Source organism: Citrobacter sp. Cpo030 (assembly GCF_030333005.1).
GTDB classification, from domain to species: Bacteria; Pseudomonadota; Gammaproteobacteria; order Enterobacterales; family Enterobacteriaceae; genus Citrobacter; species Citrobacter portucalensis.
This window is the reverse complement of record NZ_JAOWGT010000049.1, coordinates 56,842-172,184: the sequence shown is the minus strand read 5'-3', so window position 1 is coordinate 172,184 and position 115,343 is coordinate 56,842. Positions and strand designations below refer to the sequence as shown.

Genomic DNA, 115,343 nt, shown 5'->3' with positions numbered 1-115,343 from the left:
CCTTCGAGCCGGACTATTCGGGACATCTGCATTTCACGCCGCTCGGCGTGGATCGTTTTATCGCGATTGTGCCGCCAACCTGTCGACTGGCAGACAGGGATCGTATTGCGTGGCGCGAACTGCTGACGCTGGATTTTATCACCCTGCAACGCCCGTCCGCCGTGCGGCTGATGCTGGAAGAACAACTGGTGCAAAGCGGACATACTCTGGAAGTAGCGCTGGAGAGCCATCAGCTGGTGACCGTTGGCCGCCTGGTGGCTAACGGTCTGGGCGGTAGCGCCGTACCTGCACTATGCCGCACGCAAATGACAGAGTTAGGCGCAACCTGTATCGATCTGGATACGCCGGTGATCCAGCGTCGGATCGGGGTTTTGCGTTCGGCGCATCATAAATTATCTACCGCTTCCGAGGTGCTGGTGGATTCACTGAAAAAGGCGTATCGCACCTGACTTTTCTCAACGGCTCTGGTCATGTAACCGCCCGCCAGCAGCGAACGTCACAGCCGGTATCACTCTTCAGCAATGCCTGTTTTTTCTCACAACCGTGGGTTGCCAATGGACATCTGTCACGGAAAAAGCAGCCCTGGGGCAACGTTCGGTTTCCCGGTAGCTCAGTCTTACGTAACACCAAATCTTCCGCCAGCGGTGCGCCCGTTTTAGGGACCGAGTCCAGCAATAATCGTGTGTACGGATGGGCGGGGTGAGTGAGAACCTGTTGGGCATCGCCCAGCTCAACAATTTGCCCGAGGTACATCACCGCCACACGGTCGCTCATATGGCGGACCACCGACACGTTGTGCGATATCAATACGTAGGTCAGATTTCTGCGTGCCTGTAGCGACACCAGCAGGTTGAGAATTTGCGCCTGTACGGAGATATCCAGCGCTGAAGTGGGCTCATCGAGGACGATAACATCAGGTTCTGACGATAACGCCCGGGCAATAGCAATTCGCTGGCGCTGCCCGCCGGAAAACGCGTGCGGTAAGCGGTCGAGATATTCAGGACGAATGCCCACCTGTCGTGCCAAATCCTCGGCAAGCATGCGTCGTTCACGCTCCGGGCTCCGTTTTTGGATCCACACCGGCTCGGTAATTATCCGCCACACTGGTAATCGAGGATCCAGCGATGAAAGAGGGTCCTGAAAGACCATTTGCATCCCGTTATGCTGTTTTTCACCACGGCGAGAATAGCTTCCCTGACTGGGTTTCAACATGCCCATCAGCAGTTGCGCCAGCGTACTTTTTCCACAGCCGGATTCGCCAACAATCCCCAGCGTTTCACCCTGGCGAATCTGTAAATCCAGACCGTTGAGCGCATGCACTCGTTCCGTAATCTTGCCAAGCCAGTTTTTACGCGCAGGAAAGTTGACATGAACATCCTGCAGCGCCAGTAAAAAATCAGACATGTGTTGTCTCCAGTTGCGGATACCAGCAGGCAGATTGTTGATCCGCGCCTCCCTGATTACTTAACGCAGGCGTTTCTTCACAACGAGGACCGGCGGCAAAGCAGCGCTCGCGAAACGCGCATCCGGCAGGTAAGCAGGTTAGGTTCGGCACGGTACCGGGAATGGCGGGCAGCAATGCGCGCGGTTCGCCGTGTTCCGGTGCACATTTCAGCAAGCCAATGGAATAGGGGTGCGTCGGACGTTGAATAACGGTTTGCGTCGGGCCACTCTCAATCACGCTCCCGGCATACATGACATACAACCGGTCGCATAACTGTGAAACCACCGCCATATCATGGCTGATAAATAACACCGCTGTTCCGCTGGCGCGCGCTTTTAACTTCAGCAAACGCAGCACCTGCAGTTGCACCGTGACGTCCAGAGCAGTGGTCGGTTCATCGGCAATGATAAGCTCCGGCTCGCACGAAAAGGCCAGCGCAATCATCACGCGTTGGCGCATACCGCCGGAAAGCTCAAACGGAAATCGTTTCATGACCTCCGGCGCGTCCGGGATTTGCATCTCTTCGAGTAGAGCAACGGCTTTCTGGCGGGCATCCGTTCGGCTTAACGCCTGATGATGGCGGATCACCTCCACCATTTGCTGGCCGATACGGCGGGTCGGATTCAGTGCCGTCATGGGCTCCTGAAAGATCATCGCAACGCGTGCGCCGCGCCATTGGCGCATTTGTTTCTCACTGGCGTTGAGCACATCTTCACCCAGCAGCGAAACGCGTCCCTGGTGAATACGATAGCTTCCCTCCGGTAGCAGACGCATGGTGAGCATGGCGGTCACGGACTTACCGGAACCAGATTCACCCACCACACCAACAATTTCTCCGCGGTTGATGTGCAGTGATACATGGTTCAGCGCATGCACGTCAGCTTTATAGCCGGGGAAACTCAGATGCAAATCTTCGATTTCCAGTACGGGTTGTGTCATGACTGTTTTCCTCCGGCTTTCGGATCAAGCAGATCGCGAATACCATCGCCAAAGAGATTAAAGCCCACGGCGGTAATCAGAATGGCGGCGCCGGGAAAAGCACAATACCACCACTGATCAAGCACGTAATTGCGGCCAATTGCGACCATCGCACCCCATTCAGCGCTGGGCTGCTGCGCGCCCAGACCGATAAACCCGAGCGTGGCGGCCATCAGGATCGCACTGCCGATATCCAGTGATGCCTGCACAATGAGCGGCGGCAGAGAATTGCGTAAAATGTGCCAGCTAATCAGATGCCAGCGTGAAGCGCCGTAGGTCCGGGCAGCCTGTACATAAGTAAACTGGCGCACCACTAACGTCTGACCGCGGGCGAGGCGGACATAGAAAGGGATACGGACGATGGCAATCGCCAGCATGGCGTTAAACAGGCTGGGGCCCAGCGCGGCGGCTAACGCCATTGTCAGCACCAGCGAGGGAATGGACAGCATAATGTCCATCATCCGCATAATTATCGCGTCGGCACGCCCGCCCATGACACCCGACAAGCAGCCCAACAGCGATCCTATTCCCCCGGCGATACCCACCACCACCAGACCCGCAACGACAGATTGCTGACTTCCTACCAGAACGCGGCTGAACAGATCGCGGCCAACCTCATCGGTACCAAACCAGTGAGCGGCTGACGGGGGCAGCAGGCGCGCACTCAAATTGATGGCATTCGGATCGTGTGGCGTTATCCACGGCGACAGCACCATCAGCAACAGTATCAATACGATGATGACCCCACCAACCAGCGTCAGTGGGCTACTTTTCATCATCCAGAACAGTTTGGCCCAGTCCGTGCGGCGGCGTGCTGTCTGAGGGGCGGTCGGTGTTTCTTGTGTGAGCATCATTCAGCACCTCCACGTCCAATTCGAGGGTCTACCCACAGATAGAGTAAATCCACCACCAGGTTGACCAGCACATAGGCGAACGAGACCACCACCGCAAATCCCATTACCGCCGGGAAGTCGAGCGCCTGAATTGAGGTCACCACCCAGGCGCCCATGCCTGGCCAGGCAAAGACCGTTTCGGTCAATACCGCACCGTAGAGCAGGTCGCCCAGCGCCAGGCCGAGGACGGTGATTGATGGAATGAGTGCGTTAGGCAATGCATAGCACAGCACGATGTACCAGCCCGGCAACCCGCTGGCGCGGGCGGTACGAATGTAATCTTCACTCAGTTGCTCCAGCATGGCGGAACGAATCTGACGGGCAACGATCCCCAGATGTACAAAAGCCAGCGTCAGCGACGGCAAAATCAGGTGCTGAAGCGCATTGAAAAAGACTTCGCCGTTGCCTTCCAGCAGTGCATCAATCAGGTAAAAGCCAGTGACGTGAGCAGGTGGATCCAGCCAGTCGTCTAAACGTCCACCGCCGGGTAAAATTTGCAGATGGCCGTAAAACAGCACGATAACCCCCAGCCCCAGCCAAAATGCAGGCGTGGAGATACCGGTAATTGCCATTAGCCGAACCAGGTGATCAAGCCAGCGGTTACGCCAGACCGCAGATAAAATACCCAGCGGGATACCTATCACCAGTGCCAGCAACAAAGAGCAGAAAGCCAATTCAAGGGTCGCGGGAAAGAAGATGCGCAGCTCATCCAGTACCGGACGCCCGGTGCGAATAGAGGTGCCTAAATCGCCGTGAAAAATGTCGCTGACATAGCGAAAAAACTGGATATATAGCGGCTGATTCAGCCCCAGCTGTTGGCGAATATTTTCGACAATTTCATCGCTGGCGCGGTCGCCTGCCAGCAGACGCGCGGGGTCGCCAGGTATCAGGTGTGAAATAATAAAGGTGATTACGCAAACACCGATAACCACCAGAATAAGTCCCCAGCATCGCTGGCGTAAAATACTCCAGAACGTCATTAGCTTCCCCTTGCGGAGCCAGAGCGGCTCCGCATAAACGTGGCTTATTTACTCATGGTGGAGATATTGAAGACCTGTTCCAGCATGGGGTTGAATACAAATCCTTTGACGTCTTTGTTCATCGCCAACTGATAGTTTTTCTGGAATAAATAGACGTAGGCCGCTTCATCAATCACGATGGTTTGCGCCTGCTGGTAGTCATTGGTTCTGGCAACCTGATCGGTCGTGGCCAGCGCGCTACGCAGGAGCTTATCGACCTCACCGTTTTCATAGAACGAACGGTTACCCGGCAAGCCTTTCTTATCTGACTCAAACCAGTAGTTCATAAACATGTACGGGTCGGCGAAGTCCGGACTCCAGTTGCCAATGGCAATGTCGTAATCGCCTTTGCCCACGCGGTCACGCATGGTGGCGTTTGCCAGTTTTTCCAGTTTCACCTTAATGCCCAGTTTGCCAAGGCTTGCCTGGGTGGCGAGTGCGATAGGTTCCCAGTTAGGGTCATTATCAGAGTACAGGAAGCTCAGGCTTTCAGGTTTGCTGGCAACTTTGTCCCACGCGGCTTTCGCTTTGGCTTCATCGAAGCTGTACTGCATGGCCTTATCGTCAAAACCCCACATACCTTCAGGGATCGGGCCACGCATTTGCTTTCCATTGCCGCTCAGGATCCCGTTGACCATGCCTTTATAATCGGTGGCCCACGAGATAGCACGGCGTAAATCCACCTGATTGAGCGGGGCCTTACTGTTGTTGAGATACAAATAGGTCACGCGCAATGAGGGATAATCCGCCACGTTCACTTTGCCTTCCTGTTTTAAAGCGGCAAGCTGGTCAACAGGCAGCGCATCGGCAATGTCGATATCGCCACGCGACAGTTGCAGGCGACGGGAGGCACTTTCACCAATGATTTTGACTGAGACACGCTTAAATGTCGGTTTAGCCCCGGGATAATGCGGGTTCGGCACCAGCACCAGTTGTTGTCCCTTTTGCCAGCTCTTCAGCATGAATGGCCCGGAACCCGCCGTGTTCTGCGCCAGGAATCCGCGGGCATCGTCTGCGGCATGCTCTTTTAAGATGGCCGGGTTAATGATTGAGGCACCGTCATTTGCCAGCGTATACAGAAACGGGGCAAACGGCTGGCTGAGGGTAAACTTCACCGTGTTGTTATCAATGACGTCGACCTTCAGATCCTTCGGGAAAGCCTCCGCAGGTCCCTGACCAATTTTGAGCAAACGTTCAAAGGATTGCTTTACCGCATCTGCCGTTACCGGCGTTCCGTCGGCGAATTTGGCATCGTTTTTCAGGGTAAACGTCCACTCTTTCTGATCGTCAGAGGCCTTCCAGCCGCTGGCTAAATCACCTTCAACTTCCGTGGAGCCTTTACCTCCGTCGGTTTTGTATTGGACCAACCGCTGGTAAGAGGGATAGGTGACCGTCCAGTCGTTGTTATCGATGGTTACGGCGGGGTCGAGCGTCTGCGGATCGGCGGCTTTACCAATCACTAACATATCTTTGGGAACGGCAGCCTGAGCGGCGGGCAGGGCAAATGCTAACGCAGCGGCTATCAGAGCGGGGCGAAAAAACGCGTTTAACGCAGGTGTAGTCTTCATAACCAGGCTCCAGAATTAAAGGGAATGTTGTGTTGTTATAGGCGTGACAGTGTAACAATCTATTTGATCGTCAAGCAGCGGGTAACGGGCGGCATCAGGTAATTCAAAATGCCACCATTCGCTATTAATACCGACAAAACCGCCACCAAACATAATGGCATTGAGCAGCAGGCGGTTACGCTGCGCGGCCGGAGGAACAGACGGATGCCAGGCATGGGAACGGTCGTGCATTTCATCAAAACCGGCCCCCATATCAAGGAGATGGCCGCGATCGTCCATCAACGTGACGTCAATGGCCGTTCCGCGACTGTGATTGGAACCAATCGCGACATCGACAACATACTGCGGGTCGGGACAGGCATTCCACAGTATCGCCTGCGCCTGCTGGGGGCGATACGCGTCGTACACCACAAGCTGCAGGCCGGCCAGTTGCGCAATGCTGATGCTTTTAGCCAGCGCGGTTACCGCCTCAGTGTGCAACAGACAACGCGCTTCCCGGTAGATTGGTGCGCCGGTAATGTTGTCGGCAGTAGCGTATTTAAGATCGATATGCAGCGACGGAAATATCACCGACAGATCGACCAGTTCTGGGAGTTCTGACATAGCACGTTTCCTGTTTATTGTTCGAATTGACCAAATTGTTGTTGTAACTGGCGATTGGTTTGCAGGCGTCCTGCGAGGGCGTCACCCAGTTGCGCCACCACAGCAGAAAGTAATAAGTTGAACAGACAGCTCACCGGTGCCAGTGAGTCCCAGAAATGCCCGGTGTCGGTTTTTACCTGAAGTAAATCAATGGAATAATCCCTGGCCCATGGGCACCACACATCGGTAATGAGCGCCAGCGGAATACAGCGTTCTGTGGCGACGCGGCAATATTGTCGCGAAATAGCGGAGTAGGCGCGCATATCGGTAATAACCACGTAAGGCTGGCTGAATCCCGAGTTCAGCGACTCTACCCAACTGCCGGAAAGGCCTTCGGAGTAGCTGACTTTAGGTCGCAGGTATTCCAGGTGACTAAAAAAGGCGTTGGCGATCCCGCGGGTGGACTGGATCCCGAGGATGTATACGGCTTCCGCATGCGCCAGCTGCTGCGCAATGCGTAGAAACGTCTCACCCTGGGCAAGTTGATAGACGTGGGTAATAGCGTCGATCTCCAGCAACAGCGACTGATGCGCCCGATCCGGCAGGCTTTGTTGCTGGTGCCAGGAGTCCAGTCGTTCGTTCATTCCCCAGGGCTGATAGGGAACAACGGGAAGCTCACGCAGACTGGCTTTTGCATCCTCCAGGTTACGAAAGCCCAGTTTACGCAGATAACGTCCGACGGTAATGCCGCTGGTGCCGGTTGCTTTGGCGATGCCATCTGCGGTTTCAAATGGGATCTGCACAGCATGGGCTAACAGCCACCCGGCCACGCGCTTTTCGCTGGGCGTCAGCTGGCTAAAGGTTTGCTCTATGCGGGTAAATAACTCTGGTTTGGCTGTCATTACCTTCTCGCTGTTAGTTGCCTGTCAGATACCGTATTTCTGTTAGCGAATTAACAATGCAGGACGCGTGCCATGTGCGTAACAGCGGCACGCCGGCTGTTTTTGTTAAAAACCAACCGATATTCATTAACCAATGATCAACATTTGTGCAGCGTAGTTCAGTTTTGGTGCAACGGTAGAGGAAGAGGGGTATGAATCTGCTGATTTCGTCGGAACGATCACATTGTGGGCAACATTTATCCCTCAGACATAAGAATCAGTAATGGGAAATATAAATTTCAGCCATATCAATAACAGCAATCTTTATTCTTATGACGGTAGGGGTATTATTTTTCGCGAGCTACATTAACGGTGTTAAGCGCAAGTGTAGATATTATTTATATTATAAATGGAGTACTACAATGAATAAATTCTCCCTTTCTACAGCAGGTATTCTGGTCGCAGCGCTGTTAACCAGTGTCAGCGTCAATGCAGCAACAGATAACGCTAAGACTGAAGTGACTCCAAAAGGCATGAACTGCCAGGAGTTTATTGATTTAAACCCACAAACTATGGCTCCGGTGGCCTTCTGGGTGCTCAATGAAGACGAAGACTTCAAAGGTGGTGACTACGTCGACTATAACGAAACCGTTACGACTGCAGTTCCTCTGACCGTTGAACTTTGCAAGAAACATCCGCAGAGTGAATTAAGTAAAATAAAAGACGAAATCAAAAAAGAATTATCTAAATAAGATTTAACTGTTATTAAAACCCAGCCAAAGTGCTGGGTTTTGTTATTTGTGACACTGTCACTAATTTGTTTTGCAATACTTAAGAAAACTTTATAAAGATATAAACGCCTGTGCCGATACTGGATAAAAGTTAGCCTTTTGCAGAAGGAGTTTGTATGGCCTGGTATCCTACTCGTATTTCAACGCGTTTAACCATCGGCGGCATTCTGCTGCTTGCAGTAACGAGCCTTGTTATCGTGGTGATTATGCTCTGGCGCGGTCAGCCGCGCGTCGTTGAAATCAACACCGCTCTGATCGAAGAAACAGGGCAAGGTTTAACCCGTCAGTTGAGTACCGTATTGTCCCGAATTGAAGGTGAGACCGTCAGCCTGTCGCGACTGGCTGAAGTGTTGCCTAACGATGAATCACTGTACCAAAGCGTTGTTCCGCATCTTATTGGTGAAGGTAAAGACTCGATTATTACCGGCGGCGGCATCTGGCCAGAACCAGACGCCTTCACCGCAGGTGTGGAGAAAAGAAGCTTTTTCTGGGCGCGTAATGCTGAAGGAAAGCTGGTGTATTCCAATGATTATAACGTCGAAGGATCGAGTGGATACCACAATGAAAGCTGGTATCAACTGGCCAAAGGCCATTCACAAAACAGCTGTTTATGGTCTGACGTTTACCAGGATGCCAGTTCAGGCGTCAACATGGTGACATGCAGCGTGCCTTATCAACAGGCGGGCAAGTTTGCCGGTGTCGCTACCACCGATATCCGTCTGGATAACGTCGCCACTTTTATGCAGCAGCAGGGAAACAGCACCGGTGGTTACGCGTTTGTGGTAGACAAGCAGGGACAAATTCTCTATTTCCCGCAGGCCGACCTGGCAAAATATAAAACCATTAACGATTTGGCGCAAAGCGCACAGTGGCTTATCCCGGTGCAAAACGGTCTGAAATCCTTGCGCCCGGCGGATGGAGTGAAGACGATTACGCTTGCGAACGACAACGTGTTGAATACGCCATCCCGGGTAATGCTGTTCCCGATGGCGGATACCGGCTGGGTCGTGGGGCTGGTGACACCTGAATCACGCATCGTCGGTCTCGCCAAAGTGATGATGCAGGATGTTCTGGAAGTATTGATCCCTATCATGACGCTGTTGCTGGTGGGATCATGGCTGGTGGTTCGTCGACTGATTTCACGTCTTGATGATACCCGGCAGGCACTTGATGACATCGCGCAGGGCGAAGGCGATCTTACCCGTCGTCTGGATGTTCGTGGCAAAGACGAGATTTCAGCTATCGCCGAGGCGTTTAACCTGTTCGTCGATAAAATCTCGGCCATCCTGATCACCGTCAGAAGCAGTAGCACAGTGGTAGCGAATAACGCCGTTAGCCTGGCTGACAGTAATATGGAGCTTTCATCTCGCGTCACGCAGCAGGCCGCTGCGCTGGAAGAGAGTTCGGCGGCGATGGAACAGTTAAATGCGACCGTTCATCAAAACGCCAGTAATACACAACTGGCGGATGAGCTATCCGATAGCACCGCGCAAACGGCCAACCGCTGCGGCGATGTGATGCAGGGCGTGATCTCAACAATGGATAACGTCAGCGCCTCATCCGGCAGAATGGTGGAAATTGTCGCAGTCATCGACAGCATTGCATTTCAGACCAATATTCTCGCCCTGAATGCCGCGGTTGAAGCCGCCAGAGCGGGGGATGCTGGCAGAGGGTTTGCCGTCGTGGCCTCCGAAGTGCGCACGCTGGCTCAGCGCAGTGCTACCGCCGCCCAGGAAATTAAAACGTTGATTGATGAATCCGTTTCTCATGTAGGTAGCGGAAGTCAGCAAATCCACACTGCCGGCGAACGTCTGGGAGAACTGGTCAGCAATGTGCGTCAGGTGCGCCAGTTGATGGGGGAAATACGCGTTGCGGGTGAAGAACAACGTAAGGGCGTTTCCGAAGTCACGCTGGCCGTTACCGAAATGGACAGCACCGTTCAGCAGAATGCCTCGTTAATTGATGATGCCGCAGCACGGACGCAGGCGCTGAAAGAGGAGGCGGAACAGCTGGCACTGCTGGTCTCATCCTTCAGGTTACCTGAGCCTTCCGTTGCCTGATAACCACACCATATCCGGGTACAGACCTTGTGCCCGGATAACTCCAGTATAATGGCTTTTAAGTAAATTTTTCCGGTTTAACTCCCTTTTATTGTGTTTTATAAGATTTTGAATTCCCCATAATTTAACTCTATAATATTGGGTGTAAAGTAGCTTTTATTCTTATAAGGGCCAATATTATGGATTTAACGCTCAATACAGCTGCTGATATCGTCAAACTACTTTGTGACAGATTGCGTAAAGAACGACTCGCGCGGCAAATGACGCAGGCTGATGTTGCCGCGCGTTCAGGTGTCGGTGTGAATACCGTTTCAAATCTGGAAACAGGTAAGAATGTAGGATTTGAGAATCTGGTCAAAGTCGCAATGGTGTTAGGCTATGGCGATGCGCTTGAGGAGTTATTCAAACCCAGGATTGATAGTCTGGATGATATTTTGCGTTACGAAAAGAGCGCAACGCGCCAGCGGATCAAAAGGAAAAATTCTGATGCCTGAACAAGTTGATGTCTTCTATGAAGGTTGGGGTGAAAAATGGCTGTGGGGAAAACTGGTGTCTTCCACAGCCCTGACCGGACGTCCGTTGATCGCCTTTGAATACAGTGAAGACGCCTTACGTAGGGGCCTGGAGCTGTCCCGTCTGATGTTACCGCTGAACGGTCCTCGTTTGCGCAGGGATTTCCCGGCTCATCAGTTAGGATTACCCGGACCGGTCTATGATTCGCTGCCTGACGGCTGGGGCATGCTGTTGATGGACCGATTATTTAAACGCCGCGGACTCAACGCAGCACGCATAGGTCCATTAGAGCGTTTAACCTGGGTCGGCAACAACGCGATGGGCGCCATGACATTCCAGCCCGTTCAGTCAGATGTCGAGATGCTTTCAAAAGAGGATGTTCCTCTCGAACAACTGGCCGCTGAGGTTCAGGAAGTCCTGAGCGGTGAAGGCGGGGAATTTTTGCACAAACTGCTCCAGATGGGCGGTTCGCCACAAGGAGCAAGGCCTAAGGCGCTACTTTATCGTGACACTGTCACGTCTAACTTCACCACGGTGCCGCTACCCGGGAGCGAAAGCTGGTTGATTAAATTTCCCGCCAGGCATGAGCATGCTGAGGTATGCGCCATCGAAGCGGTTTATGCTGAATGCTTGCGCCAATGTGGGATCACAACGCCTGATACGGCGTATTTCAATCTGCCCGGCGGACAGGCGGCATTTGCCACTCGCCGTTTCGACCGTGACCAGTCGACACGAATTCCTATGCAGAGCCTGGCGGCACTTACCGGGGCAAATTACCAGATACCCGGCGCTTTAGACTACCGGGATTTTCTGCGCGCCACGCAGATTTGTACCAATGATGTCAGAGAAAAGGCAAAAGCGTTCGAACGCGTGGTTTTCAACGTGGCTTTTAACAACCGCGACGATCATCCGAAGAATTTTGCCTATTTAATGTCAGCCGATGGAAACTGGACTCTGGCTCCGGCTTACGACGTCACCTGGTGCGAAGGGCCAGGTGGGTATCACCAAATGGACGTGCTGGGAGAGGCGCTGGATATCGAAAGAAAGCACCTTCAGTCGCTTGGCGTTCAGGAAGCTGAGTTATCTGCTGACCATGTGAACGGCATAATCGAAAAAGTCTGTCACTTTGCCACTGCATTGAGCGCTATCGCCAGGGACAAATACCCCGATCAGATAACGCTATCTACGCTGAAGACGATTCAGAAACAAATTAATGATAATGTCCGCCGGCTAATGTCCCGGTGACGCAGATACGGCCGCAACACTTCCCGGAAAATTAAAGCTGAGCGGGGCAAGGTTTCCCCGCTACATTTCCCCGCTAAACTGACCAGAGGACAACCATTAACGTCCCCAACGATTGCGAATATAGGTCACAGCTTCCTGCGTTTGCGGTTGATTAAGATAATCTTCGCGAAACAGGATCGTGCCGTTGATGTACGGTTCGGATTCGTTTAAATCGAGCTGCTTTTTCAGTTCCGGCACACCGCCTTTTACCGTCCAGTCCGGCTCTTTTCTCGATGGTTCACCGACTTTATACAGAGCTACACCAATGTAGAGGCGAGTGTTGGTTGATTTCACGACATCTGCCCACCATTTTGCCAGTACATCGTAACGCGCTGCGTCACGGGCAAAAGGCCAGTAGAGTTGCGGTGCAATGTAATCCAGCAAACCTAATTGCACCCAACGGCGGGTGTCTGCATACGACTCATCATACGCTGCGGCGCCGCGCGTGTCGGAGCCCGCTGGATCGTGCGAACGGTTGCGCCACACGCCCGCAGGACTAACGCCAAACTCGACTTCAGGCTTGAGTTTCTTGATGGTCCGCGATACCTGGGCAATCAACCTTTGCGTGTTATCGCGCCGCCAGTCAGCTTTGGAAGCGAACCCCTGACCGTATCTTCTGAAGGTCTGGCTGTCGTTGAGCGCAGAGCCGGGAGATTCGGTATAGAAGTAATCATCAAACTGCACACCGTCAACCGGGTAATTCTCAACCACTTCCGCCACGATGCTGGTGATCCAGTCGCGCACGTCGGGAATACCGGGGTCTAACACAAAACGCTCGCCCGCAGTGCGGATCCAGTCCCGATGCAGGACGTATACGCTGGACGGCGTCTGTGACAGCGTGCTGTTTAATTCAGTGACCGTCGAAGGTTTGGTGTTTACGGACACGCGATAGGGGTTAAGCCAGGCATGAACTTTCATTCCGCGCTTATGCGCTTCATCGAGCATAAACTGCAGCGGATCGTAACCCGGATCCTGGCCAATCGTGCCGGTCAGGGTATCTGACCACGGTAGAATTTTTGACTTCCACAATGCGGTCCCATCGGGCTTAACCTGGAAAAAAACGGTGTTAATACCAAGCCGTTTCAGGTTGTCCAGCTTATCCGTCAGCGCTTTTTGCTGCAGGCTGATGCGTAGGGCAGGCGAACTGATGTTCACGGATGAAATCGGCGGCCAGTCAAGACGTGAAACCGTCGCCAGCCAGATCCCGCGCACTGGCTCCTTGCTCTGCTGGGGTTTGCTCACCGGAGGTAGCGGAGTGGTCTTGTAACCGGGTGGTTGTGAAGAACAGCTGCCAAGTAACAACATACTGCCCACAAGTACAGCAAACCATTTCATGTTGGTCAGCGGTAGTCTGGCACGAGAACGGGCGAGAATCTTCGCCAGTTTTTTCTGATAATTTCCTGAAAAGAAACCGGATGCTGCCATCTGATTTTGCTCTTATTTCTTTTTATTGCGGCTGTTAGCCCAGGGATCGAAGGCCGGTTCGGGGGTGTTGTTTGAGGCCAGGTCATGCAGCGAATCAAGGTACAGCGCTTCAACTTCTGTCCGCGCCCACGGCGTACGGCGCAGAAACTTCAGACTGGATTTAACGCTCGGTTCATTTTTAAAGCAGTTGATATTAATGCGTTGCGCCAGTTCAGCCCAACCATAACGTTCAACCAGGGCATTGACCTGCATTTCAAGCGTTACGCCATGTAAAGGGTCTTTAGAAATATGAGCATTCATATGAAGTCCAGTTCAGTGGTTCCAGATTTTGTCAGTAGTGAGACGGGAAGAAGGTTACAAGAAAGCAAAGCTGCCAGCAACGGCAGAAAGCGGTATGGCGCGACAAGCCGTACGCCATACCGGCAATGGATGGCTCAATACTCTTTAAAAGCCAGTTCCAGACGGGCAATCAACGGTTTAGACAGGTAACTCATCAGGGTTCGTTCACCGGTCTTGATCGTCACGCTGGCGGGCATTCCCGCTTTAATTTTGTAATCGCCCAGCAAACGCGCACCCTCTGCTGAAACCTGTACTTCCGCAAGGTAGTAAGGCTGCTGAGTGGCTTCATCAATTAAGCGGTCCGCCGAGATGGTGAGAACCCGGGCCGGGACCGACGGTAACAGCGCGTGGTTAAGGGCAGGGAATAGCACATCAACGGTTAAACCGGGGACCAGTTTATCAATGGCGTGCACCGGTATTTTGGCATCGATTTGCATCGGTTGCCCGGCGGCAACGATATCCATTAAATGTTCTCCAGGCTGGATGACGCCGCCAACGGTACTGACTTTAACATCCAGCACGATGCCGTTAATCGGCGAGCGGATCTCGGTGTTATCCAGCTCGTGACGGGTGGACGCCAGTTCATCCTCCAGCATTGCCACTTCTTTTTGGTTTTCCGTCAGTTCAGACTCAACTTCACGTAAATATTGATGACGCACCTGGTAGGCTTTAATTTTTAATTCGTTTTGCTGCGATTTCAGTTTGGCAATGTTAAGAATATCTTCTGAAACGCTGCCAGATATTTCTGCCGCCTCGCGCTCCAGCACCAGTAATTGCGCTTTGGGATAATAGTTTTTTTCGCTTAGCGCGCGAATAGCCCCTAACTCCCGGTTAATCAGAGAAAACTGGTGGTCGCGATAGCCTTTTATTTTATTGAGATTATCCGTTTGCCCTACCAGACCATCGAGCGTTTCCTGAATCATCGACAGTTCATCCTGAATCGTTTTGCGACGGGTATCGAAAAGTTTAGCCTGCAGATTTCTGACTTCTGCCAGCCGTTTATTGCCAGATAATTGCTGCGTCAGCGTCGTATTAAAGACGATCGCATCCAGGCCATCGCGTTCTGCCAACAGGCGATCTTCGATACTTTTTGCAGAAATATACTGGGCATTTAACGCGCTGAAACGCATTTCAAGCTGCATTTTATCCAACCGGACGAGGACCTGATTTTTCTTCACGAAGTCGCCTTCTTTGATAAAGATATCCGTTACCCGACCGCCGCTCAGATGCTGAATGGTTTTGCGGTTACTCGATACGGTTACCGTACCATCGGCAACCACGCCCGCATCTAACGGCGCTTGCACTGCCCAGAGGATAAAACTACCGACACCAAGCACAATGACGATCACGCCCCGGATAATCGGCGACCAGATATTAGTATCAACGCCAGCAGAGGCCGCGTTCTCAGATTTCTTTTTCATCATCAGGCCTCACGTTGCTGTTCAGTCGTGGATGGAGAAGGCGTAGCCACTGGTTTCAGTACGTTGGCCTGACGCAAATGGGCAAAAACCTGATCGCGGGTACCAAACTCCTGTATAGCGCCATCGTTAAGCAGCAAAACCTTATTGACCACGCCGAGCAGCGTCGGGCGGTGTGAGATAATGACGGTGGTTTGTCCCTGGGAACGCAGGGTATTGATGGCTTTAACGAGTGCAAATTCGCCCGCATCGTCAAGATTGGCATTCGGTTCATCAAGCACGATGAATGCAGGATTGTTATACACGGCGCGTGCCAGCCCGATGCGCTGCCGCTGCCCGCCGGAGAGCTGGTATCCACCTGCGCCCAACAGCGTGTCATAACCTTGTGGCAAGCGCAGGATCATCTCATGAACGCCTGCCAGTAATGCGGCGGCGACGATAAGCTCACTGTCATTCTGCGCGAAGCGGGCAATGTTTTGCGCGATGGTACCGTCAAACAGTTCCACATCCTGCGGCAGATAGCCAATAGACGGGCCCAGCAGCGCTTTATCCCACTGACAAATATCTGCGCCGTCTAATCTGACTTTCCCTGATAGCGGTTTCCAGACGCCAACCAGAACCTTTGCCAGCGAGGTTTTCCCTGAGGCTGAGGGGCCGATAATCCCCAGAACTTCACCTTGCTCCAGCTGGAATGAGATATTACGCAGTAGCGGGGAAGGCTGGCCGGGGGCTGCGGCGAAGACGCTTTCGACGCTGATGTTGCCGTTAGGACGCGGCAGGGTCAGTACCTCTTTCGGAGCCGGATACTCCTTCAGCAAGGTTGAGAGCTGATGCCACGCGCTACGAAACTGCACGAACTGCTTCCAGCTGCCAATGACTTGTTCTACCGGGTTGAGGACGCGGCCAAGAATGATCGAGGCGGCGATCATCAGGCCCGGAGTAATATGGCCGCCGATCACCAGTAAAGCCCCGGCGCCCAGCGCAATAGATTGCAGCAACACCCGCACAAAGCGGCTGAGACTGCTTAACCCGGCCGTTTTGTCGGCAATCTGCGTTTGTAGCGCCAGCACTTTGTTATGTTGCTCCTGCCAGTTGGACTTCAGGGTCGAAAGCATCCCCATCGCTTCAATGGCATCGGCGTTTTGCAGCTGTTTATTCAGTTTGCTGGCATTGTTAATGGTTAAGGCGTGCGCTTGCTGAATCGGGCGCTTGGTAGAGATTTCAGATACCAACGTCAGAATAAATAATAATGTTATTCCGCCGAGAGAAAGATATCCCAGCAGGGGATGGACCAAAAAGGCGATGAACAGATATATTGGCGTCCAGGGAATATCCAGTAAGGCGAACAGGCTATTCCCGGAAAGAAACTGACGAACCTGATCCAATTCGGCTAAAGATTGCGCCGGGTTGTTATCACCGGTAACCATCTTTCTTTTAAAGGCTGCGTTAAAAACCAACTGGCTTAGCTTAATATCAAGCTGGTTGCCAAGCCTGACCATAACCTGCGCGCGGGCAGATTCAATCATGGCAATAACGATGTACAAGCCGACAATCAATAAGGTCAACATTAACAGCGTGGTGGTATTTTTACTGACCAGCACACGGTCGTAAACCTGTAGCATATAAATTGCCGGCGCCAGCATAAGCATATTAATCACACAACTAAAAAACAACAGCATCAGAAAAGTGGGTTTCGTTCCCTTTAATGCATCATTCAGTTCTGTTGGCATATGCTGGCGCGACATAGTCTTCTCCTTATACGATCAATGAACTATTGCCATTGTTACTGGCAAGGGTAGTGGGCATTTCCAGATAAAAGTCACCAATATTCACGGTGTTCGAATTGACGCCCACCAATGTGATGGTATCTGTACCGATAGTCACAATGGTGTTGCCATTGTTTCCGGTGATAGACACGCTGCTGGCAAAATTACCCGCGTTGATACCTAACAAGACGAGATCAAGGAAGTCCTGCCCGCCGTTGGGGTTACTGTCAAAACCGGTAATTCGGTCCTGCCCAAAATTGGCACCAAAGGCGAAGATATCGCTCCCGGCACCACCGTCCAGAATGTCGTTACCTTCCTGACCATTAAGAATATCGTCCCCGCTACCGCCGGAGAGGGTATCCGCTCCCGCACCGCCAATCATGACGTCGTTACCAACTCCGCCTTGCAGGTTATCAGCGCCATCTCCGCCATCGAGGAAGTCATTCCCGATACCACCAAACAACTGGTCGTTACCGCCCATACCGAACAGATAGTCGTTACCGGTCCCTCCCGTAATGGTGTTCGCAATGGCATTACCGGTACCGATAAAACTGCCGCTGCCGGTAAATACCAGTTCTTCCACGTTATCGGTGAGGTCGTAGCTGCTAAGGTTGGTTCGGACAACGTCCGTGCCGCCATTCACACCTTCGATAACTACATCACCGAAATCATCAACGATGTAGGTATCATCGCCCGTACCACCGGTCATACTGTCGGCACCAAGCCCGCCATCAAGCGTGTCATTACCAGCATCACCTTGCAGAATATCTTGCCCCGCCTGACCAGAGAGGTTGTCGTTTCCCGCACCGCCGATGAGCAGATCGTCACCTGCACCGCCGAGTAAGGTGTCATTACCGCCTTCACCGCGTAGGATATCGCTCCAGGCAGTGCCGACGAGGGTGTTAGCCCCGTTGGTACCCACAATCAGATCGCCCACGGGCTGGGTGGTGGTCGACGTCAGGACAACAGGGGGGTTGCCTTCATCGTCGACGACGGTAACGACCACCTGCAACGTTCTGCCAACCATAGCCTGACCCGGCGTATAGGTGGCGGAAGTCGCACCGTTAATGTTGACGAATCCGGTTGGCGAACTCATTCTCCATTGATAAGTGAAATTACCGCCGCTCAGACCATCGGCGTCAGCAATGCCTGAAACCACCGCGGTCAGCGTCAGGCTTTCAGTTGGGGTGAGGTCGTTAATTACCGGCACACCGGTCGTGGCCTGATTTCGCGGTAGGATCGCCTGAGTTTGTGCCGACACCAGGGTTTCAGCGTCACCCATGCGGTCGTTAAAACTGGCTACCACACGCAGCGGAGCACCCTGAATAGTGCCAGGCACTCTGAACTCAACACCGGTTGCCTGGTCTCGCCATTGGCCGTTGACGAATGCCTGCCAGGTCATGGTGATGGCCACATCCGCCGCCAGGCCGTTACCATCCAGCAAGTTCGCCACGTTGACGCGCAGCAGGTCGCCCACCGAAGGGTTAGGATTGCTGATGGTCAGATCGCCCGTCGCTTGCTGCGCCGTCACCCACAGCTGCTTCCCATCGCCAAACTCCAGTTTTTCGATGTTCAACAGACGATCGATGCCATCATTCAGGTTCAGCGCGGCATCCGGCGTGGCGTGATCGACGCGCAGGCTACCGTCCGCCATACGGGTAAAGACATAGTTGCTGCTGACATCACGGTACACCGCGACGTCAGTTTCCGTGCCGTTACCTTCATGCAGGATTTCTCGCACAATCGACAGCTGATTCGGTTTCAGCGTGCCGGCCAGCATGTACGATTTCAGTTCGGCCATACCTTCGGCGCTGGTGAGTCCCGCCATACCTGTAACGGCAATACGCACGTTGAGCCATGCATCACCATCAATGATATCGTTACCGGCTTTACCCATAATGCGGTCGCTACCGCCACCGCCGAGTAAAATATCGCTACCATCATCAGGGTTCAGTAGTACCGCGTTCGGATTTGTAGAACGCTCTACGCCGAGAATAGCCTGTAAACCGGTGATACGGTCCGCACCTTCCTGGGTCAGGTTGTTAGAGAGGGGAACGCCCTGAACAGGCGCAGTACCTATCGGCTGTTCTGTCCCGGTCAGGATATCGTCGTATTTCCAGCCCGACAGCCCTTCAACAAGATCAAAACGGTCGCGTAGAATAAACTCCTGCTGGTTGACGAAAATAGGGATCCCAAGGTCAGAGTTAGCGCCATTTGGGTCGCCTTTATGGATAGCCCAGTCGAAACCGGCCATGCCATTATTGCGCTGGATCCCCGCGCCCTGAATCATGATGTCGTCACCGGCTTCGCCATCGTAGTCGGTGTCGTTACCCTGACCGTTGAGGACATCGTGACCGATAATGGTACTGTTGAAGAACAACTCAGAGTTGTCACCCGCCAGCGTGTCAAACCCGTCGCCGCCTTCCAGCCAGTCATCGCCTTCGTTGCCCATCAGGAAATCACCACCCGAGCCGCCAAGCGCAAAGTCGTTATCCTGACCCGAGAAGACCTCCTGCGCATCTTCGCCGACCACCACGAAGTCGCTACCGCTGCCACCAAAGACCAGATCGTTTCCGTTACCGGAGAAGATAACGTCATGTCCGGCATCACCGTGCAGGAAGTCCGCATCACCAACAGGCGTACCGGTATCGGTAATAATGTCATCACCGTCACCACCATGGACCACGTCTGCTTCGTCGCCGCCGTCCAGTCGGTCATCTCCGCCATCACCCCACAGACTGTCGATCCCTTTACCGCCGATTAACGTATCATTGCCTGCCGTCCCTCCAAGCACCACATGCCCATCGCCGGTATATTTCAGATACCCGCCATCGGCAAAACTATCGCCGTCAACATCCACTCCTGGGTCGCGACGCACCAACAACGGCGAGAGCAGATCCTTCAGCGGATTACCCCATTTCGGGTCGATTTCCGTTTGCAGCACGCGGTTCACTTCAAAAATATGGTCCGGTGTCTGGAACAGATTAGCGGGCAGGTGGGAGGATCCCTCATCACCAAGATCGCTGTTACGCATTACCAGCGCGGAAAACGAGTTGGCCTCCAGTTCATTGAGTAAGTTCAGTCCCTGAACGCGGCTCAGATAGTAGAAACGATCGCCGTCCTGAAGCATTTCCATTTGTGTTTCAAAGACGAAGTTGAAGGTTGAGCCGAGCATGCCGCCAAATTCATTTTTGCGCTCTGCCAGCCCGCCAATCCAGAAATCGACCATATTCAGGCCGGTCTCTTTGGTTGCCCACGCTCCGGTACTGTTAAAGAAATCCATCGCATCCGCAGGCGGGGCATTGTTAGCATCACCAAACAACAGGAAGTTTACCGCTGCACGCTTACCTTCAAGGCTGGTGGCATTGAGGATCAGCTCATGCTGACCATAGGCGGCCATAAAGTTAATGATTGAAGCGGGATTTTTCAGGTAGGTAGTAAAGTCAGCCCAACTGGTATAAGGCTTCAGTTGACTATCACCGCTTAATGCAAAAAACTGCTCGCGGGCCTGGTTCAGCGTCGGCATTGCGGTGTCACGGCCACGGGCTATATTAAGCGCGCCTAAATCGAGGGGCAGGCCGATGAGATTATTACGCAGCGCATCGGTAATAAATTCATCAATTTCGTTACCCACCTGACGCGTCATACCACGCACAATTGCGCCAATAGCCTGATCGTCCGTGACGGTGGCCCCGTTGATTTGATTAAATGCTACCGGATTCAGGAATGCTGAAATCAGGTCAATATCACCGCTTTGCATATCAATGTCGGTGCGCGCCACGGTTTCTGTCAGCATTGAATGCCCGAAACGGTAAACCACATGCGCAAACTCGGCAAAGATCATCGGGTTTATATCCGCCGTGTTGGAGAAAACAAACGGATCGACGGCGGGTTGTACGGTACGGGCAAACTCCTCGAATACGAGGTGCTGATATTGCATTTCCGTGGAGAAGCGGCCTGCCTGGAATAAGTACTCACCGTTCCATACCAGCGTACTGGTATCGGCAGGTAATTCCGTGATTTGATGATTGGGCATCAACCACTGATTAATGAGGTCGATATCACCGGTTTCCAGCAGTGTTGTTTTATATTGCTCAACCAGACGGTTATGCTCGCTGTGAAAAACGGCGTGCACCGCGGTTAAACCTATATTTTCGTTCCCACGCCCGTCACCGGTAATAAAGTGACGATCGAGCAGTTCGTTATCATAGGTTCCTGCCGGTTGCGCTCCTTCGCCCCCAATCGCAGTGTCATCATCTGCCAGCAGACCCACTTTGGGCGCGGCAGTATGCGCAATATCATCAAGAAACGCATGGCCGGTGCGGAATGTTCCCTCAGGCAACAGACCGCCGTTTGCTTCAACCAGTCCCCCGGTGGTAACAATCTGTACCTTTCCATTTTCACTTAAAATCAAATTACCGTAGCGATCCGTTGCCAGCAGGGGAACATTAAACACATCCTGATCGGTGAGTTTAATGCCTAGCAGAGTTTCAGCCTGGTTTTTAACGTTGGCCCAGGTCGCCAGTCCACCGTTCGCACCGCCTAATAAATTCCCGGTAGGCTCAGGTTTCCCATCAATAATGACGTATTCGCGGATGAAAATCTGATGTGAAGGATGGGAGGTGTAGGTTTGGTTTTGGTCGATGAAGGGGGTCGTCAGGTTTACTGTCTCTCGGTTTTCATCCACCGTTGCCCGGGTTAATAGCATAAAGTTTGTCGACGACCCTTCCACATATAAAGGGTCATCCGGCTGTAGCGGAATGAAAACGATACCGTTGCCGCCTTTGGGAATCAAATCCAGACCGTGGTCAAAAAACTGGCCAAAGAAGGTCATCCAGCCGTTAAAAGCAGGGGAGAGACCGATATCGGGAGACTGATTAGGAATGGATAACGTTTCTCCGTCTCCTGTAATAGTCCCCCCGCCGGGAGCATCTTTTAACGCGTTAAATACCTCCAGTGCGGCTGGGTTAGATGCCGTTTGATCGGAAATTAAGTTACTAATAATACGTGGGTCGGCATCAATAACGGTGCCACCAATTTGGATATAACTGGTCATTTGGTCCGCATCTTGCCAGTTTAACGCGGTTAATCTCGGCATTGTCTGGTCGGCAGAGCCATATAACTCCTGGCCTGGTAGAAGATTATTCCATGAACCATCTACCGTGCGAAGTCCATAAGGCAATAGCGGACTGGAAACTAATTCTCTAAGCAATTCAGCATTAACGCTACCATCCGGGTTAGTTGCCGCTTCGGATATTTTGATCTGCTTAAGAATAAAAGCAAGATCGTGCAGAGTGACAGTAAAGTCATATTGTGAGGCCATAAGTCATTACCCCTATCTTTACCTGTATTAGCTATCATCACTCTTTTCTTCCACTTACAAAAACTGACAGAAGAATGAGTCGTATAAGATACCTGATTGTTATTACATGATTAAAACTCCATATTTAAAAAAATGAAGTATCTACGACTTGATTAGCATTATTCTCCTGAAATTTAGTTAGCACAGTAAGATATGCACCTCACTTATATATTAGGTTTGAGCGGTTGATGGTCTTCGTGCCCCATTGAAATTAAAGGTATATTCGAGACACGCAGTTTTGAGAAGACAAGGTCTCCTCAAGGCTGTAAAGGTTTTACTTTTTAAAACGCATATTACAGTTATGTGATGATCATAACTATGGTTTTTCCGTTGGCGACTTCACTCATACTTTATTATGAAAAGATTAAATTTTCATTTCTTTACATTAGAATTTATGTCAAATCTCTTCTTAAGAAGAATTCTCATTAAGTCGACTTTTAAGATGTCATTGTGTTGAATTATAAAATTTAATATTGGATGAAATTTAACACGACATCATTCCTGATGCCTGATTATGCTATTAGCATAAATCAATATAGTGTGATAGCTGACCCTACGTTTAGTAAAGAACGCCCCCTCCAAACAGGTAATGCAATGAAAAAAAATATAATTTTTCTCTCCGGGATGATTTTTTCGTCAGTCGGTCACGCCAGTGCGCTCTACTTCTATGAAGTCGGAACGGAGGATACCGCACTGGCTGGTGCAGGGCAGGCCGCTCGTGCTCAGGATGCCTCTACGCTGTTAACGAACCCTGCGGGGATGACCCGTTTACCTGACCATATGGTCAGCGGAGGATTACAGGCGATGGGCGGAGATATTCCCTATACGCTGAACAATACGACAGATGGAAGGCAAAGCCCCGGTAATGTAATGACGCTTTTCCCCAATGCCAGCATGTTTTATACGCAACGGCTGAGTGATACCGTTTCTGCCGGTTTGGGTTTGTACGGCAACTATGGGTTAGGTATCGACTTCGGCAACTGGGCAGGGGATCGGTTAATTAAACAAAGTACCATGGTTGCGATGACGCTGAGTCCCGCCGTTGCATGGAAACTAAGTGATAAGGTGTCGGTTGGCGCAGCTGCAGGGCTAAACTATGGTTTTCTTTCGCTAAGCAGAGATGTCGATGGCCACGATGAGAAACAAAGCGATCATGATTGGGCGATGAATTACCACCTTGGCTTATTAATGGATTTAACCGACAAAACGCGGGCGGGAGTAACCTGGACCAGCAAGACTGATTATCATTTCAATATTGACGGGACGGCACGTTTCCCCAATATACCTAATATTGGATATGATCTGCCGATCTCCACACAGGTCCGTGCTCCGCAGCAGGTGATGTTTAGTCTGGTTCACGATATCAACAGTCAATGGTCAGTGATGGGCGATCTTGGCTGGCAGGACTGGAGCCAGTTTGGCAGCCCGCAGATTACAATAAATGGTCAGCAAAGCGATCGTGATAATCGTCTGAAAGATACATGGCATACAGCGCTGGGCGTGCAATATCATCCCGATGAGCAGTGGCGCATTAATGCCGGTATTGCCTATGACAGTTCACCGTACAAATCGCAAAGTGATGTAGCGCTTTCGATGCCAACCGGCGATGAATGGCGACTTGCCACCGGTGCACAGTACCAGATTACGCCAGCCAGCAATATTGGCGTTGCCGTTGAGTATTTGCACATTCAGTCGTCTAATGTCAAATCTGATATCTTTGCAGGCCAGTATAAGAATCCGTGGCTATGGTTTGCCAGTGTCAACTACAGCTATCAATTCTAGCGCCGTTATTCCCGATTAACTATCTCACGCATTGTTAATAGTCACCATGGCGGATTATCTATCCGACAGTGTCTGGTAACCGTCTGCTGGTGGTCTTATCACACACGCTCGTTTAAATAAAAATAAATTTCTACTTTTATTATTGAGCAATTTATGGTTTTAATATGAATCTGTACTACCTTCATGGAATATAGGTAAAAGCATATTGTTTTCAATCTAAATAATACAGGTTTGATTATGCAAATTTCACCTCCGGTACGCCCAGAACAAAGCATACAACGCTTAATGCAAGCACTTGAACCGATTGCAGAAAAGATGAAGGTTGTGCCGCGGCGGCGTATCATGTGGAAATACAAGAATAAGCCTCAACTCTACCTTTTTTTGCAAGGGGAGCTGTCTATTTTACGTTCTTCTGATGGTCTGTTAATCGTGACCGTCTATGAACCCCATCTGTTCGGTATTGCCGAAATGATCCAACCGGTACACGGCCATTTATTGCGCGCTGAAGCTGAGTCAACATTATTACGCGTCGATGCCGATAAAGCACGAGAACTCTTTCATCAACAAGGCTTGTGGGAAGATGCGGCGGCAGTGCTTTCATATCATACGGGCTATCTCTTTTATCGTGATGATTTAGTCGTACAGCAGCGTACTTATTCAGTGATACGTAACCACCTCGAAGAGATGATTTTGTTGCCGGAAGAGACGCGCACGCGAGTCTCTATTTTAGATTATATTCAGGATCGGACCCACTTATCGCGCAGCAGTGTTTTAAATGTTGTGTCTGCGTTAAAAAAAGGAGGGTATATTGATTTTGAACGCGGAGGGTATCTTACTTCCATCAATAAATTGCCTGAGCGATTTTAAATAAACCCACAAACAAGTTACAAATCGATTATCTAAATTTAATATTCTATTGTAGTGGCATGCTATATATCAATCGTAAGAAATCCTCCTCATCATTTTATGAGGAGGATTTCTTGTTATTCAATAAGAGAGTTCACGGACTGATTAATGCTTAACAGTCCTGTTTGATTATGCTCCTTATAATAAAAATTGTTCATTTGCTGCATTTGTTCGAGCTTGGTTAAAGAAGCATAAACCTGGTATGCCTGGCTATGAACGTCAAACATCTCTCTTGGCTTAACCTCATGAAGATATTCATTTTTTAATGAACTCGTGACGTTTTCAATTTGCTGTTTATTATCCTGATATAAGGACAGGGATGCCGAGTCACTAGTTGGTTTTGACTCGGGTTGAGCCTGGACAACAGGGATCATCATCTTATTGATTTTAACAACTCTCTCTGGGGGAGAAGTATTACAGCCAGCAAGTATCCCAGCGATGAGAAGTAGATAGAGTGTACGCATATTTAGTGTTCTGAAGAAAATGAATGCCAGTCATTATCTTTTTAAACAGTCATGTGTCTACTGGTGTTTTGTTTAAATAAAAACAAAAGAAAATTTAAAATTAAATGTCATTTCATCACCTGGTTTAATAATGTCATGTTAGCCTATGAGCATTGAATCATGGCAACCTGATAAATACGGCATTGCGAGAAATTATCAACAATCAAAGAAGCAGTGTTTCTTTCTTCTTGAAAATATATTATTAGCTGAGGATTTATGAAACTAAATAAACTAATGAGTTATCTGGCTGTAGCCGGTGTTTGTTCAACATCATTAATTTCACTGCCTGCACTGGCACAGGAAGGGGCAAAAGATGCGACTGCTCAGACCAAAAGTGCGAATGACGCCTTATATGGTCAATTGCCATTCACTGATAAAACCGATTTTATGAACGCACATAAAGGTTTTATTGCTCCGCTTCCCAGTGAATTGATTAAAGGGAAGCAGGGAAATGTTGTCTGGGACCCTCAGCAATATGCCTTTATCAAAGAGGGCGAAAAAGCCCCCGACACGGTTAATCCAAGCCTGTGGCGTCAGTCGCAGTTGATCAATATTGGCGGTTTGTTCCAGGTCACTGATGGCGTGTATCAAATCCGTAATCTTGATCTCTCGAATATGACAATTATGGAAGGGAAAGAGGGTATTACGGTCATTGATCCGCTGGTATCTGCAGAAACCGCGAAAGTGGGAATGGACCTTTATTATAAGAATCGCGGTAAAAGACCCGTTGTTGCCGTCATTTATACGCACAGCCATGTTGACCACTACGGTGGTGTCCGCGGCGTGATTGATGAAGCGGATGTGAAATCCGGTAAAGTGAAGGTATATGCACCGGCTGGTTTTATGAAGGAAGCTGTATCTGAAAATATTATGGCAGGTAACGCCATGAGTCGCCGAGCTAGTTACATGTATGGCAATCTGTTGAAACCGGATGCAAAAGGTCAGGTCGGTGCGGGTCTGGGGACGACAACCTCCGCCGGTACGGTCACGCTGATTGAACCCACTAACTATATTACCCACACCGGGCAGAAAGAAGTTATCGACGGTCTAACCTATGACTTCATGATGGCGCCGGGATCGGAAGCACCTTCTGAAATGCTGTGGTATGTAGAAGAGAAGGGAATGATCGAAGCTGCAGAGGATGTCACCCATACGCTGCATAACACTTATTCATTACGTGGCGCGAAGATCCGCGATCCGCTGGCATGGTCAAAATATATCAATGACGTTATTGGCCGCTGGGGGGGAAAGGCAAACATTATTATTGCTCAGCATCACTGGCCGACCTGGGGTAATGAAAATGTGGTGAAGTTAATGAAAAGTCAGCGTGATATGTACCGTTACATCAACGATCAGACGCTGCGCATGGCTAACCAGGGGCTGACCCGTGACGAAATCGCCGCTAACTTCAAACTGCCGTCTGGTCTGGAAAAATCATGGGCCAGCCGCGGATACTATGGTTCTGTCAGCCATGATGTGAAAGCAACGTATGTCTTTTACCTCGGCTGGTTCAACGGTAATCCGGCAACACTGAATGAATTACCGCCCGTTGATGCCGCGAAGAAATATGTCGATTATATGGGCGGCGCCGATGCAATCATGCAAAAAGCGAAAACTGATTACGCCCAAGGCAATTACCGTTGGGTGGCGCAAGTCACTAACAATATCGTCTTTGCTGATCCGAGCAATAGAGAAGCCCGTAATCTGGAAGCAGATGCCCTTGAGCAAATGGGTTATCAGGCTGAGTCCGGTCCATGGCGTAATTTTTATCTGACTGGTGCACAAGAATTACGCAACGGTGTGGTGAAAGGCGCGACGCCAAATACCGCCAGCCCGGATACCGTTAAAGCCATGTCACCTGAGATGTTCTTTGATTATCTCGCGGTACATATTAACGGAGAAAAAGCGGCAAATGCGCAGGCAGTCTTCAACGTCGATTTAGGTGCTGACAGCGGTAAATACAAACTGGAACTGGAAAACGGTGTTCTTAACCATAGCGCTGATACACAGGCCAGCAATGCTGACGCCTCCATTTCGCTTAACCGTGCAACGTTGAACAAAATCATTCTCAAGGAAGAATCGCTGAAACAGGCAGAAGAGAAGGGTGATGTACAAATTTCCGGCAATCATGCCAAGCTTGATGAGTTCCTCGGGTATTTAGATAGCTTTGATTTCTGGTTTAACATGGTAACGCCTTAACTGTAGAGACAAACCATGCCATAACCCGCCAGCACTGGCGGGTTTTTTATTGTTGCTTATCAGAGTATTGAGTTGAACGATGCTGTATAGCAGTTGCTATACATAAGCCTTATGATATGCTTGTAAAGCAATTGCTATACAAGAGGCTTAATAATGAAATCAGATGTCCAGCTAAACCTTAGAGCTAAAGAATCCCAACGCGCGCTTATTGATGCGGCCGCAGAGATTCTACATAAATCGCGTACAGACTTTATTCTGGAAATGGCCTGCCAGGCGGCAGAGAACGTTATTCTCGATCGCCGAGTGTTTAATTTTAATGATGAACAATACGCTGAGTTTATCGAGATGCTTGATGCTCCGGTTGCCGAAGATCCCGCTATCAGGAAGCTACTGGCAAGGAAACCACAGTGGGATTTGTAACCGCACCTGAGCCTCTAACTCACATTCATCGATTGGCGGAATTTGTCAGCGGAGAAATTATTCTCGATGATTGGTTAAAGCAAAAAGGGCTAAAAAATCAGGCTCTCGGCGCAGCCAGGACGTTTGTTGTCTGCAAAACAGACACGCGACAAGTCGCTGGCTTTTATTCACTGGCCACAGGTAGCGTCAACCACACAGAAGCAACAGGCAATCTTCGGCGTAACATGCCAGATCCAATCCCCGTAATTATCCTTGCCAGATTGGCCGTAGATCTTTCTGTTCGTGGAAAAGGGTTAGGGGCCGATCTGCTTCACGATGCGGTACTGCGGTGTTACAAAGTGGCAGAAAATATTGGCGTGCGTGCCGTTATGGTACATGCGCTCACAGACGAAGCTAAACGTTTTTATCTTCACCACGGATTCAAAGCATCTCAACTGCAGGAACGAACTCTGTTCCTCAGGCTTTCATGATTGTAATGAGCAGAGGAGGTCAATGGCCAAACGTGGGCCACATGGAGTCTCAACTGAGTACGCAGCAATTGCATTTAACATAATATACATTATGCGCACTAAAATAAATAAAGGCGGAATCTGCTGTTTTATGGTCATCCTTGTGCTGCTCAATAATGACGCCTCAACAGCGCTAACAGTTTTGGATGATGGCTCTCGACTACAGCTGGTTATGCAAATAGCTGTTTTATGTCCTCTACAATTCCACCGCGACTCTCACTTCACTGAACATCAAAACTGATAACTGTAGTTCACACTGGCAAACCACAGATACGGATTATCGTAACTCCCCTGATAAATTGATGGTGACTGTACGTGGGACGACTGCATATGCAGATACGACACGGCAGCACCGATATTGCTTTGTGGTGTAATTTGATATTGCGCTCCGGTAGCAAATCGCCATTCATCACCGGTCGGCAACGTCAGCGCTACATCGCTTTGCGAATTATAGACAGTACTATCAAAAGCTACGCCCGCATTCAAACGCCATTGTTCCGTAGGTCGAAATTGCACACCTAAAGCCGTATGCCACAAATCCTTCAGACGACTGGACTTATCAACTTCTTGCCCGACCACCGTTATTTGCGGCGCGCCGAACTGACTCCAGTCCTGCCAGCCAAGCTCTCCCATCACTGACCACTGTTTATTAATGTCATGAACCAGACTTAACATAATCTGCTGTGGAATTGACGTTAACAGAGCCCCCAACGGAAACCCTGTCACTAAGCTTATAAGCCACCGATGGACTGAGCGACATCGCAACCATGGTGCTTTTCTTAATCAGCCGGTCGCCGGACCAATTGCCAAAATCGATCCCCAAACCGTATTTTCATATGCCACCTGCAGAATTTCTTCATTATTGAAGGAGTTAGCGTCTGTAAAAGCGTAGCTCGCAGCATTTAAATTGCCAGGCCAAAGCACCGGATTAAAAGCGCGACTTGTGCATACGTTCGAGCTGGATTTTGTCTGCTTCACTCGCTGTGTCAGCCAGGGACTGAAAACTATCGGGTGCGTAATAAGTTTTCGGTCGCGGAAGCGATTGCATGGAAGTGCCCGGGTAAATTTGTAACTCGCCCAGGCGCGCAAGCCGATATCCTTCGATCACGGCGGGAAAAGTCAGTTGCAGTGGCGTGGCGTTCTCGTACGAAACTGGGGTTGGTAACCGGTTATGCTCAAGATTATAGTTACGCTTTAACACCAGAAATTTATCTGGAACCCTACGTTTACTGTTCCACCAGTCGCCGTCCAATTCGCGAAACTAAAAAAGCGATCACAATCCTGTTCATATTCGCCACCGAAAACGCGAGAATTATCGTTATTATTCAAAAAGCCAACGCAAATTTGATTGCTTTTTTAGCATAGACCAGCCTTTCACTTACTCAATGTTAGTGAGAATGAGGTCTTCATTTGATGTGAAAGATGACATTTCTCTGGGAAGGCTCTTATCTTCATCGTCGCTAATTTGAAATGCATATCTCTGACCAAAAGTACATATTCTCAATTATTACGTCATGAGATTCTGTCTTTAGTAGCTTTCATTTAAAAATATAAAGCCGCACATCTGTGATTTTTAAGCAATGGTATGTAATCGTTCGTTATATACTGAACCAGGTGACTTCACTTACTTTCAGAAATACGATAATAAAATTGAGTACATATCGGACAATGCGAAACAAAAAAAGCAAAACCATCCTACGCTTCGCGCTCTTGCTACTATTTACCTCTACGCTGTCGAGCTGCACATTAACCCGTGTTTCCGACAGCACACTCGCCAAAGAGGTCGATGAGCTGAATGTTATTGGTCTGAGCCTGGAGGCAGCAAGGCAAAGAGCAACTGAAAAAGGTTTTGTGTGCAGCGAATACGGAAACGTGAACACGGTTGTAACCGAACAGGGTGAGCATCGATGGCTACAAACTGAGTGCAGCAAGAAAAGTGCAGAGCTGTTCTGCCCGCAAATGCGTTTTGTCGTTCTTAATGTCGAGCCCAGCACGAACACAGTCGTTGATGTCGGCAACTATATTAATCAACACACCTGTTTTTGAAGGCAACACCTGCATATTGCGCTAAACCTCGTATCGACTAAAGGACGCTATCTTGCTCATCAGAATCATCATCGCAATGATCGCATTTGCTGGAAATTCAGTGCTTTGCCGACTCGCATTGAAGGGTATGCATGCTGATGCTATCTCATTCAGCAGCATCAGATTGATAAGTGGCGCAATTGCCCTTTTTTTATTTATCGCGATAACATCTGACAGCAGAAAATTTGAGTTCAAGTGGTTAAATGCCCTGCTCCTTTGCATCTATGTTTTTTCATTCTCCATTGCCTATGTTTCTCTTAGCACCGGCGCGGGTGCCCTGCTGCTCTTTGGTACCGTTCAGCTCGTCATGACGGTATGGGGAATAGCCCAGGGAGAGAAACTCGTAATTTTAAAAATAACAGGAATACTCGGGGCATTGGCTGGAATAGCGATTTTGCTATTTCCTGGTGTGGAGCGTCCTTCCTTTTATGCCGCAATAATGATGGTTATTGCTGGGTTAGCCTGGGCTTTCTACAGTATCACAGGGAAGAAAATCACGGATGCTGCTGCCTCAACCGGGGGGAATTTCATCCTGGCAATCCCGGTCGCATTGATTATTCCTCTGTTCTTCCGCTCTCATCTTCATATTGATATATATGGATTAGTTCTGGGCGTGCTTTCTGGTGCAATTACATCGGGAGGTGCATATCTGCTCTGGTATTCATTGCTCCCCTTACTCCGGTCCACAACGGCCAGTACTATTCAACTCAGCGTACCTTGTCTGGCCACTCTCGGTGGGATCATATTTTTGGGCGAAACGCTCACCGTCAGAATCCTTCTCGCAAGCGTCATTATTTTGGCTGGAATTGGCTTAGTTATTTTCTCTGATATGAGAAAAGGAGCAAAATAGACTGATTAATTATCGGCAAAGACGATACAGAACATGTTGTGCCAATCGATGATCTGGCGGCAACGCGGGGTGCACAAACTCTTCTGTTTTATTCATACCAATTCGTATCATCAGATTCTCTGACGGCTTATTCAGCACAGAGGTAAATGAAACGACTTCATTTAGCGCCAGTACGTCAAAAGCAAATGCAAGACTCGCTTGCGCGGCTTCTAACGCCAGACCTTGGTGCCAGTATGCTTTAGCAAGGCGCCAGCCTATTTCGGTGCAGGGTGAAAAATGAAATTTATCAGGTTGTGGATGTAACCCCACACAGCCCACAAACTGGTGTGTTTCTTTTAGCTCTACGGCCCAAAATCCCCAGCCGCGTTCTGCAATACCTTCACTAAATCTATCGGCCAGGTTATCGCTTTCAGCTTTCTCTAGCGGCGCGGGGAAAAAGCGCATCACGTCAGAATCGGCATTGAGTGCAGCAAAAGGGGCCCGGTCTTTAGCCTCCCATTGTCGTAATATCAACCTTGATGTTTCCAGCATATTCCTGCCCTTATCATTCATTTTCATATAATCTTCTAAAATAAGTGGCTCATCGGCAAGGTCTTATACCGTCCTTTTCCGACTTTTCCTCTCATACTGGAGATTTATACATGGCCGACTGGAACCCTTCGCTTTATCTGCAATATGCAACTGAACGTTCAAGACCCGCAGCAGAATTACTCAGCCGTGTGGCGTTAGAAAATGTCCGCTCAGTTGTTGATCTTGGTTGTGGTCCGGGAAACAGTACGGCATTGCTGCATCAGCGCTGGCCTACGGCAAAGACAACAGGTGTCGATTCTTCACCTGCTATGCTGAATGAAGCGCGCAACGCATTACCTGACTGCCATTTTATCGAAGCGGATATTAGCCAGTTTCAGCCCGAGCATCCCGTGGATCTGCTTTATGCAAATGCGTCGTTACAGTGGGTGCCCGATCACTATGACTTATTCCCACATTTGGTCTCACAACTCGGTCACAACGGCGTTCTGGCCGTGCAAATGCCGGATAACTGGCTGGAGCCCACGCATGTGCTGATGCGCGAAGTGGCTTATGAAAAAGGTTATCCTGATCGGGGCCGAGCAGCGCTTCCTGGCGTTCACGCCTACTATGATATTTTGACCGAAGCGGGTTGTGATGTGGATATCTGGCGTACTACGTATTATCACATTATGGATTCGCATCAGGCGATTATCGACTGGGTAAGCTCAACGGGACTCCGCCCCTGGCTGCAGGATTTGAGCGAAAGCGAGCAACGTCATTACCTGGCTCGCTACCATGAACTGCTCCAGGAACAATATCCGTTGCAGGAAAACGGCAATATTTTGCTGGCATTTCCGCGGTTGTTTATTGTTGCCAGACGCAATAGTTAAGCGTTTATCATCAGACAGATCACAGGACTGGGCTACCGAGTATGCGCGCCCTCGCCTTTTTATCATAAGGATCTAGTGGCTATGTCAGGCATCTGCTAGTGTCTTGCCACATGTTTCTGACGGGAGTTGTTATGTCTAAAGTCTACATTGGTGGGTGTCTGTGTGGCTCGATCCGTTTCACAGCCAGCAGTCCTAATAATTCCCATACCTGCTCCTGCGATATATGCCGGAAACATACTGGTGCCCCGACCGTCGTCTGGATTGAGTTTGATGCAGAAAATGTAGAATGGACGGGAAAAGCCGGAAAACCGACAACCTGGCGCTCATCTGAAACCACCAGTCGGGCTTTTTGCCCTCAGTGCGGGAGTTCCGTGGGCGCCATCGATGACGCTCCGGTCATTGCGCTTTTAGCCGGCGCTTTTGACGATCCTAATGATGAAGATCTGGCGCCGGAGTTTCATTCGTTTTCTGATATGCGGCCAGCATGGTGGGAAACAGAACGAAACTAAGTTAGTTGGTAATGTTTATCCGGCATATGTTTTGCTGGCACATTGGTTTCATCGTTCATTTGCAGTAAATCGATTTCGATTGCATTGCAAATCGCATCCAGCGGCAGGTCATTGTTCTCAGTACCAAACGGATCTTCAAGCTCTTCCGCAAGCGCATCGAGCGAGATAAAAGTATAGGAAATAAGCACTGAAATAAACGGCGTCATGTAGTGAAGATCCACCACTAACGCGAATGGCAGCATGATACAAAACAGATAAACAGTGCGATGAAGGATCAAAGTATAAGCAAACGGCACTGGCGTATTCGCAATTCGCTCACAACCTGCCAGTACTGCCGACATATCATTTAATCTGTTGTTTAAACTATGAAATAATATATCGGACAGCTGTCCATCACGTCTGCGCACGGCCAACCACTCCCCCATCAGCAACAAAATGCGGTTTGCTGGCGATTGTGCGGAAAATACCGTCTGCAGATCTTTCTCGCTGAAATATTTCGCCAACGGCTCTGCCTGTGGGTTTCGACGTAACGTCATGCGTAAACAGTGGGCAAATGCGATTTGCAGACGAACAAACTGCCCCAGTTCGGCGTCATCCGGTAAGGTGGTTTTCACCTCGCGAAGTAGTGATCGGGAAGCAATCATCAACTGCCCCCACAGGTGTCGGGCTTCGACATAACGTGAATAGCAGGCGTTATTGCGAAAACCTAAAAAGATAGCAATCGCCACGCCCAGAATACTGAACGGTGCCAGGGTAAATTTGATACCCAACATCGTATACCAGGGCAACATGATGATAACGGCGATGGAGAGCAGGAAGTTCAGCAGCAGTCGTGAAAATATTTTAGATAATACGGAACCATGCCAGACGAATATCAGGCGCAGCCAGTGTTGTTGGGGACGAACGATCATGGTTATCTTCGGGAAAATGTGAAATCCGTCACATTAGACGCGATAGCGATCAATGTTGCAAGTTAATCGCAACATTATCCCAACAACTTTTGTTCTGCTTAAAATGAAGCCGCACCTAAGTCACAGACCGGGTTTATGATATAAACCACACAGTATGTTGTAACTAATGTATATCAAGAAAAAACCCGGCCTGAGCCGGGTTGTCGGTAGTCGTCTTAGCACAGTGGCTTAACGGCTTCACGCATACCTTTTGCCAGAATGGTATCCAGATCGGTAGAGACCTGTTCCACCAGTCCAGAAACCTGCGTCAGATCTTGTTCCCAGTGTTCTTTGACACCCAGTACAGATTTGACCAACGCTTCGGTACTTATCTGGCGATCGCGATGCTGGGACCACAGCTGTTGAAAACGTTCTATCCAATGCGCATCGTCCTGAACCGGATAAGACTCACCGTTGCGCTCTCCACGATAAAAAGCAATTAACGCGGCAAGCGCAAACGTCAAACGCGCCGGCAGTTTACCGCTGGTCTGTTGCCCTGCCAGCAGTTGCGGCAATATACGGGTGCGGAACTTGGTCATGCCATTCAGGGCAATAGACAGCAGCTGATGTTTTATATACGGGTTGCAGAATCGACCGGTTACCGCGCTGGCAAAAGAAGCTAACTCATCACGTGGCAAATCCAGTACCGGAATGATCTCTTCATAGATCGCTTTCTCCACGAAAGCACAAATCTCAGCGTCATTCATCGAATCACCTACGGTGTCCAACCCTGCCTGCCAGGCAACAGGGACCAGCGCGGTGTGAGCACCGTTGAGAATCGCCACTTTGCGCTCTTTGTACGGTTTGATGTCATCCACGATCAGGACATTCAGCGGATACTTATCCAGACGTAGTTCTGCGGCTAATGACTTCGGCCCCTGAATGACAAACAGATAGAAATGTTCTGCGGTATCGAGGAAAGCATCATGATAGCCCAGTTCAGCTTCGAGCTTAGCTACCTCATCACGCGGATAGCCGGTAACAATACGGTCCACCAGCGTGGAGCAAAATGCATTGGCCTGATCCAGCCACTGAATAAACGCTTCCGGCAGCGCCCATTCCTGAGCGTAGCGCAGAACCAGTTCACGCAGCGCATCACCGTTATAGTCAATCAGTTCGCAAGGGATGATAATCCAGCCTTTATCCAATGCGCCGTTAAAATAGCTGAAGCGTTCGAACAGCAGACGCGTCAGTTTAGCCGGATAACTAACCGCTGGCGCGTCGTCAAACTTATCGCCCGCGTGGTAACTGATACCTGCTTCCGTGGTGTTAGAGAACACAAAACGCATATCAGGATTATGCGCCAGCTTCAGGAACTCATCGTATTCGCTATAGACGCTGATTTCACGGTTAACTGAACGAATTAGACGGGCATCACTGACGGCCTCGCCCTTCTCATTCAAACCACGAATGATAGTGGTATAGAGGCCATCCTGCGTACTCAGCGATGGCGGGAAGGAACTTTCGATAGGACGAACAATGACCACACCAGCGTTCAGATCTGTATGTTCGTTGAGCAGATCTACCTGCCAGTCTACAAAGGCGCGCAGGAAGTTTCCTTCACCAAACTGAATAATGCGTTCAGGATACTGAGCACCGGGGAAATCGCGACGATTTAGTGTTTGCACAATGGGTTCCCTTTATGATTAGTCATACAACCTGATTGAATTGGTCCAATAGGTTAGCAAACTTTAATACATTGAAACCCTGTTTTGATCAATCCCCGGCGACAAATTAGAGCGTTTTGTAGAAAAGTGTGGTTCCGGTCAGCGTCCCATCGGGCATTTGGGCATAGTCAGGTATCACCCCTACCTTTTTCCACCCACAATTGTGGTAGAACAACTCCGCACCACTACCCGTCGCCGTATCAAGCACCAGCAGCGTTTTACCTTGTTGACGCGCGCAACTTTCCAGTTCGTTCATCAATTCACGGGCCAGGCCACCGCGTCGCGCTGAGGGGTGAACCAGCAGTTTGGCGACATCAGCACGATGAGGTTGATTTTCGGGTTGATCGATAATGAGTTGGACGGTACCGACAAGCACCCCCTGCGCATTCTGCGTACCAAGAACGATCCGTTCTCCGCGAGAAACACTTTGCGCGACCTTCATCCAGAAAGGCTCTGATTTTTCGCGATTAAAGGGCAGCATAAAACTGATGGAGGCGCCGTCATTGACGCACTGTTCAAGAACATCGCTGAGCTCGTCGATTCGCGACAGAATCTGTGTCGCGCTCAGCACAAAGCAGGGTTTGCCGGAAGCCATGGTTTCTCCTTAGATTGACCCCTTCATACTGCTTTTAACAATTACACAACACAAGGGGGCATATCATAGGAAAATATTATCTATGGCTTGTTCATTTGGAGTACTAACCAGTGGTAAATAACCGTGACAACGTAACGTTGCTGTTCATCGTTTAGCACTACACCCTGAGGTATATCATGCCATTTCGCCAGACACCCTCGACAGCACGTCGCCGTAGCATGTTGAGCGATAAATACCGGGTGACCACGCATAGGAGTCTGTTTACCATCATTGGCGGGAAACGCAGGTGCCAGTCGTTTAGCTATAAAATCCGCAGCATGTTGTTCGATAACTGGCGCCCCCTTATCCAGACAATACTGCCTTTCTTTCTGACCAAGACGAAACCGCGAGCGAAACGTTGATTTCGCCAGCCGGGCAAAAAGAGGATCGAGCGTTTTCATCAGTAAACCGAGCGCCCCAGCTGTTGTGTTAATTGTTCCAGCACGGCGATACCGGCCAGTGAATTTCCCGCCGGATCCAGTTCCGGACTCCAGACAGCAATCGCCATCTCGTGTGGCACGATCGCCACGATGCCGCCGCCGACGCCAGATTTCGCCGGAAGCCCAACCCGCCAGGCAAATTCCCCTGCGTTCTGATACATGCCGCTGGTCGCCATCAGCGCATTGATCTGCCGGGCCTGCATCGGTGTGACCACAGGCTCCGCAAGATGAAAGGCATGCCCTTGATTTGCCAAAAAGACAAAAGTCCGCGCCAGTTCCACACAGCTCATTTTCAGCGCGCAGTAGTGAAAATAGTTCTGCAAAACGGTGGGCACGTCATGGTGAAAATTGCCGAAGGATTTCATCAGCCATGCAATAGCGGCGTTACGCGCCGAGTGCTCAAACTCCGATCGCGCGACCGTCGCATCATAGGCGATATCCGAAACGCCGCTTAATGCCCGCACCACTTCCAGCATCCGTTGACGAGGTGCGCTTAGACGCCCTTGCAGCATATCGCAAACCACCAGCGCCCCGGCGTTAATAAAGGGATTGCGAGGGATGCCCTGCTCCATTTCCAGCTGTACCAGGGAGTTAAAAGGATGACCAGAAGGATCTTTGCCTACGCGCTGCCAGATCTCCTCTTCCTGATAGTGACGCATCGCCACGACCAGACTGAGCACCTTTGAAATTGACTGAATAGAAAAGCGCTCTTGCGCATCCCCCGCCTGATAGTGCTGCCCATCAACGGTACAGATAGCAATACCCAGTTTTGAACCGTCGACGGAGGCTAATGCCGGAATGTAATCAGCGACTTTACCCTGACCAATCAGCGGACGAACCTGCTGCACAATGGTCTCTAAAATTGAATTGTCCATGGCCCTGGCCACAACATGCTCCTTGCTCGCAGGTATGAAAGGCCTGCGAGTATAACAGAGCTGAATACGCAACGTCAGGCCGGAAGGCGGAATCTGGCCACGGCCTGCATAAGCTGGTTAGATTCATGGTGAAGCTGTAAGGAAGAATCAGATGCAGCATTCACCAAATCACTGGTTTGTCGGGCTTCGCCGTTCAGGACATGGAGCTGACGGGTTAACTGGTGAATACTGTTCCCCTGATTTAACGTTGCAGTCGAAATGTCGTTCAGTAACGCGCCGAGGTTTTCCACCAGTGCGATAACCTGCTGCAAATTCTTATCCAGTCCGTTAACCGCGTGAAAGCCCTCTTCAATGCCCTGTAACGAGTGTTTAATCAGTGTCTGAATGTTTTGCGTAGACTGACCGCTTTTTCGCGCCAGCAGCCCAACTTCTTTCGCAACCACGGCAAACCCGCGCCCTTGCTCCCCGGCATGTGCTGCCTCGATAGCGGCGTTGAGAGCCAGGATATTTGTCTGAAATGCAATGTTGTCGATAAGCGTTGTAATCCCTCGCATTTCAGACGAGCGAGTCACAATCGCCTGCATTGACGCATTTACCGTCGCCATCATTCGGTCTCCACCTGCCGCAATATCACGCGCCTGCACTGCGCGTTGATTCGCCAGTTCAGCAAAGCCACTGTTATCCTCAACATGCGTTTCCAGAACCGAAATATGCGATGTCACAGTGCTCAACTCTTCACTTTGTTTTGCCGACTGCTGGTATAGCTGTTTATTGTTCTGCGCAAGTTCGTTGATATTTCCTACCATTGCGGTGGTGGCATCATTCACCTGCCGTACCAGCGCGCAGAGCCCCTGCTGCATTGCAGCAATACGCGAACTTAATTGCGTCACTTCCCGATTAAACTGACTCACCTGCGGGGCTGGCCGGGAAAGATCACCCGCCGCTAAAATATCGATATGATCGATCAGCCGTCGCAGCGGCATAATCACCCAACGGAACATACTACGCCAGACCAGAAAGGCGATAACCACCAGTACCAGAGGAATAAACAAAAATAGATTCTGTAAACGCTCAAGACTGGTCAACAGCTGCTGACGCCCAGCTTCCGCATGTTGCCCACTGCCCTGCTGAAAGCGCGCGTAATTACCGTTAAAGTCTGTCTGAAAGGCCTGCACGGGTACGGCAAAAAACGCATCAATGGAACCTGACTGCATCAGCCCGTCCGCCTGCTCCTTAATACCGCTATAAAAACGCTGATAGCTCTCCGTTAGATCCGGATCCGACTGCGGCTTCATATCCCGCCAGGCATCCCATGCACTTTTTGACTGCGCCAGCGCCCGATACGCCTCTTCCATTAACGGACGCCAACTCCCGTCCGATCCGGTGGCGGCATCCTGCATAAAATAAATCCCCGCACGGTTAAGTAAATCGCTGGCAGATAATAACGCCACCCGCGCTTCATCGACCTTTGCCTGCTGCAAAAGCGCGAGTTGATTACGCCCTTCATTCTGCTGTGCGTCACTGACTGAGGCCGAGAGCATCAAGGAGGACACGACCTGCAAAACTGAGAACAGCGCAATAATGCAAAAAATGCCGGTTAACAGACCGAACTGACGGGGTATTAGACGATGGGAAATTTGCGTTATGTTCATATTACTCTTCTGTATCAAAGCGTTAGTCGCGAGTGTACGGAGAGTAAATGACAGAAAAATTGCAGAAATAAGACAGGTGCCCCCAGCGGAGGCACCCACACCATCAAAGGCGGTTTTTCCAGACGGTCTGCACGTTACAAAACTCATGCAGACCAAAGTGCGAAAGTTCGCGGCCAAAGCCACTTTTCTTCACACCACCAAACGCAACGCGGGCATCACTGGCGCTGTAACCATTGATAAATACGCCACCACACTCCAGGCGTGACGCCATCTTCTGCGCCAGCGCTTCATCCGCAGTAAACACCGTGGCGGATAAGCCGAAATCACTGTCATTCGCCAGCGCTAACGCATGTTCCGCATTCTTCGCCACGGTAATTGCCGCAACCGGACCAAACAGCTCCTGGCGGAACGCCGTCATCTCTGGAGTGACATCGCCCAGTACCGTCACGGCATAGTAATTGCCCTGACCCGCAATTTTTTCTCCGCCGAGCAGTAACCGTGCCCCTTCGGCAAGGGTGGCCTCTACCTGCTGGTGTAGCTCATCACGCAGATCAAATCGCGCCATCGGCCCCAGATCGTTTTCTTCGTTTAGCGGATCGCCCATTTTGAGCGCACTCGCAGCGGCCACAAAGCGTGAAGTAAATTCTGCCGCAATCCCTTCTTCGATAATAAAGCGCTTGGCTGCCGCACAAACCTGCCCTGTGTTCTGATAACGCCCAGCGACCGCCGCCTTAACGGCCAGATCGAGGTCAGCATCATTGAGGACAATAAACGGATCGGAGCCGCCCAGTTCAAGCACACATTTTTTCAGCGCGGCACCCGCCTGGGCGCCAATCGCCGCACCGGCACGTACGCTTCCCGTTACCGTTATCGCCGCGATACGCGGGTCATTGATCATTTGACTGACCCCGGCGTTATCGGCATTCACCCAACCGTAAACCCCCGCGGGTACACCAGCATCAGCGAAAACCTGCGCAATAATTGCAGCACAGCCGGTTACGTTAGGCGCATGCTTTAACAGATAGCCATTTCCGGCCAACAGAATCGGGACGGCACCTCGCATTACCTGCCAGAGCGGGAAGTTCCACGGCATGATCGCCAGAATGGTTCCTAGCGGACGATACTCAATCACCGCCTGGTTATTCTCCACCAGCGTGGGTTCCGGATTGAGCATCGCCGGTCCATGCTCGGCGTACCAGTCACACAATGCAGCTGACTTGGCGACTTCAGCACGCGCCTGCTTAATGGGTTTACCCATTTCACGTGAGATACACTCCGCCATCTCTTCCGCACGATGGCGCAGAGCTTGCCCGATCTGGCGCAGCGTTTGCGCACGGTGCTCAACGGAAGTATGTTTCCATTCGTTATAGCCATTCGCGGCAAGGTTCAGCGCATGATCAATCTCTTCCGCGCTGGCCCACGGCGTCGCCGTCAGCCTTTCACCGCTGGCAGGGTCAATGGAAATCGCATGTGTTGCTGCTGTGATAGTCATAAGTGCCTCTCTTTATCGCAGGGTATGGTTATATCATGAGCATATTTACTCTTTCTGAAAAATGAATAATATTAACCATACCATTCACGAATAGAGAATATTATGGATCTGACGCAGTTGGAAATGTTCAATGCCGTCGCGGAGACTGGCAGTATTACGCAGGCCGCCGCGAAGGTGCATCGCGTGCCATCCAATCTCACCACCCGTATACGTCAGCTTGAAGCCGACCTGGGTGTTGATCTGTTTATTCGTGAAAACCAGCGCCTGCGGCTTTCCCCATCCGGGCACAACTTTTTGCGCTACAGCCAGCGGATCCTGGCACTGGTTGAGGAAGCCAGGATGGTCGTCGCCGGGGATGAGCCGCAAGGACTCTTCTCTCTCGGCTCGCTTGAAAGTACAGCAGCAGTTCGCATCCCCGCCACGCTGGCTGAATATAACCAGCGTTACCCCAAAATTCAGTTCGCGCTGGCGACAGGTCCTTCAGGCACAATGCTGGACGGCGTGCTCGACGGTACATTGAACGCTGCCTTTGTCGATGGTCCAATTACCCATCCGGGACTTGAAGGAATGCCGGTCTACCGTGAAGAGATGATGATTGTCACGCCTAACGGTCATCCCCCCATTAAGCGGGCCAGTGACGTCAACGGTTGCAGTATTTACGCCTTTCGCGCCAACTGTTCCTATCGCCGCCATTTTGAAAGCTGGTTTCATGCCGATCGCGCCATGCCCGGCACCATTCATGAAATGGAGTCCTATCACGGTATGCTGGCCTGTGTTATTGCCGGCGCGGGTATCGCATTGATCCCGCGTTCGATGCTGGAGAGCATGCCAGGGCATCATCAGGTCAACGCCTGGCCGCTAAGCGAGAACTGGCGCTGGCTGAATACATGGCTGGTCTGGCGCAGAGGTGCAATGACACGTCAGCTGGAAGCGTTTATTGAGGTGTTGAACCCTCAGTTATCACAGAGCCCGGAGTAACTGGCGCTCCTCAAAGAACATGAATACCTGTAAATCCGAGTGAAGTCATACGCCCGGAATTTCATTATTATTGAAATACTTAAAAATACGAGGAATGTTCGGCAGCAAATTGTGGCGCCCTGCCAATGAAATGAGATCCGCATCACAAAATGATTGTATTTTCGCCAGCAAACGTTTTAAGATCGTGGCCTTACCTTTTCGCAGCTAATCCTCTTATTTGATATGACAACAGACACTGTTTCCCGCAAGGTCGCGTGGCTACGGGTAGTTACGCTTGCCATTGCCGGTTTTATTTTCAATACCACAGAGTTTGTCCCTGTCGGCTTGCTGTCCGACATCGCACAAAGCTTCAATATGCAGACTGCTCAGGTCGGGATCATGCTGACGATCTACGCCTGGGTTGTCGCCCTGATGTCGCTCCCTTTTATGTTACTTACCAGTCAGGTGGAGCGCCGAAAACTGCTGATCTGTCTGTTTGTTGTGTTTATCGCCAGTCATATTCTCTCTTTCCTGGCATGGAATTTTACCGTGCTGGTAATTAGCCGTATTGGTATTGCCTTTGCGCACGCTATTTTCTGGTCGATCACCGCATCGCTGGCGATCCGCCTGGCTCCTGCCGGTAAACGTGCACAGGCTCTCAGCCTGATTGCCACCGGCACCGCGCTGGCTATGGTATTGGGTCTGCCCATCGGGCGCATTGTCGGTCAGTATTTTGGCTGGCGCACCACCTTCTTCGCCATCGGCATGGGGGCGTTAGTTACCCTGCTTTGCCTGATTAAGCTCCTGCCCAAACTACCCAGTGAGCACTCCGGCTCTTTAAAAAGCCTGCCGGTGTTATTCCATCGTCCGGCATTGATGAGTCTGTATCTACTGACGGTGATTGTGGTCACCGCACATTACACGGCCTACAGCTATATCGAGCCGTTTGTGCAGACCGTCGCGGGTCTGAGCGCAAACTTTGCTACCGTGCTGTTGCTGGTTCTGGGTGGCGCGGGAATTGTCGGTAGCGTCATTTTCGGTAAGCTGGGGAATCTGCATGCTTCCGTACTGATTAGCAGTGCCATTGCCCTGTTGACGGTATGCCTGGTGTTGTTACTTCCCGCTGCTGACAGCGAAATGCACCTTGCTATCCTGAGTATTTTCTGGGGCGTCGCCATCATGCTGATAGGTCTGGGCATGCAGGTGAAAGTGCTGGCGCTTGCTCCTGATGCGACTGACGTCGCAATGGCACTGTTCTCAGGCATCTTTAATATCGGTATTGGCGCTGGCGCGCTGGTAGGCAATCAGGTGAGTTTGCAGTGGTCAATGTCTACGATTGGTTACGTCGGCGCAGTGCCTGCCGTGGTGGCGTTGATATGGTCGGTGATTATCTTTCGTAAATGGCCGGTATCGCTGGAAGAACAGCCTCAGCATTCGTAAAAAATGTGCCCGGTAGACATTACCGATTACCGGGCACAGTGTTCTAAGCGTAGGTTTTAATAATTTCCAGCACGCCGTTAATAATAAACTGCACGCCCATACACACCAGCAGGAAGCCCATCAGACGAGAAATCGCTTCGATACCACCTTTGCCGACCAGGCGCATGATCCCCCCGGAACTGCGCAAACAGCCCCACAGGATAATCCCAACAACCGCAAAAATAATCGGCGGCGCGATCATGATCACCCAGTCCGGAAATTCGGAGCCATGGCGCACGGTTGACGCGGAACTGATGATCATCGCAATCGTCCCCGGACCGGCAGTGCTTGGCATAGCCAGCGGTACAAAGGCGATATTGGCAGTCGGCTCGTCTTCCAGCTCTTCTGACTTGCTTCTCGCTTCCGGAGAATCATGCGCCTTCTGCTGCGGAAACAGCATCCGGAAGCCGATAAACGCAACGATTAACCCACCCGCAATACGGAGTCCGGGAATCGAAATCCCGAAGGTATTCATCACCAGTTGCCCGGCATAGTACGCCACCATCATGATGGCAAACACGTAAACAGATGCCATGAGTGACTGACGGTTACGCTCTGCGCTGTTCATGTTGCCCGCGAGGCCAAGGAACAACGCCACGGTGGTTAACGGGTTTGCCAACGGTAACAGGACTACCAGCCCCAGCCCTATTGCTTTAAACAAGTCCATCATAATGTCATCTTTCCTGTGCGTTAATCGTCAACGGCAAGTATACGGTGAAATCCAGAAGATAAGCCATTTTCGCGATGTAAGGATTCATTTTTCATCCGCACGTATAAACCATAATTATCAGATCGTTAAATTTCCACATTCCAGGTATTGAGTCTGATGATTTAGCAAAACGTGGCATTTGCGGATTCATTCGTTTGACTTATATTTGCCTAAGCAATAATATCAGCCGTGACTAACTACTTGCCAGGGCAATCATTGTGAAAAACACCAGTGATCTGTTTAACGAAATCATCCCACTGGGTCGTTTGATCTATATGGTTAATCAGAAAAAAGATCGTTTGTTAAACGACTATTTGTCACCGCTGGATATCACGGCATCGCAGTTCAAGGTGCTCTGCTCCATCCGTTGCGCGGTGTGCATCACCCCTGTCGAATTGAAAAAAGTGCTGTCTGTCGACCTTGGCGCCCTGACACGGATGCTGGACAGACTGGCCTGTAAAGGCTGGATAGAAAGGCTTCCGAATCCACATGATAAGCGTGGCGTGCTGGTGAAACTCACCGAGCATGGCGCAGCAATTTGCGAGCAGTGTCATCAATTAGTAGGGCAAGACCTGCACCAGGAACTAACAAAAAACTTAACGGCGGATGAAGTAGCCACACTTGAGCACTTGCTTAAGAGAATCCTGCCGTAACCAGAAAGAGGTATGACGATGTCCAGACGCAATACTGACACAATCACTATTCATAGCATTTTGGACTGGATCGAAAATAACCTTGAATCGCCGCTCTCACTGGAAAAAGTGTCTGAGCGTTCAGGTTACTCCAAATGGCACCTGCAACGGATGTTTAAAAAAGAAACCGGTCATTCACTGGGTCAATACATTCGCAGCCGTAAAATGACTGAAATAGCGCAAAAACTAAAAGAAAGTAACGAACCTATTCTTTATCTGGCAGAGCGTTACGGTTTTGAGTCTCAGCAGACGCTGACCCGGACATTCAAAAACTATTTTGATGTTCCGCCGCATAAATACCGTATGACGAATATGCACGGCGAATCACGCTATTTGCTCCCACTTAATCAATGTAATTGCTAAACGCCAGTTAACGACGTAACCGAGGAAATCATGAAACTTCTGTCTTATGCAATGCTGGCCCTGCTGTTTGTTGTTTCGGGCCAGAGCATGGCGGAACAGACCGCGCAACCTGCCACCCAGAACAGTCGCGACGCGATGATTATGCCCCCTGCGCACGATCAGTCCCCGTTCGATTTTAATCATATGGGTGCAGGCAGCGACAAGTCCGACGAATTAGGTGTGCCTTATTACAATATGCGCAACCTGTAATTATATTGCCCCGCCACTGCGGGGCTTTTTTTAGCCCCTCACCGACGCAACCTTACGCAACCGAAAGCCAAACACATTGATATACAACCCAGCCATGATCAGTAGCGCACCGAGCAGTTGCAATCCGGTCAGCGTTTCATCCAGCAGCACAACCGCACTCGCCAGTCCAACGACCGGCACCAACAGCGATAGCGGCGCTACACGCCAGGTCTCATAGCGTCCGAGTAACGAACCCCAGATACCATAACCCACAATGGTCGCCACAAACGCCAGATAAACCAGTGACAGAATGGTGGTCATATCTATCGCCACCAGACTTTGGGTAATTTGCGTTGGACCATCGAGAATTAATGAAGCAAGGAAGAACGGAGCAATAGGGATTAACGCGCTCCATACCACCAACGACATAACGGCTGGGCGCGAGGTATGCTGCATGATTTTTTTGTTAAAGATATTGCCGCAGGCCCAGCTTAGCGCCGCCGCCAGCGTCAGGATAAAACCGAGCATGCCAACATGCTGCCCGTTCAGACTGGACTCAATCAGCACCAGCACGCCAAATACCGCCAGCGCAATGCCTACCAGCTGTTTACCCTGCAGACGTTCGCCAAAGGCGAATGCCCCCAGAATGATGGTGAAAAACGCCTGAGCCTGTAATACCAGAGAAGCTAACCCGGCAGGCATACCGAATTTGATAGCGCTAAAGAGAAACGCAAACTGCCCAAAACTGATGGTCAGCCCATAGCCGAGCAACAGCGAAAGTGGGATTTTCGGCCTGGCAACAAAGAGTATTGCCGGGAACGCCACCAGTAAAAAACGCAGCCCTGCCAGCATTAAGGGGGGCATATTATGCAGCCCCACTTTGATGACCACAAAGTTCAGTCCCCAAACCACAACGACCAGTAACGCTAATAACCCGTCTTTACGCGACATACCACCGCCCCTGCAAATATTAAATTTTTGTAAACAAGTTAAGGTAACGGAAATCGTTGTGCCGTAACAGATCATTATTTCAGGTAGGCCACGCAAGGCATTTTCGGACAACTTATTGAGTGTACATCACAGTTTTAGCATGCTATTTGTTTCTTATATCTAAAAAAAACATAACAACATGCATTGTCGGGCAGGAAAATGAATATCTCTCTGAGAAGGTCCACTCTCGCGTTACTCGCGTCATCTTTGTTATTAACAATTGGCCGTGGCGCCACTCTGCCATTCATGACGATTTACCTCAGTCGTCAGTATGGCCTGGGTGTCGATCTGATCGGTTATGCAATGACAGTAGCACTGACTATTGGCGTCGTTTTCAGTCTTGGATTCGGCATCCTGGCCGATAAATTTGAAAAAAAACGCTTTATGCTGCTGGCAATTTGTGGCTTTGCGTCCGGCTTTATTGCGATCCCACTGGTGCATAACGTGGTGGTCGTGGTTTTGCTCTTTGCTCTGATCAACTGTGCCTACTCCGTCTTCGCCACGGTGCTGAAGGCCTGGTTTGCTGATAATCTGTCTGCTACCAACAAGACTAAAATTTTCTCGCTTAACTATACCGTGCTGAATATTGGCTGGACCGTTGGTCCACCGCTGGGCACGCTGCTGGTGATGCAAAGCATTAACCTGCCATTCTGGCTTGCTGCCGCCTGTTCAGCATTGCCACTGGTGTTTATCCAGACCTGGGTAAAACGTTCAACAGCACCATCAGAAGGTTTAAACGCCGCGGTGTGGTCCCCTTCGGTACTTCTGCGCGACCGGGCATTATTCTGGTTTACGTTGTCGGCCTTTCTGGCATCGTTTGTTGGCGGTGCTTTTGCGTCCTGTATTTCACAATACGTTATGGTGGTCGCCGATGGCGATTTTGCCGAGAAAGTCGTGGCGGTGGTCCTGCCCGTGAACGCCGCCATCGTAGTATCACTGCAATACGCACTTGGTCGCAGGCTCACCGCCACGAATATCCGCCCGTTAATGACAATGGGTACAGTCTTCTTTGTCGTTGGCCTGATCGGTTTCGCCTTTTCCGGCAACAGTCTGTTGTTATGGGGAATTTCTGCTGCCTTTTTCACTATCGGCGAAGTCATTTACGCGCCGGGCGAATATATGCTTATCGACAACATCGCGCCAGCAGGCATGAAAGCCAGCTATTTTTCCGCCCAGTCGTTGGGCTGGCTTGGCGCAGCGGTTAACCCATTAGTCAGCGGCGTCATTTTAACCACATTGCCGCCATGGTCGCTGTTTGTCGCGCTGATAGTGGCGATCGTTCTTGCCTGGACGCTCATGATAAAAGGCATGCGCGCCAAGCCCTGGGGGCAGACGGCAGTCTGCTGATGAGTATAGCGACAGAGCCGAAACCGCTCTGTCGCATACCTCAGATAGCAACCAGTCCCCGTACGCCCTCGGCCTCCATATTTTTACCGTCGCCGCTTTGAATAATGCTGCCCCGCGACATCAGCAGGTATTTGTCGGCTAGCTGCTGCGCAAAATCATAGAACTGCTCCACCAGCAAAATGGCCATATCACCCCGGTGCGCCAGTTGAGAAATAACCTGACTAATCTCTTTAATTACCGAAGGCTGAATCCCTTCGGTGGGCTCATCGAGGATCAACAGCTGTGGGCGACTTGCCAGCGCTCGCCCAATCGCCAGTTGCTGCTGTTGCCCGCCGGACAAATCTCCGCCTCGCCGATGCTTCATCTCCTGTAAAACCGGAAAGAGCACGTAAATATCATCTGGCACATGCCGGGCCTCCGGTGCTGAAAAACGGGAAAGACCGAGCAGCAGATTCTCTTCTACCGTCAAACGCGGAAAAATATCACGCCCCTGTGGGACATACGCCACACCGGCCCTGACCCGCTGATGCGGCTTCCAGTGAGTGACATTTTTATCCTGCCAGAGCACGCTTCCGCTACGGGCCGGAATAATCCCCATCAGACACTTTAGTAGTGTTGTTTTCCCCACGCCGTTACGTCCCAGCAGGCATGTCACCTCGCCGATACGCGCTTCAAAGCTCACCCCGCGCAGAATATGGCTGCCACCATAATATTGATTCAGTTCTTTCACCTGCAGCATATGAACTCCTTAACGCCCGAGATAGACTTCAATAACCTGCTCGTTGGACTGCACATCGCGAAGGCTCCCCTGAGCGAGGACACGTCCCTGATGTAATACTGTGACGCGATCAGCAATGGTTTCAACAAATCCCATATCGTGCTCAACAACCATCAGAGAGTGCTTACCGGCAAGCTGGCGAAACAACTCCGCCGTGTATTCCGTTTCCGCATCCGTCATCCCCGCCGCGGGTTCATCCAGTAGCAGTAAATGCGGCTCCTGCACCAGCAGCATGCCAATTTCGAGAAACTGTTTTTGCCCATGCGAAAGCAGTCCGGCGCGGCGGGTCCGCTCATTACCCAGCCGCAACAGCGCCAGTACTTCATCAATATGATCCCGTTGTTCGCCTGAGAGTCGTGCCCGTAGAGAACCCCAGACAGATTTATCATTTTTCAGCGCCAGCTCCAGGTTCTCCTCCACCGTTAATGCTTCAAATACCGTGGGCTTCTGAAATTTCCGTCCAATCCCCTGACGCGCGATGGCGATGGGATCCAGCGTTGTTAAATCGGTCGACTGGTCGTATATCGCACGACCACTTTGCGGTCTGGTTTTACCGGTTATGACATCCATTAACGTCGTCTTCCCGGCGCCGTTGGGGCCAATAATACAGCGCAGTTCCCCGACGCCAATATTGAGCGAGAGATCCGTTAACGCCTGGAATCCGTCGAAATTAACGTTAATTTTTTCCAGTTGGAGTACCGGGTCCGTTTGTTCGCGAAACCGATCGCCCGGCATCTGGCGTGTAAAAAGTCCTTCATCCGGCTGCATTATTTGTCTCCTTTGCGAAACAGGCCAATCACACCACTAGGTAAAAAAAGCGTAACGCCAATAAAGATCAGGCCAAGAAACAGCTGCCAGTATTCCGGCATAATGACGGTAAACAGGCTTTTAGCACCGTTCACCAGTACTGCGCCAAATACCGGGCCGATCAGGGTTCCACGTCCGCCCAGAGCAACCCAAATCGCCGCTTCAATCGAGTTGGTCGGCGACATTTCGCTGGGGTTGATAATCCCTACCTGCGGGACATAAAGCGCCCCGGCCAGGCCGCACAGTACAGCTGAAAGCGTCCACACCAGTAACTTGAAACCTTTCGGATCGTAACCACAGAACATCAGACGGTTCTCGGCATCGCGCACGGCGGTCAGAATACGACCAAACTTACTGCGGGCCAGCGCAAGTCCCAGCCATATTGACAGCACCAGCAGCATAACCGTCGCCAGAAACAGCGCGATCCTGGTGGACGTCGCGGTCACCGGAAATCCCAGAATGGTGGTAAAACCGGTAAAGCCGTTATTTCCACCAAAGCCGGTTTCATTGCGGAAAAACAGCAGCATTCCGGCGAAAGTCAGGGCCTGGGTCATGATGGAGAAATAGACACCTTTGATTTTTGAACGGAAGGCAAACCAACCAAATACCAGCGCCAGCAGGCCCGGCACCAGAACAACCAGCAGCATCGCCCAGAGAAAATGTTGCGTCCCCCACCAAAACCAGGGCAGCTCGCTCCACGACAGGAATGACATAAAGGCCGGTAACCCTTCGCCGGAAGCCTGCCGCATCAGGTACATTCCCATCGCATAGCCCCCCAGCGCGAAGAAGATACCGTGTCCCAGCGAGAGCATTCCGGCATAGCCCCACACCAGATCCAGCGCAACGGCCACAATGGCATAGCAGAGAATTTTCCCGGCCAGCGTCAACGTCCACACCGATATGGCCAGCGGATGCTCCGCGGGTAACAGCGCAAGAAACGGCAGAATAATCAACGCCAGCAGTAAGCCCAGACCCAGCACGCGTGTTGCACGCGGCGCTTTACGCGCCAGCGTTATTGTCATTGGCATCGTCATCAGTCAATAACCCTCCCTTTCAGCGCGAACAGTCCCTGAGGTCGTTTCTGAATAAACAGAATGATCAGCGCCAGGATCATGATTTTGCCGAGAACCGCCCCCACCTGAGGCTCCAGAATTTTATTGAAGATCCCCAGCCCAAATGCCGCAGCCACGCTCCCGGCAAGCTGTCCAACGCCGCCCAGTACCACCACCAAAAACGAATCGATAATGTAGCTTTGCCCCAGCTCCGGTCCTACGTTACCTAGTTGCGAGAGCGCCACACCTCCCAGTCCGGCAATTCCTGAACCAAGGCCAAAGGCCAGCATATCGACTCGTCCGGTGGGTACGCCGCAGCAGGCCGCCATATTGCGATTTTGCGTCACGGCACGCACGCGCAGCCCGAGGCGCGTTTTATTCAACAGCAGCCAGGTGAAGAACAGCACCAGCATGGCAAAGCCAAGCACCACTATTCGGTTCCATGGCAATATCAGATTGGCATAAACCTGAATACCGCCGGAAAGCCATGCCGGATTGGCGACTTCCAGGTTTTGCGCGCCGAAAGTCATTCGCACCAGTTGGATGAGCATCAGGCTGATACCCCAGGTCGCCAGTAGCGTTTCAAGCGGACGGCCATATAAATGGCGTATCACCCCTCGCTCGAGCAGCATTCCTACTGCCGCAGTCAGCAAAAAGGCGACCGGAAGTGCAATAACCGGATACCAGGCTAACCCGTGCGGGAAAAACTGCCCCATCAACTGTTGCACCATCCAGGTACAGTACGCCCCGAGCATTAACATCTCGCCATGCGCCATATTGATTACGCCGAGCAATCCATAGGTTATCGCCAGACCCAATGCCGCCAGCAGCAAAATAGAACCCAGTGACAGTCCCATGAAAGCCTGCCCTAGAAGATCCCCAACCTTCATGCGATGCGAGATGGAATTCAGACTTTCGTCAGCGGCAGCACGCACTCGGGCATCGGGTTCATGTTCAGCCCGGGTGAATGGCTGCAGGCGCGCCTGAGTTTCAGGATCATTTGACGCCCCTAATAGTTCGATTGCCTGAAGCCTGACCTCCGGCGAGGTGCTACTCAGTTGCAGATTTGCCAGTGCAATAGCGAGTGCGGATTTCACATCACCATCTGACTCCTGAGCCAGTCGTTGTTGTAAAAACGGCAGCATGCCCGGCTGCGCCACACGCTGTAATGCACGAGCTGCCTCTCCCCTTACCGTGACACTGTCACTTAAAAGCTGATGGACAGCCAACGCTCCGGCTACCAAATTACGCAGGCGGTTAGTCAGGCGAGTTTTTTTTAGCTCGCCGTTTGGGGCTGTCGCTGTTCCTAACGGCTGTACGTGCGAGCCGTTCATGATGAAGGCATTTTTCGTGTTATCGGTCAGCAGGTTCTCATCTCGCAGCGCGCTGAGCAGCGGGATGCGCTGAACGTCGGGATTCACCGCCCATTGTTCAAGCAAGGCGGCCTGCTGAGCACGGTTGGCGGCGGTAAAGGAATCAGCATCTGCGGCCTGCGCTATCCACGGCAAAAACCACATCAGCAACAACACACCACGAATCAAGCGCATAGCTTTCATGAGCGTTCTCCAAAGCATTGCCCTCCCGCAGGAGGGCGTTAGATCAGTTGCTGGCGGTTTTCACAGGCTGTTCAGATTTTTTATCATTACCAGCGATGTACGGACTCCACGGCTGGGCGCGGACCGGCTCATCGGTTTGCCACACCACGTTAAACTGGCCGTTGCCTTCAATCTCGCCAATCATGACGGGTTTATGCAGGTGATGGTTGGTCGCATCCATGGTCAGGGTAAAACCTGATGGTGCAGCGAAGGATTGCCCCGCCATAGCAGCACGAACTTTATCCACATCGGTAGTTCCGGCTTTTTCTACCGCCTGCGCCCACATGTGCAGGCCAACATATGTGGCTTCCATTGGGTCGTTCGTCACCACCGAATCAGCATTCGGTAATTTGTGCGCTTTGGCATACGCCCGGTAATCCGCGACAAACTTCTTGTTGGCCGCATTATCGACAGACTCAAAGTAGTTCCAGGCGGCAAGGTTACCCACCAGCGGTTTGGTATCAATACCGCGTAGCTCCTCCTCGCCCACGGAAAAAGCCACCACCGGCACATCGGTGGCTTTCAGCCCCTGATTCGCTAACTCTTTATAGAACGGTACGTTAGAATCCCCATTGATGGTTGATACCACCGCCGTTTTTCCCCCTGCGGCGAATTTTTTAATACTGGAGACAATGGTCTGGTAATCGCTATGTCCGAATGGGGTGTACACCTCTTCGATGTCTTTATCGGCGACCCCTTTTGAGTGCAAAAAGGCGCGTAAAATTTTGTTGGTCGTGCGCGGATAAACATAATCCGTGCCCAGCAGGAAGAAGCGTTTCGCGCTACCGCCATCCTCACTCATAAGATACTCAACCGCAGGGATCGCCTGCTGGTTGGGGGCTGCGCCGGTATAGAAGACGTTAGGCGACATCTCCTCACCTTCATATTGCACCGGGTAAAACAGCAGACCATTCAACTCTTCAAATACCGGTAAAACTGATTTACGCGAAACCGATGTCCAGCAGCCGAAAACTGCCGCCACCTTGTCCTGACTCAGCAGTTGTCTTGCTTTTTCAGCAAATAACGGCCAGTTCGAGGCCGGGTCAACCACCACCGGTTCCAGCTTTTTACCCAATACACCGCCCTGAGCATTTATTTCATCGATGGTCATCAACGCCACATCTTTTAGCGGCGTTTCGGATATGGCCATCGTGCCGGATAACGAATGCATGATGCCAACCTTAATGGTGTCGGCTGCCTGAACGCTAAAACTCACGCCCATTGCAACAACAGAGGCAGAAAGTGCAAAAGCTTTTAAAAATGTACGACGCTGCATAGTTTCACTCCTGAAATTAGACTTGCTGAAAGCTCCGGTGCAGCCGGGCAGACAAAACGGTGCAAATTAAGGGTGTTCAGAAGTGATAAGGCAAAAACGATGCCAGATATTAAAACCTCATATAAAATCAATAAATTAGCATCCCGCACACAAAAATCAGTATTACATTTTCCCGCCAAAAGGATTAATCACACGAAAAAATGAACCACCATGAGACAACTCTGCATTATAAACGTGCAACAATCTGTGTCAGCATCACACCGTCATAACAGCGTCTCAGGGTTTAAAAACAAGGTTATTTGTGCGCAGATAAATGTGTCTCGTCACTATTATTTATTTTATTGGACGTGATCATGTCAAAAATTTACTTTTCAGCCGAAATAATCACACAGTTCAGTCTTTGTTTAAGATTGAATTGCTACTATAGTCATAAGCGAGGTGAACTTAAGGTAAGAGAGGAAAATCACAGATAAAGGAGCATTTACTATGCTGGGTAATATGAATATTTTTATGGCTGTTCTGGGAATTATTTTATTTTCCGGTTTTCTGGCCGCGTATTTTAGCCACAGATGGGATGATTGATGAACGGAGATAGTCCTGCACCGACCCGGCCCCTTGTTGCGTAGCTGCACAAGGGGCCATTTTTTTACCTGAATCGCGCTCGCTGTGCCTTTATCCTGATTTACAGATAAAAAAAACCGCCGGATATACCAGCGGTAAATGCTTGCATGGATAGATTTGTGTTTTGCTTTTATACGCTATCTGGCAATTCCCTGCGAAGATAACGGATAGTCAGCTAACCTATCATCGACAACCCCAATGAAAGTTAAACGAAACGCAACTACCTCAAAACGTTTTTCGAAAACTCACGCACTGAGGGGATACGAGATTCCGTCATTGGTGTCCACCAACGCGATCCGCTCATTTTCATCCATAAACATGCAGCGATTCCTGCCAGTCTGTTTCCCCTGATACATCGCCCTGTCGGCCCGACCAAGCGCGGTATCCAGCGTTTCACCCTGTTGAACCCGGGTTATGCCTGCCGTCACCGTGATACCGATCTCTCCATCAGCGTAGGGAATTTTTTTCTGACCAATCAGACGACAAAGTCGCAAACCCGCCAGGCATGCCTGCTCGTCCGTTTTTGTTCTGATGATGATAATGAACTCTTCTCCACCGTAGCGGTACGCCGCCTCATCATATCGCGTCCATGACAATAAATTTGATGCCAGAGCGCGCAATACCACGTCACCGACCAGATGACCGTATGTATCGTTAACGTATTTAAAACGATCGATATCCAACAACAATATATAGAGATTAAGCGGTTCGGCGTCGAGCAACTGCCGATCAAAAGACTCATCGAGCATTCTTCTGCCAGGTAAACCTGTTAATACATCGATATTACTGCGGATACTCAATAAATATATTTTGTAGTCCATTACAGATGAGGTAAATGCCAGAAGCGCGTCCTGGAAACTGTCGAAATGCCATGAATGGCTACGTTTCTCCACTATAGCCAATAGCAACTCCTTGCCTAATAAATGCATCTTTTCGTGAGTGGCACTTATCTTGCTCACGTAACTACAATCATCCTCATTGTACCGCGATTGATTATTAAGCCACAGTCCAAATCGACAAACAAAATGCGAGTTTTCACCCATAATATCAGGCTGTGTTACATCTGAAGACACCACGCAGCGGAACATCTTTACCAGCCATTTGTAGTGGGCATCAATGGACTTGTTCAACTCAATCAAAATTGTATCTATTTCCTTCGTATTTCTCATCATCACGTTCTCTCTCCCTGTTCGAGCGTTTCTGATGGAATTATCTTAACGATAAAAAAGAAAATTTATGTAAATTTTTTAATAGTAATTAATAAGCCGCGATTAACAATAGCATTGCGCTATGCCACTGGTCGCGGCATAGCGTACATCACTCAGTTCATACCAGACTCAAATTGAACACGGCCATTGAGCCTTTTATTTTCGCGGATAGATAAAAACCGCTAAGAAAGCTGATGTGTATGCTTTAAGCTTTTTATAGCTATCTTTTTCCGATTAGAGACCTAAATTGCAAGGTTATTTCTTAGGTAATATAAAAACCGGGCGTTACACCCGGTTGGGAATGCACGAAACGATAGTGAGCAGTAGGCCGGATAAGGCGTTTACGCCGCCATCCGGCAATCTGTTACAAGCAGCCGGATGGCGCTTCGCTTATCCGGCCTACAGCGTAATTCCCTTTTCAGCACAATGATGAATTTATCGGCGTCATTATGTTTAGCTAAGCTGAATTGAGGACTTTCCCCCTCTGAACAAACCTTACGCGCTCAAACCACGATGTTCCAGCATCGGCTCCATTCGGGGATCGCGCCCGCTCCACTGGTGATAGAGTTCAGCTAAATCAGTACTGTTACCGCGGGACAAAATAGCTTCACGGAACTTTTGCCCGTTTTCACGAGTTAATCCGCCCTGCTCTACAAACCACTGATAGCCATCATCGGCCAGCATTTGCGTCCACAAATAGGCGTAATAACCTGCGGCATAACCGCCGCCGAAGATATGGGCAAAATAGCTGCTACGATAACGAGGCGGCACAGCCTTGAGTTCCAAACCTTCTGCTGCCAGCGCCTGCTGTTCAAATTGATCAACCGAAAGAGATAACGCGCTATTTTCCAGACTGTGCCAACGCATATCCAGCAATGCGGCACTGAGCAGTTCGGTCATGTCGTAACCTTTGTTAAACAGGCTGGCCCGCTGCATCTTATCCCGCAACGCCTGCGGCATTTGCTCCCCGGTATCAACATGACGAGCAAAACGAGCAAAGACCTGCGGATGACTCGCCCAGTGTTCGTTGATCTGCGAAGGAAACTCAACAAAATCCCGCGGAGTATTAGTTCCTGAAAGTGTGGCATAACGCTGAGTGGCAAACAGGCCGTGCAACGTGTGCCCAAACTCATGAAATAACGTAATAACATCATCCCACAATAACAATGCAGGCTGACCCTTTGTCGGTTTTTGATAATTACACACGTTATAAATAACCGGCCGGGTTTCATTGAGTTGCGATTGCTCAACAAAATTGCCCATCCAGGCACCACCGCTTTTCGATTCCCGGGCAAAGAAATCGCCGTAAAATAACGCCAGCCCTACGCCATCGTGATCGAATATTTCCCATACCCGAACATCCGGGTGATAAACAGGAATGTCGAACCGTTCTATAAATTTTATGCCAAAGAGTTGATTAGCTGTCCAGAAAACGCCCTCGTTCAGCACCGTATCAAGGGCAAAGTAAGGTTTGAGCTGCGCCTCATCAAGAGCATATTTCTCACGACGAACCTGCTCGGCATAAAATGCCCAGTCCCAGGCCTCGACGTTAAATTGCCCCTGTTCGTGATTGATAACATTCTGGATTTCGGCCTGTTCATCCAATGCCCTGGCTCGCGCAGCGGGAACAATCGCCCGCATGAAATTCAGTGCCGCCTCCGGTGTTTTTGCCATCTGATCGGCAATTTTCCATGCAGCGTAATTGGCAAAACCGAGTAGTTTCGCCTGCTGCATCCGGATCTCGACCAGTCGCTGAATAATCGCCCGAGTATCGTTAGCGTCATTGTTTTCTGCTCTCGTCCATGCGCGGTTGAACAGATTCTCACGGGTCTGGCGATCGCGTAACGCCGCAAGCGCCGGTTGCTGAGTCGTATTCAATAGCGGGATAACCCAACGCGCTTCAAGCCCTTTCTCCTTTGCAGCTTCGGCGGCAACAGCAATTTCCTCTGCGCTAAGTCCGTCCAGGTAACGTGCATCATCCACCACCAGAGCACCGGACTTGTTCGCCGCCAGCAGCCGTTGATTAAACTGGCTGGTCAACGTGGCGGACTCTGTATTGAGCGCTTTAAGGTTTGCTTTATCGACCTCATTCAGACGCGCGCCGGCTAATACAAAACGCTGGTGGATGACCTCCAGCAAGCGTGATGATTCGCTATCCAGCCCCAGTGAACCTCGCTGTTGCCAGACCGCTTCAACGCGCGAAAAAAGCGCGCCATTGAGATAAATATCATTGGCAAGGCTCGCCAGTTCCGCGGAAAATTCTTCGTCAAGGCGCTGTAGTTCATCGTTGGTGTGTGCCGCCGTCATCGCGAAGAAAATGCTGGTTACACGTGTGAGCAGCGTGCCGCTTTGTTCAAGCGCCAGCAACGTATTGGCAAAATCAGGGGCCTGCGGGTTTTGCACAATCGCCTCGATCTCTGCACGTTTTTGCCGCACGCCTTCATCGAACGCTGGGCGATAGTGCTGCACCTCTATCTGATCAAACTGCGGGGCCTGATACGGCAATGTGCTGTGGTGTAAAAAGGGATTCGTTAACGACATCTTCCACTCCTGAAAACGATTTGTTTACCAGAGTAGACTTCCCGGGAATCAACCGCAATCGCGTTACGCAGGAATAGCTCTGAACGGAAATGACGTGCTATGGTAGTACGACATAAAAAGCGTTGAGGAACAGTGAGATGATCGTTTTAGTAACCGGAGCAACCGCAGGTTTTGGTGAGTGCATTACGCGTCGTTTTATTGAGAATGGGCATAAAGTTATTGCCACCGGACGCCGCCAGGAGCGCCTGCAGGAACTGAAAGAGGAATTGGGTGACCGCCTCTATACCGCGCAACTGGACGTACGTAATCGTGCATCGATTGAAGAGATGATGGACGCCTTACCCGCAGAATGGCGCAATATTGATGTTCTGGTCAACAACGCAGGTCTGGCGCTGGGCCTTGAGCCTGCTCACAAGGCCAGCATTGAAGACTGGGAGAATATGATCGACACCAACAACAAGGGGCTGGTTTATATGACCCGTGCCGTTCTGCCTGGTATGGTTGAACGCAACCGCGGTCATATTATCAATATCGGTTCTACCGCGGGCAGTTGGCCATACGCTGGCGGTAACGTCTACGGTGCGACTAAAGCGTTTGTTCGCCAGTTTAGCCTGAATTTACGTACTGATTTACACGGCACTGCAATTCGCGTTACCGACATCGAGCCGGGTCTGGTTGGCGGTACGGAATTCTCTAATGTCCGTTTCAAAGGTGATGACGCCAAAGCTGAAAAAGCCTACGAAAATACCACGGCGCTGACTCCGCAAGATGTTACAGAAGCGGTATGGTGGGTGGCTTCTTTACCGGCTCATGTCAATATCAACACCCTTGAAATGATGCCTGTCACACAGTCTTTTGCCGGGCTGAGTATTCATCGGGGCTAATTTCTCTACCCGGCCTTGCGCCGGGTATAGATAGCCAGAAAGAAGTGATAAAATATCCGGGTTAACTCTCTAAAAAGTAAGAATGAATGACCGTAGAAACGCAGCTCAACCCTACACAGCCAGTAAATCAACAGATTTACCGTATTCTTCGCCGTGATATCGTGCATTGTCTGATTGCACCCGGTACACCGCTGTCGGAGAAAGAGGTTTCCGTACGCTTTAATGTGTCACGCCAACCGGTACGAGAAGCATTCATCAAACTGGCAGAAAACGGCCTGATTCAGATCCGCCCGCAGCGTGGCAGCTACGTGAACAAGATTTCGCTGTCGCAGGTGCAAAATGGTTGTTTTGTCCGCCAGGCGATTGAATGTGCCGTGGTACGCCGCGCCGCATCGCTGATCAACGATCAGCAGTGCTATCAGCTTGAACAGAATTTGCATCAGCAGCGCATCGCAATTGACCGAAAACAAATCAATGATTTCTTCCAGCTTGATGATGAGTTTCATCAGAAACTGGCTTTAATCGCCGAGTGCCAACTCGCCTGGGATACCGTCGAGAATATTAAGGCAACAATTGACCGCGTTCGTTATATGAGCCTGGATCATATTTCCCCGCCTGAAATGCTGCTACGCCAGCATCACGATATTTTTGCCGCCCTTGAGAAGCATGATGGCGATGCGGTCGAGCGCGCAATGATGCTCCATCTCCAGGAAATCGGTGAGTCCGTTCAGCTTATTCGTCAGGAAAATAGCGACTGGTTCAGCGAAGATTAATACTACGCTCACCTCACTCCGGGGTGAGTTTCTCCTGCGCTTTCCCCTCTCCCGCATAACTGCATAAAAAAAGCTGTGATTTTGATCGAAAACAAAAAAAATCATTAACGAGAAGCGTATTTATATTGCGCCCGTTACGTGGGACTAAAAGCCCACGGGCTTTGACGGTAAGTTGGAGAGGAGAAAACACCATGAAAACATACGATCGTAACCGTAACGCAATCACCACTGGCAGCCGCGTCATGATCAGCGACACCGGACTCACAGGCCGCATTACAGCGATAGATACCGATGGCCTGACCGCTGAGCAGATTCGCCGCGGGAAAACAGTGGAAATCGAAGGATGTGAAGGCAAATACGCCCCCCTCGAGCTGATTCGTTTAGGCATGAACTAATTGGTGTGAATGCCAGAAAACACAGCGCCATCTGGCCGTTGCAAGCCAGATGGCGACATAAAACATATTCTTCGTTACTTCAGTTTTGCTGCATACTTCGCAACCGTCGCCTTCGCCCCTTCAGCCAGTAAAGCAAGATACGCTTGTGTGACCTGACGGTTGAACAGTTCAACCTGCGGCAGTTCGCGACCGAAAATAGCATCGATTGCCAGCAGCGCCTGAACGCGCTCTTCGCCCTCGTGACTGCTACGCACCGCATTCTGGATCACCGGCAACAGTGGATCGCTAATTTCAATCGCCTGGTCCTGTTCATCCACACCACCGACGTAGCGCATCCATCCAGCCACACCGAGCGCCAGCAGCGCAAAGTCACTACCGTGCACAATGTGCCAACGAATGGAATCAAGCATACGCTGCGGTAGTTTTTGGCTGCCGTCCATGGCGATCTGCCAGGTACGATGGCGCAGCGCCGGATTGCTGTAGCGCTCAATTAACAGATCGGCATAGCGCTGTAGGTCGACACCTTTTACTTTCAACGTGGGTGCTTGTTCCTGCAACATCAGCGCACGGGCAGCAAGACGATAGTTTTCATCGCCCATGCAATCGTTAATATGTTGATACCCCGCAAGATACCCAAGATACGCAAGGAAAGAGTGACTGCCGTTGAGCATACGCAGTTTCATCTCTTCAAACGGAATGACATCAGCCACCAGTTCCGCCCCGGCCTTTTCCCATTCAGGACGGCCGGCGACAAAGTTATCTTCAATAACCCACTGACGGAACGGTTCGCATGCCACGCCTGCCGGGTCGCGTACACCGGTTATATGCTCAATTTTGTCCAGCGTCTCCTGCGTAACCGCCGGGACAATGCGGTCAACCATTGTTGATGGGAATGTCACATGTTGTTCGATCCACGCGGCCAGTTCCATATCCACCGCTCGGGCATATGCAGTGACAACATTGCGCATCACATGACCGTTTTCTGGCATGTTATCGCAGGACATCACGGTAAAGGCGGCTAAACCCGCAGCTTTGCGACGCGCCAGAGCTTCAACCACCACGCCCGGCGCAGTTTTAGGCTGTTTGGGGTTTTGCAGATCGGCTGCAATCATTGGATTGTCTAACATCAGTTGGCCGGTCGCCGGAGAATGGCAGTATCCTTTCTCGGTGATGGTCAGGGAAACGATCGCGACCTGCGGTTCACACATCGCTGCCAGTACGCTTTCCAGACCATCAACCTGCGCATGCAATGCATTTTTCACCACGCCCACGACTCTCGCAGTCCAGGCATCAGCAGACATCTCTGCAACGGTATACAGATTATCTTGCTGTTTCAGATCGAAAATCTGCTGCTCGCCGCCAATCAGGTTCACTTCGCAGTAGCCCCAGTCACTGCCGTGATCGGCGGCCAGAATGTCAGCGTAAACCCCCTGATGTGCGCGGTGAAACGCGCCAAACCCCAGATGAACAATACGCGGAACCAGTTTTGAACGATCGTAGTCAGGAAGTGCAGCCTTTGCCGCTAAGAGCTTATTTTGCATGGTATGGCCTACTTATAAATGAAATCAGGACTGTTCCAGAGTAACGCCTGTATGGTTGTATGTTTTGATTTGCATTAAGCTTTTTATGATTGGTATGACATCATTTATTGAGTTATGAACCAAAATCGGTGAGTTTGGCGGCATACTGCCGCCAATCGATATTAGTGTTTCTGCCACTGCTGATATTCACGTTTAAGTCTTTGCGGTGCAGTTTCCGGCATCATCAACAAACCAATAATTGAAATAACTCCAAGCACAATCACATAGGTTGCAAGTCCATAGTAATGTCCACCTGTTACTTGCAGAATTTTTACTGCTACTAAGCCAAGAATCCCGCTGCCTATTAGCGACCCCAGTTGCCAAATTAATGCTATTCCGCTACAGCGAATATGAGTTGGGAAAAGCTCTGGAAAATAAGAGGCCTGAGGTGCGTAGCACATACTATGCCCAATACTCAGAACCAGGATCATTACTATTTGTGTAAGCCAAAAACTATCCTGATTAATCGCAAGAAAGAAAGGAATAATCATAACGACCTGCAGCAACGCGCCGATAATATAAACTGGTTTACGTCCAATTTTATCGCATAGCGACCCCATCAACGGTATTGCAATGATTTCTATTATGACCGCAACGATCATTGTCTCCATCAAAATATTAGCATCAAGATTGTTTGCCTTACCGTAAGCCAAAACAATCACTGTGAACATTGCAAATGTGCAAGCTTCAATTAGTTTCGCACAGACCCCCTTGACAACAATGCCAGGAAAATCGCGGATAACTTCAACTAATGGACGTGATTCTTCTGCTTTTGTCTCCCTAATCTGAGCAAAGACCGGTGACTCATCAATTTTTAAGCGGATAAACAGCCCTACAATAACCAGTAACAGACTCAAAAGGAACGGTATACGCCACCCGTAATCCATCATTGCCTCTGGAGAAAGTGTGGCATTTAACAGCGCAAAGAGTGCTAACGGCAGAAGAAAACCAACCGGGGCACCAATTTGAACCCAACTGGAAAAAAATCCACGATTTTTGGGTTCAGAATATTCAGCAGTCATCAGTACTGCACCGGCTTGCTCTCCTCCAACACCAAATCCCTGTAATACACGAATAAAAATAAGTAAAGCTGGAGCCCAGACACCAATTTTCTCATATGTAGGTAATAACCCGATACAAAACGTCCCCAAACCTACAATTAATATGGTAATAACCAGTGCTTTTTTACGCCCAACCTTATCGCCAATATGACCAAAGACAATTCCTCCTAATGGTCTTGCGAGGAAACCAACAGCATAGGTTGCAAAAGCAGCGAGAGTACTTATTAACGGATCATCACTTGGGAAAAATAAATGACCAAAAAAGAGTACAGCAGCTGTCCCGTATGCAAAAAAATCATAATACTCAGCTGCTGTACCAATTGCGGATGCTGAAGCCACTCGGCGAATAATGGGCTTATTATCTACGTTATCTTTAATATCGACTGAACTAACCATAAGTTTAACCTTCTGTAGGGTATTGGGTTAATCAACATCTTTCGTACGTAAAATTTATATTTACCAGTTCCACAGCGTGCCATCTTCCAGGCGAGCAACGGGCAGATATGCAGGGTCATACGGATATTTCGCCGCCAGTTTTTCGTCAAACTCGATCCCAAGACCAGGTTTGTCTCCTGGGTGCATATAGCCGTTATCAAAGGTCCAGTTATGTGGGAACACTTCCAGCATTTGCTCGGAATAGCCCATATATTCCTGTACGCCGAAGTTCGGCACCCACAGATCAAAATGCAGCGCGGCGGCCATGCACACAGGCGACAGATCGGAAGGTCCATGTGAACCGGTACGAACCTGATACAGCGACGCGAAATCGGCAATCCGGCGCATACCGGTGATACCACCCGCATGGGTGATGGTGGTGCGGATATAGTCGATCAGTTGTTCTTCAATAAGCTGTTTACAGTCCCAGATACTGTTGAACACTTCCCCTACCGCAATCGGCGTGACCGTATGCTGGCGGATCAGGCGGAAGCACTCCTGGTTTTCAGCTGGCGTTGGGTCTTCCATCCAGAACAAACGGTACTGTTCAATGCTTTTGCCAAAACGGGCCGCTTCAATTGGCGTCAGGCGGTGGTGCATATCGTGCAGGAGATGTTCGTTGAAACCAAACTTGTCACGCACGGCAGCAAACAATTTTGGTGTGAAATCCAGGTATTTCTCCGTTGACCACAACTGCTCTTCCGGCCATTGCCCTTTGGTGGCGGGTTCATAGGCCAGTCCTTTGCCCTTAGACATACCGTAAGTGGTTTTCATGCCCGGCACGCCGCACTGCACGCGAATCGCTTTAAAGCCCATCTCTTTATGACGCGCATAATCTTCGAGTACATCATCAACGGTATGGCCTGTGGTGTGGCAGTAGACCATAACCCCTTCGCGAGAAGCGCCACCGAGCAACTGGTACAATGGCATATTCGCCGCTTTCGCTTTGATGTCCCAGAGAGCCATATCCACGGCGGAAATCGCCGACATAGTGACCGGACCACGACGCCAGTACGCGCCTTTGTAAAAAAACTGCCAGATGTCCTCAATACGATGCGCATCGCGACCAATAAGCTGCGGACACACGTGATCTTTCAGATAGGACGCCACGGAAAGCTCGCGCCCATTTAACGTGGCATCTCCCAGCCCGGTGATGCCATCTTCTGTCGTGATTTTCAACGTCACAAAATTACGCCCCGGACAGGTGACAAACACCTCAGCCCCAACAATCTTCATTTTTTATTCCTTACATCTGTTCTTGTGATGCAGGAAATTTACTCAACTGAGCTACTACCATACAAGTATAAAGATCAAAAAAACGCTGTTTGATCACAAAAAAGGCGCTATGCGCGCCCCCACCCAGCCACAATGATCAACATGCCGCACAACGCCACCAGCGCGCCAGACCAGTCATACAAACTGAGTTTTACACCATCGACAATACGTAGCCATAGCAGCGCGGTCACCACGTAAACCCCGCCATAGGCTGCGTATACACGCCCGCTTGCTGCCGGATGCAATGTCAGCAACCAGACGAATAAAGCCAGTGACACCCCGGCGGGTATCAGCAACCAGGCTGTAGCCCCTCGCTTAAGCCAAAGCCAGGGTAAAAAGCAGCCAATGATTTCGCATAACGCAGTGACGAAAAAAAGAAATGTGGTCTTAAGCATTGATGTTATTCAGTTACCTTCGGTTTAACCATGATACGACAGAATCTCGTTAGCGTATCCATATCTACCGGGTGGGTATGCCCGCAAACTGGAATAGTGTAGAATTTAACCCTGTTTTATCGTTTTTACCCTTTCCCATAAAAGGAATTCACCATGAAAATTACACTGACCAAACGCCTGTGCCTGACGGCTATGCTGACGCTGGCTGCGGCTGTGTACACCTCTTCCGCATTTGCTGAAACCAGTAAACTGGTCATTGAATCCGGAGACAGTGCGCAAAGTCGTCAACAAGCCGCAATGGAAAAGGAACAATGGAACGATACGCGTCAGCTTCGCCAGAAAGTCAATAAACGTGCAGAGAAAGAATGGGACAAAGCCGATACGGCCTTTGATAGCCGTGATAAGTGCGAACAGAGCGCTAATATTAATGCGTACTGGGAACCTAACACCCTGCGCTGCCTCGACCGCCGTACTGGCCGCACCGTTGCCCCATAATCATTGCACTTTGAAGGATATTGAAAGGATACGATATGACTAGCGCCCTCAGTGTTAAGTTGCGCCCGCTGGAGCGTGAAGATTTACGATTCGTCCATCAGCTTGATAATAACGCCAGCGTAATGCGTTACTGGTTTGAAGAACCTTACGAAGCGTTTGTTGAGCTGTCAGATCTGTATGACAAGCATATCCACGACCAAAGCGAACGTCGCTTCGTGGTGGAATGCGACGGTGAAAAAGCCGGTCTGGTGGAGCTGGTTGAAATTAACCATGTGCACCGCCGGGCCGAATTTCAGATCATTATTTCGCCGGAGTATCAGGGGAAGGGTCTTGCCTCAAGGGCGGCAAAGCTTGCGATGGATTACGGCTTTACTGTACTCAACCTCTATAAGCTGTATTTAATCGTTGATAAAGAGAACGAAAAAGCTATCCACATTTACCGCAAACTCGGTTTTATGGTGGAAGGTGAGCTGATTCATGAATTCTTTATCAACGGCCAATACCGCAACACTATCCGCATGTGCATCTTCCAGCAGCAGTATCTGGCAGAACACAAAACGGCAGGCCCTAACCTGTTGCAACCTACCGCTCAGTAAAGGCGATTAGTAGTAATCGATAGTGTTTTCAATCGAGTAATGATGTTCAACTGCCGGCTTCACGCTCTCGTCAACGATAACGAGCTGGCAGTTGACCGGATTTGCGTATTCATCGTATTTACACGTTTGTTTGACATTGCCTAACGGATGATTGTTGAGCAGACTCACCGCGGTGTAATCCAGCTTCTTCAACGGGTCGACCGACGGCTTGGCATCAACCTGTAAGGTATTGTCCTTATTGACGGTTGTTTTACCCAGCGGGTAGCCTTCCGCATCATATCGATACTGCACCTTCATCTCTTTCCCCGTGGCAGAAACGACAAAACCGTTATCGTCGGTATCCCACACCACTCCTGCCGCTGGCAGTTCCGCCAGTTGGCATTTGCCCTGTAAACGGATCCGTTTTTCCAGCGTTTCGGCATCCCGGTAGTAGTTTGCATCCAGGACCAGCGCCATACCGGTATTGTTTTCAATATCGTGCAGTTCAAGCGTATCGAAACACCCTTCCTGTGACAGCGTACCAACAACGCGCTTAGTGACCTCACCTTTATCATTAAGCAGCGTCTGGCTGAAATCTTTCACCGGCCCACGCAGCGGATCGAAATCAAATTCATTGGAAAAACTGGCCATTTCCGGCGTAAAGGAAACCAGTCCTTTGGCGTTATCACACCCGACCAGCACGACACACAGGAAACCTAACAGGGTCTGTTTCTTCACATTTTTCACCGGAATAAGAAGATAATTCTCAATCATATTAGCAAATACAGTTATTTACACCAGAAATGCTAATCTTAGTCTATGTCGATCATAAAGGAGCTGATGATGAAATACATAACAGGAATTGCCGCGATCTTACTGGTAACAGCGTCTCCACAGGTTCTGGCGGCACCCGCGTCATGTGAACGCGTGAAGAGCGATATCGAACAGCGCATCATTAATAATGGCGTTGCAGAGTCCAGCTTTACGCTGAACATTGTCCCCAACGATCAGGCCGATCAACCTGATTCACTGGTGGTAGGACATTGTGCAAACGATACGCACAAAATTCTCTACACCCGAACTAACAGTGGCAACGCCCCTGCCAACAGCTCGCCTGCACAGGACGGGCACGTCGCCGAACCGCAATAAATCATACCCTCCGTACGCGGAGGGTTACTCCAGTTTGATATGCATTAAGATGCCATACTCATAAATGGGTAAACTCACTCTATTATTAGCATGCTATTAATTTCGTTGTAGAAATTAATATATAGCGATAACTAGAATGGAGTGAGTTATGTCTGATACTGAGCAATATGGAGGCATTAGCCGCAGGATGTTAGTGAAATCCTCGGCTATAGGTTCGTTGGCACTTGCCGCTGGTGGGTTATCGTTACCTTTTGGAATGCGCACCGCAGCGGCTGCGGTACAACAGGCGATACAACCGGCTGAAGAGAAAGTGGTTTGGGGCGCTTGTTCCGTAAACTGCGGCAGCCGTTGTGCCCTGCAACTGCACGTCAAAGATGACGAGGTCGTATGGGTGGAGTCCGATACGACCGGAGACGATATTTATGGTCAGCACCAGGTGCGTGCCTGTTTGCGTGGACGCTCAATCCGTCGACGGATCAATCATCCGGATCGCCTCAATTATCCTATGAAGCGTGTGGGCAAACGCGGTGAGGGTAAATTCGAACGTATAACCTGGCAGGAAGCGCTGGATACCATCAGCACCAGTTTAAAAAATACCGTACAGAAATACGGTAATGAGGCCGTGTATATCAACTACACCTCTGGCATTGTCGGCGGCAATATTACTCGCTCCTCCCCTTATGCCTCGCTGGTTGCTCGCCTGATGAACTGCTATGGCGGATTCCTGAGCCATTACGGCACCTACAGTACCGCACAAATCGCGGCGGCAATGCCTTACACCTACGGCTCAAATGACGGCAACAGTACCTCCGACATTGAAAACACGAAGCTGGTGGTGATGTTCGGCAATAACCCTGCCGAAACGCGCATGAGCGGCGGCGGAATAACTTACTTCCTTGAACAGGCCCGGGAGCGTTCTAACGCTCGCATGATCGTCATCGACCCACGTTATACCGATACCGCTGCGGGTCGTGAAGATGAGTGGATCCCTATTCGTCCGGGAACCGATGCCGCACTCGTGGCGGGAATCGCATGGGTCCTGATTAACGAAGATCTTGTCGACCAGGCGTTCCTCGACACATATTGCATCGGTTATGACGAGAAAACCCTACCCGCCGACGCCCCGGCTAACGGACACTACAAGGCCTATATACTAGGCAACGGCGATGACGGTATCGCTAAAACGCCCCAATGGGCCTCGCATGTCACCGGGATCCCGGCCGAGCGCATCATTAAACTGGCAAGAGAAATCGGTAGTACAAAACCGGCGTATATTTGTCAGGGTAGGGGTCCACAACGTCAGGCTAACGGCGAACTGACTTCGCGCGCGATCGCGATGCTGCCAATCCTGACCGGCAACGTTGGCATCAACGGTGGCAATAGCGGTGCACGAGAATCAACCTACACCATCACGATTGAACGCATGCCGCTGCCGGATAATCCCATCAAGACACAGATATCCTGCTTTAGCTGGACCGACGCCATCGCCCGTGGCCCGGAAATGACTGCAACCCGCGATGGCGTGCGCGGGAAAGATAAGCTCGATGTACCGATTAAATTTATCTGGAACTACGCGGGCAACACCATTACTAATCAGCATTCAGATATCAATAAAACGCATGAGATCCTTCAGGATGATACGAAATGCGAAATGATAGTGGTCATCGAAAACTTCATGACTTCCTCGGCGAAATATGCCGATATTCTGCTGCCGGACCTAATGACCGTCGAACAGGAAGACATTATTCCTAACGACTATGCGGGCAACATGGGGTACCTCATTTTTATTCAACCCGCGACGTCACCGAAATTCGAGCGCAAACCGATCTACTGGATAATGAGTGAAGTCGCAAAACGTCTTGGCGATGACATTTATCAACGGTTTACGGAGGGTCGTACCCAGGAACAGTGGCTCCAGTATCTGTATGCAAAAATGCTGGCCAAGGACCCCGCGCTCCCTTCTTATGACGAGCTGAAAAAAATGGGGATCTATAAACGCAAAGATCCTAATGGACACTTTGTCGCTTATAAAAAATTCCGCGACGATCCGCAGGCAAATCCGCTCAAAACTCCGTCAGGAAAGATTGAAATTTACTCCAGCCGACTGGCAAAAATTGCCAGCACCTGGGAATTGCAGAAGGACGAAGTAATTAGCCCGCTTCCCGTCTACGCCTCCACGTTTGAAGGGTGGGACGATCCTAAACGTAGCGCATTTCCGCTGCAGTTGTTTGGCTTCCATTACAAATCCCGTACGCACTCCAGCTACGGCAATATCGATGTTCTGCAAGCGTCCTGTCGTCAGGATGTGTGGATCAACCCCGTCGATGCCCAAAAGCGTGGTATTGCAAATGGCGATATGGTGCGGGTCTTTAACGACCGCGGTGAAGTACGTATTCCGGCCAAAGTAACGCCACGGATCCTGCCTGGCGTCAGCGCAATGGGCCAGGGTGCATGGCACGATGCCGATATGGCCGGCGACAAAATTGACCATGGCGCCTGCGTCAATACGCTGACAACACAGCGCCCTTCACCGCTGGCAAAAGGCAACCCACAGCACACTAATCTGGTCGAGATCGAGAAGGTTTAAGGACTAACCCATGACAACTCAGTATGGATTTTTTATTGATTCCAGTCGTTGCACCGGGTGCAAAACCTGCGAGCTGGCCTGCAAAGACTACAAAGACCTCACTCCCGACGTCAGTTTCCGACGGATTTACGAATACGCAGGTGGTGACTGGCAGGAAGACAACGGCGTCTGGCACCAGAACGTTTTTGCCTACTATCTCTCTATCTCCTGTAACCACTGCGAGGATCCGGCCTGCACCAAGGTTTGTCCTAGTGGGGCTATGCATAAGCGTGAGGATGGTTTTGTGGTGGTCGATGAAGACGTGTGCATTGGCTGTCGCTACTGTCATATGGCCTGCCCATACGGTGCGCCACAGTACAATGCTGCGAAAGGACATATGACCAAGTGCGATGGCTGTCATGACCGCGTGGCAGACGGCAAAAAGCCCATCTGCGTCGAGTCCTGTCCGCTGCGTGCGCTGGATTTTGGCCCCATCGACGAACTGCGCAAAAAACATGGTGAGCTGGCAGCCGTTGCCCCGCTGCCGGGTGCGCACTTCACCAAACCGAGTATTGTGATCAAACCAAACGCCAATTGCCGCCCGACCGGGGATACCACGGGTTTTCTGGCTAATCCAAAGGAGGTGTAAAATGGGAAATGGATGGCATGAATGGCCGCTGGTACTGTTCACGGTGCTGGGCCAGTGCGTAGCAGGGGCGCTGATCGTAAGTGGTTACGGCTGGCTGACCGCTAAAGACAAGCTGGTAAAACGACGTATCGTTCGCAGTATGTTTTTTCTCTGGCTGGTGATGGGCATCGCCTTTCTCGCCTCGGTCATGCATTTAGGTTCGCCGCTGCGCGCGTTTAACTCACTGAACAGAATTGGCGCATCGGCGCTGAGTAACGAAATCGCCAGTGGTTCACTGTTTTTCGCCGTCGGGGGCTTGTGGTGGCTGGTGGCGTTTCTCGGTAAAATGCCCGCAGCGTTAGGTAAAATCTGGCTGCTGTTGAGCATGCTGCTGGGCCTGGTATTTGTCTTTGCGATGACCAACGTCTACCAGATAGACACCGTCCCAACCTGGTATAACGGCTATACTACACTGGCATTTTTCATGACGATGCTGCTCAGTGGACCGCTTTTTGCCGCTCTGCTGCTGCGTGCTGCAGGTGTTTCTTTTAACGCCGCCAGATTCGCCGGTATCAGCGTGCTGGCCCTGCTGGTGACCGTGGCGGTTATTGTGCTGCAGGGACTGTCACTCGGCGAGATCCACAGTTCGGTACAATCCGCCAGCGCGCTGGTTCCCGACTACGGCAGTTTACAGGTCTGGCGAGTCCTGCTGCTGGCTGCGGGTCTGGGTTGCTGGATATGTCCGTTGATCCGTTGCAAAGGACCGTCCGTTGGCGGGTTGGCACTCGGATTAATTCTGGTGCTTGTCGGTGAAATCATTGGCCGCGGATTATTTTACGGTTTACATATGACAGTCGGAATGGCTGTCGCAGGTTAACTTTCGGGTGCGGGGCAACCCGCACTGTTCAGGATTGTTTGCATGACCCATTTTTCACAACGAGACAACTTTTCTACTGCAGTGCGTGTGCTCGGCGCGCTGTTTTACTATGCCCCAGACAGTGCCGAAGCTTCGGCACTGGTCAGTGCGTTAAGAACCGATGGCTGGCAGGCGCAGTGGCCGCTTGAAAAGACAACGCTTTCGCCGTTAGCCGCTCAGTTTCAGGCTGAGGCCGATGAGTCTCTCCCGCAGGCCTGGCAACGTCTGTTTGTTGGTCCTTATGCGCTCCCTTCTCCGCCATGGGGATCCGTCTGGCTGGATCGTGAAAACGTGTTGTTTGGCGACTCCACGCTGGCATTACGTCAGTGGATGCGGGACAACGGCATCCAGTTTGCGATGCAGCAAAATGAGCCAGAAGATCACTTTGGTTCGCTGCTGTTGCTGACGGCCTGGCTTGCCGAGAACGAACGCCACACCGAGTGCGAGCAACTGCTGGCCTGGCATCTCTTCCCATGGTCATCACGCTTTCTTAATGTGTTTATCGAAAAAGCCGACCACCCGTTCTACCAGGCGCTGGGTGAGCTGGCGCGTCTGACGCTGGCACAGTGGCAATCACAGTTACTGCTCCCGGTAGCCGATAAGCCTTTGTTCCGTTAATTTCGTCACAGGCAGGAATTGTCCTGCCTGTGGTGCATCATCCTGTTGCGCACGCTGAGCTTTTGCTTCTGTTGCCTAATAGCCGCAAAATAGAGCGTCTGAATTTTCCAGTCTGGCCACTCATGCATCATTTACATGCTTACCCTGACCTGCGTGCCATGTTCCGCCGTCTGCTGATCGCCGCGTTGATTGGCATCCTTGCTGCGCTGGCCGTCGCAGGATTTCGTCATGCCATGCTGCTTCTCGAATGGTTGTTTCTGAGCAACAACACGGGGAGTCTGGTCAACGCAGCGACAAACCTTTCGCCTTTAAGGCGTATGCTGACACCTGCGCTCGGCGGTCTGGCAGCGGGATTACTACTGTGGGGCTGGCAAAAATTTAACCGTTTACGTCCACAGGCTCCCACTGATTATATGGAAGCCCTGCAAACCGACGGGCAATTTGACGTCAGTGCAAGCCTAGTGAAATCACTTGCCTCGTTACTGGTCGTCGCCAGCGGGAGCGCCATCGGGCGCGAAGGTGCCATGATTTTACTGGCGGCCCTGGCGGCCTCCTGCTTTGCTCAACGCTTTACTCCGCGTACAGAATGGAAGTTATGGATTGCCTGCGGCGCCGCAGCGGGTATGGCCGGAGCCTATCATGCCCCGCTGGCGGGCAGTTTATTTATTGCCGAAGTGTTGTTTGGCACGCTGATCCTTGCCTCACTGGGGCCGGTAGTGGTGTCCGCCGTAGTCGCATTACTCACCACCAATCTGCTTAGCGACAGCAATGCGCTGCTATATACCGTGCACCTGTCGCGGGAATTGCATGCCCTGGAATACGTTATGATTGTCAGCACCGGCCTGGCTGCTGGCATCTGCGGACCGCTCTTCATGTGGTTGATGACCGCCAGCCATAATGTATTTTTGCGCTTAAAACTCTCGCCACCGTGGCAACTGGCGCTTGGCGGGTTGATCGTTGGCCTGCTTTCATTGCTCACGCCTGCGGTCTGGGGTAATGGCTACAGCGTGGTGCAGTCATATTTACTTTCACCACCGCTGCTGGCCGTGGTTAGCGGGATTTTTATCTGCAAATTACTGGCGGTGCTTGCCAGCAGTGGATCCGGTGCACCAGGTGGCGTGTTTACGCCAACGCTGTTTGTCGGCTTGTCGGTGGGCATGTTGCTGGGTCAGGTATGGGGATTATGGCTTCCAGGCTCGGATGAAATTGCCATTTTGCTGGGATTAACGGGGATGGCCACGCTGCTGGCGGCTACCACGCATGCACCAATAATGTCGACGTTGATGGTTTGTGAAATGACCGGGGAGTATCGCCTGCTCCCCGGATTACTGATTGCCTGTGTCCTGGCGTCGGTGCTGTCGCGTACGTTACGCCACGACTCTATCTACCGACAGCACGCTGCCGAGCATTGACAGGCGGATGTACTGCGACAGTTCACGCTGCTCTGCACGAGGCAGATAAGGCAGTTCACCGATCAGCGGTGCAGGTAATTTTTTACCCAGCACATCAATGATTTCCGCATAATGCGCCAGCCCAGGATTAATGCGATTCGCAACCCAGCCAATCAACGGCAGTCCGTCGCTGGCTATCGCCTGCGCGGTGAGGATCGCATGATTAATACAGCCTTCCTGGATACCCACTACCATCAGCACCGGCAGTTGTTCCTGCACCACCCACTCCGATAACGGACGCAGATCGTTCATCAAGCTCCGCCAGCCTCCGGTGCCTTCCACGACAACGTGATCGACTTTTTCGCTGAGGCTTGCGAGACCGTTGGATAACAGGGTGTAATTGACCGGACCACTATGCGCCACGCTACTTTCATCTTCGCTCAACGCAATTGGGTTAATCGCCTCATAGGGCAGCTCGATAGATGACACACTTTGCAGTACCAGTGCATCTTTGTTGCGCAGACCTTCGGGCGTCTCTTTGCTGCCTTTGGCCACAGGTTTGTAACCTGCAACGCTTTTACCCCCTGACGCTAACGCTTGTAGTAATGCGCGGGAAACCACGGTCTTCCCAACAGAAGTGTCTGTACCTGTAATAAAGAAACGCTTCAGCATCACTAACTCCACCGTTATGCTTTGAAAATATAAGTCAGGAAAATAAAACAGTGGAGAAAGTCTAAGGTATGACGACCAGGATCAGCTTGAGATAGCGCAATTTTTCGTACAACAGTTAAAAAATGTTAACCCTGTAATAGACGAATCAACAAAGAACCGTTATACATCGCGTCCTTCACGAGTGCCGCCCCTGCCATCGTCCCCTGATTGGTAAACTGGGTACTTTCAACGACTATATGCTGACTGTAAGCCGGAAGCGCCTGCTGACGAATGCTGTCAGCGATGGTTGGGAACAAGATATCTGCCGCTTTACTGAGCGGAGAGCCAATCAATATCTTTTGCGGGTTGAACAAATTCACCATGATGGCAAGAATTCGACCGACGTGGGTCCCGACGCCGCTAATGATATCTTTCGCCAATAAATCACCCTGCATGGCCGCCAGACACAGCGCGTCTACCGTTAACGGTTGTCCGTGTAGAGAAGAACTCATTGACTGCTTCAGGCGCACCTGCGCCAGTTCGAGCACGCTGTCGACGCTGGCGATCGTTTCCAGACAACCATGGTTGCCGCAGTAGCAGCGTTTACCGTAGGGATCGACCTGCGTATGGCCAATCTCCACCAGGCTACTGCTGCCTGCATGCAGTAAATGCCCGTCAGTGATCACCCCGGCACCCACGTTATGATCGATCACCACCTGAATGACGTCGCGCGCTCCGCGCGATGCGCCAAAAAGCGCCTCGGCCATCGTCCAGGCGCTGATATCGTGCTGAATATACACTGGCACGCCGGTATGGTTCTCAAGCGCTTCGCCCAACGGCATCTCTTTGACATCTTCGTAAAATGGCATGCGATGAACGATACCGTTTTCAGTATCAATAATACCGGGTAAGGTGATGGCGATGGAGGTTAAGCGCTCCAGCTTTTGCTGGTGGCGGATGAAAAACTGATCGACCTGGGTTATCACGCGATCCAGCAACGGTATTTCACTGACCAGCGCCATTTCAAGACAATCTTCAACCACCAGTTTGCTGCTCAGATCGCGTAGCGCCAGAAAAATCTCGCCGCGACTGATACGAATGGATAAGTAGTGCCAGGCTTCCGTTTCGACAACCAGCCCAACGGCCGGACGACCACGGCTACCCGCTTCCTTGATTTCCAGCTCTTGCACCAGATGCGCTTCGAGCATTTCGCGGACAATTTTGGTAATGCTGGCAGGCGCCAATTGTGCCAGGCGAGAGAGATCAATACGCGATACCGGACCTAGCTGATCAATCAGGCGATAAACCGCGCCCGCATTGGTCTGCTTAATTTGATCGATATGCCCAGGCTGACTATCAGCAACCACCACTTACTCCCTTTATTTTCGCGCTCCGAAATAATCTGCGGGCTATGGTGAAGCACTTCAATGGCTTCCGTCAACTTTTTACTTAGCCTTGTGATTTACTGCACATTTTCACCCATTTTTAAACTAAATTAATCGCCTTAACGGCCGCCAGCAGCTGCTCACGAAAGCGTTGCGCGGCGTGACTTTGCTCATGATGCTTTGGCCACACTAACCACATTTCCGAGACAGCATCTTCTTCCGCTATCGGGATCCAACACATTTCATACAGCTGCACCCTTTTAAAAGAAGCAGGAAGTATAGAAACCCCTAATCCTGCGGCCACCAGCCCGATGATAGTCATTGCCTCGCCAACCTCCTGCGCAATCGTCGGTTTCAGTCCATAGCGACGCATCAGGCCAAGAATATCGTCATACAACCCTGTCCCCACATGGGGGTCAAAAAAGACAAATGGCTCATTCGCCAGCTCAGCCAAAGTTACCACGGGTTTTTGCGCCAACGGATGCGCGCGTGGGATCATCGCCATCAGTGGTTCATGCAGAATGATTTCACGCTCCAGCGTTTCCGGAAGCTGCGTATTGCGCAGAAGTCCCAAATCCAGCGTTCCTTCATTAAGCGGGGCAATTTGCTCACGTGTGTTCATTTCGCGGGTTTGCATATGCACTGCCGGGTAGCTTTGGCGAAACAGAGATAGCGTATCTGAAACCGCTTTGATAAACGGCGCGGACGACGTAAAGCCGATACGCAATTCCCCTGCTTCTCCCAGATGCAAACGCTCAGCCCTGGCGGCGGCTTCATTAACCAGCCCGAGGATCTGCCGACTGTCTGCCAGAAACTGCTTTCCGGCAGAGGTCAGCGCCACGCTACGGTTAGTACGGGCAAGTAACCGGGCGCCAACCTGCTGTTCAAGGATCTGGATCTGCTGGCTTAGCGGCGGTTGCGAAATGTTTAACCGCGCCGCCGCCCGACCAAAATGCAGCTCTTCGGCAACGGCCACAAAGTAACGTAAATGACGCAGTTCGATATTCATATTTTTAAAATATTATTTGAGATTATTAATATATTAGACAGAATATTGTGATTTTCATACTCTTATGGCTGGTCCTGTAGACGTAATTGAATGAGCAAGGATTTCAAGTGAGCCGTACAACAACTGTCGATACCGCGCCAACAAGCGATGTTGATGAACAGATAGTTACCCCGCCGGATGGTTTTATCAAACGCGGAACATCCCCATTTATGCGCGTCACGCTGGCGCTGTTTTCCGCCGGGCTGGCGACTTTTGCCCTCCTCTATTGCGTACAACCCATACTGCCAGTGCTTTCGCACGAGTTTGGGGTATCTCCCGCCAGCAGCAGTATTTCGCTTTCCATCTCAACGGCGATGCTGGCGATAGGGTTGCTGTTTACCGGCCCACTTTCAGATGCTATTGGCCGCAAGCCGGTGATGGTTACCGCGCTGCTGCTCGCCTCTTGTTGTACGCTGCTTTCAACGATGATGACCAGCTGGCACGGTATTTTAATCATGCGTGCTCTGATAGGACTTTCACTGAGCGGCGTCGCGGCGGTAGGGATGACCTATCTGAGTGAAGAAATTCATCCCAGTTTCGTCGCCTTCTCAATGGGCCTGTATATCAGCGGTAACTCGATTGGCGGTATGAGTGGTCGCTTGATCAGCGGCGTGTTTACCGACTTTTTTAACTGGCGTATCGCGCTGGCGGCGATCGGCTGTTTTGCCCTTGCCTCTGCACTGATGTTCTGGAAAATCTTACCGGAATCCCGTCATTTCAGACCTACGTCGCTGCGCCCGAAAACGTTGTTTATCAACTTCCGCTTGCACTGGCGCGACAAAGGTTTGCCGCTGCTGTTTGCGGAAGGTTTTTTGTTGATGGGGTCGTTTGTCACGCTGTTTAATTACATCGGCTACCGCCTGATGCTCTCCCCGTGGGAGCTCAGCCAGGCGGTTGTAGGTTTGTTATCTGTGGCGTATCTGACCGGGACCTGGAGTTCGCCAAAGGCGGGTTCTATGACCACTCGTTATGGTCGTGGCCCGGTAATGCTCTTTTCAACAGGCGTGATGCTGGTTGGACTTTTGATGACCCTGTTCACATCGCTATGGCTGATCTTCGCCGGGATGCTGCTCTTTTCAGCCGGGTTCTTTGCCGCGCACTCCGTAGCAAGCAGTTGGATTGGACCACGAGCAAAACGCGCTAAAGGCCAGGCTTCTTCCCTGTATCTGTTCAGCTATTATCTCGGATCCAGTATTGCCGGTACGCTGGGCGGTGTGTTCTGGCACAGCTATGGCTGGAACGGTGTGGGCGGATTTATCGCCCTGATGCTGGTGTTGGCGTTGCTGGTCGGTGCGCGTTTGCACCATCGTCTGCACGTATAATCCACGATGCCCGGGTTCCGGGCATCACCTTCATCACCCTGGCTGTAACGTCTGAGCCGCCATCTGCAGAGCAATAACCGTCCCGTTCATCACTATATGCAGCAAAATTGGCATCAACAGACCGTTGCTTTTCAGTCTGGCCAGGATCAACACCTGCGACACAAGAAACAACATCAGCAACGTGCGTAGATCCACATACTGCGTATGCATGATGGCAAAAATGACCGATACCACCACTGACGACAGCCAGGTTTTATTATTGAACCAGTACTGGAACGCGTTGAATAAACAGCCTCTGAAAACAATTTCTTCATAAACTGGCGCGATAAATATCAGGGTCAACGTAGATAACCACAACGCATAACTACTTAAGGATATTTGGCTGGTCACCCACGCTTCAGTTTGTCTGAGACCCAAAATCAATGGCAGGATAAGCTGAATAAACAGCAGCGCCGCGAACAAAATGGCAAACCACCTGGCGTTGAAAATGCCTTTGCCCAGTCCCTCTCTTTTTCTAAAGAAGAAATAATACAGCGGAACCAGCACAACAAATTCCAGCGCAAACAGCAGCGGAAAAAGTAACCCTTTGGCAAGCAGGTCCTGACTCGCGGGGAAAAACAACGGGGTAAACGTGAGGCCAAACATCAGTAAAAACATTGAAAAGCAGCCAGCAACTGCTTTGGTCCTGGCGATATACAGGTTGTCGGCATCCTGTGACATACGATCTCCTTGCGCTCATCGAAGATAAGTTGATGAATTACCTATGTATGATAAAAATTCTCATTATCACTGACAACCTACCAACTTTTACGCAATGCCCATGGGTACAATGCCAAAACCCTCTTTACTCCGGAATTTCACCGTCAGCTACTCAGAGGAGAATCCGCCAGCGGCAACGAGAAACGGAAGCAAGCCCCTGCCGTTGAGCTAACCAGATGGATATCCCCTCCATGCAGCTCGAGCATTCTACGCACGATCAGTAAGCCCAGACCGCCGCGCTCAGCCCGCTGCTCACGGGGAATTAACGCGGTCGGGCGCTGAAACAATACTTCTCGCACAGCTTCTTCTACCCCTGGCCCACTGTCCTGCACTTCGGCTAATAAACGGTCTTCATCACGCCAGACTTTTAGCCGTACTTCGCCTCCGTCAGGCGTATGACGGATAGCATTATCCAGCAAATTCGTCACGACTCTTTCTATCATCGATAAATCGGCATTCACCAGCGGTAACGGCCCCGTTACGTCAAGGTGCAACTGCAAATGACGCGTGGCAACAGGGAGATCAAATTTCTGTGCCACGTCCTGGATCAATTCACCAATAGCAAAACGTTCACGCTGCGGTTTTATACCGCCATGCTCCAGCCTCGCCAGCTCAAACAGCTGTTGTGACAGATGGCGAACTTTATGCCCCTGGCGCAGCGCGATGCTAAGATAATGCCGATTTTCCTCCGGCGTCATCGTATCGGCTTTCAGCGACAGCATTTCCAGATACCCCAACAGTGAAGTCAACGGCGTGCGTAAATCGTGCGAAATATTGGCAATAAACTCTCTGCGCTGACGATCGCTGTCTGCTAATAAATCCCACTGCTGGGCAATTTTCTGCGCTAACTCGATAAACGCATTGTTCAGCAGCGCTATTTCATTCTCCGGTACCGGTTCGGGATTTTTTTGCGCCAGCTGTTTGATGACGCTAATGCTGTCCTGTTCCAGTTTGACCACCTGCCCAGTCAGCCTTTTCACTGGATTCGTCACCCATCGCCACACCAGGAATCCAGCGATTGCACCAGCTAATAAAACCAGTATTAACGTCCAGGCCACGGTATTCCAGAGCGTTTTTTGCCAGGCGGTATTCGCCAGCATATTCAGGTCTTCACCCTGCAGAATAATGTACAAATAGCCATGTAGCTCACCGTTATATAAAACCGGCGCTGCGCTGAATACTTTTTGCTGGCTGCTACGCGGATCGTTGCCATAGACGGGCAACGCATCTGAATTAAGGAAATCCTGGATCGGCTGCACGCTAATTTTCTGCCGCTGGATATGCCCGGGCGGTGCGGCATCGGCGAGTATTTCACCTGACGGTGAAACCAGATACAGCTCCACGCTGGGGTTGAGCGTCATCAGGTGATTAAACAATCCTTTTAAGGTCTGGCGATTAACCTGCCCGCTGGCATCAATAAGCGACTCACTTTTGACAATCTTGCTCGCCAGCTCCAGCGAGAGCCTTTGCACCATGGCGTCACCATACTGTTTACTGCTGCGGATCTGGACAACACTGACGGTAACCGCACAAATCAGCATAATGGAGGTAAAGACGAGGGTCAGACGCTGGCTCAGCGACAGGCGATAAATCATGGCTGATGCTCCGCGTTAACCGCAGCAAGCTTATAGCCTCGTCCCCAAACCGTGAGAATAATTTCCGGCTCCGCAGCATCCTTTTCAATTTTGGTCCGCAGGCGATTAATATGACTGTTCACCGTATGCTCATACCCTTCATGCTGATAGCCCCACACCTGATCTAACAGCGCCTGACGCGAAAAGACCTCGCCTGGATGACGGGCGAAGAAATAGAGCAGATCGAATTCGCGCGGTGTCAAATCGACGGATTTACCATGCTGGCGGACTTCCCTGGCTAATGGGTCAATCTCTACGCCATGAACGGTGATAATCCCCGCCTCCATACGCAGGTTCTGACTCATTGCTTCCTGACGGCGAAACAACGCCTTCACCCGGGCCATCAACTCCAGCACCGAGAAAGGTTTGGCCAGATAATCATCGGCGCCCATTTCCAGCCCCAAAACACGGTGTGTTTCGCTGGTGCGGGCGCTGATGATAATGACGGGCAAATAAAAACTCATTTGGCGAATGCGACGACAAATCTCCAGCCCGTCGACACCCGGCAGCATCAGATCGAGGATAACGGCATCCCAGACGTGTTTCTCCAGTTGTTCAAGCGCACGAGCTCCGTCTGCCTCATGAACAATTTCGTAACCCTCATCCTTCAGGCTAAGCTGCAAAAGTGAGGCAATATCGCTGTCATCTTCCACCAAAAATATCTTTTTCGCGCCTGCCATCAGTGTCATCCCCCTCTCGTCGTGCTGAAAGCTTACCTCAGGCAAGGGGCGGAAGTTATCACAAAATTTTTAACTTTTCGTGAGGATCCAGGGATACGCATGCGAGCAGTATGTCGTTACAGACACGTCAGACATCAACAGGGAAACGTCGCTTTGTTTTCCTTAACATGAAAATAAGAAGGAAAAGTCATGCTAAAAAAACGTCCACTTCGGGAAGCAGATGTTACAGCCGAGTCAGTATTTTTTATGCAACGACGACAGATCCTCAAAGCACTTGGGATAGGTGCTGCTGCGGCCACGCTGTCCTCCCCTACACAGGCTAATTTGCTGGATTGGTTTAAAGGCAACGATCGTCCACCCGCACCCGCAGGCAAAGCGCTTGAGTTCACAAAGCCCGAACGCTGGCAAAACAGCCTGTCACTGACACCAGAAGGCAAGGTGACGGGCTACAACAATTTCTACGAATTTGGTCTGGATAAAGCCGATCCTGCCGCCAATGCCGGTAGCCTGAAAACCGATCCCTGGACGTTAACCATCAGCGGTGAGGTCAACAAACCTTTAACCTTGGATCATGATGCGCTGACCACACGCTTTCCATTAGAAGAGCGTATTTATCGGATGCGTTGCGTTGAGGCCTGGTCGATGGTTGTGCCGTGGGTGGGTTTTCCGTTGCATAAATTACTGGCGCTGGTTGAGCCAACCAGTCACGCCAAATACATCGCTTTTGAAACACGCTACGCCCCTGATGAAATGCCGGGTCAGAAAGACCGCTTTATTGGCGGTGGGTTGAAATATCCCTATGTCGAAGGTCTGCGGTTGGATGAGGCTATGCACCCACTCACACTTCTCACCGTAGGCGTATATGGCAAAGCATTGCCACCGCAAAACGGGGCGCCGATACGCCTGACCGTACCCTGGAAATACGGCTTCAAGGGCATTAAATCGATAGTCAGTATTAAGCTGACGCGTGAGCAGCCGCCGACGACCTGGAATATGTCAGCACCAAATGAATACGGATTTTACGCCAACGTAAATCCGCAGGTTGATCACCCTCGCTGGTCTCAGGCTACTGAGCGTTTTATCGGTTCCGGTGGCATTCTTGATGTACAGAGACAGCCCACGTTACCTTTTAATGGTTATGCCGATGAGGTGGCATCGTTATATCAGGGCATGGATCTTCGGGAGTATTTTTAAGTGAGGTTGACTGCAAAACAGATAACCGGCCTGAAAGTGCTGCTGCATCTCGCCGGTTTTTTACCCCTGCTATGGCTCTTCTGGGCCGCGCAGCATGGCTGGTTGGGTGCCGACCCGGGAAAAGATATCCAGCACTTTACGGGAATTACCGCGCTGAAGTTTTTGCTTGCTACCCTGCTGGTATCGCCGCTCGCACGCTATGCAAAGCAGCCTTTGTTATTTCGTACCCGGCGGTTGTTAGGTTTATGGTGCTTTGCATGGGCCACACTGCATATTACCAGCTATGCTCTGCTGGAACTGGGTATACAAAACCTGGGATTGTTGGGTCGTGAACTGGTTTCACGCCCATGGCTAATGCTGGGTATGTCCGGTTGGATTATCTTATTCCTGTTGACGTTGACCTCGACACAAGCCGCTCAGCGTAAAATGGGCAAACGCTGGCAAACATTGCACAACTACGTCTACCTGGCCGCCATTTTGCTACCGCTGCATTATCTGTGGTCGGTAAAAGTGTTATCACCGCTCCCTATTATCTACGCCATCTGTTTTGTGGTTCTGCTGGCTTTTCGCTATAAAAAGCTGTTACGGAAAACCGGGTACAAAGGTGTGTTTATGAAAAGTGAGTGAATCACGGTAAACTTCTTAACCACACCTAAACAGAACGAGAACAAAAAATGAGTAACAATGATAATTACCATCAGCTCACCCGCACGTTCCAGCGGCTCTCTCGCTTCTCCCACCTCTCGGCAATCGCCAGTTGGGACATGTTTACCATGATGCCGCCAGGAGGCAGTAAAGCCCGAGGCGAAGCGCTGGCCGAGCTGAGCGTGCTTGAGCACCAACTGTTAACCGATCCGAAAGTGGCAATGTGGATTGCCGCAGCGCAACAGGAAGATCTTAACGATGTAGAACAGGCGAACCTGCGCGAAATGTCGCGATTGCATCACCAGGCATCCTTGTTGCCCGAATCGTTGGTAGAAGCAAAATCACTTGCGGGAAGCCGCTGTGAGCATGCCTGGCGTAGCCAGCGACCAGCTAATGACTGGGAAGGATTTTCCGAAAACCTGAAAGAGGTTGTGAAGTATAGCCGCGAAGAAGCCCGACTGCACGCAGAAGCAAAAGGTTGTTCGCCGTATGACGCGCTACTGGACATCTTTGAACCAGGAATGACCAGCGCTCAGTTGGATGTCCTTTTCGCGGACGTTAAAAGCTGGCTGCCCGATCTGCTGAACAAGGTGGTGGCAAAGCAGTCTCAGCAGTCGCTCATCGCCCCGGTAGGTCCCTTCCCAACAGCTGTACAGCGAGAGCTGGGTCTTGAAACAATGGCACAGCTAGGTTTCGACTTTACCGCTGGTCGGCTGGATATCAGTGCACATCCTTTCTGTGGCGGCGTACCAGAAGATGTTCGCATTACCACCCGCTATGATGAAAACGAATTACTCAGCGCACTGTTTGGCGTGATCCATGAAACCGGTCATGCGCGCTATGAGCAAAACCTGCCACGCAGTTGGTCTGGGCAACCTATTGCTCTGGCACGCTCAACCGCCATTCATGAGTCCCAGAGTCTGTTCTTTGAGATGCAGCTGGGACGCAGTAAAGCCTTTCTGATGCGGTTAATTCCGGCTGTAACGCGCCACTTTGGCAATCAGGCAGCGTTTGAAGAAAGCAATTTCATCGCCTGGAACCAGCAGGTTAAACCCGGGTTTATCCGTGTTGATGCTGACGAGGTAAGCTATCCCGCTCACGTGATCCTGCGTTATGAAATCGAACGTGCGCTTATTAATGGCGATATTGAAGTGGATGATATCCCGGCATTGTGGAACGAAAAAATGCAGTCCTGGTTGGGGCTGTCAACGATCGGAAACTATCGTAACGGCTGTATGCAGGATATTCACTGGACCGATGGCGGCTTTGGCTACTTCCCTTCCTATACCCTGGGCGCCATGTATGCGGCGCAGTTGTTCAGTGCCGCTAACCGCGCATTGCCTGATTTGAATCAGTCTATTGCACAAGGTGAGTTTGGTCCCCTGTTTGACTGGCTACGTCAGAACATCTGGCAGCATGGCAGCCGTTTTACCACTGAACAGCTTATTACCCAGGCCACCGGCGAACCGCTCAGCAGCCGTTATTTCCGCGCTCATCTGGAAACCCGCTATTTGTAATCTCATACCGTGAGTCATTGTACATATCGTTACACGCCGAAACCAATGACTCACGGAAGCCCTCTGATTACAGCGATATAGTTATTTCAACGGCCCCGCAGTGGGGTTGAATGAAAAACCAAATCGAGGGTATGAGAATGAAAAAAGTATTAGCTCTGGTTGTTGCCGCTGCTATGGGTCTGTCTTCTGCCGCGTTTGCTGCTGAGACAACTGCTACTACCGCTCCGACTGCTGCTGCAACCACCAAAGCAGCGCCGGCAAAAACCACGCATCATAAAAAACAGCACAAAGCAGCGCCGCAGAAAGCGCAGGCTGCCAAGAAACACGCTAAAAAATCCACCACTAAACCGGCTGTAGAACAAAAAGCGTCAGAGCAGAAAGCTCAGGCTGCTAAAAAACACACCAAAAAAGCGGCAACCAAGCCAGCAGCAGAACAAAAAGCACCAGAGCAGAAAGCTCAGGCCGCTAAAAAACACACCAAAAAAGCCGTAAAACACGACACCGCTAAACCAGCAGCTCAACCTGCAGCATAACGCATTTGTAGTCACTATGGCGTCCCCCACGCCATAGCATACGGCGCTAGATCGACCTGATGTAGCGCCGCCTTTCGGAGGGTAAAATGGTGTCACATTACCGCTTTGAGTTCATTCTTATTACTCTGATAATTTGCGCCCTCATCGCCATGCATTTTTATCTTTCCTGAGTGTAGTTATCTGATTTTACTCCCACTTTCTCGCCGTCCCGTCTATAGTATTAACTGAGGGTTTGCTGTTTATAATCATAATTCCCCACCAGAGTGTGCTATGCATAAAACCATTGCTGTATTACTGGGCTCAATTTGTTTTTTTCCCGTTGTTGCGCATGCGGATCAGCCAGCAACGACTACCGCTGAAGCAGAAAACATAAAAACGCTGTTTTTTGGTCATGACGATCGCACAAAAGTGACTGATCCAACGCAATCACCATGGGACGCTATCGGACAACTGGAAACAGCCAGTGGTAATCTGTGTACCGCCACGCTCATTTCACCGCATCTGGCCCTGACTGCAGGACACTGCTTGCTCGCTCCACCGAAAGGCAAACCGGATAAAGCCGTCGCGTTACGCTTTGTGTCGAAAAAGGGTGTCTGGCGCTATGAAATCCATGGAATCGAAGGACGGGTTGATCCCTCACTCGGTAAGCGTTTAAAAGCCGATGGCGAAGGCTGGATTGTGCCGCCATCAGCAGCCCCGTGGGATTTTGGTCTGGTGGTGCTGCGTTACCCGCCTTCCGGAATCACGCCCCTACCATTATTTGAAGGTGATAAAGCGGCGTTAACCGCGGCGTTGAAAACCGCCGATCGCAAAGTCACACAGTCGGGCTATCCGGAAGATCATCTGGACGATTTGTACACCCATCAGGATTGTGTAGTGACCGGCTGGGCGCAGAATACCGTCTTGTCACACCAGTGCGACACGCTCCCGGGCGACAGCGGTTCACCGTTGATGCTGAAGACAGATTCAGGCTGGCAGTTGATTGGCGTACAAAGCTCCGCTCCAGCGGCGAAAGATCGCTGGCGAGCCGATAATCGCGCCATATCCGTGACCGGTTTTCGCGATAAGCTGGAAGCGTTGGCGAAGGAGTAACACATGCTGCCCGCATTAACGGGCAGCACGGATATCAGGCAAGTTTAATCATCACCATTCCGGCCAGCAGCAGCGCCACGCCAATCCAGCCTTTGTTATTCAGGCGCTGACCAAACAACACCCAACCAGCCGCTAACGTCGCGGCAATCCCAAACCCGCCCCACAAGGCGTAGGCAACAGAAAGGTCAATACCTTTTACCGCCTGCGACAGCGCGCTAAAGGCCGCTAACACGGCAGCCAGCGACAGCACGCCATAAATCTTGCGGCGAAATCCATCTGAAAACTTCAAAAAGACGTTAGCGACTATTTCCAGCACGATGGCCATGCCAAGCCAGGCACCATGAACCCACTCAAACTGCTGCATGGGTCACCTCTTTGCTCGTTTTGGCAGGTTTTCGAGTACCAGACTTGATCAGCACAATGCCTAATACCAGCGAGACCAGTCCAGCCACTTTCATCGTGGACAAGGTTTCGTCAAATAACAACACACTAAACAGCGTAATAAATAAAATACCGATACCTTCCCACAAGGCATAGGCCACACCAAGGGCAATTTTTTTAACGGCGAAACTGAGAAAAATATACGATAAGGCGATCATTACCAGCATTAAAATAAAGCCCGAATTACCATGACCGACGCTTGCCCATTTCATTGACAGCGTGCCAGTAATTTCAGCCGCGATGGCCAGACCTAATAATATCCAGTAAAACATGATGCTTCTCCTGCTTGAGAATATAGTCCTTTAGGCCTACTGCATGCAGTAAACCAAAAAATAAAATTAGTTAGCTAAGCGCACAGCGCCAGCTCAGGCAGAAGAAGGGACTAAAGCGCGTTGCGCCAGTGTTGCTCACCCGCAAGCAAGAAAGTGGAGGAGGTACGAAGAAGTGTAGGTAAACGCAAAAACATCCTGAACATATTGTCCATAATATTACAATTATCCGCAGTGTTGCTTCTCATCATCGCGGATGATAATTGTCCTCGGTAGTTAAACACAGATGATTTGTATCATAGCTTCAAGACGAACTCAAAGTCTTTTCACTTCTTTACCTGCCCCGTTTGATTTTTGTTATAACGGCTCGACGCAAATCACATTATTATGCAGATTCAAAAATGAAAAATGCGGGAATACACATGGCGAAACCGATCATCACGCTTAACGGTCTAAAAATAGTCATTATGCTGGGCATGCTGGTTATCATCCTGAGCGGTATTCGCTTTGCCGCAGATATCATCGTCCCCTTTATTCTGGCGTTATTTATAGCCGTTGTGCTCAATCCCGTTGTGCAGCGGATGGTCAAGCTTCGCATACCGCGCGTAATTGCGGTGTCATTGCTTATCGTTATTATTGTAATGTTAATGGTGCTGCTGTTGGCGTATTTAGGTACATCCTTAAATGAACTTGCGCGAACGCTACCGCAATATCGCTCTTCACTGGTTATCCCACTGAAAAATCTTGAACCATGGTTACAACGCGCAGGGATCGGCGTTTCCGTGGACGAACTCGTCAAATATATCGATCCGAACGCGGCAATGACGCTGGTGACCAATTTACTGGCGCAGCTTTCAAATGCTATGTCATCGATATTTTTACTGCTACTGACGGTAGTTTTTATGCTGCTGGAAGTACCACAACTGCCCAACAAACTCAAACAAATGATGAGTCGCCCCATTGAAGGTATGGCGGCGATTCAACGCGCCATCGACAGCGTCTCCCACTATCTGGTGCTTAAAACGGCAATCAGCATTGTGACCGGGTTGGTCGCCTGGGGCATGCTTGCTGCATTGGATGTGCGCTTTGCCTTTGTCTGGGGATTACTGGCCTTCGCCCTGAACTACATCCCTAATATCGGTTCTGTATTGGCGGCCATTCCCCCTATTGCTCAGGTGCTGGCATTCAGCGGTCTTTACGATGCGCTGGTGGTTCTGGCAGGCTATCTTGTCATCAACCTGGTATTCGGGAATATCCTCGAGCCGCGGATCATGGGCCGCGGGCTGGGGCTGTCCACGCTGGTAGTATTTCTGTCGTTAATCTTCTGGGGCTGGTTGCTCGGTCCCGTGGGGATGCTGCTTTCTGTGCCGCTAACCATCATCGTGAAAATCGCGCTTGAGCAAACCAACGGCGGTCAAAGCATTGCCGTGCTGCTTAGCGATCTGAACAAAGAATGAGTTTTCGCCCCGCCATCGCGGGGCATTTCCTTTATCGTTTCGCGCGAAAAGCCAAAACGGCGCTTAACAGCGTAAATAACGCTATTATCCACGCCATGGTCCAGGGCGTGCCATCACTGAAAGCGGCCAGCAGCAACGATGAGATAATACCGCTGCCATATTGCAACGCGCCAATCAGCGCCGAAGCTGAACCCGCAATGTTCGGTACCGCATCCAACGCCGCAGCAGTCGACGTTGCAGCAATAATGCCATTCATCGAGAAAAACAGAAAAACAGTGATGATAATGGCAACGACGCCACCTGATTCCAGCTTAACCAGCAGCGCAAGCACAACCGCAGCCAGCGCCGCCAGCAGCGTCGCATATTTCAGCAGCTGTTCCAGAGCGTGCCGTTGCACCAGACGGCGGTTAACCACGCTCATCGCCATAACACCGATAATGTTTAGCGCAAACAACCAGCCGTAATGCTGTGGATCAACATGGTAATAGCTAATATAAACAAACGGTGACCCGGTAATAAACGCGTACGCACCGACGTAATAAAACGTCAGGCTCAGGGTATAGCGCATAAAACGCCCATTCGTTAACAACGAACGGTAATTACGAAATGCGCCAGCCAAAGAGGCTTTCACCCGTTTATCTTCCGGCAATGTTTCGGGCAGCCAGTTTAGGGAGATAAACATCAGCGCACCAATCACCACCAGCAGCCAAAAAATAGAGTGCCAGGTGCTCAGGCGAATAATTTGCCCGCCAATCAACGGTCCGGCGATTGGCGCAATCGCCATAACCAACACCAGGGTTGAGAGCATTTGCGCCGCACGAGTACGTGCAAAGAGATCGCGGATCATCGCTCGCGCCAGCATAGGCCCGGTACAGGCTCCAAGCGCCTGAAATACCCGCCAGAAAACAATTTGCGTGATGCTTGTAGACAGCGCACACCCTGCGGAACCAATGATAAATAGCACCATGCCGATAAACAGCGGCTTACGCCGCCCCATATGATCGCTAATCGGCCCCCAAATCAACTGTGCGATAGTAAAACCAATTAAGAAACCAGTAATCGTCAGCTCAACATTGCCATGTAAATCCTCGGCCATCGTCGGCATTGCTGGAAGATAAATATCGGTAGAAAGCGATGTAAAGGCCATCAGGCCACTGAGGATCAGAATAAAAGTAAGACCGGTCTGGCTTGCGGTAGTTACCGGTGAGGCATGTTCACGTGTACGCATAGTGCCCTGTCATGTTCTAAAAAGTCAGGTCGCAGTATATAGACAACGTATTGCCGTGATTAGACGGTTAAAACCGCATGAGTTTATGAACTGAAATCATGAATGGTGAAATCATAGGCGTCATATTTTGTGACTGACTTCCAACAATTACCTTTCAGAAATGAATTCTACTCATAGGTCCATGCGAATTTCACAGACTAATCGTATCAACACAGATTTGCTAATCTGCAGCCAATGCAACGATGATGCTCAGGAGAACCCAATGAATACAACAGTTCTGAATAACGGTGTTGAGATGCCCCTGCTCGGATTTGGCGTTTATCAAATGACCGATGCCAGCGAATGTGAGCAAGCCGTACGGGATGCCATTGATACAGGATATCGCCTGATTGATACCGCTGCCTCCTACCAGAATGAAACTCAGGTCGGCAACGCACTTAAGCAAAGCGGAGTCCCCCGCGAGGCGCTTTTTGTGACTACCAAACTGTGGTTACAGGATACCAACTATGCAGGCGCAAAGGCGCAATTCGCACGTTCTCTGCAACGGCTTCAACTGGATTATATTGACCTTTATTTGATTCATCAGCCCTATGGCGATGTGCACGGTGCCTGGCGTGCGATGGAAGAATTATATGAAGAAGGGAAAATCCGCGCGATTGGCGTGAGTAACTTTCATCCGGATCGTCTGGCAGATTTAATCGCTTTCAATCGCATTATCCCAGCCGTTAACCAAATTGAGGTGAATCCTTTTCATCAGCAGCCGCATGCAGTAGCCTGGATGCAGAGCCGGAATATTCAACCGCAAGCCTGGGCACCGTTCGCTGAAGGACGCAATGACCTGTTTCAGAACCCAGTCTTATCGGCTATTGGTGAAAAATATGGCAAAAGCGTTGGTCAAGTCGTGCTGCGCTGGATTTATCAACGTGGGATTATTTCGCTGGCGAAAACCGTGCGTAAAGCGCGGATGGCCGAGAATATTCAGGTGCTGGACTTTGCCCTAACGGCGGAAGAGATGACGCAAATTGCCGCGATGGACAGCGGAACCAGCGCGTTCTTCTCGCATCGCGATCCGGCTCGTGTGGAATGGATCACCCAGCGTAAACTGGATGTTTAAAAAAACGGCCTCCGCAGAGGCCGTCTTACTTTTACTGGCAATTACAGCGCTTTCAGGATCGCATCCACGCTAGCTTTGGCATCACCAAACAGCATATGGGTGTTATCTTTAAAGAACAGCGGGTTCTGCACACCTGCATAGCCGGTGTTCATCGAACGTTTGAACACGATGACGTTCTGCGCTTTCCACACTTCCAGTACCGGCATGCCGGCGATTGGGCTGCGCGGGTCATCCTGCGCCGCCGGGTTAACCGTGTCGTTGGCACCAATAACCAGTACGGTATCGGTATCGGCGAAATCATCGTTGATCTCATCCATTTCCAGCACGATGTCATAAGGTACTTTGGCTTCCGCCAGCAGCACGTTCATATGACCTGGCAAGCGCCCTGCTACCGGGTGAATACCAAAACGCACTTTGATGCCGCGCGCGCGCAGTTTCTCAGTGATTTCCGCGACCGGATACTGTGCCTGAGCCACTGCCATGCCGTAGCCCGGGGTGATGATCACGGAGTGCGAGTTCTTCAGCATTTCTGCTGTGTCTTCCGCAGTAATCTCACGATGTTCACCCACTTCTTCATCAGACCCGGTAGAAGAACCGTCAGAACCAAAGCCACCCGCAATAACGCTGAAGAATGAACGGTTCATCGCCTTACACATAATGTAAGACAGGATCGCACCAGAAGAACCGACCAGCGCACCGGTAACGATCAGCAGATCGTTGCTCAGCATGAAGCCCGCTGCCGCCGCCGCCCATCCTGAATAGGAGTTAAGCATTGACACGACAACCGGCATATCCGCACCGCCGATGGAGGCCACCAGATGCCAGCCAAAGGCCAGTGCAATAATGGTCATCACCAACAGTGCCAGAACCTGCAGGCCCACGCTTTCGGTACGAACAAACACCACCAGCAGCAGGAAAGAAACAACCAGCGCCGCCAGGTTCATTTTGTGACGATTCGGCAGCATCAGCGGTTTAGAGGAGATCTTGCCGCGCAGTTTGCCAAAGGCCACCACAGAACCGGTAAAGGTTACCGCACCGATGAAGATACCCAGGAACACTTCCGTCAGGTGAATGTTCACCAGAATCGGCTCCAGGCCAGTATCGTGATACAGGTAGCTGTTGAAACCAACCAGTACCGCAGCCAGACCGACGAAGCTGTGCAGAATTGCCACCAGCTCCGGCATCTCGGTCATTTCGACTTTCTTCGCCAGACGAATACCAATCGCGCCGCCGATGATCATCGCTACCAGGATCCACGCAACGTTGCCGGTATCCGGACCAAAAATCGTAGCAATCAGCGCAATCGCCATCCCGGCGATGCCGTAGTTGTTACCCTGCTGAGAGGTTTCGTGTTTCGAAAGCCCCGCCAGACTAAAAATAAACAGGATCGCGGCAACAATGTATGCAGCTGTAACTAATCCTCCAGACATATGTTACCCCTTAGTTTTTCCGGAACATTTTCAGCATGCGCTGAGTCACGGTGAAGCCACCGAAAATATTAATGCTGGCAATAAGCACCGCGATAAAGCTCAGGAAACTCACCCAGCCACCCTGGCCAATTTGCAATAACGCCCCAACCACGATAATCCCCGAGATGGCGTTAGTCACAGACATCAGCGGAGTATGCAACGCATGTGACACATTCCAGACCACGTAGTAACCCACCACGCAGGAAAGCGCGAACACCGTAAAGTGACCAAGGAACTCTTTCGGCGCGACGTCGGCGAGCCAGCCAAACAAAATCACTACCAGCGCCATCAGCGCATATTTGCGCCACGGAGAGACAGGTTTTTTCTCTTCTTTCGGCGCAGGTGCGGCTTTTGGCGCTGCCTGCGGCTGAGCAGAAACCTGGATCGGCGGCGCAGGCCAGGTGATTTCACCCTCGCGAACCACCGTGACACCACGCACAACCACGTCGTCAAAATCGACAGTGATATTGCCGTCTTTCTCTTTGCACAACAGTTTGAGCAGGTTGACGAGGTTCGTACCGTACAGCTGGGAAGATTGCGTTGGCAAACGGCCAGGCAGATCGGTATAGCCGATAACCTTCACCCCGTTCTCGGTGGTGGTCACCTGGTTAGGCACGGTATATTCGCAGTTACCGCCGTTTTGCGCGGCAAGATCGACAATTACGCTGCCCGCTTTCATCGAATCGACCATTTCACGGGTGATCAGTTTCGGAGCCGGTTTGCCCGGAATCAGCGCAGTGGTAACGATAATGTCGACGTCTTTCGCTTGCGCAGCGAAGAGTTCCATTTCGGCTTTGATGAACGCTTCGGACATCACTTTGGCATAGCCATCGCCGCTGCCCGCTTCTTCTTTAAAGTCCAGTTCAAGGAACTCTGCGCCCATACTCTGCACCTGTTCCTTCACTTCCGGACGGGTATCAAAAGCGCGCACGATAGCGCCCAGGCTGTTTGCCGCACCGATCGCCGCAAGACCAGCCACCCCCGCACCAATCACCATGACCTTGGCAGGTGGAACCTTGCCTGCGGCGGTGATCTGGCCGGTGAAGAAGCGACCGAATTCATGTGCAGCTTCAACAATAGCGCGATACCCGGCGATGTTCGCCATCGAGCTTAAGGCATCCAGCGACTGTGCGCGCGAAATACGCGGCACGGAGTCCATCGCCATAACGGTCACGTTGCGCTCTGCAAGTTTTTGCAGCAGCTCAGGGTTTTGCGCGGGCCAAAGAAAACTCACCAGCGTCGTGCCCGGATTGAGTAACGGAATTTCCGCCTCCTCCGGCGCATTGACCTTCAGGATAATCTCTGACTGCCAGACTGCATTTCCATCAACAATCTCTGCGCCTGCTTGTACAAACGCTTTATCGTCAAAACTAGCCAGTTGACCTGCACCGCTTTCAACCGCGACGCTGAAACCCAGTTTAAGCAGTTGCTCAACCGTCTTCGGCGTGGCTGCAACGCGGGTTTCATTGGTTAACCGTTCTCTTGGTATGCCAATTCGCATAATGTTCCCTTCCATCTGTAATTATGATGATGGTTTATCAATGTTCGCACGAGGCATGCGCGCACTCTCGAGAGAGGTCAGTGTTACCTCAATAAAATAAAACAGTAACAAACTCTGTATAACCTACTGAAAATGACGCCTGTGATCTAGCGCCAAAAAACAGTATTTATTATGAAATTCGCGAAATAGAGATGAATCGAACCTCAGACAGATAAAATGCCCTAAAAATAGCCCACAAAGGCTGATAATTCGCTCAAGCGAAGCGGCAAAACATGATTACCTACCTGTCAAAAACAATTGATTAACATTAAATTAACTTATGAAATTCAACTGCTTTATCAGTTTTGGTCACCAAACGCCGAAATTTTCGGCATATCACAAAATGTTATCGCTGTTGTTACCTAACGTGACACGATGAGTGAAAAATGACGCAGACACTGACACAATTTAAATGCAATAATCAGCGACGTTTCTAGTCAATAACAATACCAGTACCTGGTTTGCGCAAGGCGAAGGATTATTTTTATGAAGCTTAAGAACACTCTCCTGGCGTCCGCACTTATTTCTGCGACTGCTTTTTCTGTAAATGCAGCGACAGAATTGACGCCGGAGCAAGCGGCTGCCCTGAAACCCTATGACCGCATTGTGGTCACCGGTCGTTTTAATGCTATCGGTGATGCGGTTGCTGCCGTTTCGCGCCGTGCAGATAAAGACGGTGCAGCCTCCTTTTATGTTGTTGATACCTCAGATTTTGGCAGCGGCGGTAACTGGCGCGTTGTTGCCGACGTCTATAAAGCCGACGCTGAAAAAGCGGAAGCGTCAAAAAACCGTGTCATTAACGGCGTTATGGAATTGCCAAAAGATCAGGCCGTTCTGATAGAACCTTACGACACCGTTACAGTGCAAGGTTTCTACCGTAGCCAGCCTGAAGTAAACGATGCCATCACCAAAGCAGCGAAAGAGAAAGGTGCTTACTCCTTCTATATCGTGCGTCAGGTCGATGCCAACCAGGGCGGCAACCAGCGTATTACTGCATTCATCTATAAAGCTGATGCGAAAAAACGCATTGTACAAAGCCCTGATGCGATCCCAGCAGATTCAGATGCTGGTCGTGCCGCATTAGCAGCAGGTGGCGAAGCCGCGAAGAAAGTTGAGATCCCGGGCGTAGCAACTACCGCTTCTCCGAGTGCTGAAGTTGGCCGCTTCTTCGAAACGCAATCCACCAAAGGCGGACGTTACACTGTCACGCTACCGGATGGAACCAAAGTTGAAGAGCTGAACAAAGCGACCGCCGCCATGATGGTACCGTTCGACAGCATCAAGTTCACCGGTAACTACGGCAACATGACGGAAGTCTCTTATCAGGTAGCAAAACGCGCAGCGAAGAAAGGCGCGAAGTACTATCACATTACCCGCCAGTGGTCAGAACGTGGTAACAACGTGACGATCAGCGCCGATCTGTATAAGTAATACCCAATGCCTTATCAGGTCTACAGTCCTTGTAGACCTGATAATTTCGCGCAGTTCTGTTTCCAGACAAAACAAAAACAGCAGTATTAAGACAACTTTTCACACTATTAGTCACAAATCTCTCTATCCCCATTGCATGCGTTCTCTTCTCTCCGTAAAATCCCGCGCCTTAGTGGCTTTCACCATTTTTATGCGGTTTGCCAAAATAATTATTCTCTCACTCTCGTTTTTGTAACTGGATACAAATGGAAAAGAAATTGGGTCTGAGCGCACTGACCGCGCTGGTTTTAAGCTCAATGCTCGGCGCTGGCGTTTTCAGCCTGCCACAAAATATGGCGGCAGTAGCCAGCCCGGCTGCGTTACTGATTGGTTGGGCGATTACCGGTGCGGGTATTCTTTTGCTCGCCTTTGCTATGCTGATCCTGACGCGTATCCGTCCTGAACTGGACGGCGGCATCTTCACCTATGCACGTGAAGGTTTCGGCGAGTTGATTGGCTTCTGCTCTGCGTGGGGATACTGGCTGTGCGCTGTTATCGCTAACGTTTCGTATCTGGTCATCGTCTTCTCTGCGCTCAGTTTCTTTACCGACACACCGGAATTACGTCTGTTCGGCGACGGTAATACCTGGCAGTCGATTGTCGGCGCATCGGTACTGTTATGGATAGTCCATTTTCTGGTGTTGCGGGGAGTACAAACCGCGGCCAGCATTAACCTGGTTGCTACTCTGGCAAAACTACTGCCGCTAGGCCTGTTTATCGTGCTGGCGTTCATGCTGTTCAAGCTCGACACCTTTACTCTCGATTTTACCGGCGTCGCGTTGGGCGTGCCTGTCTGGGAGCAGGTCAAAAATACCATGCTCATCACCCTGTGGGTTTTCATCGGTGTGGAAGGCGCGGTGGTGGTATCTGCCCGCGCCAGAAATAAACGCGATGTAGGTCGCGCCACGCTGTTGGCTGTACTCGCCGCACTGGGCGTTTACCTGTTAGTCACCCTGCTATCTCTCGGGGTTGTCGCACGGCCAGAACTGGCGGAGATCCGCAATCCATCAATGGCCGGTCTGATGGTTAAAATGATGGGGCCATGGGGCGAAATTATTATTGCTGCGGGTCTGATTGTTTCCGTGTGCGGGGCCTATTTAAGCTGGACGATTATGGCGGCGGAAGTGCCGTTCCTCGCCTCCACGCACAAAGCGTTTCCGCGTATTTTTGCGCGACAGAATGCACAGGGTGCGCCATCGGCATCGCTGTGGCTAACCAACATCTGTGTACAAATCTGCCTTGTGCTAATCTGGCTCACAGGCTCCGACTACAATACGTTACTGACTATCGCCTCAGAGATGATTCTGGTGCCCTATTTGCTGGTCGGCGCATTTCTGTTAAAAATTGCCACCCGTCCAATTCATAAGGCTGTCGGTATCGGCGCGAGTATTTATGGCATATGGTTATTGTATGCGTCAGGTCCGATGCATCTGTTGCTGTCTGTGGTGTTGTATGCGCCAGGGCTGTTGGTTTTCCTTTATGCCCGTAAAACGCACACGCATGAAAACGTATTAAAACGCCAGGAGATGGCGCTGATCGGCCTGCTGCTTGTTGCTGCTGTGCCGGCTACCTGGATGCTGATGGGGTAACGTTATACCCATCGTTCGCGACATATGGAGATTACGATGGGTAAAAAAAACCCTTTGCCAATTCTTATCACCGGAGGTGGTCGTCGTATCGGCCTCGCCGTCGCATGGCACTTTCTGAATCAAAAACAGCCAGTTATTGTCAGCTACCGTACTCACTATCCTGCCATTGACGGCCTGCGAGAAGCAGGGGCGATTTGTATCCCGGCTGACTTTTCCACGGATGAAGGTGTGCTGGCCTTTGCTGATGAGGTCAAAGCACAGACGGATGGCTTGCGCGCCATTGTGCATAATGCCAGCGCCTGGGTAGCCGAAAAACCCGGCACACCGCTTAGCGAAGTACTGTCACGCATGATGCAGATACATGTCAATACGCCCTACCTGCTCAACCACGCGCTGGAAGGATTGCTACGCGGTCATGGGCACGCTGCCAGCGACATCATCCATTTCACGGATTATGTTGTGGAGCGCGGCAGCGACAAGCACATTGCTTATGCTGCCAGCAAAGCGGCACTGGACAATATGACCCGCTCGTTCTCGCGCAAACTGGCACCGGAAGTGAAAGTGAACGCGATTGCCCCCTCACTTATCCTGTTTAACGAGGGTGACGATGCAGAGTATCGCCAGCAGGCACTGAACAAATCACTGATGAAAACTGCGCCTGGTGAAAAAGAGGTCATAGATTTAATTGACTACCTACTAACCAGTTGTTTTGTCACCGGACGTAGTTTTGCCCTTGATGGCGGGCGTCATCTGCGTTAGTGCAGTTTGATCCAACAAAAGATCAGCAACCACGCGCTCAGGCTCCAGCACACTACTGCACCGCCGAGCGCGACGGGTAAGCGCATAAACCCGGTGAAATACCACAGTGAAACAAGGTAGACAAAATAGGGAATAATCGACCACATACTGAATACAATGGTTGTACGTAACGCCTCGATCCCACGCTCACTGGCCACGATGTAGTGGGCAATCAACGCAAACGTCGGGAACAGTGGAATTAATCCAGCAATATAGTAATTCTTTGTTTTCGCCAGCAAGCCAATCAACACCACCACCAGCGCACCAAGCGCCGCTTTTATAACGAGTCCCATCACTCTGCCTTAACACATCAATAACATCAGCCTCTAGCATAACGGAAGCGTTCTTGTTTAGAAAAGATTAATGGAAGGAAAAACCGGGGCGGTGTATGTTGGCGTTTTATATTCAAAATGAATGATATGAACACCATCGTATTTGTTGAAGATGATCCCGAAGTTGGCTCACTGATTGCAGCCTATCTGGCCCGGCATGATATTGAGGTTATCCTTGAACCTCGTGGTGATTTGGCCGAGGAGAAAATCCTGCACGTTCAACCCGATCTGGTGTTATTAGATATCATGCTGCCGGGCAAAGACGGGATGACTATCTGCCGCGATTTACGCGGGCGCTGGCAAGGCCCGATTGTCCTGCTCACCTCGCTGGACAGCGACATGAACCATATCCTTGCGCTGGAAATGGGCGCCTGTGACTACATCCTGAAGACAACGCCGCCAGCTGTGCTGCTGGCTCGCCTGCGCCTGCACCTGCGCCAGAATGAACACTCAGCACAGTCTAAAGGCATTCAGGCGGCAACCATCACACCGCACACAACGCTGCGCTTTGGCACACTCGCAATCGATCCCACCAACCGCTCCGTGCTGCTCGGCGGCGAGCAAATCTCTCTTTCCACCGCTGATTTTGAATTACTGTGGGAGTTGGCAACCCATGCCGGGCAGATTATGGACCGTGATGCGTTGCTAAAGAACCTGCGTGGCGTAAGTTATGACGGTATGGATCGCAGCGTCGATGTCGCGATTTCCCGCTTACGCAAAAAACTTCTCGATAACGCGACTGAACCCTATCGAATCAAAACGGTACGCAACAAAGGTTATCTGTTCGCACCGCACGCCTGGGACGACTAGCCGCAGAAGTAATGCCACCGGGCCGATCTCATTGGTCGGCTGGATTATTCGCAATACGTTACACTGTCACGTGTAATCGTCTACAGAACAGGCATATAAACGCCATCCGAAGCCGTTCCACACTTTTTGTGTGGCTGTAGCCCTCCCCCCTCCCTATAATCCGTCGCGGTCCTGAACCCTTATGGTTCATAGGTTTTTTTCGCACTAACAAAACTCTTTCCGGCATTTCAGGTGCTGAATGAGGCAAGAGGCTACAATATGTTCGTAACGCTTGCGTATATCGCGTTCTTTTTGGTTTGTTCATGGGCAATTTTTAGAATCAACCAAAAAAGTCACTCTCTTTCAAAAAGCGTCTTCATCGCTATTTTTATGGGTGCCGTTATCGGCTTATCCCTGCATCTCATTGCTGCTGACGAAAGTAAAACAGTTATCGACTGGTATAATGTTATCGGCAACGGTTATGTTAATTTACTGAAGCTGGTTGCGGTTCCGCTGATTTTCATCTCTATTCTCTCAGCCATTAATAAGCTCGAAAACAGCGCTGGCATTGGGAAAATGTCGTTAACCATTGTCGGATGCATGCTCTGTCTGGTAATGATTGCCGGTTTTATTGGGCTGTTGACTGCGCATGTATTAGGTCTGGACGCCAGTGCGTTTGTTCATATGCAGTCCACACTGACTGCAGACGATGTGAGTAAAACTGCCGCCATTTCACTACCTAAACTGGTTACATCTCTGATCCCCACGAATATCTTCCTCGACCTAACAGGAGCCAGAAGCGTTTCCGTCATTGGCATTGTTATCTTCACCCTGCTTGCCGGCGTGGCATTATTAAAGGTCAAACAAGACGCCCCGCAAGAAGGTGAAAAATTAAGTGCTGGTATTAACGCTATCCAGATTTGGGTGATGAAAATGGTGCGCATCGTTATTGCCCTCACCCCTTATGGTGTGATGGCATTAATGGCAGGCGTATTTTCCGCATATCGATTTGAACAATTTGCCAGTTTGTTAGGCTTTATTGCTGCCTGTTACCTTGCGATTCTGATGATGTTTATCGTCCACGCACTGATACTGGTTCTGAGCGGAAATAATCCCGTTCACTATTTTAAAACTGTCTGGCCAGTATTAACTTTTGCATTTGTTTCACGCAGCAGTGCAGCATCTATTCCACTGGCTATTTCCGCACAGGAAAAATTTGGCGTGCAAAACACCATTGCTAATATTGCGGCTTCATTCGGCTCCAGCATGGGGCAAAACGGCTGCGCCGGGATCTACCCGGCTATTATGGTGGCGATGATTGCTCCAACAATTGGGATTGATCCGCTATCAGTACATTTTTTGCTCGCCATGCTACCTGCGATTGCGCTGGGTTCTATTGGGGTGGCGGGTGTAGGCGGTGGCGGAACATTTGCTGCACTGATCGTCCTTTCAACGCTGAACTTCCCGGTCGCGCTGGTGGGGATTTTCATTGCTATCGAGCCTGTCGTCGATATGGCCAGAACGGCATTAAACGTGAACGGTTCGATGATGTCTGGCGTGCTGGCTAACCGGATCCTGAAAAAGAGTACTGAAAAACCACAACCCGTGAACGCGAATTAGTCAGTCTTAAAAAGATCAAAGCCTTCCTGTTCCTGGAAGGCTTTCTTTTGTGTCAACTAAACGTCAGTCCGTCGTATTTTTTCCAACGGTAGTTTACGGCGGAGATAATCCAGCAGCCGATAAAGACGCCAATAATCGCAAATCCGACATTTCCCATATGGTCACTCAAATTGCTGACGGTATCCCACAAACCACCCTGGAGCGAAAACGCGTCAGAGAGAAGTCCCAGCGCCTCCAGCCCGCCAATAAATAGAGCAACAATCACGGAAGTCCCGGTAATGGTCATATTGTAATAGAGCTTGCGTTGCGGCTTATTGAACGCCCAGCCGTAGGCCTCAACCATCAGAATACTGTCGAGACAATCAATTAACGCCATACCGCAGGTAAACAGCGCCGGGAACACGAGAATTGACCAAACCGACATGCCACTGGACGCGCTTGAAGCAGAAATTCCCAGCAAAGAAATTTCAGTGGCGGTATCAAAACCCAGACCAAACAGAAAACCGACAAAATACATATGCCAGTCTTTACCTACCAGCCGAAACGCTGAGCGGAAAAGCCAGTTTAGAGGGCCTGAAACAGTAATATCTTCCGTGGCGCCATCGTAAGCACCGGTGCGTTTAAGATGGCGGAATGCCTTCCAGACCTGGCAGAAAATAATGAGATTAATGGTAGCCAGAATCAGCAAAAATACGGCAGAGACCGTAGTTCCTATCAGACCGCCGACATTCTGAAACCATGCCATATGTTGCTTAAACACGCTGGTGGTCAGTGCAATGCCAATGCTTGCCAGTACCACAATGGTGGAGTGCCCCAAAGAAAACCAGGCTCCCGTCGTCAGGGCGCGTTTTTTCTGCTGCATAAGTTTACGCGTAGCGCTGTCTATCGCGGCGATATGATCGGCATCAACGGCATGGCGCAAACCATAGCACCACGCAATCAGACTCAGTGCCAGTAATGACGTGTTGTTGCCAAACGCGGTGAAAGCCCATAGCCACGCCACAATGTTTGCCCCGATGAGTAAGACCATCAACAAAACAATATTCGGGCGTTTTTTAAATAATGAAAACAATGCGTTCATTGTTTCCCGCCGATTACATTTGAGCTAAACAACACACCACACCACCGTTCACTGATTAATTAATATAACGTTTATCAGGCTAATGATAACTCTTAAGAATTACTAACCCAGTGTCGTAGATCAAAGTTGATTACCACCTGAAGCAAGTTCCGCCATCGCTAGCTCCGCAATACGCAGAGGTACCGTTGCGCTGTCGCCCTCTTGCAGAAACCAGACGGACGACAACCCGCACCAGGCAACAATCCACATCAGTAAACGCTGCCGTTCAATTCTGGCGATTTCAGACACAATGTTGACTCGTTGCGTGAATCTTTCCGGCTCAATGGCGACAGGTCTGGTGGGCTCGGCAAGATCGGGGTTAGTAAAAATATTGGCGTAATCAAAGCCACGCTCGCCCAGCAGTCCTTTGGGATCGATAGCCAGCCATCCTCTCGTTCCAAAATCAAGAATATTGCCGTGGTGTAGATCGCCATGTAATACGACTTCATCATGGGGTGAAGATAGCAGTACGTTTGCCACCGCAGCACAACGCGTCAGGATACCGCCATGCTTTTTCGCGGCAGGAGCCAGATCGCGAAACCAATGGTGCAGAGGTGTTAACGCAGGCGTAGACGCATTTCGGGAGAGATGGAGTCTACTGGCAGCATGGCAAATAATGCGACAGGCCTGCGCATCGTTGCCAGTCCAGGACATGTCCGCTAAAGACTCTGTCCCTGTCGCACGTTCCAGCAGAATCGCCCCTGCTGCATGAGCAAGTACTTTCGCTGCGCCATTTCCGTTCCACCAGACCATGAGTTCACAGCCGATCCGTTCACTGTCATCGTCGGTGATCTTTAGTATGGCTTTCTGCCCGTCCTTGACCACCACCACAGGCAAAAGCTGCGATGTGTGCGTTTCAAACGGTTCACCATCTGGAGTGAGCCCCCAACGGTTGAGCCAGGTGTTGAACAGACGATTTTCCAAACAATATCCTCATTTTTCTCTGGAAGATGGTAATCAACAAGATCCGTGTCGGCATTATTCCTGTTTTCTTTTGGTTGAGCCACAACCCCCACTTCCATCATCACTGACTTATCGGGTAGAGCACTAACAGGCACATCCTTGTGTATCTGTGTGCCATGCTGACTGTGTTCGGTATATGAGGAGGACACGATGATCACGTTATGCAAAACCTGTGGAACATCCTATGAGGTAGCTGGCGCCCATCCGGAACATTGCGATATCTGCCTGGATGAACGTCAATATGTCCCCACAAGCGGGCAGAAATGGATCGATTTTGGCACCCTGTGTGCATCACATACAAATAAGTGGAAGCAACACGACAGTACTCTCCTAAGCATCCGCACCGTTCCTGATTTTGCAATTGATCAGCGCGCGTTTCTTGTGCGCACCCCAGAAGGAAATATTCTGTGGGACTGCATTGCCACGCTCGACGATGCCACAAAAACGCTAATAACGTCCCTTGGCGGCCTTAAGGCTATCGCGATTTCGCATCCTCATTACTACACCACCATGCAGGACTGGGCTGCGGAATTTAACGCGCCGATTTACCTTCATGCCAGCGACAGAAGGTGGGTAATGCGCGACAGCCCGTGGATTAGATTCTGGGATGGCGACACCATTGAGTTAACCCGTGACGTCAAGGTGATACGTCTCGGCGGGCACTTTGCTGGCGGCTGCGTCCTGCACTGGGCGCGTGACGAAGGCGTCGTGCTTTCTGGCGACATCGTTCAAGTTACACCAGGTGCCCATGCAGTCTCATTTATGTGGAGCTACCCCAATATGCTACCGTTGCCAGCCGCCACCGTCAGCGACATCATCCAACGCCTGAGAACAGTGAAATTTAAGCAACTTTACGGCGCATTTGAAGGAAAAAATATTACGCAAAATGCCGATGAAATTGTGCGCCGTTCAGGTGAAAAATATATTTCCTGCCTCAAATAAACCGGCAGTTTATTCACCAACCATGCTCAGGAAGGTAAAAATGGATAGAACTTATAAATCACGCCCATCACAGAAATACTCACTATCACACTGATAATGAAGTAGGTTTTGAAAGGCTCCTTTTGTGTTTTATGGCGAAAGATTTGTTGACCCGCAATCGCGCCGCCCCACCCGCCCACAACGCCAAACACCAGCAATGTGGATTCCGGCACTCTGCGCCAGTCCTTACGTGCCGCCATTTTGTCCACGCCGTATAACAGCAGCGTCAAAACGTTGGCGAGTAGAAACCATATAACAAGAGGATAAGCGGTGAAAATGCAGCCGACCGCTGCGAAAATGAGTAGCGAATAACAACAGCGATTGAGATTCATATTTTCAGTCACAGCACTTTTCAGGAAGTATCGACACGCATTATACGCAAGGTCAGTCATCCCTGCCACGGGTGAGAATATCCCTTTTATTATTATGCCTATATCCCCAAAGATAGCGCAAATTCTCTGGTCTGCGGCGTACCTAACAATTCAAACAAGAGAGCCGTTTTCATTATTCAAAACAAATGGTAATTTATTAAACCCAAATGGAGAAATTGTTCTGGAGTCACAAGGATGAGAAAATACTCATATCCATATTTGTTTTTTGTTACCGTCTCATCTCTCGGCGCAATTTTTCTCTTTTATTGGTGGAGGGTAACGATATACAGAGCGACATTTCTCTACCCGCTCACATCCAAATACCTCATGCTTATTTCTCTGGCAGTGTCATTGTTAATTACCTTATTTCTGGTAGGTAATGGGATAATGAAAAAAAGTCCCTTCCAAACTTATCTAAAATTATTTGGTGGTATCAGCATTGCCATGGTGCTGTTTTCAGTGATCATGGTTATGGCGATAACCTGGTTCATTCCGGGTGTCCCCTCGTCCTATACCACCACATACGTCTATGCTACAGGAAGTTCGAAAAGCTGTTCGGGGGCTGATGTTGACGATCCAGACCTTGGGACTAATATCAGAATTTGCTATCCCGAAGGTAACTACGAATATAACAACACCATCTACGTTGAGAAACGAAGTAACCTTTTAGGTGCGGTCGTGACGTACGCCAGAACAACCCCATCCCGATTTTGATTAACTTACAGCATAGAAAGCAATGCGTGATCCAGCGAAAGGTCATTCTGCGCCCGTAGGGGCCATAAGAATGCAGAAAAGAGATATACAGTGTACTCTGCGTGGACAAGCACGCCGGATGGTGATCGGAGAACCTTTCTGAACCCACGCATCGGCGGATACTGCTGTGCCCACTTTTCCCCTGAGGGACACGTGCACTCGCTAACTTATTGAGCGTTCGGTGATTTTTTATGAAGAAACTGTTTGTGCAGTTTTACCTCCTGCTGTTTGTCTGCTTTTTGGTGATGACCCTGTTGGTCGGTCTGGTATACAAATTCACCGCAGAACGCGCAGGCAGACAGTCGCTCGACGATTTGATGAAAAGCTCGTTGTACCTGATGCGCAGTGAACTACGCGAAATCCCGCCACGCGACTGGGGTAAGACGCTGAAGGAGATGGATTTAAACCTCTCATTTGACCTTCGCGTTGAACCGCTAAATAAGTACACACTGGATGCCCCAACCATGCAGCGTTTGCGCGAAGGCGATATTGTGGCACTTGACGATCAATACACCTTTATTCAACGCATTCCTCGCAGCCATTACGTGCTAGCCGTCGGCCCGGTTCCTTATCTCTATTTTCTTCATCAAATGCGCTTGCTGGACATCGCGCTGATGGCGTTTATTGCTATCTCACTGGCCTTCCCGGTACTGATCTGGATGCGCCCGCACTGGCAGGAAATGCTCAGACTCGAATCCGCCGCACAACGTTTTGGTGAAGGACATCTGAGTGAACGCCTTCATTTTGACAGTGGTTCCAGCTTTGAGCGCCTGGGCGTAGCGTTTAATCAAATGGCCGACAATATCAATGCGCTGATCGCCAGTAAAAAACAGCTCATCGATGGTATTGCCCATGAGCTTCGTACCCCGCTGGTACGTTTACGTTACCGGCTGGAAATGAGTGATAACCTCACCGAGCAGGAATCTCAGGCTCTGAATCGTGATATCGGCCAACTGGAAGCGTTGATCGAAGAGTTACTGACCTACGCCCGCTTGGATCGCCCGCAAAATGAACTGAAACTCAGCGTACCAGACCTACCTGCTTGGTTAACCACCCATCTGGAGGATGTGCAAAGCGTGAATCCTGACCGTGTGGTGCAATTACGTCATCTCGAAACTGGCGACTACGGCGCGTTGGATATGCGCCTGATGGAGCGGGTCCTGGATAATTTGCTGAACAATGCCCTACGCTATTGCCAGTCTACAGTGCAAGCCAGTCTGCTGCTGAGCGGCAATCAAGCCACGCTGGTAGTGGAAGACGACGGTCCCGGTATTGCACCAGACGCACGTGAACAGGTTTTTGAACCGTTTGTACGCCTTGATCCCAGCCGCGATCGGGCGACCGGGGGTTGTGGGCTTGGGTTAGCCATCGTCCACTCAATAGCGTTGGCTATGGGAGGGACGGTCGTCTGTGGTGAAAGTGAACTTGGCGGTGCCCGTTTTACTTTCCGTTGGCCCGTCTGGCATAACATTCCTGAAATTTCAGCTGCCTGACCTATTCTGCTCGGTGGTCAGGCGATGGATGTTGTGTTATAAAAAAGTATGTTGTAACTAAAATGGTAAACCTATGGCCCGTTACGATCTCGTTGACCGCCTGAACGGCACCTTTCGCCAGATGGAACAAGAACTGGCGCTTCTGAACGAAAACCTGTTGCAGCAGACGCTGCTTATTGCCCGCGTATTCTCGTTACCGGAAGTGGTCAAAGAGGCAGAGCATGCCCCTCTGCAAAACATTGATGTTAAGCAGCACTTAGGCAAAGAGGCTGAAGCGCTGGCATTGCGTCATTACCGTCACCTGTTTATTCAGCAGCAGTCCGAAAACCGCAGCAGCAAAGCGGCCGTCCGCCTGCCGGGTGTATTGTGCTACCAGGTTGATAATGCGGCGCAATGTGCTCTGGAAGAACAAATCCAGCGTATAAACCAGTTGAAAACCACCTTCGAGCGCATTGTTACAGTAGAATCAGGGCTGGCGCCGGCAGCACGTTTCGAATGGGTGCATCGCCACCTGCCGGGGCTGATTACACTGAATGCCTATCGCACGCTCACCGTTGTCAGAGATCCTGCCACCCTGCGATTCGGCTGGGCTAATAAGCACATCATAAAAAACCTGAAACGCGATGAAGTGCTGCAGCAACTGGAAAAAAGCCTGACCTCACCCCGCAGCGTTCATCCCTGGACTCGTGAAGAATGGCAGCAGAAGCTTGAACGCGAATATCAGGATATCGCCGCCTTACCGCAGCAGGCCCGCCTGAAGATCAAAAGGCCGGTAAAAGTGCAGCCTATTGCCCGCGTCTGGTACAAAGGAGAGCAAAAACAGGTGCAATATGCCTGCCCGACACCACTGATTGCTTTGCTTAATAACGACAACGGTATGACCGTACCGGATATCGGCGAGTTACTGAATTACGATGCCGAAAACGTTCAGCATCGCTTTAAACCTCAGGCGCAGCCGTTGAGATTGGTTATTCCCCGGCTGCACCTGTACGTTGCGGATTAACTGCCTGGCCGCATGCTGCCAACCATCAGCTCCGGACGTACCCAGCTGTCGAACTCCGCTTCGGTTAGATATCCCAGCGCCAGAGCGGAGGCTTTTAGCGTCAGCCCTTCTTTATGCGCTTTTTTGGCAATTTCAGCCGCTTTATCGTAACCGATATGGGTGTTGAGCGCGGTCACCAGCATCAGCGACTCATTGAGCAGTTGATCTATTCGTTCACGGTTGGGCTCGATTCCCGTCGCACAATGTTCATTGAAGCTTTCCATACCGTCCGCCAGCAGGCGTACCGACTGCAGGAAGTTGTGGATGACCATCGGTCGATAGACGTTGAGCTCAAAGTTACCTGACGCCCCGCCCATATTGATGGCGACATCGTTGCCCATCACCTGGCAGCAAAGCATAGTCAGCGCTTCACACTGGGTAGGATTGACTTTACCCGGCATGATCGAGCTGCCCGGTTCATTTTCCGGAATTGAAATTTCGCCAATACCACAGCGCGGGCCAGATGCCAGCCAGCGTACATCGTTGGCGATTTTCATCAGCGATGCTGCCAGCCCTTTTAGCGCTCCGTGGGCATGAACCAGCGCATCGCAGGTGGCCAGCGCTTCAAATTTATTCGGAGCGGTAACGAACGGCGCGCAGGTAATGACCCGCAGTTCATCCGCGACCCGGCGGGCGTATTCGGGATGAGTGTTCAGTCCTGTACCTACCGCGGTTCCCCCCAACGCCAGTTCTGCCACATGCGGTAAACTGTTTTCAATGTGTCTGAGGTTATGTTCAAGCATTGCTACCCAGCCGGAAATCTCCTGGCCAAGCGTAAGTGGAGTTGCATCTTGCAGATGTGTACGACCAATTTTAACGATATCGGCGAAAGCGTGGGACTTATCACTGAGCGTTTTGGTCAACACATTTAATTGTGGGATCAAAGATTTACGCAGCGCCAGCAGTGCGGCAACGTGCATTGCCGTCGGGAAGACATCGTTCGAGCTTTGGCTTTTATTGACATCATCGTTGGGGTGTACTTTCCGCTCCATTCCCCGCTCACCGCCCAGCAACTCGCTGGCCCGGTTGGCCAGCACCTCGTTCATGTTCATATTGCTTTGCGTGCCGGACCCGGTTTGCCAGATGGCCAGCGGAAACTCATCGCGGTGTTTATCTGCCAACACTTCATCTGCAGCCTGCATAATAGCCCTGGCTTTATCCTCCGCCAGCAGCCCCAGATCCTGGTTAACCTTTGCCGCAGCGCGTTTCGTCAGCGCCAGCGCATGGATCAACGAGACCGGCATTTTCTCCGTTGAGATACGAAAATGCTCCAGTGAACGTTGGGTTTGCGCGCCCCAAAGCTTATCGGCAGGAACATCAATCGCCCCCATTGAATCATTCTCGCGGCGTACCGTTACCATTACCTGCTCCTTACATTAACAGTTGATTAGGTTATGTTTCGACATTGCCCATTTGCATTGGTCTTATGAGTATTAACGAGGATAAAGCTGTCGTTTGGTGGTTCGTGCGGTAAAAAAAACCGCCCCGAAGGGCGGCTGACGTTACTTAACGCAGCGTGCGCACTGCGACGTCTGAATTTGCTTGAAGAAATCATTGCCTTTGTCATCTACCAGGATAAACGCCGGGAAATCTTCCACTTCAATTTTCCAGATGGCTTCCATCCCGAGTTCCGGGTATTCCACGCACTCCAGACTCTTGATACTGCCCTGGGCCAGCACCGCGGCGGGGCCGCCAATACTGCCTAAATAGAAGCCGCCATGCTTATGGCAGGCATCGGTCACCTGCTGGCTGCGGTTGCCTTTCGCCAGCATGATCATGCTTCCACCAGCAGCCTGAAGCTGGTCAACATACGAGTCCATACGCCCGGCCGTGGTTGGCCCCAGCGAACCCGAAGCATAGCCTTCCGGCGTTTTTGCCGGACCTGCGTAATAGATCGGGTGATCTTTAACATACTGCGGCAAACTTTCGCCGTTATCCAGACGTTCTTTCAGTTTCGCATGCGCAATATCACGGCCAACGATAATTGTACCGTTGAGCGACAGTCGCGTGGAAACCGGATACTGGGAAAGCTGAGCCAGGATCTCTTTCATCGGACGATTGAGGTCAACGCGTACCGCTTCGCCCTCTCCCGCCTGGCGCAGCTCTTCCGGTATAAATTTGCCAGGATTATGTTCCAGTTTTTCGATCCAGATACCTTCACGGTTGATCTTGGCTTTGATATTTCGATCGGCTGAGCAAGAAACACCCATACCAACCGGACATGACGCGCCGTGACGCGGCAGGCGGATCACGCGGATATCATGCGCGAAATACTTCCCGCCAAACTGCGCGCCCAGTCCCAAATTCTGCGCCTCAATCAGCAGCTCTTTTTCCAGCTCTACATCGCGGAATGCCTGGCCGTGTTCGTTACCTTCTGTCGGCAGTTCGTCGTAGTATTTTGCAGAAGCCAGTTTGACCGTTTTCAGCGTGGCTTCTGCCGATGTTCCACCGATTACGAACGCGATGTGATACGGCGGACAAGCCGCAGTGCCCAACGTACGCATTTTCTCAACCAGGTAATTTTTTAATTTGCCCGGCGTTAGCAGCGCTTTGGTTTCCTGGTACAGATAGGTTTTGTTCGCCGAACCACCACCTTTGGCAATACACAGGAATTTGTATTCATCGCCGTCGACGGTATACAAATCGATTTGTGCTGGCAGGTTGGTACCGGTGTTCACCTCTTTATACATATCCAGCGCTGCGTTTTGTGAATAGCGCAGGTTGTCTTCGATGTAGGTGTTATAGACGCCTCGTGCCAGCGCCTCCTCATCGCCCCCACCGGTCCAGACGCGCTGACCTTTTTTACCCACGATAATCGCAGTTCCGGTGTCCTGACAGGTCGGCAAAATGCCTTTTGCCGCGATGTCAGAGTTACGCAGGAATTGCAGGGCCACATACTTGTCGTTTTCACTGGCCTCCGGGTCGCGAAGAATATCGGCTACCTGCTGTTGATGTGCGGGACGCAGCATAAACGACGCATCATGAAAGGCCTGACGAGCCAACAGGGTTAAGGCTTGCGGTGCAACTTTAACAATCTCCTGCCCTTCAAATTCGGCAACAGAGACATAGTCGCTGGTCAGCAGATAGTATTCGGTATCATCCTTTTTGAGGGGGAAAGGATGCTGATAATGAAAGGGTTTGTTTGACATTGTGCTCTCACTTACTGCTCGGTCTGGTTATTCTCTGGGCAGATGTTCCATTGCCCTGCTTCCCTGCCGCAGATCCGGTTGTAGAAGGAAGAGCTTTCTGCAACCGGAATTACTCAGGGTATTAAAAGCGAGTCACCATATCCTACACATTTTTTTAACAAAAACTGAGACAAGTACGACTTTTTACATGTGCAGGTTACTTCGCTCAGGGTTTCTTGGTTTAATAGCCGTAGAAAATTCAACATTGAAACAGGGCTTGATAATGCAAAAACTCATCAACTCAGTGCAGAACTACGCCTGGGGAAGTAAAACGGCGTTAACGGAACTCTATGGCATTGCCAACCCCACTCAGCAACCGATGGCTGAGCTGTGGATGGGGGCGCATCCGAAAAGCAGTTCGCAGGTTCTCGGCGCTGACGGTCAGACGGTTGCTCTGCGCGACGTTATCGAGCACGATAAATCCGCACTGCTGGGCGATGCCGTTGCCCAACGTTTTGGTGAACTGCCCTTCCTGTTTAAAGTGCTCTGCGCTGCTCAACCGCTTTCGATTCAGGTTCATCCTAACAAGCACAACTCTGAAATCGGATTTGCCAAAGAAAACGCCGCGGGGATCCCGATGGATGCGGCCGAGCGCAACTACAAGGATCCTAATCACAAACCAGAACTGGTATTTGCTTTGACGCCTTTTCTGGCGATGAACGCATTCCGCGAGTTCTCTGAAATTGTTGCATTGTTACAACCCGTTTCCGCCGCACATCCGGCTATTGCGCATTTCCTGGAAGAGCCGAGTGCGGAACGTCTGAGCTATCTTTTCGCCAGCTTGCTGAATATGCAGGATGAGGAGAAATCCCATGCGTTGGCGATCCTGAAATCGGCGCTGAACAGCCAGCAGGGAGAACCCTGGCAAACCATCCGTCTGATCGCCGACGTCTACCCGAACGACAGTGGGCTCTTCTCCCCGCTGCTGCTCAATGTGGTGAAACTCAATCCAGGCGAGGCTATGTTCTTATTTGCCGAAACCCCGCACGCTTACCTGCAAGGTGTGGCGCTTGAGGTGATGGCTAACTCGGACAACGTGCTGCGTGCCGGACTGACGCCAAAATATATTGATATCCCGGAACTGGTCGCCAACGTGAAGTTTGTCGCCAAGCCAGCAAACCAGTTACTGACCACGCCGGTTGAATCTGATGGTGAACTGGGCTTCCCAATCCCGGTTGACGATTTTGCGTTCTCCCTGCATGACCTTACTACCAATGGCGCAGATATCAGCCAGCAAAGTGCAGCCATTTTGTTCTGCATAGAGGGTGAAGCTGTATTGAGCAAAGGTGAGCAACGCCTGGTGCTGCTACCGGGTGAATCGGCCTTTATTGGCGCGAATGAATCGCCGGTTTACATCAGTGGCGCAGGTCGTTTAGCACGGGTTTATAACAAGCTATAGCAAGATACTGATATTTTTAACAACTCTTGCTAAGCTGTAGTGAGTTAAAGACATGTCACTCCTCCAGGCGTCTTCAAACGCCTGGTTTTATTTTATGGATATCGAAATGAAAAAATCGCTGGTAGCTGCGGGTGTGGTGGTTGCGCTGGGTATCGTCTGGACGGGCGGTGCCTGGTACACAGGTAAGAAACTTGAAACGCATCTCGCCGAGATGGTGACGCAGGCAAACGATCAGTTAAAACGTTTCTCCCCTGAGGCGGGTATTGAACTGAGTTATCAAAACTACCAGCGCGGGGTGTTCAATAGCCAACTGCAAATGGTGGTGAAACCCATCGCCGGGCAGGCAGATTCCTGGCTAAAACCGGGGCAAAGTATCGTCCTGAATGAAACCGTCGATCACGGTCCATTCCCGCTGGCTCAACTGAAATCACTGAATCTGATCCCGGCTATGGCCTCCGTGAAAACAACGCTGGTCAATAACGACGTTACCAAACCGCTGTTTGATATTGCCAAAGGTGAGTCGCCATTTGTCATTAACTCCCGTATCGGCTACAGCGGCGATACCCGTTCCGATCTCTCCCTCAAACCACTGAACTATGAGAAAGGCGACGAAAAAGTAGCCTTCAGCGGCGGGGAATTCCAGTTTACAGCAGACAAAGAAGGTAACGCTGTCTCGCTGACAGGCAATGCGCAAAGCGGCGTGGTCAATGCGGTCAACGAGTATGACCAGAAAGTACAGATGACTTTCAATAACCTGAAAACTGAGGGTTCCAGCAGTATTGCCAGCTTTGGTGAGCGCATCGGCGACCAGAAATTGTCACTCGATAAACTGTCGATTTCCGTCGAAGGTAAAGAGTTAGCGGTTCTGGAAGGCATGGGTATTGATGGTAAATCCGATCTGATCAACGACGGTAAAACTGTCAACAGCCAGCTGGATTACACGCTGAACAGCCTGAAATTACAGGGGCAGGATATCGGTAGCGGTAAACTGACGCTGAAAGTTGGCCAGATTGACGGTGAAGCACTACACCAGTTCAGTCAGCAATATAGTGCCCAAACCAAGGCACTGATGGCGCAGATTGATGTGGTACAAAATCCTGAGCTTTATCAGCAAAAAGTCACTGAAGCCTTCTTCAATGCGCTGCCGATTCTGATGAAAGGCGAGCCGGCTATCACCATTGCCCCACTGAGCTGGAAAAATGCAAAAGGTGAAACCGCATTTAATCTGTCACTGCTGCTAAAAGATCCGACAGCGAATACTGAGGAACCACAAACGCTGGCTCAGGAAGTGGATCGTTCGGTCAAATCGCTGGATGCTAAACTGACGATTCCGGTCGATATGGCGACTGAGTTCATGACGCAGGTTGCCAAGATTGAAGGTTATCAGCAGGAACAAGCGGCCGATCTGGCGAAGCAACAGGTGAATGGCCTGGCGGCAATGGGTCAGATGTTCCGTATTACAACGATGCAGGACAACGTCATCGGTTCCAGCCTGCAATACGCAAACGGCCAGGTAACGTTAAACGGACAAAAAATGTCGCTGGATGAGTTTGTTGGCATGTTCGGTATGCCTTCTCTCGGCGAACCGGATGCCCCGGCTATCCCGCAACAGTAAATACGCGTGACAACAGGCCCGATAACCGTGTGCTTATCGGGCCTGTTTTATTTTGCCACCACCAGCCGGGCGGAAAGCGTCAGGTTACGCGAATGACCATCATCGTGCCCAATGCGCTGTAGCATGCGCTCAGCAAGGGTATATCCCATTTCACGCGCGGGCGTGCAGGCCCAAATAATGGGGATATCGTCCAGTGCATTTTCCGCTACATCGGCAAATCCGGCTAACGAGATCTGCTGTTCGAAGTAGCGATCTACGCCAATTTCACCACTCTGACGCCCTGCTCTCATCAGGCCAAACCAGGCACCAGCGGCTATGGTTTCGTTGTAGCATACCACTGCGCTGATCGTTGGGTTACGACGTAACAGCGCAGTCACCTCTTCTGCGGCCTGCTTTTGGCTGGATGAACACTCCAGCACCCAGTCGCTATGAAACGGTAAACCATACTTTAGCAACGTCGTACAATAGCCGCCGACACGCTCCGCGCGGGTCAATGAAGAACTCTGCCCCCCCAACCACGCGATGCGCTGATGCCCATGGCGTATCAGATGTTCAACCAGCAATTGCGCTGCCTGCATGTTGTCAGGCCTAACGGTGTCAACGTCATCCAGGTAGCTGGCCCGAGACGCAAACACTACCGGAATCCCCTTATCGGCGGCCAGTTGTTGTAGGTCGTCGCTACTGCCGGCAGCCCCGGCGATCACCACACCATCAACCCCTTGATTAAGCAGCATAGCGAAACGCTGCGCCAGCTGTTCGCCATCTCTGCCACCATGTAATAAAAAAACCATGCGCCCCTGCGCTTCTAATGCTTCCGTCAGACCCGCCGTCAATTCGGCGTAAAACGAGGTGGAGAGGTCGCGCACGATCAAACCAATTACCCCGCTCTGCCCGCCACGCAGCGCTGATGCCTGGCGATTACGCACAAACCCCAGTTGCTCAATAGCGGCATTCACCCGTTCGCCGGTCGCTGATGAAATACGGCCTTTTCCACTAAGCACCAATGAGACGGTACTAACCGAAACGCCCGCGGCCAGCGCAACATCATGGATAGTTATTTTTTTGGCTATAGCCATAAAAACGGAAAACTCCCTGATAACGTGACGGATAAAACGTTTTATCAATCACTTATATTTATACGCTCTATTATCGTTCGATAATGTGATTTGTACCGCACTAAAATTAGGTAAAACGTTTTATCTTCTCGCCATCATTAGTCAGCTAGCTTTTACGAGGAGTCGTTTGATGACGACGAGAACCACACCAAAAATTACGTTATGGGAATTTTTCCAGCAGTTGGGCAAAACCTTTATGCTGCCCGTGGCTCTGCTCTCATTCTGCGGGATCATGTTAGGGATCGGCAGCTCGTTAAGTAGTCATGATGTCTTAACGCTGATCCCGGCATTGGGTAATCCGGTACTGCAGGCTATTTTTACCTGGATGAGCAAAGTAGGCTCATTTGCGTTTAGCTTCTTACCTGTGATGTTCTGTATTGCCATACCTCTCGGCCTGGCTCGCGAGAACAAAGGCGTAGCGGCATTTGCCGGTTTTGTTGGTTATGCGGTGATGAACCTTGCCGTCAACTTCTGGTTAACTGCGAAAGGTATCTTACCTACCACAGATGCCGCGATCCTGAAGGCCAACAACGTGCAGAATATCCTGGGGATCCAGTCGATCGACACCGGGATCCTCGGCGCTGTAATTGCCGGGATCATCGTCTGGATGCTGCATGAACGTTTCCACAACATCCGCCTGCCGGATGCACTGGCCTTCTTCGGCGGTACCCGCTTTGTGCCAATTATCTCTTCGGTGGTGATGGGACTGGTCGGCCTGGTTATTCCCCTGGTTTGGCCGGTTTTCGCCATGGGCATTAACGGGCTCGGCCACATCATCAACAGCGCGGGCGAATTTGGTCCAATGCTGTTTGGTACCGGTGAACGTCTGCTGCTGCCCTTTGGTCTGCATCATATTCTGGTGGCGCTCATTCGCTTCACCGAGGCTGGCGGCACGCAGGAAGTCTGCGGTCACAGCGTGAGCGGCGCACTGACTATTTTCCAGGCTCAGTTGAGCTGTCCGACAACTCAAGGCTTCTCTGAAAGCGCAACCCGCTTCCTGTCGCAGGGTAAAATGCCAGCGTTCCTCGGTGGTTTGCCGGGGGCAGCGCTCGCGATGTACCACTGTGCTCGCCCTGAAAATCGTCATAAAATTAAAGGGTTATTAATTTCTGGCCTCATTGCCTGCGTGATCGGCGGTACAACAGAACCCCTTGAGTTCTTATTCCTGTTCGTTGCCCCAGTTCTGTATGTGATCCACGCCCTGCTGACCGGTCTTGGTTTCACCGTGATGGCGGTGCTTGGCGTCACCATCGGTAACACGGACGGTAACCTGATTGACTTTGTGGTGTTCGGCATCCTGCACGGGCTCTCAACCAAGTGGTATCTGGTCCCTGTTGTGGCGGCGATCTGGTTCGCGGTGTACTACGTGATCTTCCGTTTCGCCATCACACGTTTCAATCTGAAGACCCCGGGTCGTGACGTCGAAATTGCCAGCAATATCGAAAAAGTCATGGCGGGTGCACCGGGTAAATCCGGTTACAACGTCCCTGCCATTCTGGCGGCGCTGGGCGGTGCGGAAAACATTGTCAGCCTGGATAACTGCATTACCCGTCTGCGCTTGTCAGTGAAAGATATGTCGCTTGTTAACGTACAAGCGCTGAAGGACAATCGCGCCATTGGCGTAGTACAACTCAATCAGCATAACCTTCAGGTCGTTATTGGTCCGCAGGTCCAGTCAGTGAAAGACGAGATCGCCGTTCTGATGAACACCGTACAGGCATAAGGACAACAGTATGTTTGATTTTTCAAAGG

The 115,343-nt window shown here is 50.8% G+C and carries 108 protein-coding genes and 2 pseudogenes (2 of these 110 only partly in view); 54 read left to right on the top strand and 56 right to left on the bottom strand.

Features of this window, described 5'->3' with window-relative positions; translation table 11 throughout:
- On the top strand, positions 1–449 hold the 3' portion of the coding sequence (locus OGY37_RS07655) for a LysR family transcriptional regulator (protein ID WP_286620492.1). It extends 442 nt beyond the left edge of the window; 449 of the gene's 891 nt are visible here — the last part of the coding sequence; its start codon lies beyond the left edge, outside the window; it ends in the stop codon at positions 447–449.
- 19 nt (positions 450–468) lie between these two features.
- On the opposite strand, the gene OGY37_RS07650 is transcribed toward OGY37_RS07655, so the two are convergent.
- Genes OGY37_RS07650 through OGY37_RS07620 form a run of 7 tightly spaced genes read right to left on the bottom strand, consistent with a single transcriptional unit; the run spans position 469 to position 7,386 of the window.
- A complete protein-coding gene (locus tag OGY37_RS07650; RefSeq protein WP_079937898.1) occupies positions 469–1,404 on the bottom strand; it encodes an ABC transporter ATP-binding protein in 936 nt (311 codons plus the stop codon).
- Positions 1,397–2,383 (bottom strand): ABC transporter ATP-binding protein, encoded by a 987-nt coding sequence (locus OGY37_RS07645; protein ID WP_079937897.1) that lies wholly within the window; start codon positions 2,381–2,383, stop codon positions 1,397–1,399. The genes OGY37_RS07650 and OGY37_RS07645 overlap by 8 nt, the downstream gene beginning before the upstream one ends.
- On the bottom strand, positions 2,380–3,276 hold the full coding sequence (gene ddpC / locus OGY37_RS07640) for a D,D-dipeptide ABC transporter permease (RefSeq protein WP_286620489.1): 897 nt from the start codon (positions 3,274–3,276) through the stop codon (positions 2,380–2,382). The genes OGY37_RS07645 and ddpC overlap by 4 nt, the downstream gene beginning before the upstream one ends.
- On the bottom strand, positions 3,273–4,295 hold the full coding sequence (locus OGY37_RS07635) for an ABC transporter permease (RefSeq protein WP_123267195.1): 1,023 nt from the start codon (positions 4,293–4,295) through the stop codon (positions 3,273–3,275). The genes ddpC and OGY37_RS07635 overlap by 4 nt, the downstream gene beginning before the upstream one ends.
- Before the next feature lie 44 nt (positions 4,296–4,339).
- Positions 4,340–5,902: an ABC transporter substrate-binding protein gene (locus OGY37_RS07630; protein ID WP_286620487.1), complete on the bottom strand. Its 1,563-nt coding sequence runs from the start codon at positions 5,900–5,902 to the stop codon at positions 4,340–4,342.
- A gap of 15 nt (positions 5,903–5,917) precedes the next feature.
- Positions 5,918–6,505, bottom strand: coding sequence for a D-alanyl-D-alanine dipeptidase (ddpX, locus tag OGY37_RS07625; RefSeq protein WP_286620484.1), 588 nt, complete (start codon positions 6,503–6,505; stop codon positions 5,918–5,920).
- A gap of 14 nt (positions 6,506–6,519) precedes the next feature.
- Positions 6,520–7,386, bottom strand: coding sequence for a MurR/RpiR family transcriptional regulator (locus OGY37_RS07620; RefSeq protein ID WP_003020002.1), 867 nt, complete (start codon positions 7,384–7,386; stop codon positions 6,520–6,522).
- A 401-nt stretch (positions 7,387–7,787) separates the two neighbouring features.
- Here OGY37_RS07620 and hdeB point away from each other — a divergent pair, with 401 nt between their 5' ends.
- From hdeB to OGY37_RS07600, 4 genes are all read left to right on the top strand, one after another.
- Entirely contained in the window at positions 7,788–8,117 is a 330-nt protein-coding gene (gene hdeB, locus OGY37_RS07615; RefSeq protein WP_003019999.1) for an acid-activated periplasmic chaperone HdeB, read from the top strand.
- Positions 8,118–8,272: 155 nt separating this feature from the next.
- Positions 8,273–10,216: a methyl-accepting chemotaxis protein gene (locus OGY37_RS07610; RefSeq protein ID WP_148361974.1), complete on the top strand. Its 1,944-nt coding sequence runs from the start codon at positions 8,273–8,275 to the stop codon at positions 10,214–10,216.
- Positions 10,217–10,395: 179 nt separating this feature from the next.
- The gene (locus tag OGY37_RS07605; protein WP_126318102.1) at positions 10,396–10,710 is read left to right on the top strand and encodes a helix-turn-helix domain-containing protein; all 315 of its coding nucleotides are present in this window, start codon (positions 10,396–10,398) and stop codon (positions 10,708–10,710) included.
- Complete coding sequence (locus OGY37_RS07600) at positions 10,703–11,974, top strand: type II toxin-antitoxin system HipA family toxin (RefSeq protein ID WP_149384259.1); 1,272 nt, start codon at positions 10,703–10,705, stop codon at positions 11,972–11,974. Before OGY37_RS07605 ends, OGY37_RS07600 begins: the two co-directional genes overlap by 8 nt.
- Positions 11,975–12,070: 96 nt before the next feature.
- Here OGY37_RS07600 and OGY37_RS07595 read toward each other — a convergent pair whose 3' ends face one another.
- The 5 genes from OGY37_RS07595 to OGY37_RS07575 form a co-directional block, all read right to left on the bottom strand.
- The gene (locus OGY37_RS07595) at positions 12,071–13,438 is read right to left on the bottom strand and encodes a glycoside hydrolase family 10-like protein (protein WP_286615620.1); all 1,368 of its coding nucleotides are present in this window, start codon (positions 13,436–13,438) and stop codon (positions 12,071–12,073) included.
- Between the two features lie 12 nt (positions 13,439–13,450).
- Positions 13,451–13,738 carry a VF530 family protein gene (locus OGY37_RS07590; protein ID WP_149384261.1) on the bottom strand — a complete coding sequence of 96 codons (288 nt, stop codon included), beginning with the start codon at positions 13,736–13,738 and terminating at the stop codon, positions 13,451–13,453.
- A gap of 134 nt (positions 13,739–13,872) precedes the next feature.
- Positions 13,873–15,201, bottom strand: coding sequence for an HlyD family type I secretion periplasmic adaptor subunit (locus OGY37_RS07585; RefSeq protein ID WP_353622286.1), 1,329 nt, complete (start codon positions 15,199–15,201; stop codon positions 13,873–13,875).
- Positions 15,201–16,940: a type I secretion system permease/ATPase gene (locus tag OGY37_RS07580; RefSeq protein WP_286620478.1), complete on the bottom strand. Its 1,740-nt coding sequence runs from the start codon at positions 16,938–16,940 to the stop codon at positions 15,201–15,203. The genes OGY37_RS07585 and OGY37_RS07580 overlap by 1 nt, the downstream gene beginning before the upstream one ends.
- A gap of 10 nt (positions 16,941–16,950) precedes the next feature.
- On the bottom strand, positions 16,951–22,284 hold the full coding sequence (locus OGY37_RS07575; protein ID WP_286620475.1) for a peroxidase family protein: 5,334 nt from the start codon (positions 22,282–22,284) through the stop codon (positions 16,951–16,953).
- Between the two features lie 633 nt (positions 22,285–22,917).
- Between OGY37_RS07575 and OGY37_RS07570 the strand changes: the two genes are divergently transcribed.
- The gene (locus tag OGY37_RS07570) at positions 22,918–24,105 is read left to right on the top strand and encodes an OmpP1/FadL family transporter (RefSeq protein ID WP_149280934.1); all 1,188 of its coding nucleotides are present in this window, start codon (positions 22,918–22,920) and stop codon (positions 24,103–24,105) included.
- A 237-nt stretch (positions 24,106–24,342) separates the two neighbouring features.
- Positions 24,343–24,972 (top strand): winged helix-turn-helix transcriptional regulator, encoded by a 630-nt coding sequence (locus tag OGY37_RS07565; protein ID WP_003832974.1) that lies wholly within the window; start codon positions 24,343–24,345, stop codon positions 24,970–24,972.
- Positions 24,973–25,088: 116 nt separating this feature from the next.
- Here the strand turns inward: OGY37_RS07565 and OGY37_RS07560 are convergent, their stop codons facing one another.
- Positions 25,089–25,475, bottom strand: coding sequence for a KPN_03583 family lipoprotein (locus tag OGY37_RS07560; protein ID WP_286620472.1), 387 nt, complete (start codon positions 25,473–25,475; stop codon positions 25,089–25,091).
- 255 nt (positions 25,476–25,730) lie between these two features.
- Between OGY37_RS07560 and OGY37_RS07555 the strand changes: the two genes are divergently transcribed.
- From OGY37_RS07555 to OGY37_RS07545, 3 genes are all read left to right on the top strand, one after another.
- Positions 25,731–27,713 carry an alkyl/aryl-sulfatase gene (locus OGY37_RS07555; RefSeq protein ID WP_286620470.1) on the top strand — a complete coding sequence of 661 codons (1,983 nt, stop codon included), beginning with the start codon at positions 25,731–25,733 and terminating at the stop codon, positions 27,711–27,713.
- Between the two features lie 153 nt (positions 27,714–27,866).
- Positions 27,867–28,133, top strand: a complete 267-nt coding sequence (locus OGY37_RS07550; protein WP_008784769.1) for a type II toxin-antitoxin system TacA family antitoxin — start codon at positions 27,867–27,869, stop codon at positions 28,131–28,133.
- Positions 28,121–28,603, top strand: a complete 483-nt coding sequence (locus OGY37_RS07545) for a GNAT family N-acetyltransferase (protein ID WP_126318108.1) — start codon at positions 28,121–28,123, stop codon at positions 28,601–28,603. Before OGY37_RS07550 ends, OGY37_RS07545 begins: the two co-directional genes overlap by 13 nt.
- Before the next feature lie 270 nt (positions 28,604–28,873).
- Here OGY37_RS07545 and OGY37_RS07540 read toward each other — a convergent pair.
- Together OGY37_RS07540 and OGY37_RS07535 are read right to left on the bottom strand one after the other, a co-directional pair.
- Positions 28,874–29,471, bottom strand: a pseudogene (locus OGY37_RS07540) (OmpP1/FadL family transporter); the annotation flags it as partial.
- Between the two features lie 99 nt (positions 29,472–29,570).
- A pseudogene (locus OGY37_RS07535) lies at positions 29,571–29,903 on the bottom strand (DUF4056 domain-containing protein); the annotation flags it as partial.
- A gap of 407 nt (positions 29,904–30,310) precedes the next feature.
- On the opposite strand from OGY37_RS07535, the gene OGY37_RS07530 reads away from it, so the two are divergent.
- Complete coding sequence (locus OGY37_RS07530) at positions 30,311–30,688, top strand: hypothetical protein (protein ID WP_003832962.1); 378 nt, start codon at positions 30,311–30,313, stop codon at positions 30,686–30,688.
- Positions 30,689–30,740: 52 nt separating this feature from the next.
- Positions 30,741–31,577, top strand: a complete 837-nt coding sequence (locus OGY37_RS07525; protein WP_003832960.1) for a DMT family transporter — start codon at positions 30,741–30,743, stop codon at positions 31,575–31,577.
- 9 nt (positions 31,578–31,586) lie between these two features.
- Here the strand turns inward: OGY37_RS07525 and OGY37_RS07520 are convergent, their stop codons facing one another.
- Entirely contained in the window at positions 31,587–32,108 is a 522-nt protein-coding gene (locus tag OGY37_RS07520; protein WP_126319810.1) for a GNAT family N-acetyltransferase, read from the bottom strand.
- Between the two features lie 110 nt (positions 32,109–32,218).
- Between OGY37_RS07520 and tam the strand changes: the two genes are divergently transcribed.
- Both tam and OGY37_RS07510 read left to right on the top strand, forming a co-directional pair.
- Positions 32,219–32,977, top strand: a complete 759-nt coding sequence (tam, locus tag OGY37_RS07515; protein ID WP_286547320.1) for a trans-aconitate 2-methyltransferase — start codon at positions 32,219–32,221, stop codon at positions 32,975–32,977.
- A 131-nt stretch (positions 32,978–33,108) separates the two neighbouring features.
- A complete protein-coding gene (locus tag OGY37_RS07510) occupies positions 33,109–33,486 on the top strand; it encodes a GFA family protein (RefSeq protein WP_003832953.1) in 378 nt (125 codons plus the stop codon).
- Here OGY37_RS07510 and OGY37_RS07505 read toward each other — a convergent pair.
- The 7 genes from OGY37_RS07505 to sad form a co-directional block, all read right to left on the bottom strand.
- Positions 33,483–34,397 carry a bestrophin family protein gene (locus OGY37_RS07505; protein ID WP_191236283.1) on the bottom strand — a complete coding sequence of 305 codons (915 nt, stop codon included), beginning with the start codon at positions 34,395–34,397 and terminating at the stop codon, positions 33,483–33,485. The two genes, OGY37_RS07510 and OGY37_RS07505, sit on opposite strands and share 4 nt — an antisense overlap.
- 215 nt (positions 34,398–34,612) lie before the next feature.
- On the bottom strand, positions 34,613–36,064 hold the full coding sequence (locus OGY37_RS07500; RefSeq protein WP_198579182.1) for a tagaturonate reductase: 1,452 nt from the start codon (positions 36,062–36,064) through the stop codon (positions 34,613–34,615).
- Between the two features lie 106 nt (positions 36,065–36,170).
- Positions 36,171–36,698, bottom strand: a complete 528-nt coding sequence (locus OGY37_RS07495) for a GNAT family N-acetyltransferase (RefSeq protein ID WP_149280930.1) — start codon at positions 36,696–36,698, stop codon at positions 36,171–36,173.
- 80 nt (positions 36,699–36,778) lie between these two features.
- A complete protein-coding gene (locus OGY37_RS07490) occupies positions 36,779–37,138 on the bottom strand; it encodes a DUF4186 domain-containing protein (protein ID WP_063941589.1) in 360 nt (119 codons plus the stop codon).
- Positions 37,138–38,064 (bottom strand): glutaminase B, encoded by a 927-nt coding sequence (gene glsB / locus OGY37_RS07485; RefSeq protein ID WP_003832944.1) that lies wholly within the window; start codon positions 38,062–38,064, stop codon positions 37,138–37,140. The genes OGY37_RS07490 and glsB overlap by 1 nt, the downstream gene beginning before the upstream one ends.
- Before the next feature lie 62 nt (positions 38,065–38,126).
- Positions 38,127–39,704 carry a methyl-accepting chemotaxis protein gene (locus OGY37_RS07480; protein WP_284969119.1) on the bottom strand — a complete coding sequence of 526 codons (1,578 nt, stop codon included), beginning with the start codon at positions 39,702–39,704 and terminating at the stop codon, positions 38,127–38,129.
- 103 nt (positions 39,705–39,807) lie between these two features.
- Complete coding sequence (gene sad / locus OGY37_RS07475) at positions 39,808–41,196, bottom strand: succinate-semialdehyde dehydrogenase (protein ID WP_198579181.1); 1,389 nt, start codon at positions 41,194–41,196, stop codon at positions 39,808–39,810.
- A 102-nt stretch (positions 41,197–41,298) separates the two neighbouring features.
- Here sad and ptrR point away from each other — a divergent pair, with 102 nt between their 5' ends.
- The gene (gene ptrR, locus OGY37_RS07470; protein WP_003832938.1) at positions 41,299–42,174 is read left to right on the top strand and encodes a putrescine utilization regulator PtrR; all 876 of its coding nucleotides are present in this window, start codon (positions 41,299–41,301) and stop codon (positions 42,172–42,174) included.
- 222 nt (positions 42,175–42,396) lie between these two features.
- Positions 42,397–43,593 carry a sugar transporter gene (locus OGY37_RS07465; RefSeq protein WP_284969117.1) on the top strand — a complete coding sequence of 399 codons (1,197 nt, stop codon included), beginning with the start codon at positions 42,397–42,399 and terminating at the stop codon, positions 43,591–43,593.
- A 43-nt stretch (positions 43,594–43,636) separates the two neighbouring features.
- On the opposite strand, the gene OGY37_RS07460 is transcribed toward OGY37_RS07465, so the two are convergent.
- The gene (locus OGY37_RS07460) at positions 43,637–44,302 is read right to left on the bottom strand and encodes a MarC family NAAT transporter (protein WP_063941584.1); all 666 of its coding nucleotides are present in this window, start codon (positions 44,300–44,302) and stop codon (positions 43,637–43,639) included.
- Between the two features lie 257 nt (positions 44,303–44,559).
- On the opposite strand from OGY37_RS07460, the gene marR reads away from it, so the two are divergent.
- Genes marR through marB form a run of 3 tightly spaced genes read left to right on the top strand, consistent with a single transcriptional unit; the run spans position 44,560 to position 45,645 of the window.
- Positions 44,560–44,994, top strand: coding sequence for a multiple antibiotic resistance transcriptional regulator MarR (marR, locus tag OGY37_RS07455; protein WP_003832935.1), 435 nt, complete (start codon positions 44,560–44,562; stop codon positions 44,992–44,994).
- Positions 44,995–45,012: 18 nt separating this feature from the next.
- Positions 45,013–45,396, top strand: coding sequence for an MDR efflux pump AcrAB transcriptional activator MarA (gene marA, locus OGY37_RS07450; protein ID WP_003032424.1), 384 nt, complete (start codon positions 45,013–45,015; stop codon positions 45,394–45,396).
- 30 nt (positions 45,397–45,426) lie between these two features.
- Positions 45,427–45,645 carry a multiple antibiotic resistance protein MarB gene (gene marB / locus OGY37_RS07445; RefSeq protein WP_003832934.1) on the top strand — a complete coding sequence of 73 codons (219 nt, stop codon included), beginning with the start codon at positions 45,427–45,429 and terminating at the stop codon, positions 45,643–45,645.
- Positions 45,646–45,675: 30 nt separating this feature from the next.
- Here marB and eamA read toward each other — a convergent pair whose 3' ends face one another.
- Positions 45,676–46,575, bottom strand: a complete 900-nt coding sequence (gene eamA / locus OGY37_RS07440) for an O-acetylserine/cysteine exporter (RefSeq protein ID WP_286620466.1) — start codon at positions 46,573–46,575, stop codon at positions 45,676–45,678.
- A 198-nt stretch (positions 46,576–46,773) separates the two neighbouring features.
- Between eamA and ydeE the strand changes: the two genes are divergently transcribed.
- On the top strand, positions 46,774–47,961 hold the full coding sequence (gene ydeE / locus OGY37_RS07435; RefSeq protein WP_149384276.1) for an efflux MFS transporter YdeE: 1,188 nt from the start codon (positions 46,774–46,776) through the stop codon (positions 47,959–47,961).
- Between the two features lie 40 nt (positions 47,962–48,001).
- On the opposite strand, the gene urtE is transcribed toward ydeE, so the two are convergent.
- From urtE to urtA, 5 genes are read right to left on the bottom strand one after another with little or no spacing between them, the layout of a single operon-like run.
- The gene (gene urtE / locus OGY37_RS07430) at positions 48,002–48,700 is read right to left on the bottom strand and encodes an urea ABC transporter ATP-binding subunit UrtE (protein WP_286620464.1); all 699 of its coding nucleotides are present in this window, start codon (positions 48,698–48,700) and stop codon (positions 48,002–48,004) included.
- Between the two features lie 9 nt (positions 48,701–48,709).
- Entirely contained in the window at positions 48,710–49,507 is a 798-nt protein-coding gene (gene urtD / locus OGY37_RS07425; protein ID WP_286620461.1) for an urea ABC transporter ATP-binding protein UrtD, read from the bottom strand.
- Positions 49,507–50,580 carry an urea ABC transporter permease subunit UrtC gene (gene urtC, locus OGY37_RS07420; protein ID WP_286620459.1) on the bottom strand — a complete coding sequence of 358 codons (1,074 nt, stop codon included), beginning with the start codon at positions 50,578–50,580 and terminating at the stop codon, positions 49,507–49,509. The genes urtD and urtC overlap by 1 nt, the downstream gene beginning before the upstream one ends.
- The gene (urtB, locus tag OGY37_RS07415; protein WP_286620457.1) at positions 50,580–52,154 is read right to left on the bottom strand and encodes an urea ABC transporter permease subunit UrtB; all 1,575 of its coding nucleotides are present in this window, start codon (positions 52,152–52,154) and stop codon (positions 50,580–50,582) included. Before urtB ends, urtC begins: the two co-directional genes overlap by 1 nt.
- A 43-nt stretch (positions 52,155–52,197) precedes the next feature.
- Positions 52,198–53,469: an urea ABC transporter substrate-binding protein gene (urtA, locus tag OGY37_RS07410; RefSeq protein WP_148361994.1), complete on the bottom strand. Its 1,272-nt coding sequence runs from the start codon at positions 53,467–53,469 to the stop codon at positions 52,198–52,200.
- Positions 53,470–53,955: 486 nt separating this feature from the next.
- Between urtA and mgtS the strand changes: the two genes are divergently transcribed.
- Complete coding sequence (gene mgtS, locus OGY37_RS07405) at positions 53,956–54,051, top strand: protein MgtS (protein WP_003032406.1); 96 nt, start codon at positions 53,956–53,958, stop codon at positions 54,049–54,051.
- Positions 54,052–54,335: 284 nt separating this feature from the next.
- Here the strand turns inward: mgtS and OGY37_RS07400 are convergent, their stop codons facing one another.
- Together OGY37_RS07400 and dcp are read right to left on the bottom strand one after the other, a co-directional pair.
- The gene (locus tag OGY37_RS07400) at positions 54,336–55,262 is read right to left on the bottom strand and encodes a diguanylate cyclase (RefSeq protein WP_148362674.1); all 927 of its coding nucleotides are present in this window, start codon (positions 55,260–55,262) and stop codon (positions 54,336–54,338) included.
- A gap of 531 nt (positions 55,263–55,793) precedes the next feature.
- Positions 55,794–57,839 (bottom strand): peptidyl-dipeptidase Dcp, encoded by a 2,046-nt coding sequence (gene dcp, locus OGY37_RS07395; protein ID WP_148361995.1) that lies wholly within the window; start codon positions 57,837–57,839, stop codon positions 55,794–55,796.
- Between the two features lie 137 nt (positions 57,840–57,976).
- Here dcp and ydfG point away from each other — a divergent pair, with 137 nt between their 5' ends.
- The 3 genes from ydfG to ydfZ all read left to right on the top strand — a co-directional run bounded on the left by ydfG (position 57,977) and on the right by ydfZ (position 59,891).
- A complete protein-coding gene (gene ydfG, locus OGY37_RS07390; RefSeq protein WP_032943401.1) occupies positions 57,977–58,723 on the top strand; it encodes a bifunctional NADP-dependent 3-hydroxy acid dehydrogenase/3-hydroxypropionate dehydrogenase YdfG in 747 nt (248 codons plus the stop codon).
- Between the two features lie 86 nt (positions 58,724–58,809).
- Positions 58,810–59,496, top strand: a complete 687-nt coding sequence (locus OGY37_RS07385) for a GntR family transcriptional regulator (RefSeq protein ID WP_003032396.1) — start codon at positions 58,810–58,812, stop codon at positions 59,494–59,496.
- Positions 59,497–59,687: 191 nt separating this feature from the next.
- Complete coding sequence (gene ydfZ, locus OGY37_RS07380) at positions 59,688–59,891, top strand: putative selenium delivery protein YdfZ (protein WP_003032393.1); 204 nt, start codon at positions 59,688–59,690, stop codon at positions 59,889–59,891.
- Positions 59,892–59,965: 74 nt separating this feature from the next.
- Here ydfZ and OGY37_RS07375 read toward each other — a convergent pair whose 3' ends face one another.
- The 4 genes from OGY37_RS07375 to OGY37_RS07360 all read right to left on the bottom strand — a co-directional run bounded on the left by OGY37_RS07375 (position 59,966) and on the right by OGY37_RS07360 (position 64,637).
- On the bottom strand, positions 59,966–61,432 hold the full coding sequence (locus tag OGY37_RS07375; protein WP_286620455.1) for a mannitol dehydrogenase family protein: 1,467 nt from the start codon (positions 61,430–61,432) through the stop codon (positions 59,966–59,968).
- Between the two features lie 161 nt (positions 61,433–61,593).
- Positions 61,594–62,928 carry an MFS transporter gene (locus OGY37_RS07370; protein WP_063941577.1) on the bottom strand — a complete coding sequence of 445 codons (1,335 nt, stop codon included), beginning with the start codon at positions 62,926–62,928 and terminating at the stop codon, positions 61,594–61,596.
- 60 nt (positions 62,929–62,988) lie between these two features.
- Positions 62,989–64,203, bottom strand: a complete 1,215-nt coding sequence (gene rspA / locus OGY37_RS07365; RefSeq protein ID WP_003832907.1) for a starvation-sensing protein RspA — start codon at positions 64,201–64,203, stop codon at positions 62,989–62,991.
- A 107-nt stretch (positions 64,204–64,310) separates the two neighbouring features.
- On the bottom strand, positions 64,311–64,637 hold the full coding sequence (locus OGY37_RS07360; RefSeq protein WP_044699845.1) for a YnfA family protein: 327 nt from the start codon (positions 64,635–64,637) through the stop codon (positions 64,311–64,313).
- Positions 64,638–64,790: 153 nt separating this feature from the next.
- Here OGY37_RS07360 and OGY37_RS07355 point away from each other — a divergent pair, with 153 nt between their 5' ends.
- Positions 64,791–65,132 carry a DUF1283 family protein gene (locus OGY37_RS07355; RefSeq protein WP_003032382.1) on the top strand — a complete coding sequence of 114 codons (342 nt, stop codon included), beginning with the start codon at positions 64,791–64,793 and terminating at the stop codon, positions 65,130–65,132.
- A gap of 35 nt (positions 65,133–65,167) precedes the next feature.
- Positions 65,168–65,728, top strand: a complete 561-nt coding sequence (gene speG, locus OGY37_RS07350) for a spermidine N1-acetyltransferase (RefSeq protein ID WP_003832900.1) — start codon at positions 65,168–65,170, stop codon at positions 65,726–65,728.
- Positions 65,729–65,734: 6 nt separating this feature from the next.
- On the opposite strand, the gene OGY37_RS07345 is transcribed toward speG, so the two are convergent.
- Positions 65,735–66,445, bottom strand: coding sequence for a YnfC family lipoprotein (locus tag OGY37_RS07345; RefSeq protein ID WP_149384280.1), 711 nt, complete (start codon positions 66,443–66,445; stop codon positions 65,735–65,737).
- A gap of 102 nt (positions 66,446–66,547) precedes the next feature.
- Here OGY37_RS07345 and OGY37_RS07340 point away from each other — a divergent pair, with 102 nt between their 5' ends.
- The 6 genes from OGY37_RS07340 (at position 66,548) to clcB (ending at position 72,996) form a co-directional block, all read left to right on the top strand.
- Entirely contained in the window at positions 66,548–66,856 is a 309-nt protein-coding gene (locus OGY37_RS07340; protein ID WP_286620453.1) for a DUF1161 domain-containing protein, read from the top strand.
- 148 nt (positions 66,857–67,004) lie between these two features.
- Positions 67,005–69,443 (top strand): selenate/tellurate reductase subunit YnfE, encoded by a 2,439-nt coding sequence (gene ynfE / locus OGY37_RS07335; RefSeq protein WP_286620451.1) that lies wholly within the window; start codon positions 67,005–67,007, stop codon positions 69,441–69,443.
- A 10-nt stretch (positions 69,444–69,453) separates the two neighbouring features.
- On the top strand, positions 69,454–70,071 hold the full coding sequence (gene dmsB, locus OGY37_RS07330; protein ID WP_042308489.1) for a dimethylsulfoxide reductase iron-sulfur subunit DmsB: 618 nt from the start codon (positions 69,454–69,456) through the stop codon (positions 70,069–70,071).
- A 1-nt stretch (position 70,072) separates the two neighbouring features.
- Positions 70,073–70,927, top strand: coding sequence for a dimethyl sulfoxide reductase anchor subunit family protein (locus OGY37_RS07325; protein ID WP_286620448.1), 855 nt, complete (start codon positions 70,073–70,075; stop codon positions 70,925–70,927).
- Between the two features lie 42 nt (positions 70,928–70,969).
- Positions 70,970–71,584 carry a Tat proofreading chaperone DmsD gene (gene dmsD, locus OGY37_RS07320; RefSeq protein WP_286620446.1) on the top strand — a complete coding sequence of 205 codons (615 nt, stop codon included), beginning with the start codon at positions 70,970–70,972 and terminating at the stop codon, positions 71,582–71,584.
- A gap of 122 nt (positions 71,585–71,706) precedes the next feature.
- Entirely contained in the window at positions 71,707–72,996 is a 1,290-nt protein-coding gene (gene clcB / locus OGY37_RS07315; protein ID WP_286620444.1) for a voltage-gated ClC-type chloride channel ClcB, read from the top strand.
- Here clcB and bioD read toward each other — a convergent pair.
- The 3 genes from bioD to ynfL form a co-directional block, all read right to left on the bottom strand.
- A complete protein-coding gene (bioD, locus tag OGY37_RS07310) occupies positions 72,952–73,647 on the bottom strand; it encodes a dethiobiotin synthase (protein WP_020996409.1) in 696 nt (231 codons plus the stop codon). The genes clcB and bioD overlap by 45 nt on opposite strands.
- Positions 73,648–73,772: 125 nt before the next feature.
- Positions 73,773–74,993 carry a sugar metabolism global transcriptional regulator Mlc gene (gene mlc, locus OGY37_RS07305; RefSeq protein ID WP_048226542.1) on the bottom strand — a complete coding sequence of 407 codons (1,221 nt, stop codon included), beginning with the start codon at positions 74,991–74,993 and terminating at the stop codon, positions 73,773–73,775.
- A gap of 118 nt (positions 74,994–75,111) precedes the next feature.
- A complete protein-coding gene (gene ynfL / locus OGY37_RS07300) occupies positions 75,112–76,020 on the bottom strand; it encodes a multidrug efflux transcriptional activator YnfL/SxtR(Kp) (protein ID WP_181508577.1) in 909 nt (302 codons plus the stop codon).
- Positions 76,021–76,127: 107 nt separating this feature from the next.
- On the opposite strand from ynfL, the gene ynfM reads away from it, so the two are divergent.
- A complete protein-coding gene (gene ynfM / locus OGY37_RS07295) occupies positions 76,128–77,381 on the top strand; it encodes a multidrug efflux MFS transporter YnfM/SxtP(Kp) (RefSeq protein WP_003832886.1) in 1,254 nt (417 codons plus the stop codon).
- Positions 77,382–77,414: 33 nt separating this feature from the next.
- Here the strand turns inward: ynfM and OGY37_RS07290 are convergent, their stop codons facing one another.
- From OGY37_RS07290 to OGY37_RS07280, 3 genes are all read right to left on the bottom strand, one after another.
- Positions 77,415–78,101: a CPBP family intramembrane glutamic endopeptidase gene (locus OGY37_RS07290; RefSeq protein WP_191236270.1), complete on the bottom strand. Its 687-nt coding sequence runs from the start codon at positions 78,099–78,101 to the stop codon at positions 77,415–77,417.
- 143 nt (positions 78,102–78,244) lie between these two features.
- Positions 78,245–79,735 carry a sensor histidine kinase gene (locus tag OGY37_RS07285; protein ID WP_286620441.1) on the bottom strand — a complete coding sequence of 497 codons (1,491 nt, stop codon included), beginning with the start codon at positions 79,733–79,735 and terminating at the stop codon, positions 78,245–78,247.
- Positions 79,732–80,454: a winged helix-turn-helix domain-containing protein gene (locus tag OGY37_RS07280; RefSeq protein WP_286620516.1), complete on the bottom strand. Its 723-nt coding sequence runs from the start codon at positions 80,452–80,454 to the stop codon at positions 79,732–79,734. Before OGY37_RS07280 ends, OGY37_RS07285 begins: the two co-directional genes overlap by 4 nt.
- A gap of 189 nt (positions 80,455–80,643) precedes the next feature.
- Between OGY37_RS07280 and msrP the strand changes: the two genes are divergently transcribed.
- The 6 genes from msrP to OGY37_RS07255 all read left to right on the top strand — a co-directional run bounded on the left by msrP (position 80,644) and on the right by OGY37_RS07255 (position 85,435).
- Complete coding sequence (msrP, locus tag OGY37_RS07275; protein ID WP_286620439.1) at positions 80,644–81,648, top strand: protein-methionine-sulfoxide reductase catalytic subunit MsrP; 1,005 nt, start codon at positions 80,644–80,646, stop codon at positions 81,646–81,648.
- Entirely contained in the window at positions 81,649–82,275 is a 627-nt protein-coding gene (gene msrQ / locus OGY37_RS07270) for a protein-methionine-sulfoxide reductase heme-binding subunit MsrQ (protein ID WP_191236268.1), read from the top strand. It begins immediately after the preceding gene.
- 47 nt (positions 82,276–82,322) lie between these two features.
- The gene (locus OGY37_RS07265) at positions 82,323–83,810 is read left to right on the top strand and encodes a carboxypeptidase M32 (RefSeq protein ID WP_286620435.1); all 1,488 of its coding nucleotides are present in this window, start codon (positions 82,323–82,325) and stop codon (positions 83,808–83,810) included.
- Positions 83,811–83,947: 137 nt separating this feature from the next.
- Positions 83,948–84,343 carry an acid resistance repetitive basic protein Asr gene (asr, locus tag OGY37_RS07260; protein ID WP_286620433.1) on the top strand — a complete coding sequence of 132 codons (396 nt, stop codon included), beginning with the start codon at positions 83,948–83,950 and terminating at the stop codon, positions 84,341–84,343.
- 86 nt (positions 84,344–84,429) lie between these two features.
- Positions 84,430–84,513, top strand: a complete 84-nt coding sequence (ydgU, locus tag OGY37_RS23475; protein ID WP_049259791.1) for a small membrane protein YdgU — start codon at positions 84,430–84,432, stop codon at positions 84,511–84,513.
- Between the two features lie 100 nt (positions 84,514–84,613).
- Positions 84,614–85,435, top strand: coding sequence for a trypsin-like serine peptidase (locus OGY37_RS07255; protein ID WP_148362003.1), 822 nt, complete (start codon positions 84,614–84,616; stop codon positions 85,433–85,435).
- Positions 85,436–85,469: 34 nt separating this feature from the next.
- Here the strand turns inward: OGY37_RS07255 and mdtI are convergent, their stop codons facing one another.
- The 3 genes from mdtI to OGY37_RS23470 all read right to left on the bottom strand — a co-directional run bounded on the left by mdtI (position 85,470) and on the right by OGY37_RS23470 (position 86,429).
- Positions 85,470–85,799 (bottom strand): multidrug/spermidine efflux SMR transporter subunit MdtI, encoded by a 330-nt coding sequence (gene mdtI / locus OGY37_RS07250; protein WP_003832870.1) that lies wholly within the window; start codon positions 85,797–85,799, stop codon positions 85,470–85,472.
- On the bottom strand, positions 85,786–86,151 hold the full coding sequence (gene mdtJ, locus OGY37_RS07245) for a multidrug/spermidine efflux SMR transporter subunit MdtJ (protein ID WP_162623449.1): 366 nt from the start codon (positions 86,149–86,151) through the stop codon (positions 85,786–85,788). Before mdtJ ends, mdtI begins: the two co-directional genes overlap by 14 nt.
- 107 nt (positions 86,152–86,258) lie before the next feature.
- On the bottom strand, positions 86,259–86,429 hold the full coding sequence (locus OGY37_RS23470) for a protein YdgV (protein ID WP_087050578.1): 171 nt from the start codon (positions 86,427–86,429) through the stop codon (positions 86,259–86,261).
- A gap of 138 nt (positions 86,430–86,567) precedes the next feature.
- Here OGY37_RS23470 and OGY37_RS07240 point away from each other — a divergent pair, with 138 nt between their 5' ends.
- Positions 86,568–87,602 (top strand): AI-2E family transporter, encoded by a 1,035-nt coding sequence (locus tag OGY37_RS07240; RefSeq protein WP_003832866.1) that lies wholly within the window; start codon positions 86,568–86,570, stop codon positions 87,600–87,602.
- Positions 87,603–87,633: 31 nt separating this feature from the next.
- Here the strand turns inward: OGY37_RS07240 and OGY37_RS07235 are convergent, their stop codons facing one another.
- Positions 87,634–88,830 carry a multidrug effflux MFS transporter gene (locus tag OGY37_RS07235; protein WP_126957137.1) on the bottom strand — a complete coding sequence of 399 codons (1,197 nt, stop codon included), beginning with the start codon at positions 88,828–88,830 and terminating at the stop codon, positions 87,634–87,636.
- Positions 88,831–89,092: 262 nt separating this feature from the next.
- On the opposite strand from OGY37_RS07235, the gene OGY37_RS07230 reads away from it, so the two are divergent.
- Positions 89,093–89,944 (top strand): aldo/keto reductase, encoded by an 852-nt coding sequence (locus OGY37_RS07230; RefSeq protein ID WP_063941566.1) that lies wholly within the window; start codon positions 89,093–89,095, stop codon positions 89,942–89,944.
- A 41-nt stretch (positions 89,945–89,985) separates the two neighbouring features.
- Here OGY37_RS07230 and pntB read toward each other — a convergent pair whose 3' ends face one another.
- Together pntB and pntA are read right to left on the bottom strand one after the other, a co-directional pair.
- Entirely contained in the window at positions 89,986–91,374 is a 1,389-nt protein-coding gene (pntB, locus tag OGY37_RS07225) for a Re/Si-specific NAD(P)(+) transhydrogenase subunit beta (protein WP_003832859.1), read from the bottom strand.
- 10 nt (positions 91,375–91,384) lie between these two features.
- Complete coding sequence (gene pntA / locus OGY37_RS07220) at positions 91,385–92,914, bottom strand: Re/Si-specific NAD(P)(+) transhydrogenase subunit alpha (protein ID WP_003028945.1); 1,530 nt, start codon at positions 92,912–92,914, stop codon at positions 91,385–91,387.
- A 525-nt stretch (positions 92,915–93,439) separates the two neighbouring features.
- On the opposite strand from pntA, the gene ydgH reads away from it, so the two are divergent.
- From ydgH to folM, 3 genes are all read left to right on the top strand, one after another.
- On the top strand, positions 93,440–94,384 hold the full coding sequence (gene ydgH, locus OGY37_RS07215) for a DUF1471 family protein YdgH (protein ID WP_003832856.1): 945 nt from the start codon (positions 93,440–93,442) through the stop codon (positions 94,382–94,384).
- Positions 94,385–94,629: 245 nt separating this feature from the next.
- Positions 94,630–96,012: an amino acid permease gene (locus tag OGY37_RS07210; protein WP_126957135.1), complete on the top strand. Its 1,383-nt coding sequence runs from the start codon at positions 94,630–94,632 to the stop codon at positions 96,010–96,012.
- A 36-nt stretch (positions 96,013–96,048) separates the two neighbouring features.
- Positions 96,049–96,771 carry a dihydromonapterin reductase gene (gene folM, locus OGY37_RS07205; RefSeq protein WP_126318172.1) on the top strand — a complete coding sequence of 241 codons (723 nt, stop codon included), beginning with the start codon at positions 96,049–96,051 and terminating at the stop codon, positions 96,769–96,771.
- Here the strand turns inward: folM and OGY37_RS07200 are convergent.
- Positions 96,768–97,103, bottom strand: a complete 336-nt coding sequence (locus tag OGY37_RS07200) for a GlpM family protein (protein ID WP_003832844.1) — start codon at positions 97,101–97,103, stop codon at positions 96,768–96,770. The two genes, folM and OGY37_RS07200, sit on opposite strands and share 4 nt — an antisense overlap.
- Positions 97,104–97,220: 117 nt before the next feature.
- Here OGY37_RS07200 and rstA point away from each other — a divergent pair, with 117 nt between their 5' ends.
- On the top strand, positions 97,221–97,952 hold the full coding sequence (gene rstA, locus OGY37_RS07195) for a two-component system response regulator RstA (protein ID WP_126318176.1): 732 nt from the start codon (positions 97,221–97,223) through the stop codon (positions 97,950–97,952).
- Between the two features lie 258 nt (positions 97,953–98,210).
- Positions 98,211–99,551 carry an L-cystine transporter gene (locus tag OGY37_RS07190; RefSeq protein ID WP_063941562.1) on the top strand — a complete coding sequence of 447 codons (1,341 nt, stop codon included), beginning with the start codon at positions 98,211–98,213 and terminating at the stop codon, positions 99,549–99,551.
- Positions 99,552–99,603: 52 nt separating this feature from the next.
- On the opposite strand, the gene OGY37_RS07185 is transcribed toward OGY37_RS07190, so the two are convergent.
- Positions 99,604–100,632, bottom strand: coding sequence for a HoxN/HupN/NixA family nickel/cobalt transporter (locus tag OGY37_RS07185; protein ID WP_149280911.1), 1,029 nt, complete (start codon positions 100,630–100,632; stop codon positions 99,604–99,606).
- Positions 100,633–100,752: 120 nt separating this feature from the next.
- Entirely contained in the window at positions 100,753–101,595 is an 843-nt protein-coding gene (locus tag OGY37_RS07180) for an aminoglycoside phosphotransferase family protein (protein WP_149280910.1), read from the bottom strand.
- Positions 101,596–101,784: 189 nt separating this feature from the next.
- Between OGY37_RS07180 and OGY37_RS07175 the strand changes: the two genes are divergently transcribed.
- On the top strand, positions 101,785–102,576 hold the full coding sequence (locus OGY37_RS07175) for an MBL fold metallo-hydrolase (protein WP_148362008.1): 792 nt from the start codon (positions 101,785–101,787) through the stop codon (positions 102,574–102,576).
- 26 nt (positions 102,577–102,602) lie between these two features.
- Here the strand turns inward: OGY37_RS07175 and OGY37_RS07170 are convergent, their stop codons facing one another.
- On the bottom strand, positions 102,603–102,947 hold the full coding sequence (locus tag OGY37_RS07170) for a DUF1294 domain-containing protein (RefSeq protein WP_286620514.1): 345 nt from the start codon (positions 102,945–102,947) through the stop codon (positions 102,603–102,605).
- A 234-nt stretch (positions 102,948–103,181) separates the two neighbouring features.
- Here OGY37_RS07170 and OGY37_RS23385 point away from each other — a divergent pair, with 234 nt between their 5' ends.
- From OGY37_RS23385 to tus, 3 genes are all read left to right on the top strand, one after another.
- Complete coding sequence (locus OGY37_RS23385) at positions 103,182–103,700, top strand: hypothetical protein (RefSeq protein ID WP_126318184.1); 519 nt, start codon at positions 103,182–103,184, stop codon at positions 103,698–103,700.
- Between the two features lie 230 nt (positions 103,701–103,930).
- On the top strand, positions 103,931–105,232 hold the full coding sequence (gene rstB / locus OGY37_RS07165; protein WP_003832829.1) for a two-component system sensor histidine kinase RstB: 1,302 nt from the start codon (positions 103,931–103,933) through the stop codon (positions 105,230–105,232).
- A 73-nt stretch (positions 105,233–105,305) separates the two neighbouring features.
- The gene (gene tus / locus OGY37_RS07160) at positions 105,306–106,235 is read left to right on the top strand and encodes a DNA replication terminus site-binding protein (protein WP_286620430.1); all 930 of its coding nucleotides are present in this window, start codon (positions 105,306–105,308) and stop codon (positions 106,233–106,235) included.
- Here the strand turns inward: tus and fumC are convergent.
- A complete protein-coding gene (gene fumC / locus OGY37_RS07155; RefSeq protein ID WP_003832824.1) occupies positions 106,232–107,635 on the bottom strand; it encodes a class II fumarate hydratase in 1,404 nt (467 codons plus the stop codon). The two genes, tus and fumC, sit on opposite strands and share 4 nt — an antisense overlap.
- Before the next feature lie 141 nt (positions 107,636–107,776).
- A complete protein-coding gene (gene fumB, locus OGY37_RS07150) occupies positions 107,777–109,423 on the bottom strand; it encodes a class I fumarate hydratase (protein ID WP_003832822.1) in 1,647 nt (548 codons plus the stop codon).
- 262 nt (positions 109,424–109,685) lie between these two features.
- Here fumB and manA point away from each other — a divergent pair, with 262 nt between their 5' ends.
- On the top strand, positions 109,686–110,861 hold the full coding sequence (gene manA, locus OGY37_RS07145; RefSeq protein WP_286620428.1) for a mannose-6-phosphate isomerase: 1,176 nt from the start codon (positions 109,686–109,688) through the stop codon (positions 110,859–110,861).
- Between the two features lie 106 nt (positions 110,862–110,967).
- Entirely contained in the window at positions 110,968–112,476 is a 1,509-nt protein-coding gene (locus OGY37_RS07140; RefSeq protein ID WP_286620426.1) for a YdgA family protein, read from the top strand.
- 47 nt (positions 112,477–112,523) lie between these two features.
- Here the strand turns inward: OGY37_RS07140 and OGY37_RS07135 are convergent, their stop codons facing one another.
- Positions 112,524–113,552, bottom strand: coding sequence for a Mal regulon transcriptional regulator MalI (locus OGY37_RS07135; RefSeq protein ID WP_149384290.1), 1,029 nt, complete (start codon positions 113,550–113,552; stop codon positions 112,524–112,526).
- 169 nt (positions 113,553–113,721) lie between these two features.
- Between OGY37_RS07135 and malX the strand changes: the two genes are divergently transcribed.
- Both malX and OGY37_RS07125 read left to right on the top strand, forming a co-directional pair.
- Entirely contained in the window at positions 113,722–115,314 is a 1,593-nt protein-coding gene (malX, locus tag OGY37_RS07130) for a maltose/glucose-specific PTS transporter subunit IIBC (protein ID WP_048226592.1), read from the top strand.
- A gap of 10 nt (positions 115,315–115,324) precedes the next feature.
- Positions 115,325–115,343: the 5' end (the start) of a MalY/PatB family protein gene (locus OGY37_RS07125; RefSeq protein WP_286547237.1), read on the top strand. The gene runs 1,154 nt beyond the window's last position; only the first 19 of its 1,173 coding nucleotides appear in the window; its start codon is at positions 115,325–115,327; its stop codon lies off the right edge, out of view.

What these genes read in the sequence shown, in the direction of transcription:
- OGY37_RS07385 (WP_003032396.1), top strand. Translation starts at nt 58,810, where the DNA reads ATGACCGTAGAAACGCAGCTCAACCCTACACAGCCAGTAAATCAACAG.
- OGY37_RS07400 (WP_148362674.1), bottom strand. Translation starts at nt 55,262, where the DNA reads ATGATGAGAAATACGAAGGAAATAGATACAATTTTGATTGAGTTGAAC.
- OGY37_RS07360 (WP_044699845.1), bottom strand. Translation starts at nt 64,637, where the DNA reads ATGCTTAAGACCACATTTCTTTTTTTCGTCACTGCGTTATGCGAAATC.
- OGY37_RS07290 (WP_191236270.1), bottom strand. Translation starts at nt 78,101, where the DNA reads ATGTCACAGGATGCCGACAACCTGTATATCGCCAGGACCAAAGCAGTT.
- OGY37_RS07285 (WP_286620441.1), bottom strand. Translation starts at nt 79,735, where the DNA reads ATGATTTATCGCCTGTCGCTGAGCCAGCGTCTGACCCTCGTCTTTACC.
- fumB (WP_003832822.1), bottom strand. Translation starts at nt 109,423, where the DNA reads ATGTCAAACAAACCCTTTCATTATCAGCATCCTTTCCCCCTCAAAAAG.
- OGY37_RS07510 (WP_003832953.1), top strand. Translation starts at nt 33,109, where the DNA reads ATGTCTAAAGTCTACATTGGTGGGTGTCTGTGTGGCTCGATCCGTTTC.
- malX (WP_048226592.1), top strand. Translation starts at nt 113,722, where the DNA reads ATGACGACGAGAACCACACCAAAAATTACGTTATGGGAATTTTTCCAG.
- OGY37_RS07520 (WP_126319810.1), bottom strand. Translation starts at nt 32,108, where the DNA reads ATGCTGGAAACATCAAGGTTGATATTACGACAATGGGAGGCTAAAGAC.
- ynfE (WP_286620451.1), top strand. Translation starts at nt 67,005, where the DNA reads ATGTCTGATACTGAGCAATATGGAGGCATTAGCCGCAGGATGTTAGTG.
- OGY37_RS07550 (WP_008784769.1), top strand. Translation starts at nt 27,867, where the DNA reads ATGAAATCAGATGTCCAGCTAAACCTTAGAGCTAAAGAATCCCAACGC.
- ddpX (WP_286620484.1), bottom strand. Translation starts at nt 6,505, where the DNA reads ATGTCAGAACTCCCAGAACTGGTCGATCTGTCGGTGATATTTCCGTCG.
- OGY37_RS07585 (WP_353622286.1), bottom strand. Translation starts at nt 15,201, where the DNA reads ATGATGAAAAAGAAATCTGAGAACGCGGCCTCTGCTGGCGTTGATACT.
- OGY37_RS07620 (WP_003020002.1), bottom strand. Translation starts at nt 7,386, where the DNA reads ATGACAGCCAAACCAGAGTTATTTACCCGCATAGAGCAAACCTTTAGC.
- ydfZ (WP_003032393.1), top strand. Translation starts at nt 59,688, where the DNA reads ATGAAAACATACGATCGTAACCGTAACGCAATCACCACTGGCAGCCGC.
- OGY37_RS07630 (WP_286620487.1), bottom strand. Translation starts at nt 5,902, where the DNA reads ATGAAGACTACACCTGCGTTAAACGCGTTTTTTCGCCCCGCTCTGATA.
- tus (WP_286620430.1), top strand. Translation starts at nt 105,306, where the DNA reads ATGGCCCGTTACGATCTCGTTGACCGCCTGAACGGCACCTTTCGCCAG.
- marB (WP_003832934.1), top strand. Translation starts at nt 45,427, where the DNA reads ATGAAACTTCTGTCTTATGCAATGCTGGCCCTGCTGTTTGTTGTTTCG.
- ydgU (WP_049259791.1), top strand. Translation starts at nt 84,430, where the DNA reads ATGGTGTCACATTACCGCTTTGAGTTCATTCTTATTACTCTGATAATT.
- rstB (WP_003832829.1), top strand. Translation starts at nt 103,931, where the DNA reads ATGAAGAAACTGTTTGTGCAGTTTTACCTCCTGCTGTTTGTCTGCTTT.
- fumC (WP_003832824.1), bottom strand. Translation starts at nt 107,635, where the DNA reads ATGGTAACGGTACGCCGCGAGAATGATTCAATGGGGGCGATTGATGTT.
- asr (WP_286620433.1), top strand. Translation starts at nt 83,948, where the DNA reads ATGAAAAAAGTATTAGCTCTGGTTGTTGCCGCTGCTATGGGTCTGTCT.
- OGY37_RS07480 (WP_284969119.1), bottom strand. Translation starts at nt 39,704, where the DNA reads ATGAACATAACGCAAATTTCCCATCGTCTAATACCCCGTCAGTTCGGT.
- OGY37_RS07190 (WP_063941562.1), top strand. Translation starts at nt 98,211, where the DNA reads ATGTTCGTAACGCTTGCGTATATCGCGTTCTTTTTGGTTTGTTCATGG.
- OGY37_RS07565 (WP_003832974.1), top strand. Translation starts at nt 24,343, where the DNA reads ATGCAAATTTCACCTCCGGTACGCCCAGAACAAAGCATACAACGCTTA.
- OGY37_RS07175 (WP_148362008.1), top strand. Translation starts at nt 101,785, where the DNA reads ATGATCACGTTATGCAAAACCTGTGGAACATCCTATGAGGTAGCTGGC.
- OGY37_RS07650 (WP_079937898.1), bottom strand. Translation starts at nt 1,404, where the DNA reads ATGTCTGATTTTTTACTGGCGCTGCAGGATGTTCATGTCAACTTTCCT.
- OGY37_RS07570 (WP_149280934.1), top strand. Translation starts at nt 22,918, where the DNA reads ATGAAAAAAAATATAATTTTTCTCTCCGGGATGATTTTTTCGTCAGTC.
- OGY37_RS07135 (WP_149384290.1), bottom strand. Translation starts at nt 113,552, where the DNA reads ATGGCTATAGCCAAAAAAATAACTATCCATGATGTTGCGCTGGCCGCG.
- OGY37_RS07235 (WP_126957137.1), bottom strand. Translation starts at nt 88,830, where the DNA reads ATGCGTACACGTGAACATGCCTCACCGGTAACTACCGCAAGCCAGACC.
- urtA (WP_148361994.1), bottom strand. Translation starts at nt 53,469, where the DNA reads ATGCAGCGTCGTACATTTTTAAAAGCTTTTGCACTTTCTGCCTCTGTT.
- OGY37_RS07280 (WP_286620516.1), bottom strand. Translation starts at nt 80,454, where the DNA reads ATGGCAGGCGCGAAAAAGATATTTTTGGTGGAAGATGACAGCGATATT.
- speG (WP_003832900.1), top strand. Translation starts at nt 65,168, where the DNA reads ATGACTAGCGCCCTCAGTGTTAAGTTGCGCCCGCTGGAGCGTGAAGAT.
- OGY37_RS07460 (WP_063941584.1), bottom strand. Translation starts at nt 44,302, where the DNA reads ATGATGGACTTGTTTAAAGCAATAGGGCTGGGGCTGGTAGTCCTGTTA.
- rspA (WP_003832907.1), bottom strand. Translation starts at nt 64,203, where the DNA reads ATGAAGATTGTTGGGGCTGAGGTGTTTGTCACCTGTCCGGGGCGTAAT.
- ddpC (WP_286620489.1), bottom strand. Translation starts at nt 3,276, where the DNA reads ATGATGCTCACACAAGAAACACCGACCGCCCCTCAGACAGCACGCCGC.
- urtC (WP_286620459.1), bottom strand. Translation starts at nt 50,580, where the DNA reads ATGACGATGCCAATGACAATAACGCTGGCGCGTAAAGCGCCGCGTGCA.
- OGY37_RS07325 (WP_286620448.1), top strand. Translation starts at nt 70,073, where the DNA reads ATGGGAAATGGATGGCATGAATGGCCGCTGGTACTGTTCACGGTGCTG.
- OGY37_RS07230 (WP_063941566.1), top strand. Translation starts at nt 89,093, where the DNA reads ATGAATACAACAGTTCTGAATAACGGTGTTGAGATGCCCCTGCTCGGA.
- dmsB (WP_042308489.1), top strand. Translation starts at nt 69,454, where the DNA reads ATGACAACTCAGTATGGATTTTTTATTGATTCCAGTCGTTGCACCGGG.
- clcB (WP_286620444.1), top strand. Translation starts at nt 71,707, where the DNA reads ATGCATCATTTACATGCTTACCCTGACCTGCGTGCCATGTTCCGCCGT.
- bioD (WP_020996409.1), bottom strand. Translation starts at nt 73,647, where the DNA reads ATGCTGAAGCGTTTCTTTATTACAGGTACAGACACTTCTGTTGGGAAG.
- folM (WP_126318172.1), top strand. Translation starts at nt 96,049, where the DNA reads ATGGGTAAAAAAAACCCTTTGCCAATTCTTATCACCGGAGGTGGTCGT.
- urtE (WP_286620464.1), bottom strand. Translation starts at nt 48,700, where the DNA reads ATGCTGCAGGTGAAAGAACTGAATCAATATTATGGTGGCAGCCATATT.
- eamA (WP_286620466.1), bottom strand. Translation starts at nt 46,575, where the DNA reads ATGTCGCGTAAAGACGGGTTATTAGCGTTACTGGTCGTTGTGGTTTGG.
- hdeB (WP_003019999.1), top strand. Translation starts at nt 7,788, where the DNA reads ATGAATAAATTCTCCCTTTCTACAGCAGGTATTCTGGTCGCAGCGCTG.
- OGY37_RS07185 (WP_149280911.1), bottom strand. Translation starts at nt 100,632, where the DNA reads ATGAACGCATTGTTTTCATTATTTAAAAAACGCCCGAATATTGTTTTG.
- rstA (WP_126318176.1), top strand. Translation starts at nt 97,221, where the DNA reads ATGAATGATATGAACACCATCGTATTTGTTGAAGATGATCCCGAAGTT.
- ptrR (WP_003832938.1), top strand. Translation starts at nt 41,299, where the DNA reads ATGGATCTGACGCAGTTGGAAATGTTCAATGCCGTCGCGGAGACTGGC.
- OGY37_RS07240 (WP_003832866.1), top strand. Translation starts at nt 86,568, where the DNA reads ATGGCGAAACCGATCATCACGCTTAACGGTCTAAAAATAGTCATTATG.
- pntB (WP_003832859.1), bottom strand. Translation starts at nt 91,374, where the DNA reads ATGTCTGGAGGATTAGTTACAGCTGCATACATTGTTGCCGCGATCCTG.
- OGY37_RS07555 (WP_286620470.1), top strand. Translation starts at nt 25,731, where the DNA reads ATGAAACTAAATAAACTAATGAGTTATCTGGCTGTAGCCGGTGTTTGT.
- OGY37_RS07610 (WP_148361974.1), top strand. Translation starts at nt 8,273, where the DNA reads ATGGCCTGGTATCCTACTCGTATTTCAACGCGTTTAACCATCGGCGGC.
- OGY37_RS07490 (WP_063941589.1), bottom strand. Translation starts at nt 37,138, where the DNA reads ATGAAAACGCTCGATCCTCTTTTTGCCCGGCTGGCGAAATCAACGTTT.
- manA (WP_286620428.1), top strand. Translation starts at nt 109,686, where the DNA reads ATGCAAAAACTCATCAACTCAGTGCAGAACTACGCCTGGGGAAGTAAA.
- OGY37_RS07355 (WP_003032382.1), top strand. Translation starts at nt 64,791, where the DNA reads ATGAAAATTACACTGACCAAACGCCTGTGCCTGACGGCTATGCTGACG.
- ydfG (WP_032943401.1), top strand. Translation starts at nt 57,977, where the DNA reads ATGATCGTTTTAGTAACCGGAGCAACCGCAGGTTTTGGTGAGTGCATT.
- OGY37_RS07590 (WP_149384261.1), bottom strand. Translation starts at nt 13,738, where the DNA reads ATGAATGCTCATATTTCTAAAGACCCTTTACATGGCGTAACGCTTGAA.
- ynfL (WP_181508577.1), bottom strand. Translation starts at nt 76,020, where the DNA reads ATGAATATCGAACTGCGTCATTTACGTTACTTTGTGGCCGTTGCCGAA.
- urtD (WP_286620461.1), bottom strand. Translation starts at nt 49,507, where the DNA reads ATGCAGCCGGATGAAGGACTTTTTACACGCCAGATGCCGGGCGATCGG.
- ydeE (WP_149384276.1), top strand. Translation starts at nt 46,774, where the DNA reads ATGAATATCTCTCTGAGAAGGTCCACTCTCGCGTTACTCGCGTCATCT.
- OGY37_RS07530 (WP_003832962.1), top strand. Translation starts at nt 30,311, where the DNA reads ATGCGAAACAAAAAAAGCAAAACCATCCTACGCTTCGCGCTCTTGCTA.
- OGY37_RS07575 (WP_286620475.1), bottom strand. Translation starts at nt 22,284, where the DNA reads ATGGCCTCACAATATGACTTTACTGTCACTCTGCACGATCTTGCTTTT.
- OGY37_RS07255 (WP_148362003.1), top strand. Translation starts at nt 84,614, where the DNA reads ATGCATAAAACCATTGCTGTATTACTGGGCTCAATTTGTTTTTTTCCC.
- OGY37_RS07265 (WP_286620435.1), top strand. Translation starts at nt 82,323, where the DNA reads ATGAGTAACAATGATAATTACCATCAGCTCACCCGCACGTTCCAGCGG.
- OGY37_RS07140 (WP_286620426.1), top strand. Translation starts at nt 110,968, where the DNA reads ATGAAAAAATCGCTGGTAGCTGCGGGTGTGGTGGTTGCGCTGGGTATC.
- OGY37_RS07645 (WP_079937897.1), bottom strand. Translation starts at nt 2,383, where the DNA reads ATGACACAACCCGTACTGGAAATCGAAGATTTGCATCTGAGTTTCCCC.
- ydgH (WP_003832856.1), top strand. Translation starts at nt 93,440, where the DNA reads ATGAAGCTTAAGAACACTCTCCTGGCGTCCGCACTTATTTCTGCGACT.
- OGY37_RS07605 (WP_126318102.1), top strand. Translation starts at nt 10,396, where the DNA reads ATGGATTTAACGCTCAATACAGCTGCTGATATCGTCAAACTACTTTGT.
- OGY37_RS07210 (WP_126957135.1), top strand. Translation starts at nt 94,630, where the DNA reads ATGGAAAAGAAATTGGGTCTGAGCGCACTGACCGCGCTGGTTTTAAGC.
- OGY37_RS07375 (WP_286620455.1), bottom strand. Translation starts at nt 61,432, where the DNA reads ATGCAAAATAAGCTCTTAGCGGCAAAGGCTGCACTTCCTGACTACGAT.
- OGY37_RS07635 (WP_123267195.1), bottom strand. Translation starts at nt 4,295, where the DNA reads ATGACGTTCTGGAGTATTTTACGCCAGCGATGCTGGGGACTTATTCTG.
- OGY37_RS07560 (WP_286620472.1), bottom strand. Translation starts at nt 25,475, where the DNA reads ATGCGTACACTCTATCTACTTCTCATCGCTGGGATACTTGCTGGCTGT.
- OGY37_RS07495 (WP_149280930.1), bottom strand. Translation starts at nt 36,698, where the DNA reads ATGGCTTCCGGCAAACCCTGCTTTGTGCTGAGCGCGACACAGATTCTG.
- OGY37_RS07505 (WP_191236283.1), bottom strand. Translation starts at nt 34,397, where the DNA reads ATGATCGTTCGTCCCCAACAACACTGGCTGCGCCTGATATTCGTCTGG.
- marA (WP_003032424.1), top strand. Translation starts at nt 45,013, where the DNA reads ATGTCCAGACGCAATACTGACACAATCACTATTCATAGCATTTTGGAC.
- OGY37_RS07170 (WP_286620514.1), bottom strand. Translation starts at nt 102,947, where the DNA reads ATGAATCTCAATCGCTGTTGTTATTCGCTACTCATTTTCGCAGCGGTC.
- dmsD (WP_286620446.1), top strand. Translation starts at nt 70,970, where the DNA reads ATGACCCATTTTTCACAACGAGACAACTTTTCTACTGCAGTGCGTGTG.
- urtB (WP_286620457.1), bottom strand. Translation starts at nt 52,154, where the DNA reads ATGAAAGCTATGCGCTTGATTCGTGGTGTGTTGTTGCTGATGTGGTTT.
- OGY37_RS07465 (WP_284969117.1), top strand. Translation starts at nt 42,397, where the DNA reads ATGACAACAGACACTGTTTCCCGCAAGGTCGCGTGGCTACGGGTAGTT.
- OGY37_RS07595 (WP_286615620.1), bottom strand. Translation starts at nt 13,438, where the DNA reads ATGGCAGCATCCGGTTTCTTTTCAGGAAATTATCAGAAAAAACTGGCG.
- msrP (WP_286620439.1), top strand. Translation starts at nt 80,644, where the DNA reads ATGCTAAAAAAACGTCCACTTCGGGAAGCAGATGTTACAGCCGAGTCA.
- dcp (WP_148361995.1), bottom strand. Translation starts at nt 57,839, where the DNA reads ATGTCGTTAACGAATCCCTTTTTACACCACAGCACATTGCCGTATCAG.
- OGY37_RS07200 (WP_003832844.1), bottom strand. Translation starts at nt 97,103, where the DNA reads ATGGGACTCGTTATAAAAGCGGCGCTTGGTGCGCTGGTGGTGGTGTTG.
- mdtI (WP_003832870.1), bottom strand. Translation starts at nt 85,799, where the DNA reads ATGCAGCAGTTTGAGTGGGTTCATGGTGCCTGGCTTGGCATGGCCATC.
- OGY37_RS07340 (WP_286620453.1), top strand. Translation starts at nt 66,548, where the DNA reads ATGATGAAATACATAACAGGAATTGCCGCGATCTTACTGGTAACAGCG.
- sad (WP_198579181.1), bottom strand. Translation starts at nt 41,196, where the DNA reads ATGACTATCACAGCAGCAACACATGCGATTTCCATTGACCCTGCCAGC.
- OGY37_RS07370 (WP_063941577.1), bottom strand. Translation starts at nt 62,928, where the DNA reads ATGGTTAGTTCAGTCGATATTAAAGATAACGTAGATAATAAGCCCATT.
- OGY37_RS23385 (WP_126318184.1), top strand. Translation starts at nt 103,182, where the DNA reads ATGAGAAAATACTCATATCCATATTTGTTTTTTGTTACCGTCTCATCT.
- OGY37_RS07580 (WP_286620478.1), bottom strand. Translation starts at nt 16,940, where the DNA reads ATGTCGCGCCAGCATATGCCAACAGAACTGAATGATGCATTAAAGGGA.
- OGY37_RS07600 (WP_149384259.1), top strand. Translation starts at nt 10,703, where the DNA reads ATGCCTGAACAAGTTGATGTCTTCTATGAAGGTTGGGGTGAAAAATGG.
- mgtS (WP_003032406.1), top strand. Translation starts at nt 53,956, where the DNA reads ATGCTGGGTAATATGAATATTTTTATGGCTGTTCTGGGAATTATTTTA.
- tam (WP_286547320.1), top strand. Translation starts at nt 32,219, where the DNA reads ATGGCCGACTGGAACCCTTCGCTTTATCTGCAATATGCAACTGAACGT.
- pntA (WP_003028945.1), bottom strand. Translation starts at nt 92,914, where the DNA reads ATGCGAATTGGCATACCAAGAGAACGGTTAACCAATGAAACCCGCGTT.